Below are 115,343 nucleotides of genomic sequence, written 5' to 3'. Positions count from 1 at the left end.
CAAGCACCTTGATGGCTATGGGGATGATGATGCTTCCGCCTGTCATGATCTCGCTGCCGTTCAAGCTTCTTCTGTTCGTGCTCGTTGACGGCTGGTATTTAATCGTAAAATCATTATTGTTAAGCTTCAACACGTGAGTGAAGCAAGGGGGGACGATCGATGAGTACTGATTTCATAATCGGATTGGCCGGCGAGGCCGTATTTGTGGTTTTGAAAGCCAGTGCGCCAATGCTCGCTCTTGCTTTAATCGTCGGATTGCTTGTCAGCATCTTTCAGGCGACCACACAGATTCAGGAACAGACACTCGCCTTTGTTCCCAAAATAGTAGCTGTCTTTGTGTCCATTATCGTATTTGGTCCATGGATTTTGAATACGGTCATCGATTTCACTTACAATCTGCTGAATAACTTACATCAATACATCGGTTAGGTTGTGAAAGAATGAATGTGATCGTACAAGGGTTTCCTATTTTTTTGCTTATCTTTTGTCGAATAACGGCATTTTTCGTCGTTGCGCCGATTTTTTCTTCAAGAGGCGTACCGAATACGTTCAAAATCGGACTCGGCTTTTTCATTTCGTTTATCGTTTTCATAACGTACGGAATGAAGCAGTCGATTGTGCCCGATGCCGAATATGTGCTTGTCTTACTACGGGAAATATTAATCGGCGTCTTATTGGGATTTGTCGTATATTTATTTTTTACGGTCGTGCAGACCGCTGGAGCCTTCATGGATTTGCAAGTCGGATTCGCGATGGCGAATATCGTCGATCCTCACACGGGAGCGTCTGCGCCTCTGCTAGGCAATTTTAAATATATGCTTATGATTGTCATCTTCTTGATGATGAACGGCCACCATTTCTTATTGACCGGCTTGATGGACAGCTACGAGTGGATGCCGCTGTCGAATGAGCTCTACACCAGGATGATGAGCGGCAGCGTAACGGATTTTTTGACGAGAACGGTCGGAAACACTTTTTTGCTGGCAATTCAATTATCGGCTCCGTTAGTGGTTGCCATGTTTCTCGCTGATGTCGGTTTGGGCTTCCTGACCAAGACGGCTCCGCAGTATAACGTTTTCGTAATCGGTATTCCGCTTAAGCTGATTATCGGGTTGCTCTTGCTAGTCTTGCTTATGCCTAGCCTTACGGGTATTTTCGAGCAATTATTTTCGATTATGTTTGATTCGCTTAAGCAATTTTTAGGAATCGTTCAAGGACCGCCGCCTGCAGGGTAATGGGAGGAAGCAATCGTGCGCAAGTACCGCCTAGAGCTTGATCTTCAATTATTCAGTCAGGAGAAGACTGAGAAGGCAACGCCGAAGAAGCAAGAAGAAGCAAGGAAAAAAGGGCAAATTGCCAGATCGGCGGATTTGCCTGGTTCATTAATTATGCTGTTTACGTTTCTTGGTCTTATTATGATGGGCGGCTACTTTAAAGAACATATCACGATGCTGTTTCGCAATTTGTTCGAAGACTGGCTGCTGATGAACTTGACGGCCGAAAATGCTTTGTCCTTGTTCAACGATATTACGCTTGAGCTTCTGCTTATTCTAATGCCCGTCTTTGCGATCGCGGTTATCGTGGGCTTGGCGGGGAATGTCATCCAGTTTGGTTTTTTATTGACCGGTGAGCCTCTTAAGATGAAGCTATCCAAAATAAACCCGATTAACGGATTTAAACAAATTTTTTCAGCAAGAACGTTAGTGGAGTTTCTCAAGAGCGTGTTGAAGCTGCTCATCATCGGAATTCTGGTTTATATGACGATTACAAAAGAGTGGGAACGGCTATTGGTGCTTGCGAGCATGCCGCTTCAACAAATTTTCAGCTTTACTGCGGGCTTAACCGTCAAGCTTGGGATCGAGATCGGCGCCGTGCTTGCCGTTCTGGCTTTCGCGGATTATTTCTATCAGCGATATGAGCACAACAAGAGCTTGCGGATGTCGAAGCAGGATATAAAAGACGAATATAAGAAGACGGAAGGCGATCCGATCGTTAAAGGCCGGATTAAGGAGCGCCAGCGTAGAATGGCTCTGCAGAGAATGATGCAGGAAGTTCCTAAAGCGGATGTTATTATCACGAATCCTACGCATTTTGCAATCGCATTAAAATACGATGCCTCCCAAATGGAAGCGCCGAAGATCATTGCCAAAGGCATGGATCATGTCGCGTTGCGCATAAGAGAAATAGCCAAAGAAAACGGCGTTATAACGATGGAAAACAAGCCGCTGGCTAGAGCGTTGTATGAACGGGCCGAAATCGGGGATGTCATTCCTCCGGACTTGTTCCAGGCAGTCGCTGAAGTGCTGGCATATGTATATAAATTGAAAGGCCGGGCCAAATCATCCTAATACGGGGGGGAGAAATTAACGTCATGAAAGCAAAAGACTTAGTTATTTTATTCGGCGTAATCGGCATCGTTCTCATGATGATCATCCCGATCCCCGTTCTGCTGCTGGACGTACTCATTATCCTTAATATCTCAATGGCGCTGATGATATTATTGATTGCGATGAATACGAAAGAAGCGCTGGATTTCTCGATATTTCCAGCGATTTTGTTAATAACGACGCTGTTCCGGTTAGCGCTGAACGTATCCACGACTCGAAATATATTATCGCATGCCGAAGCCGGCGAGGTTGTGGCCACTTTCGGGAGCTGGGTCGGCGGGGGACAGATTGCAATCGGGTTTATCGTATTTCTTATCCTCGTCGTTGTTCAGTTTCTCGTCATCACGAAAGGCTCGGAACGGGTAGCGGAAGTTGCCGCTAGATTTACGCTCGACGCGATGCCGGGTAAGCAGATGAGTATCGACGCCGATTTAAATGCAGGATTGATTAACGAGCAGCAGGCAAGGGAGCGCAGATCCAAGATCGAGCGTGAAGCCGATTTCTACGGAGCGATGGACGGTGCCAGCAAGTTCGTCAAAGGTGATGCCATCGCTTCTATTATCATCCTTATCATCAACTTGCTTGGCGGATTTATTATCGGAATGTCCATTCACGAGTTGAGCTTTACCGAAGCGCTGGCAACCTTCTCGATTCTGACGATCGGCGACGGCCTGGTCAGTCAAATTCCCGCGCTGCTTATTTCTACGGCCGCCGGCCTTATCGTTACAAGAGCAGCTTCCGACGGAAATTTAGCGGAGGATGTTACCGCACAGCTGTTTAAATACCCGAAGCTTCTTTACATAGCGGCAGGAACGATTGCCCTGTTAGGTTTTACGCCGATCGGCATATTTAGAACATGGCCGTTTGCCATCATGCTGGCTGTCGGCGGCTGGTATATGCAGAAAGCGATCAACAAACAGCATGAGCAGGAAGAGATGCTTGTGGAGGAGCAGCAAATTGAAGAAGTCAGAAGCCCGGAGAGCGTTATCAGCCTGCTTCAGGTAGATCCGATCGAATTCGAATTCGGCTACGGATTAATCCCGCTAGCGGATACGCAGCAAGGCGGGGACTTGCTTGACCGGATCATTATGATTCGCAGACAATGCGCCTTAGAGCTTGGACTTGTCGTTCCGGTCATTCGGATTCGAGACAACATACAGCTTAAACCGAACGAGTACGTCATAAAAATAAAAGGCAACGCAGTCGCAAGAGGCGACCTGCTGCTCAATCATTATTTGGCCATGAGTCCCGGCTTTGAGGACGATTCGGTTGTCGGCATCGAGACGACGGAGCCGGCATTCGGACTTCCGGCCATTTGGATCGATGAACAGATGAAGGAGCGGGCGGAGCTTTCGGGCTATACGGTTGTTGATCCGCCATCCGTTGTGGCTACTCACTTGACTGAAATCATTAAACGACATGCCCATGAGCTTATCGGCCGTCAAGAGGCTAAGATGCTCATCGAAAATGTGAAAGAAACGTATCCGGCTCTCATCGATGAACTTATTCCTTCTATATTAACGGTCGGGGATGTGCAGAAAGTGCTAGCGAAGCTGCTTCGAGAGAAGGTTTCGATCCGGGATCTGGTAACGATCTTTGAAGCTCTAGCCGATCACGGAAACTATACGAAGGACCCTGATATACTCACGGAATATGTAAGGCAAGCATTGTCCAGGCAAATTACACAGCAATTTTCATCCAGCGGAGATACGCTTCGCGTTATTACGGTTGGTCCGCAGCTGGAGAAAAAAATCGCCGAATCCGTCCAGCAATCGGATCAAGGCAGCTATATCGCATTAGATCCGGTTTCTACGCAGCAAATTTATCAAAAGCTAAACGAGCATGTGAATCGCCAAATTCAATCCGGCCAACAGCCGGTTGTATTGGCATCGCCGACCATACGGATGTATTTAAGACAAATCGTCGAAAGGACGATGCAAGACGTGCCCGTCCTGTCCTACAGCGAGTTGGAACCTAACATTGAAGTTCAAAGCGTCGGGGTGGTGAATCTATGAGAGTAAAGCGTTACGTCGTGAATGCCCTTCCGGAGGCGGTATCCTTAATTCGCAGTGAGCTTGGAAATGACGCCGTCATATTAAATACGAAGGAAATAAAGATCGGCGGTTTCATGGGCATGTTCCGCAAGAAAAAGATGGAAGTCATCGCCGCGATTGAATCCAAGCATGCGAATACGCCTGCCAAGCAGCCAAAAGCGGCTTCGAAGCCGGATTCCGATTTCGGGCAAATGATCCAAAACGCGCAGCGCGCTTCAACGGCCGTATTGAATCCTTCGCCGCCAAAGCCTTCAGCCGCGCATAATGTTGACCGAGAACAGCATATTCTTGACGAAATCCGCAATCTGAAGGAATACATGACTAAGCTTTCCAATCAGCGGACGGACCTCGCGGGCATGTCCGATGAGATTTGGCAGCTGAAGGAGCATTTAATCGAGCAAGAAATGGCTCCACAGTGGGTTGACCGTTTGATTCAATCGATTTCCGAGAAACAGTCGGAAGAGAGAACCAACTATTCCAAAGACCAGGTGTGGGAGCATGCCGCCTCCCAGCTGAAGGAATGGCTCAAGCCGTACGGGAACAGCGGAATTAGCGGAGAGGCTCGCATTGTCCATTTTGTCGGGCCTACCGGGGTCGGTAAAACGACCACCATTGCCAAACTGGCTGCCGAACAGACGATTAAGCACGGGAAAAAGGTCGGCTTTATTACATCGGATACATATCGGATTGCGGCTGTTGACCAGCTTAGAACCTATGCCAATATTTTGAACGTGCCATTGGAGGTCGTGTTCTCTCCTATGGACCTGCCGAAGGCGTTCAATCAGTTGGCGGAGCGTGAGCTTCTTTATATGGATACGGCGGGAAGAAACTTTCGCAGCGAGCTGCATGTCTCGGAAGTGAACAGCTTGCTCCAATCAAGCGAACCGAAGGAAACGATACTTGTACTAAGCGTGACCGGGAAGACGAAGGATATGGCGGCCGTAGCCGAACATTTCAGCAAATACGGCGTCAAAAAGGTTTTGTTCACAAAGCTTGACGAAACGTCCGTGTATGGTGCGATTTTTAATCTGATTATGGATTTTGATCTGTATCCCACCTACATGGCGAGCGGGCAGACGGTTCCGGATGATATCGAGAGATTCCGTGCCGAATCCTACATTCAACATTTGTTAGGGAGTAAGAGCCTATGAATGATCAAGCGGAAGCATTGCGTAATTTAGTCAAAAATAAAATGCTGCAAGAAGAAAGCCGGACAACACGCGTCGTTACGGTAACCAGCGGCAAAGGCGGCGTTGGGAAATCCAACTTCAGCCTGAACTTCGCCATCACGCTTCAACGATTGGGGAAGAAAGTGCTTGTTTTCGATGCTGATATCGGCATGGCCAATATTGATGTGCTGATGGGCGTCTCCTCTACTTACAATTTGTACCATTTACTCAAACAGGAGAAAACGATATGGGATATTGTTCAGGCGGGGCCGGAAGGCTTGAACTTTATTGCCGGCGGCTCGGGCTTTAAGGATTTGCTGGATCTGTCGCAGGAGCAGCTCGACGGATTCGCTGAAGAGATCGGCAAGCTTCATGGCAAGTACGATGTCATTCTGTTCGATACAGGGGCGGGCTTATCGAAGGAAACGGTCAAGTTCATCTCCGCCGCGCAGGAAACGATTGTCGTTACGACGCCGGAACCAACTTCGATCACGGACGCCTATGCGCTTATTAAAATGGTCAAAGCGATGAATGTAGAGGTCAGCTTTAAGCTTATAGTCAACCGTGCAGCCGATAACCGCGAAGGAAAACAGACGGCGGATAAAATCAGCTTAGTCGCACAGCGGTTTCTTCAATCGGAATTGCCTTCGCTCGGTTTTGTGCCTGATGATCCAAATGTGTCTAAGGCCGTGAAGCGCCAGCAACCGTTTACCATTGCCTATCCGGGATGCGACGCAACGCTTGCAATCGAGAGAATCGCGAGGCAATTTTTAGATCTTCCGCAGGACAGCGAAGCCGGGGGCGGCGTCAAAGGATTTTTACATAAAATGTTCAAACTTTCGAGATAATCCTTTGGAATTGAGGTGGGAAAGGATGAATTCTTATCGCGTGCTTGTTGTCGATGATTCCGCATTTATGAGAAAGTTCATTAGCGATCTTATCGTTCAGGACCCGCAATTTTCGATCGTTGCAACCGCCGTTAACGGAATGGAAGCCATCGAGGCTGTGCGTGAATGGAAACCGGATGCGGTCACGCTCGATTTAGAAATGCCGGTGATGAACGGCTTGGAAGCTTTACAGCTTATTATGAAGCAAAATCCGACTCCCGTTATTATGCTGTCGGGCATTAGCGAAGACCATACGAGAGAGACGATCAAAGCGCTGCAGTATGGCGCATTCGATTTCATTCGAAAGCCTTCCGGCGTTTTTTCAAATGATATCGAACATGTCCGCGAAGCGCTGTTGGAGAAATTACGAATCGCAGTCATGACGAAGCGGTACCAGCCCGCTTTATCAATCAAGGAAGAAACGAAAAGAAGGGGAGACCAACCGGGGCTAGCGGCTCCTGAGGGATTCGATGCCGCCCGGAAGCCCGTCCAGCCGATTAATCCGCCGCCAACAGGACAGTATTCGCCTGTGAGGGAACGGTCTTTACCGTACTCACAGCCGGATCGGGACAAGCAAGCGGGGGCTGGTTCTGCGTCTCTTTCTCCTGCGAAGCCGAATAAAAGCAAATCGGGTACTGAAGCGCCCAAAACACTTCCTGCCTCGCGATCGAAACCGGAGGTACGCGAGGCTAAACCGAAGCACGCGGAACCGCCATCGCCTTCATTAAATGCGATAGACAGCCAGGCGAAGCCGTTCAAGCATATTGTCGCGATCGGCACTTCGACCGGCGGTCCAAGGGCGCTTCATGAAGTCATTACTGCTCTTCCCGGCGACTTTCCGGCTCCGGTTCTCGTCGTTCAACATATGCCGCCGAAATTCACGAAATCACTTGCTCAGCGGCTGGACAGCTTTAGCGAAATGCGGGTCGTTGAAGCAGAGCAGGGGGAGAGGGTTTCCGCCGGAGTCGTTTATATCGCGCCGGGAGGATTTCATCTGGAGCTTACCAAGGATGCTGCCGGATATGCGATTCAACTGACGGAGCAGCCGCAGCGCAACGGACACCGGCCTTCGGTCGATGTCTTGTTCGAATCCTTACTCGGCTGCAAGGAATTGAAACGGCACGCAGTCATCATGACGGGCATGGGCAGCGACGGTGCGAAGGGGATGCGGAAGCTTATCGATCACGGTGTAGATTCGACGATCGCGGAAGCCGAGGAATCCTGCGTCGTATACGGTATGCCTCGTGCAGCCGTTGAAGCCGGCTGTGTCAATAAAGTATTACCGCTGCAACGAATTGCTTCACAAATCGTGCATGCAGTGTTGAAATAAAGGCTTGTAGCCCAACCATACTAACAGGAGGTGCTGAGAAATGGATATGAATGCTTATCTGTCGATGTTTATCGACGAATCAAACGATCACCTGCAGTCTCTGAATGAAAATCTGCTGCGGCTGGAAAGCGAGCCGGAGGAGCTAAGCATCGTTCAATCCATTTTCCGTTCGGCGCATACGCTGAAAGGGATGTCCGCCACGATGGGCTTTGAAGACTTGGCGGCATTAACGCATGAGATGGAAAATGTACTCGACCTGGTTCGCAACAGTAAACTAAAAATGGACCACTTTATTTTTGACACTCTATTCAAAGGCTTGGATGCGCTTGAAAGCATGGTACAGGACATCGTTGGCGGCGGCTCGGGTAAGGCTGACGTGACGCAAATTGTTGCATCCCTTCAAATTATTCTTAAAAGCGATTACAGCGCGAGCAAAGCTGCGGAAGCCGCTCCCGTTTCCGCTGCGGCGGCCGTATCGACGGACTCTGCAGGAGCTATGCTTCTCGATGAGTACCAATCTTCTATCCTACTGCAGTCCATCGAAGGCGGACTTCAAGTTTTTCATTTACAGGTAACGATCAGGGATAATTGTTTATTGAAGGCGGTTCGCGCCTATATGGTTTTCGAAGTGCTTGAACGCAGCGGCGAGGTCATTAAATCGGATCCTTCCGTTCAAGACATCGAACAAGAGAAATTTGATTTCTCCTTCTCGGTCTTTATGATCTCAAATGTGAGCCTGGAGGATCTTCAAACTCAAATCTTGAACATCTCTGAAATTGATGCTGTCGTTATAACGGCGCTCGATACGGAATCACTAGCTGTCTTGAACAGGGCGCCAGCAGCTGCAGCGGCAGAAGCGGTATCGGTGCCGGCGCAGGAGTTAAAGGCAGCTCCGGCTTTGGTACAGGAAGCTTCCCCAAGCAAAGCGAAAGCCGGCGGAGCGGCGCCTGCTGCGGCCAACGTATCGCGTACGATTCGGGTTGATATCGAGAGACTGGATACGTTAATGAACCTGTTCAGTGAAATGCTCATCGACCGGGTAAGGCTTGAGCAGTTGGCCAGCGAGATCAAGCGGCCGGACCTGACGGAAACGGTTGAGCATATGGCTCGCGTCAGTTCCGATCTGCAGAGCATCGTCTTGAAATTACGGATGGTGCCGGTCGATTCGGTCTTTAACCGCTTCCCGCGGATGATCCGAGACCTTGCGAAATCGTTGGACAAAAAAATTGATCTTATTATTACTGGCGCCGACACGGAGCTGGACCGCACCGTAATCGATGAGATCGGCGATCCGCTTGTTCATTTACTCCGCAACTCCGTCGATCACGGGCTTGAGACCGTCGAAGAGCGAATTGCGGCAGGCAAGCCGGATACGGGCAAAATCTATTTAAGAGCTTATCACAGCGGCAATCACGTATTTATCGAGGTCGAAGAAGACGGCCGCGGCATCAATCGGGAAAAAGTATTAAAAACAGCTATAAAAAACGGCGTCGTTACAGAAGAACAGGCAGGCAAACTAACTTCAGATGAGATTAATATGCTGATCTTTGCAGCCGGTTTCAGCACAGCCGATAAAATTTCGGATATTTCCGGCCGCGGCGTTGGCCTTGATGTCGTCAAATCCAAAATTACGTCGCTAGGCGGAAACGTGACGGTTGATTCCGTATTCGGAAGGGGAAGCAGATTTTCCGTACAGCTGCCTCTGACGCTTTCCATTATATCCGCGATGCTGATCAAGCTCGGGTCGGAGAAGTTCGCGATTCCGTTGTCATCCATCGTTGAGACCGGTATCATTCGCAAAGAGCAAATATTAAACGTACATGGCAACCGGATGATTGAGTTCCGCAATTCAATCATTCCGCTTGTATCCTTGAGCAAGGTGCTGGATTCGCCGGATTACAACGAAAATGACGAGCAGGAAACGGAAATCGTCGTCGTACGCAAGGGAGATAAGTGGGCGGCCGTCATGGTCGACGAATTTATCGGACAAAGCGAGATCGTTCTCAAGACCCTCGGCAAATATTTAACGAATATCGAAGCAATCTCAGGGGCGACCATACTTGGCGACGGATATGTCGCGCTTATCATTGATCCGAATGCACTTATCAAATAGGGAGGTTTTATCGATGGGAGAAGAATTAAAGGTTATCGTGTTCGCGCTGGGCAACGAAGAGTACGGTATTGAAGTAGATAAGGTTCGCACGATTGAAAGATTGTCTCCAATTACCCGCGTTCCTAAAACAGCAGCTTTTATTAAAGGCGTTATTAATCTCCGCGGCGTTGTCGTTCCGGTTATCGATTTGCGCGGCCGTTTCAATTTATCCGAGACCGTGCCGACGGAAAACTCGCGAATTATCGTTGTGGCAGTCGCGGATCTGGAGGTTGGCTTCATCGTCGATTCCGCGAACGACGTCATTGACATCGATTCGGACACAATCGATCTGCCGCCTGAAATCGTCGGGGGGATTAAAGCCAAATATTTAAGAGGAATTGCGAAGCTTGGTGAAGGTCGACTTCTCATCATGCTGAACCTATCCGAAGTGTTGAATAAAAACGAGATCATCCAGTTAGAACAGCTCGAGGTTTAATCCGTGAATCTATTCAGCCGTTTTGAGGCGTTTGAGCTGGATGTTTTGAAAGAAGTCGGCAACATCGGGGCAGGCAATGCCGCAACGGCATTGTCCCGCTTGTTAGACAAGCCGGTCGATATGGCTGTTCCAAAGGTAAGCCTGCTTCCTTTTGAAGAGGTTGCAGACCGGGTCGGCGGCTCGGAGCAAATCGTTATCGCCGTATATCTGCGGGTGGAGGGCGAGGCTCCAGGCAATATGTTTTTTATTATCGAAGAAGAATCCGGTAAGCGAATATTGCGGCAGCTGCTGTCCATGTACACGGAGGAGCCGAACGGCTATTCTGAAATGGAACTGTCCGCATTATGTGAGATCGGTAACATTTTGGCCGGTTCCTACTTGTCCTCTTTAGCGGACTTTACGCATTTGGCGATGGCTCCGTCTGTCCCGGCTATAGCGGTTGATATGGCGGGCGCTATTTTAAGCTACGGCCTTATGCAGTACGGCGAGATGGGCGACTCGGCCTTGCTTATCGAAACGACATTTTTGGAAGATCATCAGTCGCTTGAAGGTCACTTCTTCCTTATTCCCGATCCGGAATCGTTTGATAAAATATTCAGGTCATTGGGAGTCGTCGGCGAATGATACAACAAAACTTGGTCAAAGTAGGCATGGCTGACTTAAATATCGCGACGGAAGGAGCCGTATTGAAAACGACGGGCTTAGGCTCCTGCGTCGGGCTTACTTTATATGATCCGCATAGAAAAATTGCAGGGATGGCGCATGTTATGCTCCCGAGTTCCGACATCGCCCGCGAGACCCCAATAAACCTCGCCAAATATGCGGATACGGCTATCCCTGAACTGCTTGACCGAATGATTGCCGCCGGCGCTTACCTGGAACGCTTAAAAGCCAAAATGGCCGGCGGGGCACAAATGTTTGCGATGTCAGGCCAATCGGATTCCCTAAGAATCGGTCCCCGGAATGTGGAATCATGTACGGCAATGTTGAGCAGATTTAAAATTCCGATTGTATCTCAGGATACGGGCGGAAGCTTTGGCCGCACCATAGAGTTCGACAGCGTCAGCGGAATGTTATCCATTAGAAGCGTGCAGTTTGGAACAAAGGAGATTTGAAATGCTGGGAACTTGGCGATGGAATGTCGTATTTGGGTTGATCGGTACCGTACTGACGGTAGCTTTCTCAACCCAGAATAATCCGGTTCCGGTAACGCTGTTAAGAGGTATGTATGCTTTCATCGCTTTTTTTGTTCTTGCGTATGCGGCCCGTGCCGTCCTGGCATACATCCTTCGTCCTCCTGCCGCCTTTGCTCCGGAGCATGCGGCCCAGGAGGAAGGGAGAGGAACTCAGCTTGACATGCAGACGCCGGAAGAGACAGATGATTTGAACGAATTGCTTAAATCACAACTGCAGGATGGAGCAATGGCGCAGCCGTCTAGCGGCAAGCCTGCTAAAGATGCTGCAGAATTCCGTCCATTAAGTCCTCCTCAATTGTTATCCGCAAAAAATAAACAGCCTGAAGAATTGGTTAAAGCCATTCGTCACCTGACAGGAGAGTGAGTCGATGATCGAGCAGAAAACGCCTCATTTGACAAACTTCCAGATGTGGGAAGCCTGGAAAGAACAAGGCGATTTGGAAGTGAAGAAAAAGCTGATCGAGCAATATTTGCCGCTTGTTGATTACGTGACGAATCGGATGGCGATCGGGCTTCCCAAAAATGTGATGAAAGACGATCTTGCCAGCAATGGTGTCATGGGGCTTATTGACGCCATCGAGAAATTCGATTATTGCAGAGGCTTGCAGTTTGAAACCTATGCTTCCTGGCGCATTCGAGGCGCGATAATCGACGGCTTGCGGCAAGGAGACTGGGTGCCCAGATCCGTCCGCGAGAAAGCGAAAAAAGTAGAGGAAGCTTATCAGCATTTAGAGCAAAAATATTTGCGTTCCGTAACCGATGCCGAGATCAGCAGCTACCTGCAAGTATCGGAGAAGGAATTTCTTGGTATGCTTCAGGATATCGCGGTTACGACTGTATGTTCGTTAGAGGATCCGATTCGCGAAGAGGAGTCGGAGACCCGAATGTCAATGCTCGTTGATGATAAGGCGAAGAACCCGGACTATAAGGTGCATGAATTTTATTTAAAGGAATCGCTGGTTAAAGGCATTGAACGATTGACTGAGAAAGAACGTATCGTCGTCTCGCTATTCTATTATGAGGAACTTTCACTAAGTGAAATTGCTGAAGTCATGTCACTATCGCCTTCGAGAATATCCCAGCTCCACTCCAAAGCCATATTGCGGCTGCGCGGAGCTTTGGCTAAACATAAAGATCAGCTCATGCAGCATTAGAAAGGGGGGAGTAAGGTGGACAATCAACAATTAGAATCATACCTGCGTATCCAGACATCAGCTGACAAGCAGTCTGCCTTTTTGACTTTTAATCGAATGACGGATGAATTTCTTATTCGCGACGAGGAGCTTGAACGTTTTATACGCGGAAATGGGGTTGTCCATGGACTCCGAACCGAGGTGCTGAAGCAAATTTGCGCAAATCCTCTTGCTTATTATAAGGAGCAGACTTTGGTCGCTGAAGGGGATCCCGCTTTGCCGGGCAAGGACGGCTTTATCAAGCTTGCTTACGATATGGAGAAGCAGGATAACCGTCCGGCAGAGCTTGATGACGGGAAGGTTGATTTTAAAGAAGTCGTGAAGCTAAAAAATGTAAAGCGGGGCCAATTGATCGCGGAAAGGTACGAGCCGGAGCCCGGGGCGCCGGGCATGTCCGTAACGGGCGAAGAGATCCCACCCAAATACGGAAAGCAGGCCCGGTTTAAAGTCGGCAAAAACGTCGTAGTGAACGATAATAAAACGGCAATGTACGCAGCCATAGACGGTCTCATCACATTGACCGACAAAGACAAAATTAATGTATTTCCGGTTTATGAAGTGAACGGCGACGTGGACTACCGTGTAGGGAACATTGATTTTATCGGCACCGTTGTTATACGCGGCAATGTGCTTAGCGGTTTTCGCATTCGAGCTTCCGGAGATATTAGAATCGTCGGCGGAGTCGAAGGAGCCGAGATCGAAACGGACGGCTCGATCGAAATTACCGGCGGCATTATGGCAGGGAACAAAGGTTTTGTCAAAGCGGCTTGCAATGTACGGAGCTCTTTTATACAGGATGGAAACGTCATTGCCGGCGAAGATGTGCTGGTGTCGCAAAGCATTATGCATTCGCATGTGAGAGCGGGAAAAAACGTGGTTTGCTCCGGGGCGAAGGCTCTCATTGTCGGAGGGCTCATTCAGGCGGGCGATCTCGTCAGCGCGAGGACCATCGGAAACTCCATGTCAACCGCAACCTCGATCGAGGTAGGGGTTAAACCCGAATACCGGACTGAGCTTCTTGAGCTCAGGACCAAATTCAAGCAAAATAACGAGAACCTGGAGAAAACGGATAAAGCTCTTACGATTCTTGATCAATTAGCGGCTGCGGGCCAACTTACCCCGGACAAGCTTGGTTTGCGAATTAAGCTGACGGCTACGAAGCGCCAGACGGTATTGGAAAACGATCAAACGAAGCAGCGTATTCTCGAAATCGAAAAAACGCTGGAGGATTCGGATCAGTCGAGAATCAACGTGGCAAATACCGTATACGGAGGCACGAAAATCGTAATCGGCAGATATACGAAATATATAAAGGATTCCGCGCAGCGCGTGTCTTTCCGATATTCCGACGGAGATATCGTTCTCGTCCCTTTTACCCCGTGATGTTGGCGGAAAACGTCTTGCGATGAGGTGAGCCGATTTGACTTATAAATCCATTGATTTGCAAATGTCGATTCCGCGCACCCAGGAATTTAGCGGAATGTACGGGCAGGCCGCACATAAGCCGGTTGCCGATCAGAACATGCTGGCTGACCAGTCAGCCAAGCAAACGGAGCAGCTGAGAAGCAAGAATACAGGAATCGAGCATACGACTGGCCTTCACGTAAGGAGCGAGAAGGAAGGACGGCAAGGTGAGGAAGAACGGAGCGATAAACGTAAGCAAGCAGCCGCGGATTCGGCGGAGCATGAAGACACGCAGCGACCCGTTCATCCGTTCAAAGGACATCATGTCGACATAAAGCTATAAACGGAGCAGCATCCAGGAGAAGGGCAGGTATGAACGATGCAGCCATACTTACAATATATTTTATTGCTCGGCGCGGTTGTCATTGTCGGCGCTCTGGCAATGCCCCGCAAAAAACAAAACGCCGCGATTCCGGCCCATTCGGTTCAAAATATGGAAACAGCGCTTGAGCAGTTTATGGAAAATATGGAGAAGGATAACGAGGAGCTCGTGCAGCTTGTTGCCAAAGCGCAGCATGACGCCAAGCAGGATGCGAATCTTATGGAGAAGAGGATCGCTTTGCTGGAGCGAAAATGCGATCAGCTTGCAGATCATCTTCAACAATCGCCTGCTAGCCCCGCTATGCTTCCGCGGCAGGCAGTACAGCCGAATCAACAGGCTGAAGCGCTATCCCCGGCATTAAAGCCTCGGGAAGGCGAACAACCTGCCGCTGCGGCTAACGAAGCTCCGCTTCAGACTAACTCCATTCACGCACGTTATTCGGAGTTGTTCCATTTGTACGATCAAGGAAAGTCCATTGAGGCGATATCCAAAAAACTGGGAATGAATAAAGGCGAAGTACAGCTTATCCTTCAGCTTGCCAAGCAGGAGGATGCCGCGCATGCTTAAGAATCGGTTCTTTTTGATCGGACTCGGCTCCGGTATTATGATTGGAGCTCTGCTTTTTCAATTGATGCTGCTTGGCGAGCAAAGCAAGGATAACTTGAAGCAGATCGGCGCAACGGATGAACATCTTTATACGCAATCGGAAGTGGATGCGCTGCTGAAGGCGGAACGCGATTCGGCACTATTAAATGAAAAGAAAGATTCGGAGCCGGCAGCCGAGGAGAAGGAAGCTTCCTCAGAGGATAAGCCTGCAGCGGATGAGGCATTACATACAAATAGTGAGAAGCCCGATATAGCCGCAAAGGAGCGTCTCATTCGGATTGAAGCGGGGACTACGCTCAGCCAGACGGCAGAGCTGTTATTCTCGAATCATATTATCGGGAATCAGGCAAAATTCGTCAAAATTATGAAGGAAGACGACAAACGGGTTCGTGCGGGTTTCTTTTTGTTCCCGGAAGGAATATCCGTGGCGGAGGCGGTTACAATCGTTACGAAAAAACCTTTAACCCTAGAGCAGGCGGAAGCGATCGCGGAGAAAACAAAGACGGAATAGCCGATAAACCATAAACGAATGTTGCGTTAGCTATGTATCTATGGTATATTAATTTTCGGTGTTAAAAACGCACGCAGGTCAATTTTGTCAAATGGTGCTTCCGCACGGCGGGAGTTTTGACAAAAGATGCGACTGGCGGAGGGAGCACTATAAAACCATTACAGGAGGTGTTGAAGAAATGGCGGTTATTTCCATGAAACAGCTTCTAGAAGCTGGGGTACACTTCGGTCATCAGACTCGTCGTTGGAACCCGAAGATGGATCGTTATATCTTCACAGAAAGAAACGGAATTTACATTATCGATTTGCAAAAAACGGTTAAAAAGGTTGACGAAGCGTACAACTTTGTTAAATCGATCGCTGCTGAGGGCGGCACTATGCTGTTCGTAGGCACGAAAAAACAAGCTCAAGATTCCGTAAAGGAAGAAGCGGAACGTTGCGGTAACTTCTACATCAATCAACGCTGGCTTGGCGGAACATTGACAAACTTCCAAACGATCCAGAAGCGTATCGATCGTTTGAAGCAGCTTGAAAAATGGGAAGAGGACGGCACTTTCGAGGTTCTGCCTAAGAAAGAAGTTATCATTCTTCGCAAAGAAAAAGACCGTTTGGAGAAATTCCTCGGCGGTATCAAAGGCATGAAAGGCTTGCCAAGCGCGCTGTTCATTATCGATCCGCGCAAAGAGCGCATTGCAGTTGCAGAAGCTCGCAAGCTTGGAATTCCAATCGTTGGTATAGTGGATACAAACTGTGATCCGGACGAAATCGACTATGTCATTCCGGGTAATGACGATGCAATCCGCGCCGTTAAGTTGTTGACTTCGAAAATGGCTGACGCAATCGTGGAAGCTAACCAAGGCGAGCAAACAACGGCTTAATTAGATTATTAATCAAGTCAACAAAGGGTGGTCAGATGGTGATAAGCCTCTCACTGCCCTTTTTTTGAACGTAAATCAACGAAGAAAATATGGTAAAATAACCAACAAGTACACATGGACGAAGCGGGCTTCGCTTCGCCTAATTTACAGGAGGGCTTATAATGGCGGTTAGTGCTAGCGCGGTAAAGGAACTACGTGAAAGAACGGGAGCAGGAATGCTCGATTGCAAAAAAGCTTTGGACGAAACAAACAACGATATCGACAAAGCGATTGCTTTGCTTCGCGAGAAAGGTTTGGCGGCGGCGGCTAACAAAGCAGGACGTATCGCTACGGAAGGCGTAGTTGAATCGTATATCCACGCCGGCGGCCGGATCGGCGTTATCGTTGAAGTTAACTGTGAGACCGACTTCGTTGCCAAGACGGATCAATTCCGCGAATTTGCAAGAGATGTCGCGATGCAAATCGCTGCAGCTAATCCGAAATTCGTCCGCCGTGAAGAAGTTCCAACGGATGAGCTTGATAAAGAGCGCGAAATTTTGAAGGCTCAAGCGCTAAACGAAGGCAAGCCTGAGAAAATCGTTGAGAAAATGGTTGAAGGCCGTATTTCGAAATATTATGAAGAGTACTGTTTGTTGGAGCAATCCTTCATTAAAGACCCGGACAAAACAATCTCGACTTTGCTGAATGAAAAAATCAGCGCAATCGGCGAGAATATTTCGATCCGTCGCTTCGTACGATACGAGCTCGGCGAAGGTCTTGAGAAAAAAGTAGACAATTTCGTTGAAGAGGTTATGGCTCAAGCGAAACTTTAATCCGAACGCACAGGCGGGGCGGGGCGTCCGCCCCGCCTGCTTTTATGAATAGACCCTATCCTATCGGCTCGATTGCAAGACTATATTTGAAGGACCTCGGGCAGCTGAGGTGCATGATGGAGGTATTCACGTTGGAACATCCTGTATATAAACGTATCGTCTTGAAAGTTAGCGGTGAATCATTGTCGGGACAAGAAGGCTACGGTATTGAGTCGACTGTCATTTCCTCGATCGCCAACCAAGTGAAGGAAGTTGTCGAGCTTGGCGTTGAAGTGGCTATCGTCACTGGCGGAGGGAACATTTGGCGGGGTATCGCGGGTTCAGCGAAAGGGATTGACCGTGCGACAGCTGACTATATGGGGATGCTGGCGACGGTCATGAACTCGCTTGCGCTTCAGGATGCTCTGGAACAAATCGATGTGCCTACTCGCGTACAAACGTCGATCGCCATGCAGCAGATCGCTGAGCCGTATATTCGCCGCCGCGCAATTCGCCACCTGGAGAAAGGCCGCGTCGTCATTTTCGCAGCCGGAACGGGCAATCCGTTTTTCTCGACCGATACGACAGCCGCCTTGCGCGCAGCCGAAATTGAAGCTGAAGTGATTTTGATGGCGAAGAATAAAGTAGACGGCGTTTACTCGGCCGATCCGTTCAAAGACAACACAGCCGAGAAGTTCGAGGAGCTTACATACCTTGATATGCTCAACCGGAATCTAGGCGTCATGGATTCAACTGCAGCCTCGCTATGCATGGACAACAATATTCCGCTTATCGTGTTCGCGATTACCGAGAAAGGGAATATTAAACGCGTCGTCCTGGGTGAGAAAATCGGAACGATAGTGAAAGGAAGTGCCAAATAATGCCTCAAGAAATAAAGAAAAATGCCGAAGAACGCATGGAGAAGGCGATTACGGCAATGAAGCGCGACTTGTCGACGCTCCGTGCCGGCAAAGCGAATCCTGCCTTGCTTGATCGCATTCAAGTCGAATACTATGGCGCCATGACGCCGCTGAATCAGCTTGCTAACATTAATACGCCGGATTCACGGACATTGTTTATTCAGCCATGGGATAAATCATCAATGGCAGCCATTGAGAAGGCGATCATGAAGTCGGATCTTGGCCTAAACCCTTCGAACGATGGTACGTCGATTCGTATCTCAATCCCGCCGCTCACGGAAGAACGCCGTGCTGAGCTCGTAAAAACATCGAAGAAGTTCGGTGAAGACGCGAAGGTCGCGATTCGCAATATTCGACGCGATGCGAACGACGCCGTGAAGAAACTGGAGAAAACAACAATTTCTGAGGATGAGTCCCGCGGTCATCAAGAAGACATTCAGAAGGCGACCGATAAATACATCACAGAAGTTGATAAAGTCCTTTCAGCCAAAGAAAAAGAAATTATGGAAGTATAATGATATTCTGAGCCCCTCCGATAGGTGGGGTTTGGTTTTGATTTCGGTTGGGAGGAAGTCAGATGATCGAGCGACTTTGGGCCAAATTCGGCAAATCATCCTTGCAGCCGGGCGAACCTGAGGCCAATGAGAATGTACCTGAACATGTTGCAATCATTATGGACGGGAACGGCCGCTGGGCAAAAGATCGTGGACTGCCTCGGATGGCAGGTCATCATTCCGGCATGAAGGCGGTCAAACGCATTACGATGGCCGCAGACCGGCTGGGCGTCAAATATTTAACGCTATACGCATTTTCAACGGAAAACTGGAAACGTCCTAAGGCTGAAGTGGATTTTCTTATGAAATTACCACAGCAATTTCTTGAAATTGAATTAGAGGAATTGATAGCCAATAACGTTCAGGTTCGCATGATGGGCCACAAAAAGGATCTGCCGCCATACACGATAAGCGCGGTAGAGGAAGCAATTGTCAAAACGGCGAATAATACGGGTCTTGTACTTAATTTTGCATTGAATTATGGCAGCCGGATTGAGATGCTCGAAGCGGTAAGGGATATCGCATCGGAAGTCCAACAAGGGCGGATGGCGATTGAGGAGATAGATGATAAAGTGATGGCTGACCGATTGCTGACAAGCGGCCTTCCGGACCCGGATCTGCTAATCCGTACAAGCGGCGAGCTTCGCTTAAGCAATTTTATGCTGTGGCAGCTTGCATATAGTGAATTGTGGTTTACGGACGTATATTGGCCTGAGTTTACGGAAATGCATTTCCAGGAAGCGATTATGGAATATCAGCGCCGGGCGAGAAGATATGGCGGTTTGTAGCTTCAGGTGACGGAGTGTGACATTATTGAAACAACGGATTATTACTGGCGTAATAGCAGGCGCGCTGTTTATAGGGCTGACAGTGGTAGGCGGATGGTTATATACCGGATTGCTCGTGCTGCTGGCTATTATCGGTTTTACAGAATATTCACGCATGAACGGTGTAGGGTGGTCGCATCCGTCTTCGCTTCTTGGCTATGCGGGCGTACTGCTATTTGTGCTGCCATGGTCGGATTGGGGAATTCGCGTTCCTTCGGAATTAACGGTGCTGTGGATGCTGGCTTTTCTGCTGCTTGCCCTGACCGTCTTAACAAAAAATAAAACGACGATTGACGGCGCCGCGCTCATGTTGCTTGGCGCTTTATATGTAGGCTACGGCTTCGCGGCCATGATTGAAGTTCGTCAGGTGGAGCAGCATGGACTGTTCTGGACATTTCTTTCCTTCGGCTGCATCTGGGCTTCCGATATAGGAGCGTATTTTGCGGGAAAGGCCTTTGGACGGACGAAGCTATGGCCGTCGATTAGCCCGAACAAAACGATCGAAGGCGCTGCCGGCGGCATAATGCTCTCGCTTCTTGTGTCGGCGCTGTTCGCGTGGAACGCGCCGGAGCTCATTGATTTCCCTAAAGCTCTGCTAATCGGATTAGTTGCTGCGGTTGCCGGTCAATTCGGAGATTTAATTCAATCCGCATATAAGCGGGTAAGAGATATAAAGGATACCGGCTCGCTTCTGCCGGGGCATGGAGGCGTTCTCGACAGATGTGACAGCTGGATTATCGTATTTCCGCTGTTACTGCTGACAGAGCTGCTTCCCGTATAAGTTTGGAGGGTTTTCTCTTGAAAAAGATTAGTATAATGGGTTCGACGGGCTCTATCGGAACGCAAACGCTGGATATCGTCGCGCACGACCCTGAACGGTACGAAATCAGCGGTCTCTCGGCTGGCGCAAACGTAGAATTGTTAATTGCACAGGCTAAGAGATTTAAGCCTGCTATCGTCAGCCTTGCTACCAAATCGGATGCCGATGCCGCCAAACCCCATTTGCCCGCAGGGACCAAGGTTGTTTATGGCGAAGAAGGATTAATTGAGGTGGCGGCAGGAACGGACGCTGACGTCGTCGTTACGGCTATTGTCGGAAGCAGAGGACTTCCTCCCACATTAGCGGCTATCGATGCGGGGAAGATGATCGGGTTAGCTAATAAAGAGACTTTGGTCACCGCCGGACATATTGTGATGGAACGGGCTAGACAGCGGCAGGTATCGATACTGCCCATAGACAGCGAACATTCGGCAATTTTCCAATGCTTAAACGGGGAAGACCGGAGCGCGGTGAACCAAATAACGTTAACGGCATCCGGCGGTTCGTTCCGCGATCGTACAAGGCAGCAACTCGAAGGCGTAACGGTAGCCGAAGCGCTTAATCATCCCAATTGGTCGATGGGGGCGAAGATTACGATCGATTCCGCGACGATGGTTAACAAAGGATTAGAGGTCATAGAAGCAAGATGGCTGTTCGACGTTACATATGATCAAATAGATGTCATTATTCATCCGGAGAGCATCATTCACTCCTACGTGGAATTTGCCGATCACAGTATCATCGCACAGATGGGACTGCCGGATATGCGGGTGCCGATCCAATATGCGCTTTCCTATCCGGAGCGGAATGTTACGCCGACAAACCGGCTGCGTCTGGCGGAAATCGGCAAACTCCAGTTTCGCGAAATGGATTTCAACCGCTATCCGTGTTTGCGGCTCGCCTTTGAATGCGGCCGTTCCGGCCAATCGGCTCCGGCTGTATTTAATGCGGCGAACGAAGTGGCCGTTGCCCGTTTTCTCCGGGGCGCAATCACATTTCTGGATATCGAGAGGATCTTGGAGACGGTCGTCAGCAGGCATGAAGCTTCCGATATGAATGATTTGCAAATGATCGCTGAGGTAGACGCTTGGGCGCGCAGTATGGCAGAAACGGTATAAGCCGGATCAAATACCGGTTCTCTTGTATCGGACGGGAGAATAATGATAATCTATGTACAGGCCGTAACGAACAGGAGGCTTCAGCTTAATGCATATGATTCAGGTGGTCTTTTTGACGGTACTCGTTTTTTTTGTAATCGTAACGATCCATGAATGGGGTCATTACTTCTTTGCTAAACGAGCGGGTATTTTGGTTCGGGAATTTGCAATCGGCTTTGGGCCGAAATTGTTTTCGTTAAAAAGGGGAGAGACGAAATACACGCTTAGGCTTATTCCGGCCGGCGGGTTCGTGAGAATGGCGGGCGAGGATCCGGAAATCGTCGAAGTACAGCCCGGACAGACCATTGCAGTCAGAATAAAGGAAGACAAAGTGACAAGGCTGTACCTGGACCGTCTTGACGAGCGGAGCGGCGTTATTCGCGGCGAAGTTGTTAACATTGACTTGGAACGGAAGCTTTCCCTTACGCTCGACGTTGAAGGGGAGAATGAAACGTATACGGTTCATCCTCAAGCACTGATGATCACCAAAGGCAGAGAAACCCAAATCGCTCCGTTTGACAGGCAATTTGGAAGCAAAACGGTAGGTCAACGGGCTTTAGCTATTTTTGCCGGGCCGATGATGAATTTTGTGCTCGCTTTTATTCTATTTGCCGCATATATCCAGATGGCGGGTATTCCGGTCGATAATCCAGACAAGCTGCTCGTTAATGAAATTACAGCCGGCATGCCTGCGGATAATGCAGACTTGCGGAGAGGTGACGTTATTGATGCGGTAAACGGCGTGAAAATTGGCGCGGACTTCGAAAAGATGATCGATATTATCGGAAAATCGCCGAATGTACCGGTGAAGATGGATATCATTCGTAACGGCAAAGCGCAGCAAATCACGATTACGCCGGAGCCGAATGACGAAGGGGTCGGAAAGGTCGGTATCAGTGCGGCGCTGCCGACGCGACCGGCTACTTTCTCCGAAACGTTCACAGGCGCGGCCACCTACATGAAGGAAATGACGAAAAGCATATTTGAGGGCTTCAAAAAGCTTCTATTCGGCGAGTTTAAGCTGGACGATCTCGGCGGACCCGTCAGGACAGCGGAAGTGACGAGTCAAATCGCGCAAAAAGGCATTGCGCAGCTCACTTCATGGACGGCACTGCTTAGCTTGTACTTAGGCATATTCAATTTGCTGCCCATCCCGGCATTGGACGGCAGCAGGCTTATTTTCCTCGGGATCGAAGCGATTCGCCGGCGCCCGATCGATCCGAACCGGGAGAGCATGGTGCACTTCGTGGGCTTTGCGCTCATTATGCTGCTTATGCTGGTTGTCACCTATAATGATATTTTACGATTGGTAAGAGGGGAGTAGTCAGTCGCTCATGTCAAAAGATAAACAGTTTGTTACCGAAATTACGCCGCAAAGCGAGGATTTCTCCAGATGGTATATTGATGTTATAAAAAAAGCCGAGCTTATGGATTATTCGCCGGTAAGGGGCTGTATTGTTTTCCGTCCAGAAGGTTATGAGCTCTGGGAAAACATACAACGCGATTTAGACCGTCGTTTTAAGGAAACGGGTCATCGCAACGCTTATTTTCCCTTGTTTATTCCGGAAAGCTTTTTTCAGAAGGAAAAAGAGCATGTGGAGGGCTTTAACCCCGAGCTGCCGTGGGTAACGGAAGCGGCGGGCGAGAAGCTCGAAGAGCGTCTCGCGATTCGTCCGACGTCGGAGACGATGTTCGGTCATATGTATTCGAAATGGATTCAATCCTATCGGGATTTGCCCTTGCTGATCAATCAGTGGGCGAATGTTGTTCGCTGGGAGAAGCGGACGATGCCGTTTCTGCGCACGAGCGAATTTTTATGGCAGGAAGGCCATACCGCTCATGAGACGGAAGGCGAAGCGCGTCAGGAAACGATGCAAATGCTGGACGTCTATACGCAGTTCGTCGAAGAATTTCTGGCGATTCCGGTCGTCAAGGGAGAGAAGACTCCTTCCGAGAGATTTGCCGGCGCGGTCGAGACATATTCGATCGAAGCCATGATGAAGGATGGCAAGGCGGTTCAAGCGGGAACGTCACACTATCTCGGCACCAAGTTTGCCGTAGCGTTCGACATCAAGTTCCTGGATCGTGAGAATGCGCTGCAGTATGCCCATACAACCTCATGGGGGGTCAGTACGCGTCTGATCGGCGCCCTAATAATGGTTCACGGCGATGACCGCGGTCTTGCTCTGCCGCCTAAGGTTGCGCCTACGCAAGTCATTATGATTCCAATCGGTCCGGCAAAGCTGCGGGATCAGGTTGTAGGCCGAGTGGACGAGCTGTATGCGGAGCTGAAGAAAGCGGGCATCCGCGTGCGCGTTGACGATCGCACCGACGTAAGTCCGGGGTGGAAGTTCAACGAGTACGAAATGCGCGGAATTCCGCTGCGGCTGGAGCTTGGGCCTAGAGATATGGAGAACGGACAAGTCGTTCTCGTCTCGCGGATTACCGGCGAGAAACGGATTGTACAGCAGGCTAACCTCATTGCCGAGGTTGAGGCTTTCCTAGCCGAAACGCAGCAAGTTATGTTCGATAGAGCGAAGCAGTTCCGGATTGACAATTCCCGTTCCGTCGACACCCTGGATGAAATGAAGAGCTTCCTGGAAGAACAAAGAGGCTTCGTTGAAGCCGGATGGTGCGGTTCAGCCGCTTGCGAGAAGCAAGTTAAGGAAGAAACCGGGGCTACCAGCCGCAATATACCGTTTACGCCGTCAGAACAAAAGAAAGCATGCCTGGTATGCGGCGACCCAGCCGAGCATACCGTCGTATTTGCCCGTGCTTATTAAGAACTGAAGCTAGTTCGGTTCGGATCTTAAGGAGTGTACCCATATGAGCCAAACCGCAGACAAGCGGCAGCGTTTCGAGCTGCTATTGCAGCATGCGGAGCTGCCGCAGGATCTTATCCTGCAATATTTTCAAGACGGATATATCGATCAGGTTATCGTAAGCAACAGCAATCGGGAATGGACGTTTTGCATCCGCAAAACGTCCATGGTTCCTTTACAGGCCTATAACGGTTTATGTCAAGCCGTACGAATGAAATTCGAGCATATATCTTCTATTTCTTTTCAACTATTGTATGATCCGGTCATAGAGACCGAATCGATCCTCCTCCAATACTGGGGGTTATTTATCGAATGGGTGCAGCGCGAAATCGCCTCCGTTAACGGATGGCTGCAGAAAGCGCAAATCGAGGCGGAAGGCGATCTATTGATCTTGTCGCTGCTTGATAATACCGGCTTAGAGCTTGCCCGCAAGAAACGTCTGGACGATGAAATCATTCGTTTTTACAACACTTATTTCGGTCGTTCATGCAGAGTGAAGATGATGGTAAGCGAGGCGAGGCAGGAGATTTACGACGAGCATGCGCTTAAGATGGTTCAGGAGGACCGGGAATTCGTTCAACAGCTCATGGCTAGCTCCCAGTCCGAATCGGAGCCTGAGGATGAAGGCGAAGTAAGGCTTGCCGTCGGCTACGACATTAAGGAAGTACCCGTCCCGCTTATGAATATCGTTGAGGAAGAGAAGAAAATTACGGTGCAGGGAGCCGTATTCGGGCTTGATGTGAAGGAGCTGCGCAACGGCAGCACTTTGTTTACCTTCAACGTAACCGACTTCTCGGATTCGATTGCCATGAAGATGTTCGCCAAAACGAAGGACGATGTAAAAATATTGAATCAGCTTGCGAACGGCAAATGGGTCAAGGCGCGCGGCCGGATCGAATATGACCGGTTCATGCAGGAGCCGGAGCTCGTCATGATGCCGAATGATTTGCATGAAGTCAAGGCGCCGCCTGACCGTATGGATAAGGCCGAAGAAAAGAGGGTGGAGTTTCATCTTCATACGACAATGAGCGTCATGGATGCGGTCACCCCCGTAGACGCGTACATCAAAACGGCTGCGAAGTGGGGGCACAAAGCGATTGCGGTTACCGACCACAGCAATGTGCAGTGTTACCCCGACGCCAATAAGGCAGCCAAAAAGCACGGCATTAAAGTACTGTTCGGCGTGGAAGCGAATGTCGTAAACGATGCGGTGCCGATGGTACTGGAATCAAGGCCTGAACCGCTCGCTGCGGCAACATACATCGTGTTCGATATCGAGACGACAGGATTGTCCGTTATTAATAATAAGATCATCGAGCTCGCCGGCGTGAAAATGCGGGACGGTAAAGAAATCGACCGTTTCTCCACCCTTATTGACCCGCACGAAAAGATTCCTTATCATATCCAGCAGCTTACGAACATAACGGATGATATGGTGAAAGGACAGCCTGAGCTTGAGCCTAAGCTGAGGGAGTTCGTGGAATTCATCGGCGACGACGTGCTTGTCGCGCATAATGCCAGATTCGATATCGGCTTTATCCAAGCGAACTGCAAGGCGCTGGGCATGCCGGAGCTTAAAAATCCGGTTTTGGATACGCTGGAGCTGGCCCGGTTTATTCATCCGTCTCTCAAAAACCATAGGTTGAATACGCTGGCCGACAAATACAAGATCAGTCTTGAAAATCATCACCGCGCCGTGGACGATTCCCTGGCGTTGGGCGGCATTTTATACGGTCTTATTGCCGATGCAGCGGAACGCAATATAACGAACCTGCATCAATTAAACGATTATGTCGGCATTGATTTATCGAATACTCGGCCGTTCCATTGCAATATTTATGCGTTAAACGCAGTTGGCAAAAAAAATCTGTTCAAGCTCATTTCCTTATCCCATACCGAATATTTCAAGAGGGTAGCAACGATTCCGAAGAGCAAGCTCACCGAACTTCGGGAAGGCTTGCTCGTCATTTCCGGCTGCGAGAAGAGCGAGTTTTTCGAGACGGTGCTGAATAAATCGCAGGAGGAAGCGGTGGAGGTCGCCCGTTTCTATGACGTGCTTGAGATTCAGCCGATTGATTTCTACATGCATCTCGTCGAGAAGGGCCTCGTCGGAAGCCGCGCCGAAATCGAACAGGCGCTGAGACGGGTTTGCCAAATCGGAGACGAGCTTGGCAAGCCGGTTATCGCGACGGGGAATGTCCATTATTTAAACCCGCGGGACAAAATGTACCGTGATATTACGATCCATGGCATAACGGGCTTCAGTCCTTTAAAAGGAATGCGCAAGCCGGATGCGCATTTTCGAACAACGGACGAGATGCTTGCCGAGTTTGCATTTCTGGGCGAAGCAAGGGCGCGCGAGGTTGTGATCACGAACACGAATGAACTGGCGGACCGGTTCGAGCCATACGATATGTTTCCTACCGGGCTGTTCGCTCCGAATATCGAAGGCGCGGATGAAGAGATCCGCAACACCTGCTACGACACGGCAAAATCCATGTATGGCGAAGAACTCCCGCAGGTCGTCATCGACCGGCTCGAGAAAGAACTCATTCCTATTATTAAATATAAGTTTTCGGCGAACTATCTCATCTCGGAGAAGCTCGTTAAGAAGTCGAATGCGGACGGCTATCTCGTAGGATCCAGGGGCTCCGTCGGTTCTTCCGTCGTTGCGTTGTTCCTCGGCATATCCGAGGTTAATCCGCTGCCGGCCCATTATTTGTGCAAAAATTCGGATTGCCGCCACAGCGAATGGTTTTTGGACGGAAGCGTTCCGAGCGGCTTTGACCTGCCGGACAAGCTATGTCCGAATTGCGGCCAGCCGATGAAAGGCGAAGGGCAGGATATTCCGTTCGAAACCTTCCTTGGCTTCAAGGGCGACAAGGTTCCCGATATCGATCTTAACTTCTCGGGCGATTATCAGCCGATCGCGCATAATTTCACGAAGGAGATATTCGGCGAGAAAAGCGTATTCCGCGCAGGCACGATCGGTACGGTTGCAGAGAAAACCGCCTACGGCTTCGCAAAGAAATTCGAAGAGGAGCATAACAAGAAATGGCGCGGCGCCGAGCTCGCGAGACTTGCAAGCGGCTGTACGGGAGTGAAACGCAGCACGGGGCAGCATCCGGGCGGCATTGTCGTCGTTCCCGATTACATTGAGGTCGAAGACATTACGCCGGTGCAATATCCGGCGGATGATGTGAACGCGGAATGGAAAACGACCCATTTTGACTATCATGCCTTCGACGAGAATCTGCTGAAGCTTGATATTCTGGGGCACGATGATCCGACGATGATGCGGATGCTGCAGGATCTGACGGGGGTTGATCCGACAACCATTCCGATGAATGACCCTAAGGTCATGAGTATGTTCAACTCGACGACAGCGCTTGGCGTCACTCCGGAAGCGATCCGCTCCGCCGTGGCCACCTACGGCGTCCCCGAAATGGGAACAAAATTTGTCCGGCAGATGCTTCAGGAGACGCAGCCATCGTCCTTTGCCGACTTGCTGCAAATCTCCGGCTTGTCGCACGGAACCGGCGTTTGGCTCGGCAATGCCCAGGAGCTGATTAAGAACGGCACCTGCAACATTAAGACGGTTATCGGCTGTCGTGACGATATAATGCTTTATTTGATCTATAAAGCCGGTATGGATGCAGGCCTTGCGTTCAAAATTACGGAGAGCGTACGTAAAGGTAAAGGGCTAACGCCGGAATGGATCGAGGAAATGAAGCGCTGCAAGGTGCCGCAATGGTACATTGATTCTTGCTTGCGCATTGAATACATGTTTCCGAAGGCGCATGCCGCCGCTTATGTCATTTCCGCTGTCCGGACCGCTTACTTCAAGCTTTATTATCCGATCGAGTATTATGCCACTTACTTCACGGTAAGAGCCGATGATTTCGACCTGGAGCTGCTGTGCCAAGGCTACGATGCGATCCTGCGGAAGCTGATCGAAATCGAGGCGAAGGGCTTCAATGCGCTGCCGAAGGAGAAAAACATGGTATCGCAGCTGGAAATGTCGCTTGAAATGACGGCTCGGGGCTACTCCTTCAAACCGATCGACCTATATCGTTCAGATGCGACGAAGTTTCTCGTGGAGGGCGACTCCTTGATCCCTCCATTCGCCGCGATCGCCGGGATTGGGGATAACGCCGCGCGCAATATTGCCGCATCGAGAGAAGAGGGCGAGTTTCTGTCGATTGAGGATTTCCAAATGAAATCGAAGGCGACCAAGACGATCGTCGAGGTGCTCGGCAGCATGGGCTGCTTCCGCGGATTGCCTGAATCCAACCAGCTTTCGTTGTTCTAATGCTGGTTGGATTAGAAAAGATTTCTTGTCACACTTATGCGGTTATGTTATAATTTTTCTGGCAATGATGATGATAAAGACTTTGATGCAGAAGAGTGGGGAAACCCACTCTTTACGTTTTGTATTCAGCAAAATGGCATAGCACGTATAAACGGGAGGTCAACTGAATTTGAGCATACCCAAAATCAAAACCGCCGTTGAGGAAATGGTACAGCCGTATCTCAGCAGCAATGGATTTGAACTGGTTGATATCGAATACGTCAAGGAAGGCAGCAACTACTTCCTTCGTATATTCGTGGATAAAGAAGGCGGTATCGATATTGACGATTGCGGCCGGATCAGCGAGTACGTCAGCGAGCAACTGGATAAGAACGATCCGATTAGCGACGCTTATTTTCTGGAGGTATCTTCGCCGGGGGCGGAGCGTCCTCTGAAGAAAGATGAAGACGTACGGAAGGCTGTCGGCAAGCATGTTTTCCTAACGACATATGAACCGATTAGCGGCGCTAAGGAATTCGAGGGGCTGCTGCTTTCATTTGACGGGGAAAATGCGGTTGTCCGGACCGGTAAAAAGGATTATACGATTCCTTACACGAAGGTTGCGAGCGCGAGATTGGCCATCGTGTTTTAATCGATTTTAATATAGAAGCAATCGCTTTTACTTGAATTCTAAGAATTTATAAGTTCTACACTTATATGCGCTTAGAATTCTCCGCGAAACGGTTTGCGTCCTCTGATAAGGACGCTGACAGGCGTTTCTGCTTGTTTTATATATTGAAAGGGGGAGCTCCGTTCCAATGAGCATGGATTTTATTGAAGCGTTACAGGAAATTGAAAGAGACAAGGGGATTACCAAGGATGTGCTCCTGGAAGCGATAGAAGCTGCGCTGATTTCCAGCTACAAGCGCAATTTTAATACCGCGCAGAACGTTCGTGTCGATATTAATCGTCATACCGGCGTTATTAAAGTATATGCACGCAAGACGGTCGTAGATGAAGTGCTGGATCCGCGTCTGGAAATTTCGGTGGAAGCGTCGCGTGAAATCAATCCGCATTATCAGCTTGACGATGTGGCGGAAATCGAAGTAACGCCCAGGGATTTCGGGCGAATTGCCGCGCAGACGGCCAAGCAGGTTGTGACGCAGCGCATTCGCGAGGCTGAACGCGGATTGATCTACAACGCATTTATCGATAAGGAAGAGGATATCGTGAACGGCATTGTCCAGCGTCAGGATGTACGCAATCTGTTCGTGGATCTCGGGAAAGTCGAAGCAGTCCTGCCTTTAACTGAATTAATGCCTACGGATAAGTTCAAGCACGGCGACCGCGTGAAGTCGTATATCACGAAAGTGGAGAATACGACGAAAGGTCCCCAAATTATTTTATCTCGGACTCATCCCGGCCTGTTAAAACGTTTGTTCGAGCTAGAGGTGCCTGAAATTTATGATGGTGTCGTCGAAATTCGTTCCGTCGCCCGCGAAGCCGGCTTCCGCTCCAAGATCGCCGTGCATTCCCGGAATTCCGAGGTTGATCCGGTCGGCTCCTGCGTCGGCCAAAAAGGGCTGCGCGTACAAACGATCGTAAACGAGCTGAAAGGCGAAAAAATCGATATCGTTCGTTGGTCCGAGAATGTCGATGAATACGTGGCGAATGCGCTCAGCCCTTCGAAGGTGCTCGAGGTCATCGTGTACGAGCAGGAGAAGATGGCCCGGGTAATCGTTCCCGATTACCAGTTATCGCTTGCGATCGGAATTAAAGGCCAGAACGCGCGGCTAGCCGCTAAGCTTACCGGCTGGAAAATCGATATAAAAAGCGAGACGCAGGCGGAGCAGGAGTTCGGCCGTCCGAAATCTCTCACGACGGTTATGCATCAGGACTCGATTTCCATCGATTAATAGAGCAATATACGTCAATTCAGCTGGCAGAGGAGGGGTGTACGGTGAGACCGAGAAAAGTACCGCTTCGCAAATGCGTCGCTTGTCAGGAGATGATGCCGAAGAAGGAACTCATCCGGGTTGTGCGGACACCGGCCGAAGAGGTGCAAATTGACCTGACAGGCAAGAAAGCGGGCCGCGGCGCTTATTTGTGCGGCAAAGTAAGCTGCTTCAAACTGGCGAAAAAATCAAAGGCGCTGGACCGGGCGCTTAAACAGCCTGTGGGTGAACATATATACGACCAATTGGAGCAGGACTTCGTCGCGGTGGAAGAACAGTTTCATGCCAACAAGGAGCTGATAAGCGATGAAGCAGAATAAGAGCTTATCGCAGCTTGGCATGGCAATGCGGGCCGGCAAGCTGATAACCGGCGATGAAATCGTGCTCAAGGCGGTCCGGAATAAACAAGCGTATCTTGTTATTATTGCTGGAGACGCTTCGCTCAATACTAAGAAAAAGTTTCGAGACAAATGCAGCACCTACGGAATACAACTCGCCGAAGCATTCGACCGTGAGCAGCTGGGAAGGGCGATTGGTAAGCCAGAACGCGTTGTGCTTGCGGTAACCGATGCGCAATTCGGAAAAATGATTGCGAGTCATCTGAGCCATAATACGGAGGTGGATCATATTGGAGAATAAACAAGACAGCAAGGACAATAAAGATAAGCTGCGCGTATATGAGTACGCAAAATCGCTAAATATGAGCAGCAAAGAAATTATTACGATTCTTAAAAGACTTAACTTGCCTGTTAATAACCATATGAGCGTCATGGAAACGGCAATGGTGCAAAAGGTTGAGGGGTTCTTCCGCGATATCAAAGCGAATGCAGCCGCAAAACGGGCACAGGACACAACGAGCGCATCCGTTTCTTCCGCTCAACCGGCTGCAAACCGGCCGCAATCGCAGCAGCAGGGACGGAAGCCTCAGGGGCAGCAAGTGCAAGGAAACAAAAATCCAAATCAAGACAGACAGGGGCCTATGAATTCTATTAATACGAAAACACAAACCAACCAACAAAGCGAGCAGAGAACAACAAGTCAACAAGGCAACAGACCAGCGCAATCGGGAAATAACCGTCCTGCGCAGGGCGGCGGCAATTCGAACCGTCCGGGGCAAGGACAGGGCGGACAAGGAAATCGTCAAGGTCAAGGAAACGCAGGCGCAAACCGTCCAAGCGGCGGTACGAATAACCGTCCGGCACCATCCGGCCAAAACCGCAGCCCACAAGGGGGCCAAAGCGGACAAGGAAATGCCGGCCGTCCAGGCGCGCCGCGTCCAGACGGAGCTAACCGTCCGGCGCAGCAAGGCCAGAACCGTACCTTTGATTCATCAAGACCTGCAGCAGGACAAACACGCGGAAATGACGACCGCAACAAGTCGAGACCGAACCAGAATAAGCGGTTCGACGATGCGAGGAATAGCGGTTATAAAGGGAACAACCGTGGACCTAAAGGCCGCGGCGGCAGATTCCAGCAGCAGCCTCCCCGCGAGAAAATCGATAACACGCCTAAGAAAATTATCGTTCGCGGCACAATGACCGTCGGCGACTTGGCTAAATTGCTCCACAAGGATGCATCGGAAGTCATCAAAAAACTCATTTTCCTTGGCGTTATGGCGACGATCAACCAAGAAATCGACATGGATGCGATTCATTTGATCGCCGGCGATTACGGCGTTGAGGTTGAAGTGAAAATTCCGGTTGAAGAGGATTCCTTCGAAACCGTTGAAGAATCGGATGTGGAAGAGGATTTGGTTGCTCGCCCGCCGGTCGTTACGATCATGGGTCACGTCGACCACGGTAAAACAACGCTTCTTGACTCTATTCGCAAAAGTAACGTAACAGGCGGAGAAGCTGGCGGCATAACACAGCATATCGGCGCGTATCAAGTCGAAATTAACCATAAAAAAATTACGTTCCTGGATACGCCGGGTCACGAAGCGTTTACGCTCATGCGTGCCCGCGGCGCCCAGGTTACGGATATTACGATTATTGTCGTAGCTGCGGATGACGGCATTATGCCTCAAACCGTTGAAGCGATTAACCACGCGAAGGCGGCAGGCGTGCCAATCATCGTTGCGGTTAACAAAATCGATAAGCCTGAGGCGAACGTTGACAAAATCAAACAAGAAATGACGGAGTATGAGCTGGTGCCTGAAGAGTGGGGCGGCGATACGATTTTCGTCGAGGTGTCTGCGAAGCAGCGCATCGGTTTGGAAAGTCTTCTTGAGATGATTTTGCTTGTAGCCGAAGTGAATGATTATAAAGCAAATCCTAACAAGCGTGCCCGCGCGACCGTTATCGAAGCAGAACTTGATAAAGGGAAGGGACCTGTTGCCCGTATTCTCGTGCAGCACGGCACGCTCAAAATCGGCGATGCCTTCGTAGCAGGCAACTGCTTCGGACGAATAAGGGCTATGGTCAATGATAAAGGACGCCGTTTAAAAGAAGCGGGCCCATCCACTCCGGTGGAAATTACAGGTTTAACGGAAGTGCCTCAAGCGGGCGATCCGTTCATGGTATTCGAGGATGAGCGCAAGGCGCGCGCAATCGCAGACCGCCGTTCCATCAAACAACGTCAATCCGAGATGGGCGCTAATACGCGCGTCACGCTTGACGATCTGTATAGCCATATCAAAGATGGTGAAATTAAAGATCTGAACGTTATTATTAAAGCGGACGTTCAAGGTTCTTCCGAAGCGCTTAAAGGCTCGCTCGCTAAAATCGATATCGAAGGCGTACGCGTGAAAATTATCCACAGCGGCGTCGGAGCGATTACGGAGTCGGATATTATTCTGGCATCAGCCTCCAATGCGATCGTTATCGGATTTAACGTAAGGCCGGATCCGCAGGCGGAAGCAACCATCGCGCAGGAAAAAGTCGATGTACGCATGCATCGCGTCATTTATAACGTCATCGATGAAATTGAGCAGGCTATGAAAGGCATGCTGGATCCGATCTACAAAGAGGTTGTTATCGGCCATGCCGAAGTGCGTAACGTATTTAAGGTGACAAAGGTCGGTGCGATAGCCGGTTGTATGGTTACTTCAGGCAAAATCGCGCGCAATGCGGAAGCTCGACTCATCCGCAGCGGCATTGTTGTTTACACCGGCAAAATCGAATCCCTCAAACGCTTCAAGGATGACGCCAAAGAGGTTGCGCAAGGCTACGAATGCGGTATTACGCTTGAGCGCTTCAATGATGTTAAAGAAGGGGATACAATCGAAGCGTTTGTCATGGAATCCGTAGAGAGGTGAGTATAGCATGGCGAAAATCCGGGTAGGACGGGTTGGAGAGCAGATCAAAAAAGAGCTGAGCCAGATCATTCAGACCGAATTGAAGGATCCGAGAATTGGCTTCATTACCGTTACTGGCGTTGAGACGACAAGCGACCTTTCGCAAGCGAAAGTATATTTAAGCGTGCTTGGCAATGACGAACAGAAGGAAGCGACGCTTAAAGCGCTGTCGAACGGAACCGGATATATCCGTACCGAGCTTGGCAAGCGCATGAGGCTTCGCCACACGCCCGTGCTGCTGTTTAAGTTTGACAGCAGCATCGAGTACGGCAGCCGGATCGAAGCTCTTCTCGAAAATATTAACAGCGGGAATCAGTCTCGATGATCATGCAAGGCAGCTATTTGAAGCAGTTGGATGATGCATTGGCGTTTATAAAGGATGCCAACCAAATATTGGTCGTTTCGCATGTCCAGCCGGACGGCGATGCGATCAGTTCAACGGTTGCCGTAGGCTGGCTGCTTCAGAAGCTGGGTAAATCGGCGGTATTGATAAATGAGGATGAGCTGCCTTCAAGGCTGAATTATCTGCATTTATTTGATGCCATAATACATTACAAACTCGCTCCGCCGGAGCAAAAGTTCGATGCGGTTATTGCGGTCGATTGCGCCGATTTCACGCGTATCGGCGAGGTAGCAGGCAGTTTTGCCTCTGAGGCTAAGCTGCTTAATATCGATCACCACCCGACAAATAACGCTTTCGGGTCCGTTAACGTCATCCAGGCCGAAGCGGCGGCAACGGTTGAGATTTTGTTTGATCTGATCGAAAGAGCGGGAGTCGCGCTTGATCTGGACTGCGCTACGGCCATCTATACCGGTTTATTGACGGATACTGGCGGGTTCCGGTATTCGAATACAAGCCCGCGCGTGATGGAGATTGCGTCACGGCTGCTTGCGGTTGGAGTAGCGGGCAACGAGCTGGCCGACCATCTGCTGGAGAAAATGACGTTGGCCAAGCTGAAACTGCTGCAAATGGCTTTAAACCGGCTAACATTTTCAGATAATCTTGAGATCGGCTGGGTCTATATCGGCAAAGAGGACTTGCGGGAGACAGGCGCCGTATCCGAGGATTTGGAAGGCATCGTGAACTATGCGCTTAATGTTGACGGCGTTCAGGTCGGCATTTTGTTCAAGGAATCGGATGACGGCTCTGTCAAAGCAAGCCTTCGTTCAGCCGGTAAAGCTAATGTCGCGGCGATCGCTCAAACGTTTGGCGGCGGCGGACATGTCAGGGCGGCGGGCTGCAGGATGGAGGGGCCGATGTCTGACGCGATCTCGCAGCTTGTGGAAGCAGTCAGAAAGGCGTTGATGTAATCGATGGACGGCATTTTGGCAGTATGGAAGCCTGAAGGCTGGACTTCGCACGATGTCGTTGCCAAGGTACGGCGCATTCTAAAGATGAAACGAATCGGGCATGCTGGGACTCTTGATCCGATGGTGACGGGCGTATTGCCTTTATGCCTGGGCCGCGCGACTCGCGTTGTCGAATATGTGCAGGAAAGACCTAAAGCATACGAAGCTGTTCTGCAGCTCGGTATTGCGACGGATACGGAGGATTTGACCGGAACGATCGTCAACCAGCAGTTGAAAGTAAACGTCAGCCTGTCGGAGGTCCGTGAAGCGCTTCAACGTTTTGCAGGCGAAATTGATCAGGTTCCTCCCATGTATTCCGCAGTCAAAGTTGACGGGAAACGGTTATATGAGCTCGCAAGAGAAGGAAAGACGGTTGAACGCAAATCGAGGAAAGTTACGATTCATCAGATCGAACTGATGGATGCGCAGCTTGACCTGGATCAGCCGACCATAACCTTTTCCGTTCTTTGTTCGAAAGGGACTTACATACGGACCTTATGCGTCGATATCGGAGAAGCGTTAGGCGTGCCGGCGGCAATGGCAAAGCTGACGAGAACGATGTCCGGCGGCATTACGAAGGAGAGCTGTTTGACTCTGGAGCAAATTGAGCAATTGCAGCAGGCCGGCGAGCTGGAGAAGCATCTGATCGCAGCCGATCAAGCAATTGCTCATATGGAAATGGCAGTCGTTCCTGCCGCAGTCGGTAAGCTGGCGTTATTAGGCCAGAAGATCAGTCTCGCATATGCCGGAATGGAAGCAGGAAGCGCTGCTTCCGGACAACTTGTTCGTCTATACAGCGAAGAAGAACAAAGCTTTCTTGGTATTTTTGAAATTGACAGCGCCGCAGCCGTATTCAAGCCGGTCAAGGTATTCTCAGCTTTAGAAAGTTAACAGGAAATGCAGGGGTGTCAGCGTTGGAAATTATTCCTTTAAGTTATCCATTAAACGGTTTGTCTACGTTGTCGCTGGACAAGCCGCTTTCCATAGCGATCGGTCATTTCGACGGTGTCCATCGCGGACATCAGAATGTAATACGCAAAGCGGTCGAAGAAGCGAAGAAAGCCGATATGCTGTCTGCGGTTTTAACGTTTGATCCCCATCCGAAGGAAGTGCTCGGACAAGGGGAACAATATTTCCGCTGCTTAACGCCGCTTGACGCGAAGTCGGAACTGTTCGCAGAGCTTGGCGTGGATATCGTGTTTATTATGAAATTTAATGCCGAGTTCGCTTCCGTTGCTCCCGAACGGTTTGTCAATGATGTGCTTAAAGTACTCCGTGCGAAGCAGGTCGTCGTTGGCTTTGATTTTACTTTCGGTCATCGGGGCTCCGGCAATACCGAAGCTTTAGCGCGTTTCGGAGAGCCGGAAATTGCGGTCCATGTAGTTGAGCCATTATACGAGAATGGGATCAAAGTAAGCAGCACGTATGTCCGGGAATCGTTGGAGAAGGGTGACCTTGAACTGGCGGAGCGCCTGCTTGGACGGCCGTATGAGGTCGCTGGCACGGTCGTGCACGGTGACGGCAGAGGCAGAACGATCGGTTTTCCAACGGCTAATCTGAAATTCGATGCCCCTTTCGTAGCACCCAGACTGGGAGTCTATGCGATCACGGCATGGATTGGCGGCCAGGCGTATCCCGGAGTCCTTAATCATGGGCTTAAGCCTACCTTTAATCAGCAGAATGTACAACCGGTTATGGAGGCTCATCTATTTGACTTTCGTCAAGATATTTACGGCGAGCAGATTCGGGTACAATTCCGCTCCTTTATTCGGCCCGAACAAAAATTCGGCTCGGTCGATGAGTTAGTGAAGCAAATCGACGCCGACTCTATGCAGGCTCGAAAAGTAGCCGAGCGTCTTTCTTTTTGATTATAACGCGCACCCAACCGGGGCCAGGATGTTCTCCTCGACAACGGTCTATCATATGTGTTATACTTTACAACGTTGTGAGTAGGCATACGCAATACAGGCCTTACCCATAAACTTAACCTTAGCTTGGGTGTCCGATCTCACCGGCGGCAGCGAGGCTAATGGCGATTACGAAGAAGGAGGTGAATTGGGATGGCAATTACACAAGAACGTAAACATGAACTTATTGCAACGCACAAGACTCACGCTACCGACACGGGTTCTCCAGAGGTTCAAGTCGCTATCCTGACTGAAAACATCGTTAACTTGACTCAACATTTGCGGGAGCACAAGAAAGATCATCATTCCCGCCGTGGTTTGCTCAAGATGGTAGGTCAGCGCCGTAAGTTGCTTGCTTACCTGAAGAACAATGATGTTAGACGTTACAGCGCATTGATCGAAAAACTCGGCCTTCGCCGTTAAAACATGCGTAATGAGAAGCAACCTGGTTGTCCTGCCGTCCGGGAATATCGGATACGAGGATTCGGGTTGCTTTTTGTAATAGGTAAATTCTCAGAAAAAAATGCCAAATGTGCAGTGCTTCATATAGGACAAACTAAATATTAGGAGGGATAAGATGGTACAACGAATAGAAATGACGCTAGGCGGAAGACCGTTGTCAATCGAGACGGGCCGTCTTGCAAAGCAAGCAAATGCCGCAGTAACCGTTCAATACGGCGATACGGTAGTATTATGTACAGTAACAGCATCGGCAGGCCCGAAGGATTTGGATTTCTTTCCGCTGACGGTGAACTATGAAGAGCGTTTATATGCTGTCGGCAAAATTCCGGGAGGCTTTATTAAACGTGAAGGCCGCCCGAGCGAGAAAGCGATTTTGTCCAGCCGTCTGACAGACCGGCCTATTCGTCCGCTGTTCCCGGAGGGCTTCCGCAACGATGTCCAAGTGATGAACATGGTCATGAGCGTCGATCAGGACTGCTCGCCTGAAATCGCATCCATGATCGGAACCTCTGCTGCTTTGTCGATTTCCGACGTGCCATTTGACGGTCCGATCGGCGGAGTAATCGTCGCACGCGTTAACGGTCAATTTATGATCAACCCGACGGTTGAGCAGGAGCAGCAAACGGATCTATACGTCGTTGTCGCAGGCACCAAGGATGCGATTATGATGGTAGAAGCGGAGGCGAACGAGGTTTCTGAGGATGTCATGCTCGAAGCGATTATGTTCGGCCATGACGAGATCAAGAACATCGTAGCCAAAATCGAAGAGCTGCAGGCAATGGCCGGCAAGCCGAAAATGGAAGTCAAGTTACATACCGTAAACGAGCAGGTGAATGCCGACGTTCGCGCTTTTGCAACCGCTCAGCTAGTTGAGGCTATTCGAGTGGAAGAGAAGCATGCCCGCCAGGATGCCATTGACGCAGTAAACAGTTCGGCTGTTGCCTATTTTGAAGAGCAATATGCCGAAACGCCCATGCTCATTGCCGACGTGAAGGAAGTGCTGTACGACATCGTGAAGGAAGAGGTTCGCCGCCTCATTTCGCATGATAAGGTTCGTCCTGACGGCCGTAAGCTGGACGAGATTCGTCCGATCGAATGCGATGTGGCGCTTCTGCCGCGGACGCACGGTTCCGGCTTGTTCACGCGGGGTCAGACGCAGGCTCTCAGCGTATGTACGCTCGGTGCCATGGGCGACGTTCAAATCTTGGACGGCATTTCGCCGGAAGAAACCAAACGATTCATGCATCACTATAACTTTCCGCCGTTCAGCGTAGGTGAAGCGCGTCCGCTTCGTCCGCCGGGACGCCGAGAAATTGGGCATGGCGCACTCGGGGAACGCGCGCTTTCTAAAGTTATACCGTCTGAAGCCGATTTCCCTTACACGATTCGTCTCGTATCCGAGGTGCTGGAGTCGAACGGTTCTTCCTCGCAAGCAAGCATTTGCGCCAGCACGCTGGCCATGATGGATGCCGGCGTTCCGATCAAGGCGCCTGTAGCGGGTATCGCGATGGGGCTCATTAAGGACGGCGATCAATTCGCTATTCTTTCGGATATTCAAGGCATGGAGGATCATCTCGGCGATATGGACTTCAAGGTTGCCGGTACGGCTGAAGGCGTTACGGCTATTCAGATGGACATTAAGATCGCCGGCATTAACCGCGCTATTTTGCAGCAATCCTTGGAGCAAGCCCGTCAAGGACGGATGTTCATACTGGACAAAATGCTTGAAAGCCTTCCGTCGTCCCGGACCAGCCTATCGAAATACGCTCCGAAAATTTTGACGCTTCGCATTAACCCGGACAAAATCCGTGACGTGATCGGCGCAGGCGGCAAAATCATTAATAAAATTATTGAAGAAACCGGCGTGAAAATCGATATTGAGCAGGACGGCATGGTATTCATCGCTTCCTCTAACGAAGAGATGAACCAGAAGGCAAAGTCGATCATCGAAGGAATCGTGAAGGAAGTCGTCGTCGGAGAGATCTACACGGGTACGGTTAAAAGAGTTGAGAAATTCGGCGCATTCGTTGAGATCTTGCCGAACAAGGACGGTCTTGTCCACATTTCCCAGCTTTCGACAGAGCGAGTTGCCAAAACCGAGGATGTCGTCAATATCGGCGACCAAATCCGGGTTAAGGTAACCGAAATCGACCAGCAAGGCAGAATCAATTTGTCTGCGAAGGTGCTCATGACACAGGAAACGGCTCCGCAATAAGAGCCTGGTCTTCTTGTGTCCATACAGCAATTGTGAAAAGAGCCAGATCCAATCTGTCTCTTTTTGTTTTTCATATCCTCGTCCCACTTTTCATACATATGGATTAGCATGCTTTCTATCGCTGCAGGACTGGGAAGCATGTGAGGCCGTCTTACGGGAGTGGGGATGATGATGATTAGAAAAGCTGCCGCCGTTGCAGCCAGTATGCTGATGGTGTTGGTATTTGTCAGTATGAATGACGAGGTATCCCGGTTTCTTGCTTCAATGAAATACGGTTTCGCTGATGCTGTGCCCTCGAACGCGTCCGTTGATGAAACGGTAAAAGCGGAGCTGCGTTCTGTCATTACCGCCGAAGCGGAGAAGCGGCGGATCGCTCCGGTAAATGCGAAGATCGACCGGGTGTGGAAAGCGATTCCCGGTTATAATGGACTGGAAGTCGATATAGAGAAGACGCTTGAGGCGGCATTGCTTGCGCCGGCCCCGTCAACCGGATCGATCCGTTATCTTTACAAAGAGATCGAACCGGAAATCCAGCTGAAGGATTTAGGTCCTGTCCCGATCTACCGCGGCAATCCGAACAAAAAAATGATTTCGCTCATGGTCAATGTCGCATGGGGCAATGAATACATAGATTCCATTCTGTCGACGCTTAAGCGTGAAGACGTGAAAGCAACCTTCTTCCTCGACGGAAGCTGGCTGAAGAAATTTCCCGAGGTTGCGCAGAAGATACAGGCAGACGGCCACGAAATGTCCAATCATGCCTATTCCCATCCCGATATGAAGACATTAAGCAGACAAGCCGCTTATTCGCAAATTTCAAAAACGGAAGATTTATTGAAATCGACCTTGAAGGTGAACAATAAATGGTTCGCGCCGCCGTCAGGGTCCTACAACCAGGCTACGGTGCAGATTGCCGAGGAGCAGGGCTTGAAGACGGTGCTATGGACGCTTGATACGATCGATTGGCAGAAGCCTCCCGCCGATACGATTTTGCGCAGAATATCGGCGAATCTCGAGCCGGGGGCTTTGATTCTGATGCATCCTACCGCTTCTACGAGGGATGCGATCGGCGGTATCATAGCAACAGCGAAGGCCAAAGGCTATAAGCTGGGTACGGTAAGCGAGACGCTGTCATCCAGCCGCGTACCGCCCGCTGTTGAGGGGGCCGGCTGATTCTGTTATAGTAGCTTACAAACAAGATTTGCCAGACAAAACGTTAGGAGGACTCCAAGTGAATAAATATAATTTAAGCAACGGACTGCGAGTCGTCGTCGAATATATTCCGACCGTCAGATCGGTTTCATTCGGTATTTGGGTCAAAACAGGGTCCCGCTTCGAGACGCCGGAAAATAACGGAATTTCGCATTTTATCGAACATATGCTCTTTAAGGGCACGGATCAGCGTTCGTCGAAGGATATCGCCGACTTGTTCGACGGTATCGGAGGCAACGTGAACGCGTTTACTTCCAAGGAGTATACCTGCTATTTTGCCAAGGTGCTGGATGAGCATTTGCCGTTGGCCGTTGATGCGCTTTCGGATATGTTCTTTCATTCAACGCTGGACCCGGAGGAACTTGCCAAGGAGAAGAACGTCATCCTCGAGGAGATTTCCATGTACGAGGATACGCCTGATGATAAGGTGCATGACGAAGCTTCCCGGGCAGCGTTCGGGGATCATCCGCTAGCCTATTCGATTCTCGGCATTGAGGAGCGTCTGACTGCCATGAATTCGAATACGCTCCGCGGCTATATGGATGATAAATATTCGCTTGAGAATACGGTAATCAGCGTCGCCGGCAACGTGGAGGAGAGTTCTTTACTTGCATTATTGGAGAAGCATTTCGGAGCGTTTGCCAACAGTAACCCTCAGGAATCTTCTGTAGAATCTCCCGCGTTTCACGGCGACTATTTGTTTTATAAGAAGAAAACCGAACAAAATCATTTGTGTATTTCGTTTCCTGGCTGCTCGATTACAGATTCGAAGCTATACGCGATGATCTTATTAAATAATGCGCTTGGCGGAGGCATGAGCTCCCGCTTGTTCCAGGAGATTAGAGAGAAGCGGGGGCTAGCCTATTCCGTTTATTCCTATCACACCTCTTACGCGGATACGGGCTTGTTCACGGTCTATGCGGGCACGGCGCCGAAACAGACCAAAGACGTGCTTGATTTAACCATCGAGCAGCTGGGTGAGCTGTCCGTAAATGGTCTGGCCGATGATGAGCTTCATCGCGGCAAAGAGCAGTTGAAGGGCAGCTTGATACTGAGTCTCGAGAGCACGGGCAGCAGAATGAACCGCCTAGGCAAAAATGAGCTGATGCTCGGCAGGCACTATACGCTTGATGAGCTGCTGAAGCGAATCGACAACGTTACGATGGCTGATGTCAGGGAAGTGACGGCAAGGATGCTTTCCGCTCCTTTTGCGGTTGCGATGGTCGGTTCGAATGATAAAGCGGCAGCCCAAATCAGGAGGGATCAATTTGTTTCAAGTTCTGTTTAAGCGTTTGGAAGGCAACGATGATATCGCGATTCCACGGAAAATGTCCGAATGGGCGGCCGGATTCGATTTGCAGGCGGCGGTTGGCGAGCCTGTCGTGCTGCAGCCGGGCGAGCGCCGGCTTATCCCGACAGGTTTTGCGATGGCCATGCCGGGCGAGCTGGAAGCGCAAATCCGGCCGCGCAGCGGGCTTGCCTTCAAACACGGCATTACGTGCCTGAATTCACCAGGCACGATTGACGCGGATTACCGGGGCGAGGTTAAGGTGCTGCTTATTAATTTAGGGCAAGAGCCTTTCACGATAACGCGCGGCGAACGCATCGCCCAAATGGTATTTCAGCAAATACCCTCCGTCACGATTGAGGAGGCGGCCGAGCTTCCCGATACCGTTCGGGGAGCGGGCGGATTCGGCCATACCGGTGTATAACCGGATATCGCAAATCTTAGAATTTATGAAGAGAAGATCGGGAGCGGACGCCCCCGATCTTTTTTTCTTTTTCACCCCGCTCTGGGCGCTGGCATAAGATGATCTAGAGCGAGGAGCAAGAAAGGAGTGAAGCTTGATGCTAACAGGCGTTCAAGTGCTGATGCTTGGCGGTGACGCGAGACAGCTTGAGGTCATACGAAAGCTGACGGAGCTTGATGCTTCAGTAACCGTCTCGGGCTTTGACGGATTGCATTCGTCATTGGACGGCGCAGTGCAGGCAGAGTTCGAGGAGCAGCTGTTCGAAGGCGTCGACGCGCTGCTGCTGCCTGCCGTAGGCACTGATGAGCAAGGCTTTATCCATGCGGTATTCAGCGATCGTCAAATGCAGCTGACGGACAGCCATTTTGCCAAGCTGCCGAATCACTGCACCGTGTATACGGGAATGGCCAAATCCTATTTGCGCGAACTGTGCGCGCAGTATGATTTAAAATTGGTAGAGCTGTTTGACCGTGATGACGTTGCCATATACAACTCGATCCCGACGGCGGAAGGCGCGTTAATGATGGCTATTCAGAACACGGATATTACGATTCACGGATCCTCGTCGATGGTGCTCGGATTTGGTCGAACCGGGTTCACGATGGCGCGGACGCTGCAGGGACTCGGTTCGAAAGTGAAGGTCGGAGTACGCCGTTCAGAACATTTTGCAAGAGCGTCCGAAATGGGCTTCGAGCCTTTCTACATCAGCGGTTTATTGCAGCATGTAAGCAATATTGACTTGCTTTTTAATACAATTCCGACTATGATAATCACAGCGCAAATTATCGCAAATTTACCTTCGCGAGCCGTAATAATCGACCTCGCTTCGAAGCCCGGCGGAACGGATTTCCGCTTTGCGGAGAAGAGGGGGATTAAAGCGATGCTTGCACCCGGTCTCCCCGGAATCGTCGCACCGAAAACAGCTGGTCGAATCATGGCGGATTGCTTATCACAGTTGATTTTGGAAGATACGATTAAGCGGGGGAATGGGATATGAATTGGAACGGAATTACGGTAGGTTATGCACTGTCCGGCTCACACTGCACGTTTGCGGAAGTAATGCCTCAGATTAAACGGTTCGTCGATGCGGGCGCGAAGGTCGTGCCGATCGTGTCGAATACGATTATGACGACGGATACGAGATTCGGTTCGTCCGAGGATTGGCAGACGCAGCTTAAGGCGATTACGGGAAATGAAATTATATCGACAATTGTGCAAGCGGAGCCGCTTGGGCCTTCGAAGCTCCTGGATGTTCTCGTCATTGCGCCATGCACGGGCAATACGACAAGCCGGTTGGCGAACGCGATCACGGACAGCGCCGTTCTCATGGCCGCCAAAGCGCAAATGCGTAACGGCCGTCCGCTTGTGCTTGCGATTTCAACAAATGACGGGCTTGGTTTAAACGCTGCCAATATTGCGAAGCTGCTAGTGGCTAAACATATTTATTTCGTGCCGTACGGCCAGGATAACCCTGTACAGAAGCCTAACTCTCTAGTGGCCAGGATGGATTTGATCATGGAGACTTGCGAAGCCGCTCTGCAAGGAAAGCAGCTGCAGCCGCTGCTTGTCGAACGGTATCAGTGACACGCGAAGCGGTGTCCGGAGCAGACAGCCGCGCGATCGGCGAGATGCTGCGCCAGACGCAAGCCGATTAAACGCGAAGCCGTCAATCCCGACATCCTTCCGGTCGGTTCTTTGCCGGTTAATCATCAAATCGCCTTTAACGCGATTCCGCAAATCGATAAGTTTCAGGAGAACGGCTATACGCTAGAAGAAATAAAGATGATACGCAATACGAAGCAAATCATGGGTGACGAATCCATTAAAGCAACGGCGGCTGCGTACGTATTCCAGTCGTTTACGGCCATTTGGAATCTTTGTATGTAGAGCTTAAAACCAACTACGATTTGGAAGAGGTTAAGCAGCTGCTGGCAGACGCTCCGGGCGTAACGCTTGTTGACGATCCCGCTAACCAGCAGTACCCGCTTGCGACCGATGCAGCCGGCAAACCGGATGTTTTTGCCGGTCGTTCAAGTCGCGGTCTCCGACATGAGCGCGGACTTAATAGGTGGATCGTCTCCGACAACCTGCTCAAAGGCACAGCATGGAACGCAGCATAAATCGCTGAAATATCGCAAAAGGTTAACTATTAAGTAATGGGTAATCTGCCGCTCTTCCCTGGATCATTTAACGGAGGAGAATGATATGCGCATCCTGATTCAAAAATTCGGGGGCACCTCTCTATCATCCGAACAGGCTAGAGAACGGGTAATCGGCCATATTCGAAGAGAGCGCAGCGAAGGTTATTCTATTGTCGTCGTCGTTTCCGCTATGGGCCGCAATGGGGATCCTTATGCAACGGATACGCTGTTGCAGCTCATCCGCGATAACGGCGACAAACTCCCTGCGCGTGAGCGGGATATGCTGTTAGGCTGCGGCGAGGTCATTTCCGCAGCCGTATTATGCAGCCTGCTTATTGCCGCAGGCATTCCCGCCGTCGTTTTGACCGGCGGACAGGCGGGTATGATTACTGACGAGCAGTTCGGACAAGCGAGGATTAAAGAAATTCGTCCGAGTAAAGTGCTGGACTATTTGGAGTCTGGCTCGGTCGTAATCGTGACCGGCTTCCAAGGAAGCACGTCACATGGCGATACAACCACGTTGGGACGCGGCGGCAGCGATACGTCCGCTACCGCCTTCGGCGCTGCGCTGCGTGCTGAGATGGTTGATATATATACGGACGTAAACGGAATTCTGACTGCAGATCCCCGTATCGTAGAGGAGGCTAAGCCGCTTCCCGTAGTAAGTTATCTCGAGATCTGCAATATGGCAAGGCAAGGCGCGAAGGTAGTTCATCCAAGAGCGGTAGAGATTGCACAGCAGGCGCGCGTGCCGCTTCGTGTACGATCCACCTTCACGGAAGACACGGGAACGCTCGTGACGGACTCTTTGGAATTAAAGGCGGGACTATCCGTCAAGGATCGGCATGTAACCGGCATCGCGCATGTTGCCGGAATTACGCAGATTTCGGTTAAAGCGATCGAAGGCCGCAACGACGTTCAGCTGCAGGTCTTTCAGTCCATGGCTAAACATCACATTAGCGTTGATTTTATTAATGTTACGCCAAGCGGAGCTGTTTATACCGTTTTCGATAAGGATGCCGACCGCGCCGTAAGAGTACTGAAGGAGGGCGGCTATGATCCTACCGCTGTCAACGGCTGCGCGAAAGTATCCGTCATCGGCGGCGGAATGAACGGCGAGCCTGGCGTCATGGCGCGTATTGTGGAAGCGTTGACGGAACAAGGGATTTCGATTATGCAATCAGCCGATTCCAACACAACGATATGGGTGCTTGTGCGTCAGGCGGACATGGCGAAAGCGCTTCGCGCACTCCATGCAAAGTTCAAGCTGCACCGGTAGGCACAGCTACATTTTTAGGAGGAATTACAGATGGAATTTGGAAGATTGATTACCGCAATGGTAACGCCATTCGATACGGACGGTCAAATCGACTGGCATACAACAGGCCGATTGATTGATTATTTAATTGAGGAGCAGCAAAGCGATAGTCTTGTCGTTTCCGGAACTACCGGCGAAACGCCGACGCTGTCGGATGAAGAGAAGCTGGAGCTGTTCCGTTTTGCTGTCAAACACGCGAATGGCCGTTGCAAGATTATTGCCGGTACGGGCAGCAACAACACGGCCCACTCCATCCATTTGACCAAAGAAGCGGAGGCCGCCGGAGTAGACGGCGTGCTGCTCGTAGCGCCTTATTACAACCGTCCGAGCCAGGAAGGGCTGTATCAACACTTCAAGGCGGTCGCGGAAGCTACTGCCTTGCCGATAATCCTCTATAACGTAGAGGGGCGCACGGGCGTTAATATCTCGGTAGAGACCACTCTCCGATTAGCTCAGATCAGCAATGTCATAGGAACGAAAGATTGCGCCAATACCGACCAGCTTACGCAAATTATAACTGGCGCTCCGGCCGGGTTTAAAGTTTACAGCGGCGAGGACAGCATGACCCTTCCGGCATTGGCCGTAGGCGCATACGGAATCGTGAGCGTCGCAAGCCACATTATCGGCTCGAAGATGAAACAATTAATAACCGCTTATCTTAACGGAAACGTTCAAGAAGCGGCTAAGCTTAACCGTGAGTGCCATCCTATATTCAAGGGGCTCTTCGCTTGCCCGCATCCTGTCCCGAATCCGGTTGCCGTGAAATATGCGCTTGGTCTTAAGGGACTTCCGGTTGGCGGAGTGAGACTCCCGCTCGTTACGGTAAACGAAGCGGAGGCAGAATTTCTGCGTAAGCTGGTCTTATAAATAGACACGATTCGTTGATTGCAGCCGGTGCATCCAGCATCGGTTTTATTTTTTGGGGAAATATACAGGGTAACGGTTTAACGGGTTTCACTTGTATTCCATCTTTTTCTTCATGTATAATGATTTCAAGTGACTGGGTGCGGCAAATATTTGGAAGTAATCAATACGTCAGAGCGGCATCTGACAATTTCAGCACATATGAACGAATATCAACAATGAATAGGATATAACGGGGCAGCAATTGCTTCGCAACAATATAAGGAGGTCAAGATACACTTGTCTAAAAAGAACAACCAGGATAAGCTGCTCATATTCGCGCTTGGCGGAGTCGGCGAGATCGGAAAGAACATGTACGTCATCCAATACAACAATGACATCGTCGTTGTAGATTCGGGTTTGAAATTCCCGGAAGAGGATATGCTCGGGATTGATATTGTTATTCCGGATATTTCTTACTTAACCGAAAATCGCGATAAAGTTCGCGGCATCATTATTACTCACGGGCACGAGGATCATATCGGCGGATTGCCGTACGTGCTCAAAAATTTAAACGTACCGATTTACGCAACAAAACTTACACTCGGCCTAATCGAAGGTAAATTGAAGGAAGCCAGCCTGCTGGGCGAAACGAAACGAATCCTTATCAATGCGGATTCGGAGATTCAACTGGGTACGATCCGCGCATCCTTCTTCAAGACGAACCACAGTATTCCCGACTCGGTCGGCGTATGTTTGGACACGCCGGAAGGAACCGTCGTTCATACGGGGGACTTTAAATTCGATCATACGCCGGTAAATGATCAATTTGCCGATTTGCAGCGAATCGCTGAAATTGGAAAACGCGGCGTGCTTGCCTTGTTATCAGACAGCACCAACGCCGAACGTCCGGGCTTTACACCGTCTGAAGCCCAAGTCGGCGACAATCTCGAGGATATTTTCCGCAAGTCGTCGCAGCGCGTAGTCGTCGCGACATTTGCGTCGAACGTTCACCGGATTCAACAGATTATAAATGCCGCAATCGCAACAAAGCGCAAGATCGCTGTCGTAGGCCGAAGTATGGTTAACGTCGTTGGCATCGCATCGGATCTCGGATACTTGAACATTCCGGAAGGAATGATCATTGAACCGGAAGAAGTGAACAAACTTGCCGCAGACCGCGTGGTCATTTTATGTACAGGCAGTCAAGGCGAGCCGATGTCGGCGCTTACGCGCATGGCGCGCTCAACGCATCGCAAGGTGGACATTTTACCGGGAGACACAGTTATTATCGCGGCAACGCCAATCCCGGGCAATGAGAGATACGTCGGTCGTACCGTCGATGAATTATTCCGTCTTGGCGCGAATGTTATCTACGGCCACGGTTCCGTTTCCGGCGTGCACGTATCGGGCCACGGCAGTCAGGAAGAATTGAAGCTGATGCTTAACTTAATTAAGCCTAAATATTTCATTCCGATTCACGGCGAATACAGGATGCTGCGTCAACATGGCAAACTGGGAGAAGCAATCGGAGTTGAACGTGAAAACATTTTCATCGTGGATAACGGCGATACGGTCGAATTCCAGAACGGCAGCGCGCGCAAAGGCTCGAAGGTACAAGCCGGAAACGTGTTGATTGACGGTTTGGGCGTCGGAGACGTAGGCAATATCGTTTTGCGCGACCGTAAGCTTCTTTCGCAAGACGGTATTCTCGTTGTTGTCGTAACGTTAAGCAAACAAGACGGCGCTATTGTGTCCGGACCGGATATTATCTCGCGCGGTTTCGTCTATGTACGCGAATCCGAAGGCTTGCTCGATGAAGCGAACCGCATCGTAACTTCAACCCTTACCCGGTTGATGAATGATAAAGTTAATGAATGGGCTTCCTTAAAGACGAATGTAAAAGATGCGCTTGGAAGATTTTTGTACGAGCAGACTCGTCGTCGCCCTATGATTTTGCCGATCATTATGGAAGTCTAACCCAAATCACAGTCAAGAACAGACTGCTTGTTATATCCGCACATGCCGCTGCGGATGCAAGCGGTCTTTTTTATGATTTTAGTTGTAATAATTTTGCAGCTGTATAAATTCGTTATCCGGCCCCATACTATGTTGTGTTAAAAAGTAAAGCATGAGAAGTGAAAATTTCCTGTTACATCTTGCTTATATTCACCGCGAAACGGGTTTATGCGCCAAGGATGGCATCAACCGTTTACGCATAGTTGAGGGGGATTGCACGTTATGTGGCAAACAAGAGATGGAAATACTTCCGATCAGCCGGAGCCTATCGCGGACGACAAAAGAAGAGGAAACCCTGTTGTAGATACGATCCAGCAGCTTGGACAAACTTCAACTCCGGCGCCTGCGGAGTCTAACGTATTTTGCATGACGATCATCGGTCAAGTGGAGGGACATCTTGTGCTGCCCCCGCAAAACAAAACGACGAAGTATGAGCACCTCATTCCTCAGCTCGTGGCGGCGGAGCAAAATCAAAAAATTGAAGGCGTACTTATCGTACTTAATACGGTGGGCGGAGATGTGGAAGCGGGCCTGGCCATCGCCGAAATGATATCTTCCTTGTCCAAACCAACCGTTACGCTTGTCCTTGGAGGCGGACATTCCATCGGCGTTCCCATAGCGGTCGCAGGGGATCTGTCTTTTATTGCTGAAACGGCGACAATGACGATTCATCCGATCCGACTGAATGGATTAGTCATCGGGGTGCCTCAAACATTCGAGTATTTGGATAAAATGCAGGAGCGCGTTATTCGCTTTGTAACCTCTCACTCCAATGTGACCGAGCAGACGTTCAGGGATCTCATGTTCAAGACAGGCGAATTAACGCGGGATATCGGGACAACGGTCATTGGAGCCGATGCAGTCAAACATGGTTTGATTGACCGGGTCGGCGGATTAGGCGAAGCAATCAAAGAACTGAATCAACGCATCGAAGCTTATAAAATGTCCAAAGCTGAGGTGACTCCCGTATGACGTTATATACGAATATGCCGCTTGAGCTCGTTCTGGAGGGCTTCCACGATGAGGTAAAGCCCGCTCAGGAGGTATGGGCGCTGGGCGTAAAAATGGAAGTCATGCCGGTAGCTCCCGGCATCGGAAAAATCGTTCGTTTATTGGAATGCGGCCTCGACGATTATTTAAACCCCAACCTTACGCCAGGAACGATTATTTCTTATCAGACGCCTGCAAACTGATGTTCGTGCGAATGTCGCATAGGAACATTTGTCCACCTATGGTATAATGTTTTACCAGAGGTGACTGATTTGGCTAAGAAAAGAAGACGAAAAAAAACAATCGGAGCAACTTTAAAATATGAAGTTTACGGTATCCTGCTTATAACGATTTCCATAATCGCGCTATCCGGCGAAGCGGCGGTCGGGCGATCGTTATCGAAGCTGTTCGGGCTTGTGCTCGGCAAATTTTATTTCGTGCTCGCACTTGTCGGGATATTCATTGGACTTGCAGTAATGGTGAAGCGAGCTTGGCCGCGCGGTTGGACAAACAAGCGGACAGGCTTGCTTATTTTGGTGCTTGCATTTGCGTTAATGAGCTCCATTTCTGAAATCGACCAGAAGCTTGGCCCGGCAGCCGAGCTGACGGGGGGACTCATATTAGACCAGCTGAGCAGCGATTTGAATGCATCGCTAATAAACGTAGCGGCAGTAAACGATGTGCCGATTAGAGACAAACAAATAAGCGGCGGATATGTTGGAGCAGTGCAATACTCGTTATTTTTTTCGTTGTTCGGATATTATGGCGCCAAGCTGATCATGTTTGTGATGTTTGCCATCTCCGTCATGCTGATGACCGGTAAATCCTATGTCGAGCTGGGGAGGATGATAACGGGCAAAGCAACTCGGATGATCAAGCTGTTAGGATCCAAGTGGGCAGCCCGTGCTTCAACACGGTCTGCCGCATCCGCAGCGGCCAATGGGAATAGAACCGGATCTGACTTTGATGATGACGACGATACGATCGACGATGATCATGACAGCTACGTCGTTACGCCGCCGAGAAGGCGGAGATCCTTGTTTTTTTCCTGGAGACAGGATCATCACGATGAAGAAGTGGACGACAAGGAAGACGAGCAAGACGAATGGGTGCTTGAGCCCGATCCCGTGTCCTCAGACGCGGGCGGCAAGCCTGCTTGGCAGAACGAGCAGGAATGGGAGAAATCCGGAGAGGAATTACATACGAACACGCCTGTCACGAATCCTCTTGTCGATGAACGTGCGCCTTGGTTAGACGCAGGAATCGATTCAAGCGCAAATGTGCCGCATTCAGAAGAGAATCGCGCTGAGGACTGGGACGGAGCCTGGCCTCTGCCTGCAGATGAGTCCGGTCCCGGTATTCCGGCTGCGGTATTCGATGAGAATGACGATGATCCGGCATTGGAGGACATTGAAATTTCCGACACTGAAGCTGATACCGTTGTTCCTTCAGAGGCGCTGGTTATCGATGCGGAGCAAGGCCATACGGAGGCAAGAAGGCCTATTGGAGAGCTCCAGGCTGAAAAGCCGTATCTGCTTCCGCCGTTCTCCTTGCTTAACAAGCCGAACCCGCTCGGCAAAGGCTCGGATGCGACGGATATGTATGATTCAAGAAGAAAGCTGGAAGCGACGCTCGAAAGCTTCGGCGTAAGGGCGAAGGTGCTTGACGTCGTACGCGGTCCCGCGGTTACCCGTTATGAGGTGCAGCCTGCGACCGGCGTTAAGGTTAGCCGGATCGTCGGGTTGACCGATGACATTGCGTTAGCGCTTGCGGCTAAGGATATCCGGATGGAGGCGCCTATACCAGGCAAATCAGCTATCGGGATAGAGGTGCCGAATATGGAGGTTTCCGTCGTTACGATGCGGGAGGTTATGGAGACTGCGACATTCCAGAACGCGTCCTCGAAGCTTTCGATCGCATTCGGCAGGGATATATCCGGGCAGACCATCGTCGGCAACCTGGCCAAAATGCCGCATTTGCTCGTTGCGGGCGCTACGGGCTCCGGGAAATCAGTTTGTATTAATGGGATCATTACGAGTATTTTGTACAAAGCGGCTCCGGACGAAGTGAAATTTCTTATGATCGACCCTAAGATGGTTGAATTGAACGTCTATAACGGGATCCCCCATCTCCTTGCTCCCGTTGTAACGGACCCGCGGCGGGCTTCACTCGCGCTTAAGAAAATCGTCGTAGAGATGGAGAAAAGATACGAGTTGTTTTCAAAATCGGCGACCCGGAATATCGAGGGCTACAATCTGTTAATGGCAGATAATCCTGCAGCCGTACTTCCGTATATCGTTGTTATCGTGGACGAGCTTGCGGATTTAATGATGGTGGCTGCTAATGATGTTGAGGATTCGATTGCGAGGTTGGCCCAAATGGCCCGCGCAGCCGGCATCCATCTGATTATTGCGACTCAGAGACCGTCGGTTGACGTAATTACGGGCGTGATCAAGGCCAATATCCCGTCCCGTATTGCCTTCGGCGTGTCTTCGCAAGTCGATTCACGGACGATTCTGGACATGGCTGGAGCAGAGAAGCTGTTAGGGCGGGGAGATATGCTGTTTCTGCCAGTAGGCATGTCCAAGCCGATTAGGGTTCAAGGAGCCTTCCTGTCCGATCAGGAAGTGGAAACGCTCGTGAATTATGCTCGCGACCAAGCGGAAGCGGAATACAAAGAAGATTTGGTGCCTGAGGTGGAGGAGGAATCCGCCGACGGAGATGAAATGCTGGATGAGCTTTACGACCAGGCCGTACAGATTATTATAGAGGCGAAGCAAGCATCCGTGTCATTATTGCAGCGCCGGATGCGAATCGGGTATACAAGAGCAGCCCGGCTGATCGATCAAATGGAGGCCCGATCTATCGTAGGGCCTTACGAGGGCAGTAAGCCGCGTGAGGTTCTGATTACGATGGAGCAGTTTCAAGCGAACCGGATAAGCTCTTAATTTCCGATGATTGCAGAAAGCGGGATAAAGTGCATAGAAGCAGATTCACTTTCTCATACTACAGTTAGGTAACGCTACCTTAAGCGTACTAACTTGCAAGAGAAAGGCAGATCCCTTCATGAAAAAACGTTTGATTGTGGTGACCTCGATAATCGTACTGCTGCTGTTCGGATCGTTCTCACTGCTGCACGGCGGGCATAACAAAGCAGCCGAAACGTTTAGCAATGCAACGCTAAAGGTTGGCTCATCAGGCCAGGACGTATATGAACTGCAAGGACGTCTTAAGCATCTCGGTTTCTTCAATGGACCAATCGACGGCCAGTTCGGCCAAGAAACCAAAAACGCAGTCACCTGGTTTCAGTGGAAATTCGGGCTAAAATCGGACGGCGTCGTGGGCGCAAAAACAAAGCTTAAGCTTTGGGAAGCGACGAAAGCCTGGAAACCGACGGCGCCAGTTAAGCAGAAGCCCGCTTCAGGCGGAGGCGGCGCCAATTCGTCGATTGCCAGATCCAACCGGTTAGGATTAACGGAAAATGACCTTAGAATGATGTCCAACGCCGTTTACGGCGAAGCGCGCGGCGAACCTTACGAGGGGCAAGTAGCGGTGGCGGCCGTTATTATTAACCGGGTGAAGTCGCAAAGCTTTCCGAATACGATTTATGGCGTTATTTTTCAACCGGGCGCTTTTACGGCTGTTGCAGACGGGCAAATTTGGTTAACGCCAAATGCTAAAGCGCGTGAAGCGGTAGAGGATGCCATTAACGGTTGGGATCCTTCCGGCGGCTGCCTTTATTATTTCAACCCGGTTACGGCCACCTCGAAATGGATATGGACCCGAACGCAGATCAAGACGATCGGAAAGCATATTTTCTGCATGTAGCTATACGTTGAACAGACTGGAAGCAGCCGTTACTGCCAAGCGCAGCAGTGGTTGCTTCTTCCATTTCCGTTGGGGTAGAATGGTATAGAGATTTGTCAATTGGAATAGATTTACTTATATAAAAAGCAGCTTGAAAGGAGCAAACCGAGTGACCCCATTCGAAAGAGGGCGGCTGCAGCGCATACGGCTGCATGTCATGCCTACGAAACGATTCAAAACGTTTGCCATTTCGTTATTTGCAGGACTTCCGCTTGATGAAGCAACGGTAACGCCGGTTGCTCTTATTCCGTTTGTACTTCGAAGAGGCACGGCGAACACGCCGGAGACCATCGCTTTTCGCGAGAAGCTTGATGATTTGTATGGGGCGGGCTTCGGGTTTGACGTTTATAAAAGAGGCGATTCCCAGATCGTCCAATTTCGTATGGATGTCATCAACGACCGGTTTGTTTCCTCCGACACTCCGCTGCTCGCAGCTTCGCTTCAATTTCTGGGGGATGTGCTGACCGATCCGCTTATTGAAAATAACGGATTCCGCCAGAAATATGTCGATGCCGAGAAGACGACGCTTCGAAAACGTCTGGAAGCAATCGTTAACGATAAAATCCGTTACGCGGCGGAACGCTGCCTGGAAGAGATGTGCGCGGATGAGCCTTACCGGCTGCATCCCCTTGGCCGTTTGGACCAGATCGGCGCTATTGCCCCTGCGGCGCTTCATGAGCATTATGAACAGTGGCTGGAGAATGCGGCTCTTGATCTGTACGTTGTGGGAGACACGTCGCTGGAGGAAGTCAGCCGTCTTGTAACCGAAGCGTTCAAGCTGAAAGAGGGAACGCCGTCCCCTTATACGAAGCCGGATGTCAATCATCCGGTTAAAGAAGTGAAGAACGTGATCGAACGGATGGAGGTTAGCCAAGGAAAGCTGAATATGGGGCTCCGGACGGGTATCGGATACGATGACGAGGCGTATCCCGCTTCATTGATGTATAACGGAATTTTAGGCGGCTACCCTCACTCCAAGCTTTTTCTTAACGTCCGCGAGAAGGAAAGCCTGGCCTACTACGCTGCTTCGCGTCTTGACGGCCACAAAGGAATATGTACGATTCAATCCGGCATAGAATTCGCTAATTACGACCGCGCGGTCGCGATTATTAAGGAGCAGCTCGAGAGCATAAAGCAGGGAAATCTGTCGGAGCTGGAGCTTAGCCAGACGAAAGCGATGATCTCGAATCATTTGCGTGAGCTTCAAGATTCCGCTTATGAAATGATTGCCTATGATTTCAACAGTGTGCTCACCGGAAAACAAAGAAGCGCGCAGCAGCTGCTGGAGCAGGTTCAGGCCGTTACGGCGGCGGATATCGTCAAGGTTGCGGAACGCGTGCAGCTGGATACGATTTACTTTTTGCGTGACCGAAAGGAGGCGTAACCGATGCAAACCCTTCAATATCCAAACGTGCAGGAAACGCTGTATAGGGAAGTCCTTGATAACGGACTTGAGGTTATCGTACTTCCGAAGGAAGGCTTCAATAAAACCTATGCTACCTTCGCAACTAAGTATGGTTCCGTTGACAACCGGTTTTCCGTCGGAAACCAAGCTCCCGTTAAAGTACCGGACGGCATCGCCCATTTTCTGGAACACAAAATGTTCGAGGAGCCGACGGGCGACATCTTTGCGGTATTTGCATCGCAGGGAGCTTCCGCCAACGCGTTTACGAGTTTTGACAGGACAGTCTATTTGTTCTCGGCTACCGAGCAAATCCAAGCGAATTTAGAGACGTTAATTAATTTCGTTCAAAATCCTTATTTCACGGATGCGAATGTGGAGAAGGAAAAAGGGATCATCGAGCAGGAAATTAATATGTATCGCGATAATCCGGATTGGAGGGTTTATTTCGGACTGATCGATGCGCTGTACCATGAGCATCCCGTTCATATCGATATCGCGGGTACCGTCGAGTCGATAAGACAGATCGATAAGGAAACCTTGTACCGCTGTTATGAGACGTTCTACCATCCGTCCAATATGCTGCTGTTTGTCGTAGGCGGCGTGAAGGCCGACGAGGTAATGGAGCTCGTACGCGCCAATCAAAGCGCGAAGTCTTTCGAACCGCAGGGCGCGATCGAGCGTTATTTCGAGAAAGAGCCTTCTGCCGTGAAAATCGCCCGCAAGGTGTCTGAGCTTCCTGTTTCTTTGCCGAAATGCATGATGGGCTTTAAAGAGAAGCAGGCAGGCCTTACCGGGGCAGCGCTGCTGCGCCAAGAGGTTACGACGAAGCTGATGCTGGATGCCTTAATCGGACCGAGCTCGAAGCTGTTTCAGCAGCTGTATGAGAACGATTTGATCTCCGATTCGTTCGGCCATGAATATAATTCCAGCACAGGCTATGCCTTCTCCGTTATCGGTGGAGACACGCCCGACCCGGATGAATTAATTAACCAAATTCGAGCAGCGGTCGAACAAAAATTAACCGGCGGCATTGAGCCGGAAGCATTCGAGCGCTCCAAGCGTAAAAAAATCGGCGGTTATTTAAGGATGCTAAATTCCCCTGAAGCGATTGCCGGCGAGTTTACGAGATACCGGTTCCGTGAAAGCGATATGTTCGATGTGCTCGCTTTCTACGAAAGCTGTACGCTGGAAGATGTCAATGCGCGTCTGCGCGAGCATTTTGATTTCAATCAGCTTGCCGTGTCCATTGTGAAGCAGCCCGAAAAATGAAGACCCTGCAGCAAATGACTGTACTAATTACCGGGGGAAGCCGCGGCATCGGGGCAGCGATTGCCAAACGATTTGCCGCGGAAGGTGTTAATATTGTCATTCATTATTTACAATCGCATGAAGTTGCGAATGAAACGGCCCGGACATGCATGGCACTCGGCGCCAACGTGCTGACGATCTCAGCCGATCTGCGCTCGAAGGAGCAGCTAGGGCGTATGAAGGAAAAGCTGGAAAGCCACAATATGCTGCCCGATATTTTGGTCAATAACGGCGGCATCTCGAGTTACGGCATGCTTATGGACGTAACCGAAGAAGAATGGGACGATGTGATGGCCGTTAATCTGAAGGGCATGTTTCTATGCACGCAGCTGTTCATGCCGCATATGATAGCGCAAAGATACGGCCGGATCATCAACGTTTCTTCCATTTGGGGCATGTCTGGCGCATCCTGCGAGGTGCTGTATTCCACGACAAAGGGCGGCATGAACGCATTTACGAAGGCGCTGGCCAAGGAATTGGCCCAGGCCGGCGTTACCGTCAATGCGGTTGCCCCCGGCGCCGTCGATACGGATATGATGGGCGGCTTTAACGATGAAGAGAAAGCGGCGCTGCAGCAGGAGATTCCGGTCGGCCGCTTCGGTTCGACGGATGAAATCGCATCGCTTGTTTATTTTTTGTCGCTTCCCGAATCGTCTTATATTACCGGACAAGTGATAAGTCCGAACGGCGGCTGGCATACTTAAAAATCCGTGCAACTTTTTGCCGTACAAGCCCGTTGAATAAATTAATAGCCATTGTCGCAAAATAATGATTGTTGATGATTCTTTCTACACCTTTAGGAGGCGAAGAGACATGTCAACTGTCCTTTCTAATTTTGCGACATGGAAACATTTTTTGGCGGACCGCGTTTCACAAGCTAAAAATGCCGGAATGACGGAACAAACCATTACGAGCTTGGCTTATGAAATTGGCAGCTTTCTCGATGAGAAAGTCGATCCGAAAAATGAGGAAGAACGGGTGCTTAAGGAACTGTGGGATGTGGGCGACGAGGCAGAGCGTAGAACGATCGCCGGCTTGATGATCAAGCTCGTCCAAAGAACCTAGCAGGACCAAAGCGAAACGACGGCACATTTTCGTCACAGAAGCAGCAGCAGGAAAGCCTCCCATCCGGAGGCTTTTCTGCAATGTTTTATGAGGGCTTGCAGGATTATGACGAAAATTGTAGAATAATGTTTTATGACGGACAAATCCATTATTTTCTTACGTCGAAACGAATTGGTTTAGGATGGTGACTGCCTTGGAATCGAAGCAATGGTACATGGAGTACAAAATACATAAGAACCGCCCGGGTTTGCTTGGCGATATCGCCTCGTTGCTTGGGATGCTTGAAGTTAACATCATGACAATTAACGGCGTTGAGGATCGGACGCGCGGCATGCTGCTTCAAACCGACGACGACGAGAAAATTGAGCTGCTTGGCAAGATGCTTCAAAAGGTTGATAATATTACCGTGAACAAACTGAGAACGCCTACAATTGTAGACATATTGGCTGTACGCCACGGGCGTTACATAGAAAGGGATTCCGACGACCGGAAGACGTTCCGCTTCATCCGCGATGAGCTTGGGATTTTAGTCGATTTTCTGGGCGAAGTGTTCAAGCGTGAAGGGAATCAGGTTATTGGTCTTCGGGGGATGCCCCGGGTCGGGAAGACCGAATCCATTATTGCGGGCAGTGTGTGCTCTAACAAAAGATGGACATTCGTATCTTCAACGCTGCTTCGCCAGACCGTCCGGAGCCAGCTCTCAGAGGACGAAATGCAGTCGAATAATATTTTTATTATTGACGGTATCGTAAGCACCATTCGTTCGAATGAGAAGCATCATGGCTTGCTGCAGGAAATAATGGCGATGCCTTCTACGAAAGTCATCGAGCATCCCGATATTTTCATAAAGGAATCTCATTATGACTACAGTCATTTTGACATTATTATAGAACTCAGAAATACCCCGGATGAAGAAATTACATACGAAAGTTTCACTGCAAACTACACAGACGATTTCTAGTCGGAAGGAGGCCGTCTCATGTCTGATTTAGGCGTATTACTTCAGAATGCAAGAGAGAAGCGCGGCTTATCGCTTGATGATATCCAGGAGACAACTAAAATTAGAAAACGGTATTTGCAAGCAATTGAAAGCGGGGACCATACGGTACTTCCCGGTCCTTTCTATGTGCGGGCATTTGTGAAAAATTACTCAGAAGCTGTCGGTCTCGATCCTGATGAAGTACTTCGGCTCTATCAGCATGAGGTGCCTGCGGCCCCGGCCGAACAGATTGTCGAACCCTTGCCGGTACGAACGCCGCGCAGAGTGAAATCGCAATCGTCTGAGCGCCTTGGCAAAATCGGCTTCAACGTGATGATGTGGTCTTTCCTCATCCTGATCGTCGTCGTTGTATGGGTGTATGTGATTAATCGAGATTCCGAACCGCCGAAGCAGGCGGATCAGAAAACGAACATTACGGATGCCAGCGAGCCTCCGGCCGATACGCAGAATGAAGAGACTTCCGGCAATACCACCGAAAATAACGGTTCGGATGAGGTTGTTCCATCACCGCCTGTGCCGACTCCGCCTCCGACGACCGTAACTTTCGGCAGCAAAGTGGGTAAAGCGGACCAATACGATATTGGGCCTGCCGGCGTCCATAAGCTCGAGATTAAAGTGGTTGGCGGGAGAAGCTGGCTGGAGGTTCGGGAAGGAAGCAACTCGGGAAAGAAGCTGTTTTCCGCTAATGCGGAGGACGGTACCGTACAGCCTTATGATTTGACGGGTCCACTCTACATCAATGTCGGCCGGGCCGATTACATTGAAATAAAGGTTGACGGCGTCCTGGTGCCTGACGGCGACAAAGCCACTTCGAAGAAGCTTCTGCTTTATCCGGTGGAAGGGGATACGCAGACGGATGCAGATCAGACGGGAGAAGGTACGGAAGATACGGAACAGAATGCAGCCGAATAGTAAACGGTAGCAAAGGAGAGATTTCATGGCTTCAGAAAACGCATTTGACATTGTTTCAAAGGTTGATATGCAGGAGTTGGCTAATGCCATCCAGCAAGCGGAGCGGGAGATTGAAACACGATTTGATTTCAAAGGCAGCAAGAGCAGTATCGCGCTTGAGAAGGAAGACCTGATCGTGGCATCCGAGGATGAGTATAAGCTAAAGAGCGTTCTTGATATTTTATTATCCAAGATGGTGAAGCGCGGCGTGCCGATCAAGAACCTGGATTATGGAAAGATCGAAGGCGCATCCGGAGGAACCGTTCGTCAAAAGATTAAATTGAGACAGGGCATCGAGCAGGATGCGGCAAAGAAAATCAATATTTTAATCCGTGATTCGAAGCTTAAGGTTAAGAGCCAAATCCAAGGCGATCAAATACGGGTATCCGGCAAAAGCCTGGATGATTTGCAGGCCGTAATGAAAATGCTGAGGGAAGCCGATTTGCCTGTCGAACTGCAATTTACGAATTATCGTTCTTAATTCATGAAGCTTCGTTTCATTGCATGATGTGAAACGGAGCTTTTCGTTTCGCGTCCCGACGCCGGAAGAGAAGGATTTGCCGTTTTTGACACGTGTAATGTCATGTATTATACTTGGTTAGATAGTTTCACGGAATGATCTGGAGGATACACCGATGACAGTAGGAGCAACGGCGGTTATGGATCGCTGCTTAATAAAGAGTACATATTTGATGTCGGAATCGGGTTTGATTCACGAACGTTGGGTTCGCTTAACGCACACCTATGAGTCTGATCGATCTAAGGAGGGAATTGCGTGAATCTGGCGAACCGAATAACATTAGCCAGAATATTTTTAGTGCCGGTTATTATGTTTTTTCTGCTCATCAAATTGGACCTGGGGTCAATTGGTTTTGCAGACTTCTCGATTACATACAACCAAATCGTAGCGGCACTCATTTTTATTGTGGCGGCAAGCACGGACGGATTAGACGGATATATTGCGCGCAAGAACAAGATTGTAACCAATTTGGGCAAACTTCTTGATCCCTTGGCGGACAAGCTTCTAGTTGCGGCTGTACTAATATCGCTAGTTGAGATGGATAAGCTGAACGCGCTCATCGCGATCGTCATTATTAGCCGCGAATTCGCGGTAACGGGCTTGCGCCAGGTTGCGCTTCTGGAGGGTTCCGTTATGGCCGCAAGCAATTGGGGCAAATGGAAGACAGCCATTCAGATTACGATGATCATTGCGCTTCTTCTTAATAATTTTCCGTTCGTCTTTATCGACTTTCCATTCGATACGATAGCGGTTTGGGCCGCTGCTATCATTACGGTGTACTCAGGCATTGATTATTTTGTGAAGAACAAGCATTTAATTCCGGTAGAATAATGGATAAAAGCATCTTTCCGACAAGTGGAGGGGTGCTTTTGCATATTTGTTAAAGATATCGTTCCTACTACGTTGGAAATGGGGAGAAATAGGATGAAAGCAGAAATTATTGCGGTCGGAACGGAGCTGCTGCTGGGACAAATCGTTAATACGAATGCGCAATACTTATCGCAGAAGCTTGCAGGCCTTGGGATCGACGTGTATTTCCAAACGGTTGTCGGCGATAATCCGGTCCGGCTGCGGCAAGCGATCGAAATTGGACGGAGCCGGGCGGATCTGCTCGTATTTACGGGGGGGCTTGGCCCGACGCAGGATGATTTGACGAAGGATGTCTTGGCAGACTATTTGAACCGCGGACTTTCCCTGCATGAGCCGTCGATGTCCAAGATCGAGCATTTGTTTCAAACAAGAGGTTTGCATATGGTTGAAAGCAATCGCCGCCAAGCGCTTTCGATCGACGGGGCTGAGCCTTTGGATAATACGACGGGACTTGCCGTCGGCAACGGATTGTCGGCGGACGGGACGCTCTATTTGCTGCTGCCCGGCCCGCCGAAGGAAATGAAGCCGATGATGGATGGCGCGGGAGAGACCTGGCTTCGCACCATGCTGACGAACGAACGACCGCTCTATTCCCGCATATTGAAGTTTGCCGGGATCGGCGAATCCAATTTGGAAGCCAAGCTGCTGGATTTAATCGACGGACAAGTAGATCCGACCCTCGCACCCTATGCGAAGGAAGGAGAAGTATCCATCCGAGTTTCCACGAAAGCGGATACGGAAGCGGAAGCCGGCCGGAAGATCGATGGCGCCGTAGAGAAGATTAAGGAACGCGTCGGCGAATATTTGTATGCCGAACAGGACATCCCGATCGAGGAAGCGGTTGTACAACTTCTTAGATCCTCACGCCGCAAGCTGGCGAGCGCAGAGAGTATCAGCGGGGGCTTGCTGGCTGAGCTGATTACAAGCGTCCCAGGAAGCAGCGGAGAGTATCTGGGAGGGGTCGTCACCTATACGAACTTCATGAAGCATCGCTTGCTCGGCATTCCGATGTCTCAGCTCGAGGGAGAAGGGGCTCCCGGAGCGATCAGCGATTCAACGGCAGCTTTGATGGCCGAACGTGCCAGAGAGCTGTCGGACGCTGATTTCGGGGTATCGTTAACCGGCGTTGCCGGACCCGCGGAAGCCGAAGGCAAGCCCGTCGGGCTCGTCTACTACGGACTGGCCGAGCGCGGCAAGAAGACCGTCGTTCTTACGATGCAATTAAGCGGCGATAGAGCGTCCATCCGGACCAGAGCGGCGAAGGCGGCTTTATACCGCTTGTGGCTTTCCTTGCGCGACTAGTCAGCCGGACCAAAAAAAGATTGTCAATTGATGCTCGGATCACTATAATTGTAAATAGTTATCGGAAGAACCGTAGCGAAGAATACCTTGCTGCGGTTTTTTTATGTCCATTTATGGAGGGGGGGAGAAAAAGACGAATGTATGTTCGAAAAAAATGCTTGGCAACCCGTCGGAAAAGAGTTATCATTACATTATAAATGATGAAGGATGTGAATTTCTTGTCGGATCGTCGCGCTGCGTTAGAAATGGCTTTACGTCAAATTGAGAAGCAATTTGGTAAAGGCTCCATCATGAAATTAGGTGAATCCACACACATGCAGGTAGAGACCGTGCCTAGCGGCTCGCTTGCTCTAGATATCGCGTTAGGAATCGGCGGCTTGCCGCGCGGACGCGTAATTGAAGTATACGGTCCTGAATCATCCGGTAAAACAACGGTTGCTTTACACGCTATAGCGGAAACGCAACGTATCGGAGGACAAGCTGCATTTATCGATGCGGAGCATGCGCTTGATCCGCTTTATGCCAGCAAGCTGGGCGTCAATATTGACGAATTGCTCTTATCCCAACCGGATACGGGCGAGCAAGCGCTGGAAATCGCAGAAGCGCTTGTACGGAGCGGCGCAGTCGACATCATCGTTATTGACTCCGTTGCGGCACTCGTACCGAAAGCCGAAATCGAAGGCGATATGGGCGATTCCCATGTAGGTCTCCAAGCCCGTTTGATGTCTCAGGCGCTGCGGAAGCTATCGGGGGCCATTTCGAAGTCGAAGACAATCGCAATTTTCATCAATCAGCTGCGTGAGAAGGTTGGCGTTATGTTCGGGAATCCCGAGACTACCCCGGGCGGACGCGCATTGAAGTTCTACTCCAGCGTGCGCCTCGACGTTCGCCGCGTGGAGACCTTAAAGCAGGGTAACGACATGGTCGGTAACCGCACAAGGATCAAGGTCGTTAAGAACAAGGTAGCCCCTCCATTTAAACAAGCGGAAATTGATATCATGTACGGCGAAGGGATTTCCAGGGAGGGAAGCCTGATCGACATCGGCGTCGAAATGGATATCGTACAGAAGAGCGGAGCTTGGTTCTCCTACGAAGGCGAACGTCTTGGCCAAGGCCGGGAAAATGCGAAGCAGTTTTTGAAGGATCATTCGGAAATCGCCGGAACGATCGAGAAGCAAATCCGCGAGCAAAGCAACTTATCCGCAGCTGCGTCGCAAGCGAATTTTAAGGCAGATGAAGAGGAAGACGAAGAGTTCGAGGATTTGAACTAATCGTGATGACGATTTGAAATAGCAATTCACAGCTTCGCCGTCCCCGCTCGGGACGGCGAAGCTGTGTTTACGAAGGAATTCGGGGTGGGACTAATCGAATCGAACGAAACTGGTTTAAGGATGATTTTATCGATCCGTCAGGATAAGAAGGAACGGAAGCTGTATCATTTGTACGCGGAGACGGAAGAGCCCTTGTTATCGGTGCACGAGGATATCTTGATCCGTTACCGGCTGATGAAAGGGCGCGAACTGTCAGTGGAAGAAATCGAGGATATACGCACGGACGACGAGAGATATCGCGCCTACGCGCTTGCGATAGCCTATTTGGGGGCAAAACCGAGAACAAGGAAACAAATCCAACTCTACTTGACACGTAAACTATTTGAAGAACAAAATATTCAATATGCTCTGGACCGTTTAGAAAGAGAGCATATTGTGGATGATGAACAATATGCGCTTCAATTCGCTGCCGGCCGTTTGAGAAACGGCTTGAAAGGAAGACTTTGGATCAAGCAGGAGCTTCAGCAGCGGGGGGTATCGAAGCAAGCAGCCGCCAAAGCAGCCGATGCATTGGGCCGGGAGGCAGAGCTGGCCGCGGCGACATCGGCAGCCGAGAAGAAATGGCGTACCCTCAAAGGGGAAACGGCGGATAGAAAGCGGAAGCTTATGGGATATTTGATGCGCAGAGGGTTTCCAGGAGATATCGTTAGGGAAGCGGTGAAGCTTGCCGTTTCAAACGGCGAAGCAGACTTATTCGATGAGGATGACGGGCTTTTGCTTGACAATTGATTTTATGAAAAGATAAAATGAGGTTGTATTCCTTCTACTTTGAATCAATTTTCCTTCCAAAAGTTGATTCGAAACGATCATTTTCGTCAAATTCAGTAATTGTTGAAACGGTATGGAAACCGGTTGAAAACCTAATAACATCCCAAGCCATGCCTTGGTATGCAGCAAGGAGGTGAACAAGATGCCTAGTGAAGTTATTTGGATCTTGATCTGTCTCTTTGTTGGCGCAATTTTCTTTGGGATTGGTTATTTTATTCGAAAGTCGATTGCCGAGGCGAAAATTTCGAGTGCTGAGCAGGCTGCCGTCCAAATCGTTGAGAACGCGAAGAAGGAAGCAGAGGCTCAGAAGAAAGAAACTGTGCTAGAGGCAAAAGATGAAGTCCACAAACTTCGTTCCGAAGCCGAGAGAGACATTCGTGAGCGTCGCAACGAGGCTCAACGTCAGGAAAGACGTTTGCTCCAAAAAGAGGAGTCGTTGGATAAAAAGCTAGAAGCGTTAGAACGCAAAGAAGAATCAGTTGCCAACAAAGAAAAACGGATCGATGAAACGCAAGAGCAGATTGATTCCATCTATAAGCAGCAGCTTAGCGAGCTGGAGCGAATATCCAGCTTGACGATGGAAGACGCGAAATCGATTATTTTATCCAATGTTGAGCAAGAAGTACGGCATGAAACAGCACAAATGATTAAAGAGATCGAGCAGCAAGCGAAAGAAGAGGCCGACAAGAAAGCACGCGACATCATTTCGTTAGCTATTCAACGCTGTGCGGCGGATCATGTGGCGGAGACGACGGTATCCGTTGTCACTTTGCCTAATGAAGAAATGAAAGGCCGCATTATCGGGCGTGAAGGCCGAAATATCCGTGCCTTGGAAACATTGACCGGTATCGATCTAATCATCGACGATACACCGGAAGCGGTCATTTTGTCTGGGTTCGACCCGATTAGACGCGAAATTGCCCGCACATCTTTAGAGAAGCTTGTGGCTGACGGTCGTATCCATCCTGCCCGCATTGAAGAAATGGTTGAGAAATCTCGCAAGGAAGTTGATGAGCGCATCCGTGAATACGGAGAGCAGGCAACCTTCGAGGTGGGAGTACACGGCTTGCATCCGGATTTAATCAAGATTTTAGGACGATTGAAATACCGGACGAGCTATGGTCAGAACGTACTGAAGCACTCCATGGAGGTTGCTTACCTGACCGGCTTGATGGCGGCGGAGCTTGGCGAGGATATTACGCTGGCGAAGCGTGCCGGATTGCTGCATGATATCGGCAAAGCGCTGGATCATGAGGTGGAGGGCTCACACGTTGAAATTGGCGTTGAGCTTGCGAAGAAGTACAAGGAGCATCCTGTTGTCATCAACAGTATTGCATCCCATCACGGCGATACGGAAGCAACTTCCGTCATTGCTATGCTGGTAGGAGCAGCCGACGCATTGTCGGCAGCACGGCCGGGAGCGCGTCGCGAGACGCTCGAAACTTACATTAAACGACTGGAAAAGCTCGAGGATATTTCCGAATCGTTTGACGGAGTGGAGAAATCCTACGCGATCCAGGCCGGACGCGAAGTCCGCGTTATGGTTCAGCCGGATAAGATCGACGATACGGAGGCTTTCCGTCTTGCTCGCGATATTACGAAGAAAATCGAGAGCGAGCTCGATTACCCGGGTCACATCAAGGTTACCGTTATTCGGGAAACCCGTGCGGTTGAATATGCGAAATAAAAACAATCAATCTCATATGCATTGCGGAAAAGTGGCTGCTTGTCAGCCACTTTTCTGTCTGAAAGCGTACATAAAGGAAGTGTAGGAGCATGAACGTATTATTTATCGGCGACATCGTAGGAAATGTGGGCAGAAGCGCGTTGAAACGCGTACTGCCGGCCCTTAAGAGCAAATATAATCCGCATATTATTATCGCCAACGGCGAGAATGCGGCTGCCGGAAGAGGAATTACGGCAACGATCGCTAAGGAATTTTTCGAATGGGGCGTCCATGGCATTACTATGGGCAACCATACGTGGGATAATAAAGATATTTTTGAATGGATTGACGAGGAGCAACGCATAGTTCGCCCGGCGAACTATGCGCCCGGCGCGCCTGGACAAGGCATGGCCTTCATCAAAGCGAACGGCAAGCAGCTTGCCATTATCAACCTGCAGGGTCGTACGTTCCTGCCGCCGATCGACTGTCCTTTCCGCAAAGCCGATGAGCTCATTGAAGAAGCAAGCGGGAAGACCAACCATATACTCGTAGACTTTCATGCAGAGGCGACGTCGGAGAAAATCGCAATGGGCTGGCACCTTGACGGCCGGGCATCGATCGTACTTGGGACGCATACGCATGTGCAGACAAATGATGATACGATCCTGCCTGGCGGAACGGCATATATTACGGATGTCGGAATGGTCGGACCGAAGGAAGGCGTGCTGGGGATGGAAAGAAATGCGGTTTTGCATAAATTCATTACACAGCTCCCGGTCCGTTTTGTCGTCGACGAAGGGAAATGGCATTTGCATGCGATATCCGTTCAACTGGACGATGCGACTGGGCAAGCCCGTAAGATCGAGAAAATTCGCCTTACGGAAGATGAATGGCTGCTTATGTAACGCATTAAACATTTGAAAATTTCCGACAATTCAGAACAGTCCGTTAATTAGCGGGAATAAAGCAGGAATTTTTTAACCTCTCTCGAATACTATTTAAAAGTGGAATCCATCCAACAGTCCAAGGGGAGGTTCTTTTTTATGGATGTATTAAAAGTTTCAGCAAAATCCAATCCAAATTCCGTTGCAGGTGCGCTTGCCGGCGTTCTTCGTGAACGCGGCGGCGCAGAGCTGCAAGCCATTGGAGCTGGCGCGCTAAACCAGGCAATCAAGGCTGTTGCGATTGCACGCGGGTTTGTCGCTCCCAGCGGGGTGGATTTAATTTGCATTCCAGCCTTTACGGACATCGTGATTGACGGAGAGGATCGTACAGCAATCAAATTAATTGTAGAGCCCCGGTAGCTGTTAGCCGTAATCAATGGCGGGGAGTAGCGGAAAGCATACGGTAACTAATCGCCTGTTTACGACGTAGACAGGTTTTTTGCTGCGAGCATGCATACACGCCTATCGGGCGTCATTGTCTGTGCGCCTACAGCTTCTTAGAATTAAAAAAAGACGTCGAGGTGAGAGAGTGAAAATCGTGGACTTTCATTGTGATGTGCTGTGCAAATTGCTGCTTGACGAAAGATTAACCTTTCAGAACGGCAAAGCAGGCGCACTGGACGTGACCTATGAGCGTTTGAAGGCATCAGAAACGATCCTGCAGACTTTTGCCATCTATATTCCGCAATCGATGAACGGACGTTTAGAGCCGATTCTGGAGAGCCTGGACCGCTTTCATCAATATGTCCTCTCCTGCGATGAGATGGTTTGGGTCAAGTCGGCCAAGGACTTGGAGGCATGCGTAAGGGACGATAAAATTGGAGCGCTGTTATCTTTGGAAGGCGTTGACGGGCTTCAAGGTCAGACACCTCTTCTCCGAACGATGCATCAGTTAGGAATCCGTGCCGCCGGCCTCACCTGGAATCATCCAAATTGGGCGGCAGACGGCGCAATGGAACCGCGCGGCGGGGGATTAACGGAAAAAGGCCGATTATTTGTTAAAGAATGCAATAAATTGGGTATACTGGTTGATGTATCGCACTTATCCGAGCAAGCCTTCTGGGATGTGGCGGACCTCACGGCGAAGCCGGTTATCGCCTCTCATTCCAACGCGAGAGCGATTTGCGATCATCCGAGGAACTTGAACGACGAGCAGATCAGGCGGATTATCGGGATGCAGGGAATGATCGGAATCACCTATGTGCCATGGTTTGTGTCCAAAGAGGAAGTCGTAACGGTTCAGGACCTGTTATTACATATCGAGCATATTTGCGCGCTTGGCGGAGAAGACCATATTATGCTGGGCTCCGACTTCGACGGCATCGATCGTTATATCAAGGATCTGACCCATCCGGCGGAGGTAGCGAATCTTCGAGAAGCGCTTCTAAAGCATTATACAGCGAGTCAGACGGAACAATTTCTTTCCGGAAACGCGCTCCGGTTTCTAAGCATGCAGCTGCCTAATGAATGAAAGCCAGTCCTATCTATTTCCGATATGAATTCAATCGAAACAAACTATACTTCATTTAAGCGTTTACATCTTGATTTTTAGGGAAATGCACCTTAAACTTGTTGTGACTATTATTACTTCTATTATATAATTGTTTGATGTTGTCGAATATTTGCACGTTCTAGAAAAAGAGGAGATGGGCATTTTGATCAGTCAATTGTCTTGGAAGATCGGGGGACAACAAGGAGAAGGCGTCGAAAGCACGGACCGGATTTTTTCCACGGCGCTTAATCGTTTGGGCTATTATTTATATGGATATCGTCACTTTTCTTCAAGAATCAAGGGCGGGCACACAAACAATAAAATCCGCATTAGCACGAAGCCGATTCGTGCGATTTCCGATGATTTGGACATTCTGGTCGCATTCGACCAAGAGAGCATCGACCTGAACGCGAGAGAATTGCGCCCGGGCGGAGTCGTCGTTGCTGACGCGAAGTTCAATCCTGCGATTCCGGAGGGAATCGATGCGAGATTGTTCGCCGTTCCGATTACGTCTATGGCGGAAGAGCTTGGCACCTCGCTAATGAAGAACATGGTCGCTTCCGGGGCTTCCTGGGGGCTGCTCGGTCTGCCGCTCGAAGTGTTCAACAAAGCGGTGGAAGAGGAGTTTGGGCGTAAAGGCGCCGCGATCGTTGAGAAAAATATCGAAGCCGTCAAACGCGGCGCGGAATTCGTTCTGGAGCAGGCAGGCGGACCGCTTGACGAGTTCAAGCTGGATGCGGCTGACGGCAAGCAAAAGCTGTTCATGATCGGCAACGAAGCGATTGGTCTCGGCTCCATTGCGGCAGGCTGCCGCTTGATGTCGGCCTACCCGATCACGCCGGCTTCGGAAATTATGGAATACCTCATTAAGAAGCTTCCGAAATTTGGCGGAACGGTCGTTCAAACGGAGGATGAAATCGCCGCCGTTACGATGGCGATCGGCGCTAACTATGCGGGCGTTCGGACAATGACGGCATCAGCGGGTCCCGGTCTGTCCCTCATGATGGAAGCGATCGGCTTAGCCGGAATGACGGAGACGCCTCTCGTTATCGTGAATACGCAGCGCGGAGGTCCATCGACGGGGCTGCCTACAAAGCAAGAGCAATCCGACCTGAACGCAATGGTCTACGGAACGCACGGCGAAATTCCGAAGATCGTCATAGCGCCGGCGTCGATTGAAGACTGCTTCTATGATACGATCGAATCCTTTAACCTTGCCGAAGAGTATCAAGTGCCGGTTATTCTGATGACGGATTTGCAGCTGTCGCTCGGCAAGCAGTCCTGCGAGCCGCTTGATTACGGCAAGATCGAAATCAAACGGGGCAAGCTGGTCCAAAATACGCCTGCGCTAGAGGGCCATGATCTATTCAAGCGTTATGAGCTTACGGAAGACGGCATTTCTCCGCGCGTATTGCCGGGTGAAAAGGGCGGGCTTCACCACGTTACAGGCGTAGAGCACGACGAGGTTGGACGCCCATCCGAGAACGCGGTGAACCGCTTGAAAATGATGGATAAGCGTCTTGGGAAGCTGAACGGCATGTTCATTCGCGACGCTATCCGCGTTGACGCTCCGCACGAGAAACCGGAACTGCTGCTCATTGGCATGGGTTCTACGGGCGGCACGATTGACGAAGCGAGAAGATTGCTCGGGCAAGAAGGCGTGACGACCAATCATGTGACGATACGCCAAATCCATCCGTTCCCGACGGAATTGCTGGTTCCATATTTGCATCATGCCAAACAAGTACTTGTTATCGAGAATAACGCTACGGCTCAACTTGCGTCTCAGATCAAGATGCATGCCGGCTTTGCGGAAAAAATCGAAAGCCTGTTGAAATACGACGGAAATCCGTTCCTGCCTTCCGATATTCACAAAGCTTGTAAGGAGTTGAGTTTAAATGGCGACGTTCAAAGAGTTTAGAAATAATGTTAAGCCTAACTGGTGTCCGGGCTGCGGCGACTTCTCCATACAAGCGGCTATTCAACGCGCGGCTGCCAATGTAGGACTTGAGCCTGAACAGCTTGCTGTCGTATCGGGTATCGGCTGCTCCGGACGGATCTCCGGTTACATTAACGCATATGGCCTACACGGTATTCACGGACGCGCGCTTCCTATCGCGCAAGGCGTTAAGCTTGCAAACCGCGAGTTAACCGTAATCGCGTCAGGCGGCGACGGAGACGGCTTTGCAATCGGAATGGGACATACCGTCCATGCGATTCGCCGTAACTTGAATATCACGTATATCGTTATGGATAATCAGATTTACGGCTTGACGAAGGGGCAGACTTCACCGCGAAGCGCGGAAGGCTTCAAAACCAAATCAACGCCGGAGGGCTCGATTGAATCGACGCTGTCTCCGCTTGAAATTGCGATGTCAGCCGGAGCTACCTTCGTTGCCCAATCGTTCTCCAGCGATTTGAAGCAGCTTACAAGCCTGATCGAACAGGGCATTAGGCATGAAGGCTTCTCGCTTATCAACGTGTTCAGCCCTTGCGTAACCTTCAACAAAATTAACACATATGATTGGTTCAAAGAAAATATCGTGAACCTGGAGCAATTCCCGGATTATGACCCGAGTAACCGCGTACTTGCGATGAACAAGATTATGGAAACGAACGGGATGCTGACCGGCTTGATTTATCAAAATTCGGCGCGCAAAGCTTATGAGGATCTTATTACGGGCTTCAAGCCGGAAGGCTTGGCGAAGCAGGATATGATGATTACCGCCGACGAGTTCAATAAACTTGTTGCCGAATTTAAATAAGTGATATGATAAGCATGTGGCCTTGGCCATATGCTTATTATTTTGTAGCAGGAGAGTGACATCATGATACATAAACAGGTTCCTATCGGCGTTTCGGCAAGACATATTCATTTGTCCGAGCAGCATGTTGAGATTTTGTTCGGCGAAGGATATGCATTAACCGAAATGAAGCCGTTATCGCAGCCGGGACAATATGCCGCTAATGAGACCGTAGCGGTGATCGGCCCTAAAGGGACTTTCGCGAAGGTTAGAATTTTGGGACCGACGCGCGGCAAAACGCAGCTGGAAGTATCGCGTACCGATGCTTTCGCTTTAGGGGTCAATCCTCCCGTCCGTGAATCCGGCAATATTGCCGGATCGGCTGGCATTAAAATAAAAGGACCTGCCGGCGAGGTTGATATAGAGGAAGGCGTCATTGTTGCCGCGCGGCACATCCATTTTCATACGACCGATGCCGAGAATTTCGGCATTAAAGATAAGCAGTTATTACGCGTACGCTTTGCCGGCGATCGCGGAGTCATATTTGAAAATGTGGTCGCGCGAGTCTCGGAGCAATATGCGCTTGATATGCACATCGATACGGATGAAGCTAATGCAGCCGGCGTGAAGAACGGAGATATGGCGGAAATTATCGATTAAACATAAAAGCTGCTTCGCCATCGTTATGAACGAAGGCGATGCAGCTTTTTTTTAGGGCTTTATAAGATGAGCTAGTGTCCCATCATCATTGAAACTTCAGGCTGCTTTTCGTTATCCGGGCCTGAGCTTTGTTGTTGCTTCGGCCTGCGAAGCAATAAGGCAGCCAGCGCGCCGACGATCGCGACGGCGGCGAGAACGAAGAACGTATCGCCGTAAGACGAATAAACAATGTCCGGGCCTGGATTCGTCACGGTATAATGCTTCACTCTGCCTGCAAGAATGGTCGACAAGCCGGCAATCGCAAAGGAAGTCATGACCTGCTGTGCGGCAGCAGTAAGCGACGTGACACGGCTAACGAGCTCTTTCGGAGCGGACTGCATAATATGCGTATTAAGCGGCATCATCGACAAGCCCATGCCTGCTCCAAGAAGGGCTAGCGGAATCATGAGCATCGGCAGCGATGTGCCGGCAGATATACCGCTAAGCATGAACGCGGCGATCGTGACGATGACAAGGCCGGCGATGACAACGGGACGCGCACCGAAACGGTCGAACAGCTTGCCGCTGATCGGCATGAAGATACCGGCCGCAATAGCCTGAGGCAACAGGATCAAACCCGTATCGAATGCACTGTACCCTTTCGCAATTTGCAGGAAGACTGGCGCAAGGAATAACGTGCCGAATAACGCGATTTGCAATATCCACTGGAGAAGGATGCCTCGAGTAAAATCGCTGGATTTGAATACGCGAAGCTCGAGCAGAGGTTCTTTGCGGCTCAGTTCGACGATAATAAATATGATCAATGCGACACCGCCGACGATCATCCCCGTCAGCGCCTCTGGCGAGGTCCAGCCGCTTCCGCCGCCGCCTTCGCCGCCTCCGGCAGAGCTGACGCCGTAAGCTAGCATGGCGAAAGCTAGAGGGGCTAGCAGCATGCCTAAGAAATCAAGCGCGGGAACGCGTTTCCGTTCAAGATTAGGCAGCGTGCGGAGACCGATGATAACCGCGATCACGCCGATTGGCAGATTAATTATAAAAATCCAATGCCATGATACATAGTCTACGAGCCAGCCGGCCACGACTGGGCCGAGCGCAGGAGCAAGCAGCATCGGAATGCCGATCATGCCCATGACGGCGCCTTGCTTGCCGGGAGGACTAAGCCGGAACGTAAATGCCATGGCAATCGGTGCGACCATCCCGCCGCCAAGGCCCTGAAGGACGCGGAAAACAATGAGCTGCTCCGCCGTGGTGGCCAGTGCGCATAGTCCCGAACCGATCGTAAACAAGATGATGGAAATTAAGAAAACTTGTTTTGCTCCGAAACGGTCGGATAACCAGCCAGCGAGCGGAATAACCGCCGCCTGCGCGAGTGCGTAGCCGGTAATTGTCCATTGCACGATTGTCATCGAGCTGCTGAAGTCTTTCATGAGCCCCGGCAAAGCGACATTCATGGCCGTACCGTCTAGAATGACCATGAACATTCCGACGATGATGGCGAGGAGCGGGGCGATAATATTGCGGATCGACATCGGATCGCCGGATGATGCTGTTTGTTTTGCGGTTGAAGCCATTTTGTTTCCTCCTATCCGTATAAGGGTCATTTCTTCCGCATGTTGACCTTGCCTTGCCAATCAGGCTACAATTGAAAGATAACCGTATCTCTTTTGCGGACAATTGTCCGCATTACTGAATAATAATTATGATTCTTATGTTTGTCAAACGTTAATTTTGTAAAATTAGGAAGCAACATTTAGGAGACTGCGAAATGACTACACCTGACGGAAGCAGAACCAAACAAGAATTGAGCAAAGCGATTTTGCACACGGCTAATCACTTGTTTCAGGAGCATGGGGTAGAATCAGTCAGCATGCATCAAATTGCAAAAACAGTCGGGATTGGACAAGGCACTCTCTATCGCCGATATTCCAATAAAGGCGATTTGTGCATGGACATGTTGAAAGAAAATTTCGGCATTTTCATTCAGCAAATCGATGATTATTTAACCGCGAATTCGCACTTGCCGGTTTACGAGAGGCTGTGCGGAGTGATAAGGCAAATTATTTCATTTATTGACAAGGAATCGAAATGCCTCGGCGTTGTTCAGACTCATATCAAGATTGATGAGAAGAGGTCTGATTTTTTTCAATCGCCGCCTTACTTGTACTTGCATGCTACGCTTAGCGGGCTATTGCGGGAGGCTGCCGGGGATAGTCTCGTCGCTGCCATCGATCCTTGTTATGCGGCGCATTCGTTCATTTCCGTTCATTCTCCGCATACGTACAGGCATATGAGAGAAACGATGGGCTATTCTTGCGAGGAGATTCAGGACCATTTTTGCAACACGTTTATTGACCCTCTGTTTCATAAACTGGTATAATACTGAATTGGGCTATATCAAGCGGCAATTATTTGTACCCATAAGGAAGTGAGCAGAAAGTGACGATGGAAATCAATCGTAACCAGACGGATAACAAGCCCGGTCAGCAAAAGGATTATTCGAAATATTTTGATTTTAGCGATGCGAAGGTCATCGGTCAGGATGAGAACTCTACGACCTACCGGATTAAGGGCAGGATCGTCAATATAAATTCGACACCGAGTCATAAGGATGAGAAGAAACGCGGCAAAGAGGACATCGAGGTGCATTACGACTTCTCCATACCGGAGGAGCTGCAAACGATCGGGCTCGGCAAGCACTATTTGATTCAAACGTACGGCTGCCAGATGAACGAGCATGACACGGAAGTGATGAAGGGCATGTTCGAGCAAATGGGCTACACCGCTACGGAGGACCGCAGGCTTGCGGACGTTATTTTGTTAAATACATGCGCCATTCGCGAGAATGCGGAGGACAAGGTGTTCGGCGAGCTCGGACATTTGAAGACGCTCAAGACGGAGAAACCGGATTTGCTGCTTGGCGTTTGCGGGTGCATGTCGCAGGAGGAGTCGGTTGTCGGCCGTATATTGCAAAAGCATGCTTTTGTCGATATGATCTTCGGGACGCACAACATCCACAGGCTTCCATATTTGCTGCAAAACGCGTATTTCAGCAAAGAGCTTGTCGTCGAGGTATGGTCCAAGGAAGGCGACATTATCGAGAATATGCCGAAGAAGCGCGAAGGAATGCGGGCTTGGGTCAATATTATGTACGGCTGCGATAAGTTCTGCACCTACTGCATTGTGCCTTATACCCGGGGGAAGGAGCGCAGCCGCCGTCCTCAGGACGTGATCGCCGAAGTTCGCGAGCTGGCGCGCCAAGGATTTAAGGAAATTACGCTGCTCGGTCAGAACGTTAACGCATACGGCAAGGACTTCGAGGATATCGAATACCGTTTCGGCGATTTGATGCACGATATGTCCAAAATCGATATTCCGCGGATTCGGTTCATGACAAGCCATCCCCGCGATTTTGACGATCAGCTGATTGAGGTGCTCGGAACCCGCGGCAACCTGGTTGAACATATTCATTTGCCGGTTCAGTCCGGCAGCACGGAAATTTTGAAATGGATGAGCCGCAAATATTCCCGTGAAACGTATTTGGAGCTCGTAGGCAAGATCAAGCGGGCGATTCCGGATGTCACGCTGACCACGGATATTATCGTCGGTTTCCCGGGAGAGACGGACGAGCAGTTCGAGGATACGCTGAGTCTTGTATCGGAAGTCGGCTTCGACTCCGCCTACACTTTCCTTTATTCACCGCGGGAAGGCACTCCCGCGGCAGGGATGGAGGATAATGTGCCGTTAGAGGTGAAGAAAGCGCGCCTTGCGAAATTAAATGCGCTGCTGGCTTCGGTCGCACGGGAGAAGAATGAGCAAATGTGCGGCAAAATCGTGGAGGTTCTGATCGAAGGCGAGAGCAAGAATAACGCTGCTATTTTATCCGGACGAACGCGGACGAATAAATTGGTTCACCTTGAAGGTCCAAAGGAATGGATCGGGCAATTCATCCAGGCTAAAGTAACGGAAGCGCAAACCTGGTATATCAAAGCGGAAGCGATCGAGCTAGGCTCACAAGAAGCCGTTAGCTAACGGCAAAACAGGAGAGATGACAAATGGCAGAGCAGCAAACGACAGTCAATCAATCGGAGCATCATGGTCATGACCATGATCATGCGCACGGCGAAGGCTGCGGCATTCCGAGCTTCAATACACGTGAATTAATCGTGAAGGAAGACATTATGAAGAAGGCGAAGGAGCTGGCTGATTCGATTTTCACTTCGGAGGAAGTACAGCATTACCGCCGCGCGGAGCAGCAGATCAACGGAAATGAGCGCATCCAGAACTTGATCACCCAGATCAAGAAGAAGCAGAAAGAAGTCGTGGCCTTTGAGACGACGTTCAAAAACGCGGACATGGTTAAAAAAATCGAAGCGGAAATGAATGTGCTTCAGGATGAGCTGGACGGCATTCCGATCGTTGCGGAGTTCCAGCAAAGCCAATCCGATATCAATTACCTGATGCAGCTGGTCGTTTCGATCATCCGAGACACGGTTTCGGAGAAAATCAACGTGGAAGACGCGTCCGAGCCTGCTCCCGAGGAATGCAGCGACTAAGCGGTTCTGGGGCAGCTATAGATTGTTGGAAAAGAAGCGTTTGCCGCTGAGGACAAACGCTTCTTTTTTGTGGCGGTTAGCTATTACGCGGTGTAGCTTGCTTTATCCGTCTTGGGTTGAGCGGCCGATGCGCGAATATGAATGATATATGGCGTGAGCGAGATAGCCAACGCGGCGGCTGCGAACGATTTCAGCGCGTCGCCGATAAGGAAAGGATAGAAGCCGGCTATAAGCGCTTCCGGAAGGGAAAAGCCGGTTATATGCATAAGCCATGGGATACCAGGTATATAAGCGAATAACGAACTGAACAGTTCAAAGATGATGAAAAATCCGATCAGTGCCGCGTACTTGTTGCGCTTGCCGCTGTCCGGCCGAAGAAAACCTCCCACGGCCAAGCTAACGAATAGCGCGCAGAACGGGAAGGCGAAAATATATCCGGCGGTATGGCCGGTCAATGTGGCGATGCCGCCTTGTCCGCTGAACAGCGGAAGGCCGAAGGCAGTGAGGACGATGACGGCAGCGATGCTGATGAAAGCATTGCGGGGCGTAAGAAACAGGCCGGTTAAGGCCACGGCCAGCGTCTGCAGCGTGATCGGCACGAATGAGCCGCCAAGCTTAATCGTGAGCGAGCTCATGACTATGAACAGCGCGGCGAATAAAGCAATAAATACGAGCGAGCGGATAGAACGGGTTTGCATGGTTAAGCACGACTCCTTTATGTAGTTGCGATTTTATTGTTAACCAATTATATTTAAATTAGGTTAACAAATCGAATTGTAGCATAGCGATCCGAGTTGGGGAAGAGGTTGGGTGAAATTTTTTGAAGCATCTCGAACAAATTGAAGTGAAAAGCTTATCCGTTACGCCGCCTGTTATGGCAGCAGGACAGTCCGCGCATCCGATTCTAAGTCAAATTGATTTAACGATACATAAAGGGCAATGGGTGACGCTGCTTGGGCGCAATGGAAGCGGGAAGAGTACGCTCGCCAAAGCGATCGCAGGCTTCCGGATGCCCGGCATAACCGGACAAATCAGGAGACAACCCCGTTCGGAACTGCATGGGAAACCGATTCCGATTGTTTTGCAGCAGCCGGAAGCGTCCATGGTGGGTTCGACGCCGTGGGAGGATGTCGTGCTGCTGCTGGAGCAAAACGAGCTGAAAGCTGATTCAATCATCGGCAGGGCGGAGAGCGCTTTACGGGAGGTTGGGCTCGGCGATCGCTTGCATCAGCCGATTGAAACGTTGTCCGGCGGTCAAAAGCAGTTAGTTGCGATCGCAGGCTGTCTGGCGATGCAATCGCCTCTGCTCGTGTTGGACGAAGTTACTTCCATGCTGGATCCGGAAGCGGCCCAGGCGGTGCTCGAACGGGTGCGGTCACTGCACGCCGCCGGCGCAACCGTTCTCTGGATTACGCAAAGGCTGGAGGAGCTGCCGCCAGGCGGACGGATCGCGGCATTGGCGGACGGTCGGCTTATTTTTGACGGCAGCGCGGAGGAATGGTTTGACAGGGCGGCCGGCGGGACATTAGAGAGTATATGCGAGAAGCTTGGTTTTGAAGCTCCATATGCGGCTCAGGTCGCGTGGGAGCTTGAACGGGAAGGCGTGAGGCTCCGGCCGTTTCCCTTTACGGCTGAGCTGCTGGCAGAGGCGGTGAATAATTATGAGCGCTGATTGGTTGTTGGACGGCGTATCGGTATATACGGAAGGAAACGCGGAGAGGAAGCTGTTGCACGAGGTTCACGCGAGCTTTCAGGCCGGGAAAATTACGCTGCTGATCGGGAAGAACGGAGCGGGAAAGTCAACGCTGCTGGAGACGATGGCGGGTCTTCGTGCCGTCCGGGACGGCAGCATTCGGCTGGGAGAGGATTCGTTGTGGCAGCCGCATAGAAGGAATAAGAGGTTGAATCGCGATGTTCTACTGAGGCTTGGCATCTCCATGCAGCACTCGGAATCGCAGTGGTTTGCGGCAACCGTAAGGGAGGAGTTTCAATATTCGTTGAAGCCGTATGCGCTGGATAAGGCGACGGCCGCACAGCGGATCAACCGGTCGCTTGCTAATGTCGGGCTTGAGGAAGCGGTGCTGGAACGGGATCCGTGGACGCTGAGCGGCGGGCAGCAGCGACGGCTGTCGCTCGCCTGCTTGCTGGCGTGCGAGCCGGAATGGCTGCTGCTGGATGAGCCGACGGCGGGACTCGACGCCGCCGGAATCAGCCGCCTGTGCGCGGTGCTTCAGGCGCACAGGGCGGCAGGGCGCGGAGCGGTCGTGGCTACGCACGACCTCGACGCGCTCCTGCCGCTCGCGGACGCGCTCGCCGTCGTAAGCGGCGGCGCTGTCCGCGAAGCGGCAGCGGCAGCGGCGGCGCTATCGCACGCCGCTGCCGCGCCGCAGGCGCTGCGCGCGCTGGCGGAGCTGCGCGCGGCAGGGGCGGCTGTGCCGCCGGAGACGGCGCCGCGCGAAGGCGCGCCGTGGCCCGCGCCGCGGGAGATCGCGGCCGCGCTGGCCGCCGCGATGCTGGCGAAGCCGGCCTGCGCCCGTGCAGCGGTCTCAGCCGCTGTCGTGCAGCCTGTGTCAACTGCTCCAGTACCACAGGCTGCTGGCATGCAGCTTGCATCAGCAGCCCCAGCGCCACAGGATGCTGGCATGCAGCTCGCATCAGCAGCCCCAGCGCCACAGGATGCCGGCATGCAGCTCGTTTCAGTTTCACCACCATTTGGTGCTGACGAACAAGCTGCTGCAGCCGATGACTCACAAATGACATCATCGGTCATTACAGCGTCTGCCGGAGGTCTTCGCTCTCATTCCTATGAACCGCAAAGCGAATCATGGGCTATCACGACGCCTGCCGAAGGTTTTCGCTCTCATAACCATAATCCACAAAGCGAGTCATCGGCCATTCCGACGCCTGCCGGAGCTCTTCGTTCTCATTCCTATGATCCGCGCGCGCTAATCGCGGTTTATTTCTTGCTTGCCGCAGGCATATTCACGCAGCGAACGCTGCTGGAAACTGGGATCGCTGCCGGTTTGATCCTACCGCTGCTCGTTCCGTTCCGTGCGTTTTTAAAGCCTTGGACGGGCATGATTCGGGCTTATGCGGTGTTGATCGTCATCTTTTGTGTAATCGGGGGGATATCACTAAGCCCGCTCTCGTTTGACGGAGAGAAGGCGCTGCCCATCCTGATCCGGTTCAGCAAGCTGCTTCTCATTATGCTGATCGGTATGCCGATGCTGAAGCTGATGTCGCCGATGCGTCTGCAGCGCGCGATTGAACAAACCTTCGACTGGCTTAGCCGACTGCATGTTCCGATTCATTCCTTTGCGCTGCTTGTGACGCTTATTTTTCGGTTTATTCCGCTGTTGATGGGAGAGTGGGAGCGATTCGCGAAGCTGGCCCATGCGAGGGGGAAAGCGGTGACGCCGGTCAAGAGCGTACCGGTCCGCATGCTGCGCGCCATCCTGATTCCCTATGTGCGTTCTATGCTTCGGATGGCGGAGCAAATGGCGGATGCGCTGGAAGCGCGCGGATTCGGGTACACGAAGCGCAAGCCGGTCTACGGATTCCGCCTACGCGTCGGCGGTTTGGATGTCAAGCTGCTTGGCGTTGCGGCGTTGGCTTCAGTGCTTCTATTCCTGATTGCTTTCTTTCTTTAAGAAATCCATAACCTTCGAGATCCATAAGCCTTCTTCATCGGCAAGCAGCGTTCGCCAGCCGAGCAGCGCCGCTTGCCGCAAGTTTTTGTTCTGGTCGTCGACGAACAGGACGGTGCCGCCGGACGTAAGATGCGGAGCGACGCATGCGAATATATCGGGATGGGGCTTGCGAAAGCCGGCTTCGCTCGAGATCGTCACACTTTTCAACAGCTTCTCATAAGGCTTAATGACCGGTTCGACCCAAGCCGGCAGATGATTGCTCAGAATATGGAGATCAGCATCGGCACTCCACTCTTGCAGCATCGCCAAGGCGGGCAAGGGCTGCAGGCTTTGAGCAATGAAGCTTCGCGCTCTCTCCGCGGGCAAATGCGGCGTATACGATTTTACCCAAATCCAGAACTGCTCCTCCGAAATGCTTCCTGTCCAGAGACGTTCGCTGATTTGCTCTTTATAAGCGCTGTAAAGCTCCTTCTCCGAAACAACCGCCTCTTCCGCGACCAGCCGCCACAAGAGCGGGGACAGGTTCGAAGCCAGAACGCCGCCGATATCAAGCACGAGCTGCGGCCGGCTCATAAAGTCACCTTATTGGTTATCACGTCATTCGACCGGTTCGCCGCTCTGCGTTCCTGGCTTGACCAGGCCCATACCAGCATGGCTGCCGCGAGACCGAGAAGAGACCCGAACAGAAAGCCGCCGTTTAACCCCCAGCCTTCATTCAACCATCCGGCGACGAACGGGCCGGAGAACATCCCGATCGCGTACATCGCCTGATAAAGGCCCATTGCGGTAGCGCGACCCGGCAGCTCGACGTCGCGAATGGCAAGCCCAAGCAGCAGCGGCATATGCAGCCCTTGCGCAAAGCCGTTGATCGCTTGCGTCAGCACGAGGAAGCCGATCGAATCCGCGAACACCATCGCGCCCGTACATATCATGCTCAATGCAAACCCGGCACCGATCGTGCCCCAATATCCGAAACGCGGCGTAAACCATCTTGCCGTCACCATCGAGGCGAAAGCATGCGGCAGCATAAAGGCAAAAACGACGAGCGTGATCGTGGCGCCGCCGGCTCCGATTTCTTCGGCTTTGAGCGGCGTGAATCCGAACATCGTAATAAATAGAACGCCGTGAGCAAGAATGGACAACAGTGATACTTGCAGCAGCGATTTCGTTCGAACGACATTTTTGATCATGCCGAAAGACATGCCGGGCTGATTCCGCAGCTCCGTACGAGGCTCCTGAAGCAGAAAAGCAAGCATGAGCCCGATTCCCGCAATAATTGCGCCAAGAATAAACGGGGCTTCCTCGTTAAAGCCTTCCGTAAGCCAGCCGCTGAGCAGCATGCCGATCATTTGTCCGGAAACGGTCATCACGCTGATATTGCCCATGGCGCGTCCCGTCTGACCGGCACCGAAATAACCGGCGTACAGAACGGTGAACGCGACCCAGGTGGATGCGCACACACCGGCCATCAATCTTCCGGCGAGCGGCCACAGCCACAGACCGGGGATCAGAAACAACAGGCAGCTGAGACAGGCCGTCAGCATTCCGAGCCAGATAAAAGGCTTGCGCTTGCCCCAGCGGTCCGACAAAATGCCGAGCGGGAACCGCACGAGCATTTGAACGAATCCGTAGCTGCCGAGAACGATTCCAATAAATGACAAAGACAACCCTCGTCCGCTAAGGTAAGGCGAGAGGGTCGGAACATAGACGTACATAGAAGTCCAATAAAGAATGGTAATCGTCGTAAAAAGAAGTTTTTGCGATGCCGATATTCGTTTCATTGTCAAATAGCTCCTTTCTCTCCCACTTTAGCTTATCCGGACTTCGATTGTCACTTCTTTCTTTAAGGGGACATTTGGGAACTTTCCCCACTTTTTAACGTATAAAGCTATGGACTTTTTATGCCTGTAAGCCGGACAGCCCCATGAATCGAAATTAACCGAAGAGGTGACCGCCCAATGAAAGCAGAGACGAGTCAGAGGAAAAATTGGAAGAAGGAAATTCGGGAATGGTTTGTATCGCTGGCTTTTGCCATAATCGTAGCGATGTTATTCCAGACGTATGTCTATGCGCAATCCGAGGTTCATAACGTTTCTATGCAGAACACGCTTGTCGAGGGCCAGCGTTTAATCGAGGATAAATGGTCTTACCGGTTTCACGAGCCCGAGCACGGCGATATTGTAATTATCAATGGGCCGGAGAGCGATTTGCGGCTCATCAAAAGGGTGATCGCCCTGCCTGGTGACATTCTTGATATTCGCCGAGGGGAAGTCTATTTGAACGGAAACAAGCTGTCGGAAGCTTACGTGAAAGGCCAAACGCTCGCAGGTAACGTGGAAATGCCGTTCACGGTACAGCCGGGCCAGCTGTTCGTAATGGGCGATAACCGGGAGCACAGCATGGACAGCCGGACTTTAGGCCCGATTGCAAGAACCAGCATTGAAGGAAGAGCGGTGTTTCGGATATGGCCAATCCCGAAGTTCGGACCGCTGAGCGAATAGCGGGGAGGATGGTCCGATGCCGTTCACGTTCTCTCATCCTCTGTATGCCGCGCCGTTAAAAAAAGGAATTCCGCAATTGAGTATGACCGGGTTAGTGCTGGGGAGTATAGCGCCCGATATGGAATACTTCATAGCAATGCAGCCATTCAGGTCGGTAGGACATTCGTTAGAAGGATTTTTTCTAATGGTTATGCCGATCTGTATCGCATTGGCTTTTGCTTTCCATCGGATCGTTATGCCGCTTCTGCTCGACATCCTCCCTTCGAACGGCGGCATAAACCGATTTGTCACAGAAGCGGCTCATCCATGGCGGTTGTCGTCGCCTGCCGCTTGGCTGCTCTTTTGCCTTTCTTTATTTATTGGTTTTCTGTCTCATTTGTTTATGGATAATTGGACGCATGGCAGCGGTTGGTTCGTGCATAGACTTCCTTTCCTGCAATCCATTATCGCAGGTGACGAGGTCTATCATATCCTCCAGCTGTCGCTGTCAGTCATCGGTGCGGCCGTCCCCGTTTTCATGATCGCCTATAAATGGTACGGCTGGAAAAGGACGAACCCGGCGCATGCCCGGAACGATCGAGGGGGCTCCTCAGCTAAATCGTATTGGCTGGCGCTCATTGTCCTTTCCTTCATCATGCTGATCGGCAAGCTTGTGTCGTCAGGCGCTTACTTTTCGTTGAGCGTCTGGATCGTTGCTCCGATTACTGCGGCGTTGTTCTCTCTTTTTGTTACGGGATTATGGCGAGCAGCCAAGCAGACCAAGCAGAACGAGAAAGGCCTTTCGTTTATACTCGCTTTATTTGGGGCTATTGCCTTGTATATGATTGCATCATCCTATACAGGATTTCTAATTTGGTTGTGGATCGTTTACATATGGATACTGGCGATTCTCATTCTTTGGAGTACGATTGCACTGACGAAAAACAAGGCAGAATAAGAAAATGATATCATTAATAATTAATGAAACTAAATATACATCAAGTTAATTAATCAGTTTCATAGGTTCCAAACGTAATAATTTTGTAAGAAACGGTTCCAGATTCGTTTAGAAATTGCCGGTATGATAAACCATAGAATCAACCATAACCTACTTGCGAGGCGTGAAAGAGATTGTCGATTCGTGTGAAGCTGTACATGTCCTATTTGGCCATGGTGTTCGTCCCGTTCATATTAATGAGCGCGTTTATGCTGTCCATTTTTTATGCCGGCGGGATTCAGGATGTTCGCCATTATTTTGGCAAGGAGGACAAGGAGCCATATCTTCAAGCGCTTGTATACGGTGAGCTCTCATATGTGCTTCGCAACGACTCGGGCGAGCTCGAGAAATCGGAATACGTAGCCGATATTCAAGAGCGGTTGGGCGAGCACTGGGCAGGACTGCTTCTCTCGCGGGAAGACCGGATCACTTCGGTATCACCGTTTTTACGGCAGGTGTCTCCGAATGAAAATTGGCAGAGGCTGCTGGAGGATCCGCCGTCAGCGGTTACCTTCGATTCCTTCCGTTTCGAAACGACCGCGATCGGCTTCACTTATCCGGACGGGGGCGATGGCAGCGCGGTGCTGTTCCGCAGAGAAAATGCGGTACCGATTTATTGGCGGCCGATCGGTGCGGCTACGTCGCTTGCATTCATCGGCTTAACAAGCCTGCTGCTCACTTACTTCGTTTCCCGAAGCATCATCAAGCCGATCAAGTCGCTGGAAGCGGCTGCGCTGCGCATTAAGGATGGCGACCTGTCCCATCAGGTTAAAGCGACGACGAAAGGAGAGATCGGTCAGCTTAGCATTGCATTCGAAGAGATGCGGGTCAGGCTGAAGCAATCGATAGATCAAAGCCTTCAATACGAGGAAAACCGGAAAATGCTGTTATCCCACATTTCGCATGATTTGAAGACGCCCATATCCGCCATTAAAGGTTATATCGAAGGCATCGTAGACGGAATCGCGAGCAACGATGAGATGCGTGACCGCTACATGCAGACCATTTACCGCAAGGCGTCGGACATGGACCAGCTGATTGACGAGCTGTTCCTGTTCTCGAAGCTGGACCTTCAGACTGTGGCATTCGATTTCAAGGTCATGGATATCCGCCGTTATCTGGAGCATTTCCTGGAGGAGCAGCGGTTTGATCTGGAGAAGTCGGATGTCGCCCTGAAGTATGAGCAGCGTGAAGGCGTGCCGGTCCTGGTCGCCGCCGATCCGGATAAGCTGAGCCGAATGCTGACGAATATATTGAACAATTGCGTGAAATATATGGGACAGGTTGCGGGACCCGAAACGAAAGAAATACGCGTTAAGCTTACCGATCTTGCATCTCATGTCCTGATCGAAATTGAAGATTCGGGTCCCGGCATCGAGGAAGAGGATTTGCCGTATATTTTCGATCGTTTCTACCGCGCGGAGCAATCCCGCAATTCGGAGACCGGCGGCAGCGGCCTCGGACTAGCCATCGTAAAACAAATTATTGAAGGGCATGGCGGGTCGGTGTGGGCGGAGAACGTAGAGCGGGGCGGCGCCCGGTTCTGCCTGAAGCTGCCGAAACCGATACCGGCCAAAAGTGTGGATGATCATGAAGAGTATTCTAATCATTGAGGACGAGAAGGCGATCGCCGAGCTGGAACGTGATTATTTGGAAAGCTACGGATTTAACGTTCATATCGAGGGAAGAGGGGATACCGGCCTCCAGAAAGCGTTGGATGGGGAATACGACCTTATTATCCTCGATGTGATGCTGCCCAAAGTCGACGGCTTCGAGATTTGCCGTCAAATTCGCCAAGCGAGCAACATTCCGGTTCTGATGGTGACCTCTAAGAAAGAAGACATCGACAAAATTAGAGGACTGGGCCTCGGGGCGGACGATTATATGACGAAGCCCTTTAGCCCAAGCGAGCTTGTCGCGCGGGTGAAAGCCCATTTGGCCCGTTACGACCGGTTAACCGCGGATAAGACGAAACGCGGGGAACATATACGTATACGCGGGTTGTTCATTGATAAGCCGTCAAGGCGGGTTATGATTCACGAGAATGAAGCGATGCTGACCTCGAAGGAATATGAGCTGCTTCTGCTGCTTGCTTCCCACCCGAACCGTGTATTTGAGAAGGAAGAGCTGTTCGAGCGGATCTGGGGGCTGGATTCGAACGGAGATGCCGCAACCGTCACGGTGCATATTCGAAGGCTTCGCGAGAAAATCGAGCATGACCCGTCCAATCCGCAGTATATCGAGACGATATGGGGCGTTGGTTACCGGTTTAAAGTATAGATAGATATTATGAGGAGTGGAACGATTTGAAAAGCGTTATTAAATTTTCAATTAACAACAAATTTGCCTTATGGATCTTGACGCTGCTCGTGCTGTTCGCCGGCTTGTATTCCGGGATGAACATGAAAATGGAAACCTTGCCGGACGTTACTGTGCCGATTGTGAACGTGACGACCGTGTATCCGGGCGCAGCGCCGGAAGAAATCATGGAAAAGGTAACGAAGCCGATCGAGCAGCGGACGCGAAATTTAAACGGTGTTAATGTAGTCAGCTCAACATCCTTCGAGAATGCCTCGTCCGTCGTCATTGAGTATACGTATGAGACCGATATGGACAAAGCCGCGGCAGAGGTCAAGAATGTTCTCTCCGAGCTGACCTTTCCCGAAGGCGTGCAGGAGCCGTCCGTTTCCCGCATCAGTTTGAACGCTTTCCCGGTTCTATCGCTTAGCTTGTCCAATGACAGCATGAATCTGGAACAGCTGACGAAGTCCGTCCAGGATAACGTGCTGCCGCGTTTGCAAGGCCTGGAGGGCGTAGCCAACGTTCAAATGTCCGGCCAAAACGTGATGGAGGGCGAGCTGGCCTTCCATCAGGAGAAGCTCCGGCAAATCGGAATAACCGAAGAAATGGTGAAGGGCATTATCCAAGCATCGGCTCTGTCCGTGCCGCTCGGGATATTCGAGTTTGGCGATACGGAGAAGTCCATAGTCGTTGACGGCAACATCACGACGGAAGACGATCTGAACAATCTGGTCATTGTACCCGGCGTCAAACTCAGCGATATTGCGGAGTTAAGCATCGTCGGAAAGGCGGAGTCCGTCTCCCGGACGAACGGTAAGGATGCGATCGGCCTCAACATCGTCAAGGCGGCCGATTCCAATACCGTTGACGTCGTCAATAAAGTTAAGGAAGAAATAAAAGAGCTAGAACAAAAAAATGACGGATTGACGATTGTGACGACGCTCGATCAAGGGGAGCCGATCGAGGAATCCGTCAACACCATGCTAAGCAAAGCGGTAATCGGCGCTTTGTTCGCCGTTATTATTGTCATGATATTCTTGCGCGATATTCGATCAACCGTGATTGCGGTCGTATCGATTCCTTTATCCATCCTTATTGCGATGCTTATTTTGAGCCAAATGGACATTACACTGAACATCATGACGTTAGGCGCAATGACGGTCGCCATCGGCCGGGTAATCGACGACTCCATTGTCGTCATCGAGAACGTGTACCGCCGAATGGCGCTTACCACGGAGAAGCTGAAGGGCAAGGACCTGATCCTGGATGCGACCCGTGAAATGTTCGTGCCGATTATGGCATCAACGATCGTGACGATTGCGGTGTTCCTGCCGCTTGGTCTCGTATCCGGCATGATCGGGGAAATCTTCTTGCCGTTCGCCTTAACGATTGTGTTTGCGCTCTTGGCCTCGCTTGTCGTTGCAATTACGGTCGTTCCCATGCTGGCGCATATGATGTTCCGCAAAGGAATTAAACCGGGCAAAGCGCATCACGACAAGCCGGGACGTCTCGCTGTCTGGTATAAAGGCGTGCTGCGCTGGTCGCTGAACCATAAGCTGATCGCCTTCGGTTTAGCGGTTATCATGCTTGTTGGAAGCCTCTTCCTTGTACCGGTCATCGGAGTCAGCTTTATAGCCGGCGATGAACAAAAAATGGTAGTTGTCTCCTATAACCCGGCTCCGGGCGAAACGCGCGAGCAGGTTGAAGAGATGGCGCTTAAGGCCGAGTCGCAGCTGCTTGACCGGGAAGGGATCTCCGTCGTGCAATACGCGGTAGGCGGTCAAAATCCGTTCAGCCCCGGCGCATCGAAGCAAGCCTTGTTTAACCTGAGCTACGAGGATGATTTTGAGGATTTCATGGAAGAGAAGGAGAAAATCGTACCGCTGCTGCAGGAGCTTGGCGGCAAAGGCGAATGGAAGCAGCAGGACTTTGCCGGCGGCGGATTGGGCGGATCGGGAATATCCATGCTCGTATACGGGCAGGACATGAATTCGCTCCAGCCTGTTGTCGATGATCTAATGACGAAACTTAAAGGCAACAAGGATTTGAAAAATATGAGCTCCAGCCTGTCGGAGACGTACGAGCAGTATCGCATCGTCGCGGATCAGGAGAAGCTTAGCCAAAATGGGCTCACTGCAGGTCAAATCGCGATGGCGCTTAGTCCCGTGCGGGAGCGTCCGGTTCTGACTACCGTTGAGAAGGACGGTGAACAGTTTAAGGTTTACGTGAAGGTCGAAGAGAAGACGTATAACGAAAAAGCGGATCTGGAGAAAGTGAAGCTGACCTCTCAGCTGGGCACCGTAGTGGAACTGGGAGATGTCGTCACAATCGAAGAAGGGGAATCGCCTAACACGGTAACAAGGCGCGACGATCGAATCTATGCCGAAGTAACCGCGGACGTTACGGTATCGGACGTAGGCAGTGTCTCAACCGAGTTGCAGAAGATGATTGATGAAATAGAACTCCCGACGGGAACCGACATTGAGATGGGCGGAGTATCGGAGCAGATTAACGAATCGTTTACGCAGCTTGGACTTGCCATGCTTGCGGCGGTTGCCATCGTTTATCTCGTTCTCGTCATTACCTTCGGGGGAGCGTTAACGCCGTTCGCCATTCTGTTCTCGCTGCCGTTCACGGTCATCGGCGCCTTGCTCGGCTTGCTGATCGCCGGCGAAACGCTCAGCGTAACCGCAATGATCGGAGCGCTCATGCTGATTGGTATCGTTGTAACGAACGCAATCGTACTGATCGATCGCGTCATCCAGAAGGAGAAAGAGGGACTAAGCGTCCGCGAAGCGCTGTTAGAAGCGGCGGGCACCCGTCTTCGTCCGATTCTGATGACGGCAATCGCAACCGTCGGAGCGCTGCTACCGCTCGCGTTCGGCTTCGAATCCGGCGGATTGATTTCGAAAGGAATGGCGGTTACGGTCATCGGCGGCTTGACGAGCTCGACGCTGCTCACGCTTATTATCGTGCCGGTCGTCTATGAATTTATGAACCGCAAAAAGAAGCCGCGTGCTGCAGAAGAAATAAATTAACTAAATTCATAGTAACGGCAAATGAAAGGCTGTCTCCATGGTCTGCGACCTTGGGAGGCAGCCTTTCTTATTTGACGACATAAAATGCTTCCCGGCATCTTTTATACTGGCTCCGATTATTGTACGATTATATACAGCTGCGGGAGAAAGGGGTTACATGATGCTGGAATATGCGCGCCACCGTCCGATAAGCCGATCCAAAGCGCGGTTAGCGGCAGGGAAATGCTGGTATGCTTCAAAACGTTACGTAAAGTGGATTTTTTCCCGCGACAGGATCGCTAAAGAAAAGTCGTCCGCCAATCTTCCTTATCTGATTCATACGCATGCAACTCCTCTATACCGGCAGCTGCGGAACGTGGATATGTGGCTGCAAACGAACAAAGTGATTAACCTGAAGCTTGCGGCTGAACGATTGGACGGTCTGCTTCTGAAGCCGGGCGAAAGCTTTTCCTACTGGAGGACGATCGGGAAGCCGACGAAGCGAAAGGGTTACGTGGAGGGCATGGTTCTTTTCTATGGAAGCTATAAAACCGGGATTGGCGGCGGCATTTGTCAAATGTCTAACTTGATCTACTGGATGACTTTGCATACGCCTCTCCGCGTCAAAGAGCGGCATCGCCACAGCTACGACGTTTTTCCGGATGCGGGAAGGACACAGCCGTTCGGCAGCGGGGCAACCTGCGCATATAATTACCTTGATTTACAAATCTATAATCCGACAACGGCCATTTATCAACTGCGGGTCCGGGTAACGGACAACGAGTTGGTCGGGGAGTGGCGCTCCACAGCCGGGTGCGAGTACTCTTATAAAGTTTACGAGAAGGACCACCGGATTTCTTCCTTGCCCTGGGGAGGTTATTTGCGAAGTAACATCATCCATCGCCTTGTCCAAAATAAAGCGAATGAAGAGATTGCGGATGAATACGTGACGGAGAATCAAGCCGTAATGATGTACGCTCCCCTGCTTGAAAGCTGATCCAAGAATAGGTCAGGGAAAAATAGGCGACCCTATAATCAGCTTGCGCTGATAGAGGGAGGTTTGAAATGCTGCGCCATATCGTAATGAAAGCTGTCTTTGTTCTGCTTAGCCTGACATCCTCCGAAGCGATGCCGCCGGAAGAATCTGTGCAATATGCACAGCCTGCTTACGCGAAGTGGGGAAGGCTGGCGATGGAAGAAGCCTCGAAAGCCTATCCCGATGCATCGATTGCCGATTATAAATATGAAGGCAGAACGATGCTTGAAGGAGGACAGGCAGAGGAACGATTCGTGCTGTGGCTGCGAAGAGTTTCAGGTGAGTTTGGCATCCGCGTAAGCATTAAGGTGGAGTCGGACACGGATCGGCTCGTTCAGGTTCGAATAAAGGAGCTTGAGCCAAATAATTGAAACTCATAATAAGCGGGAGCGTACTACAAGAAAACCAAATCATTCGCTTGAGGTTAAAGCGGGAGGAGCATATACATGTTAATTTCGACAACACCAACCATTGAAGGAAGACCGATTCAGGACTATGTAGGCGTAGTGACGGGTGAAGCTATTATGGGCGCGAACGTTGTCCGTGATTTTTTTGCATCCATTACCGACATTGTCGGCGGCCGTTCCGGCGCTTACGAAAGCAAGCTGAAAGAAGCGCGTGACGTGGCCATTGATGAAATGAAAAATCAGGCGGCACAGCTTGGGGCAAATGCAATTGTAGCGATCGATATCGATTACGAGGTTATCCGCGAAGGCATGCTGATGGTTGCCGTAAGCGGCACGGCTGTACGTTTATAATAAAATGGTTTGAAGGGATGAATCCAATGTATCCGGAAATGACGACAGCCGAGCTGGAGAACAGGCTGAAGGAAGGCAAGGCTGTTAACCTGATAGACGTTCGCGAGCCTGACGAATGGCAGGAGGGACATATTAAAGAAGCGCGCAGCATTCCGCTGTCCGAGCTGCAGGAGCGTATCGGCGAACTGCGGCAAGGAAACGAGGATATCGTGCTGATCTGCCGGAGCGGCGGACGAAGCGGCAAAGCATGCGACTATTTGCATGCTCAAGGCTTTAACGTCGTTAACGTAACCGGGGGCATGCTGGCATGGCCCGGAGATGTCGCTTCCGGCGATTAGTCAATAGAGTGCATCCGCAATCATGCAATACTTAAAAAGCCCCTTTGCGGGGCTTTTTTCTATTATTAAGGTAATGATGATGCAACTCTAATAATAATGGATAACCGATTTTGGGAACTAAACCGGCTATAGCAGCTTATGACATCCAGCGACCATGTAAAAGATCTTCATGAATATACTGCCATTGGTTCGTGCGAAGCGTCAGCGGTTACGCTTGGGCTCACGACTTTGGTCCAGCGTTTCATCCTCCTGCAGTCTATTCCTTTTTCATTCCTGCGCCTGTCACGTTATGCCATATCCTTCCTGTAAAGTAGAAAACAACGATAACTTTAAAGGATAGGTGATCAAGGATGAGGAAGGAAGCAGAGCGGGGGATGAGACCGGCCGTCAGACTGTTTGAAGGGGAAAAGTGGCTCGTTGCAACAGGATTATTGGGCTTTTTGCTGGCGGGAATATGCGGGCTGTACGTTTTATTGTATGGGGGCGAGGTATCGCCGGCAGGCGATGTGTCCAAAGCTTTTTCTTTCAACGCGGCTTTAGGTATTTTCTTGATCTCGACGGCTGCCGTCGTGCCGATGTCCGGAATGGGCAAGAAAATCAAGGCGTTCTTTCGCTGGTCGTATATTGCGCTGGTCCTTTATTCTTATTTTGCGGAGAACGTTCAACATTTCAGAGGCGTAAACCCCCGATTCGTAGAAAATGGATCTGCATTCGACAACATCATTTCGAACGGTTTTGCCTTCGTTGCTTTAATGCTGGTATTGTTCTATGTCATGTTCGCCGTTCATTTTTTCGGCAAAAAGGCATATGAGCTTCGTCCTGAGCTGGTTCTCGCGATCCGCTACGCGATGATAGCCGTATTGTTTTCATTTGCGGCAGGCATCTGGATCTCGCTCGGACAAAGCCGGTTCACCGGGAGCGGCGGGAATATCATTTGGCTTCACGGACTTGGTTTCCATGCGCTGCAAGCCATACCGATCGTCGCTTGGCTGACAGAGCGAGCTTCGATATCCAGAGAAACAAGCTGCGGCATGATTCACATAACCGGCGTCGCCTTCTTGTTAGGCTTAGCTGCGATCGGCTGGCAAACATACCTCGGGCAGACTGTTTTCGAGTGGTCTGCGCTTCCGATTGCCGCAGGTGTAAGCTTTCTGGCTTCACTAACGGCAGGCGCTCTCGTTCTGAGCAGAGTTTCAACTGCAGGGAAGGGGAACGTGCAGGCGAAATAAGGCGGAATAAAGGGGATGAAGAGCTGTTTCCGTGAACATGACGCCCGAATGGATCGGTTATGCGAATTGCACTTGACAGAAGGAAGTGAAGTGCGGTATAAATACTTTTAAATTAATTAATGGAAATTTCAAAAAATAACATTTGTGATTGGGACAGTAATTCAGGACGGATAGTCGCAGCGAGCCGGGTCAGTGAAAGCCGGTACGGATGTCATGGATGAAGCGGACCCATGAAATGGTTGGCCGAACGGTTAAATCCGCAGTAGGCTAATCCGGTCACGGACCGTTACGAAAACGAGGGGTCAGGCAAAAACAGCCTGACACTTAGAGTGGTACCACGGGATCTTCACGGCTCTCGTCTCTTATTTATAGAGACGGGGGCCTTTTTTTTATTTTTTCAACGAACTGGAGGAGTAGCCATGACCATGATTAGCATCGAAATTGCCGCTGCAATCGAAGAAACATTGAAGAACTTGCTTTCGGAAGCCGGACATACAAATCCCGCTCCTTTGAAAATTGCGCTGGAGCATCCCGTCCAACCGGATCACGGGGAATACAGCAGCAGTATCGCGATGCAGCTTGCCAAGCAGTTGAAGCGGGCGCCAATGCAACTTGCGAATGAATTAAAGGAGCTGCTGCTCCTCCATCCGAGTATCGTCGCTATTGCAGCGAGAATCGAGACGGCTCCGCCCGGCTATCTTAATTTTTTTCTCGACTGGGCGAAATGGGCGGAGAAGTCCGTACAAGTTGCGGGAAGGAGTCAGCTGCAGGGAATCAAAGTAATCATCGAGCATACCTCGATTAACCCGAACAAGTCGGCTCATATCGGTCATCTTCGCAATTCCTGCATCGGAGATACGCTGGCTAGAATACTCGCCAAGGAAGGCCGCCTGGTTGAAGTTCACAATTATATCGATGATCTCGGCAACCAGCTTGCCGATACGGTAGTCGGGCTGCTGAAGATGCCGGTATCGCAGTCGTTCGGGCGGTTCGGCGATTTCTGCTGGGAGACGTATGCCGGCATTAACCGGGCTTATCAAGTACAGCCGGAGCTGCTGCAGGAGCGCGAGAACGTGCTGAAAGCGTTGGAAGATGGGCACTCCAATATCGCATGGCTAGGGTTGCTTACGGCAGAACGAATCGTTCGCGAGCATGTGGAGGAAATGAAACGATTCAACATTCATTATGACGTTCTCATATGGGAAAGCAGCATTGTTCGGGAGGGATTCTGGTCCAGCGCATTCGAACTGCTGCGGGAAACCCCGATATTCCGCCAGGAGACGGAAGGAAAGCAGAAGGGCTGCTGGGTGCTCAAGCAGAAGGAGGAGAACGGGTTGCCCGATTCCTCGGAATATCAGGCCGACAAAGTGCTGGTCCGTTCAAACGGCATCTTAACGTATACGGCTAAAGATATTGCTTACCACCTATGGAAGTTCGGCCTGCTGGATAAAGATTTTCGGTATAAAAAATTTTCGGACCGGTTATGGACGACACATCCGACAGGTGCGAGGAAGAAGCTTGGACGCGCGGACATGGTCGTCAACGTGATCGACCAGCGTCAAGAGTATCCCCAGGCGGTCGTCAAGCAAGCGCTGCTTGCTTTAGGGTACGGGAAGCAGGCGGAGAATCTGAAGCATGTGAGCTACGGCGTCGTATCGTTAAGCCCGGAGACGGCAAAAGGATTAGGCATCGATATATCGGACGGCAAGCATGCTTATGCAATGTCGGGCAGGCAAGGAATCGGCATTAAAGTATCGGAGCTGCTGGACCGGATGGAACAAATTATAGATGCCAGGCGTTCCCGGAAAGCAGGCATTGCCAGCCGGACGATCGCCGCTGCTTCGATCCGGTATTACCTGTTAAGATTCCACCTGCAGACGGAGGTCGTGTTCGACCTGGAGCAAGCGACGGAGGTGTCCGGCAACACGGGCGTTTATTTGCTGTATTCCTATGCCCGCGCATGCAGCATATTGGACAAAGCGAAGCAGCCCGCGTTCACGGCGTTCAATGAGCTTTCATTCGCGGAGCTGGAGCTTCAAGAACGGAGCCTGCTCAGACAGCTTGCCTATTGGCCGGATGCGAGGCAGGCTGCGGTTAAGGAGCTTGCCCCGAACCATTTGTGCGCGTACGTCCATGAATTGTCCGCCAAATTCAATCACTTCTACGCTGCTTGCCCGATTTTAAAAGCTGACGGGATGCAGAGAAGCTTGCGGCTATGGCTGACTGAGCGTTACCAGCATACGATGCGGGAGGGGCTTGAACTCCTCGGCCTGCCTGCCCCTGCAAGAATGTAGCCGGGACGCATATTCCATTCATGCAATCCGCTTGCTTGTCATATAGATTAACGCAGAGGTACAAGCACCGGGACGCATGAAATGGAAGGAGGCTGCATGTATGGAACGAGAAGAAGGGATTACGCCGGCAAATAGCGTTACTTTAGATTTTGCGGTGCAGGGCATGAGCTGTTCGGCTTGCGCTGCGCGAATTGAGAAAGCCCTTGGCAAAATGGAGGGCGTATATATGGCGGCCGTCAGCTTCCCGCTTCGCACCGCATGGGTGCAGTATGCGCCGGATGCGACAGGCGCGAAGCAGATCGCCGAACGCGTCAAGCAGCTCGGCTTTACCGCGCTGCTGAACGAAAACGCGCGTAACGGGCTGCAAATGGAGCATAACACCTTGAAGCTGCGTCTTACGGTGTCAGCGCTGTTCACGCTGCCGCTTCTTACCGGAATGGCGCAGCATATCCCGTTCTTAGAGCCGCTGCTGACCGTACTTCCTGAATGGCTGACGATGCCCTGGCTTCAGCTGTCGCTGGCGACCGTCATCCAGTTTGTGATCGGAATGCCGTTTTATTTCGGCGCCTATCACGCTCTCCGGCAGCGGAGCGCGAACATGGACGTGCTCGTTGCGGTCGGAACGACGGCAGCCTACTTTTACAGCCATTATGTCGTCTTTCAGAATGGTTTGTTCCGTCCGCTGTCGGCGGCCTCGGCCCACGCCCCGCCGATCTATTTCGAGACATCCGCGGTCGTTATTACGGCTGTTCTGATCGGCAAATATATCGAAACAGCCGCTTCGCTTCGGGCGCAAGAGGGCTCGGGAGGCTACGGCAAGCTTCAGAATGCGACGGCAGCCGTCGAGCGGGCGGGAGAAGTCGTCCGAATTCAAACCGAATTCGTGCGGGCAGGCGAAATCGTTATCGTCGAGGCGGGAGAGGTCGTCCCTGTCGACGGAATCGTCATCAGCGGAATGTCGGCGTCCGACGAATCCTTGCTGACGGGGGAGAGCTTGCCTGTGACGAAGCGGGAAGGCGACCGAATATGGGCAGGAACGCGCAATGAGAGCGCACGCCTGCGCATTCGGACGGAAGCGGCTGGACACGCAACGATGCTGAACCGTATCCAAGAGCTTGTCCGGCAGGCGCAGCGTTCGAAATCGGCGATCCAGCGCAATGTCGATGTGGTTGCCGGCTGGTTCGTGCCGGTCATGCTTCTGTTCTCGTTGATAACGGTCCTGTTGTGGGGGGTTATTCTGGATCCGGGCAATTGGAGCAAAGCGCTGGTCAGCGCGATCGCCGTATTGCTTGCGGCATGTCCATGCGCGCTCGGCCTCGCGGCTCCCATATCGCTGGTTATCGCCTCCGGAAGATTGGCCAGACAGGGGGTTATCTCGAAGGAGGCGGGCGCTTTGGAGCGGCTTGCCTCCATACAGACCGTCATTTTCGATAAAACGGGAACGCTGACCGAAGGAAAACCGCATATAAGCGCCATGCTGGCGGTAAAAGGAAGCCGTTCTTCCCTTCTGCGTCTAGCCGCTGCAGCGGAAGGACGGTCCTCGCATCCGCTGGCGGCAGCGATTAAGCGCGAGGCGGCTAAGCTCGGGCTTGTCCTCCCCGTCGCAGCGGAGCAAGCGTTCACGCCAGGCGGAGGGATCGAGGCCACCATTGAGGGGCAGCGGTTTGCAATCGGCAATGCCCGCTTCGCGGCAGACAGCGGCTGGACGATCGGAAATCAGGCGCAGGCTTTCGCTGCCGCTCGCGAGTCGTCCGGAGAGACCGTGCTTTATGCAGCGCTTGAAGGCGAATGCGCCGGAGTTATTGCGTTCAGCGACCTGGTTAAGCGGAGCGCGGGAGAAACGGTGAAAGCGTTGAAGGAGCTCGGGGTAACCTCCTATCTGGCAACAGGGGACCATGAGGCTCCTGCGAGAGCGGCCGCGAAGGCTGCGGGCATCTCGCATGTGCATGCATCGATGCTGCCCGAGAATAAGGTCGAGCTCGTGAAGGAGCTGAAGCGGAGAGGGAAGCGGGTAGCGATGGCGGGCGACGGCTGGAACGATGCTCCGGCGCTGGCTGCCGCAGATGTCGGTCTCGCAATGGGGGACGGGACGGATGCGGCGTTAAGCGCCGGCCATATGACGCTGCTTTTCTCCCGCCTGCACGCCATTCCGGAAGCGATCCGCATAAGCCGGTTAACGATTCGCAACGTACGGCAGAATTTAACGTTTGCCTTTCTTTATAACGTTATGATTATTCCGTTTGCCGCTCTCGGCATGCTGGAGCCGTGGATGGCCGGCACCGCGATGGCGTTAAGCTCCGTATCCGTCGTCGGCAATGCCCTCCGTCTCACGGACCAGCTGCGCCGTAAAGCAGGCGCTGACGCGTGACGATTACCTGGCAGCAGCTTGGCTTGATCCTGTTAACCGGACTTTTCAGCGCTCCGCATTGTATCGGGATGTGCGGCGGCATCGTTTCGGCGGTTTCCTTGCAGTCCGCGGCGCCGCTGTTGAAATCGATGCTGCTCTACAATGCCGGACGTATTTTTTCCTATACGCTGCTTGGAGCCGTCATGGGGGCAGTCGGCTCTTTTGTAGATGTCGCAGGCCGGCTGGCCGGCATTCAAGGACTTGCATCGATCATAGGCGGCTGCTTTCTGCTGCTATGGTTGTGGCGCAGGTTCCAGCTGCCGCTGATGAACCGGCTGTCTGCCGTCCTTCACAAGCGGCTTGCGGGGAGCGCAGCCCGGTCCAGGCGGCAGGAAACGGCCCATCTCCTCGCTACGGGAGTGGCGTTCGGCTTTCTTCCATGCGGACTAACCTACGCTATGCAGATGACAGCGGCCGCAACCGGCCGGGCGGAGGAGGGAGCCCTGGTGATGGCGGCTTTCGGATTATCTACATTACCCGCATTGGCGGCGGCCGCTTCGATAGCAGCTTTTGCCAATCAAAGGTGGAGACGCTTCATGCGAAGAGCAGGCGCGATAACGGCAGCTGCCGTCGGTTTGCTCTCGATCTTGCGGGGGTTGGCGGCTAACGGGGTGATTCCGAGCATAAACCCGTGGTTATGGTAACGGTTAAACATGCGATGCTTGAAAAAGTCTTGCCACTTTAAAAGTTTCCCCGCCTTCTTCCAGCGTTAGCGTCGCTTTCCACGTACCGGCCATTAGCGGAATGCCTTCCCCTGTATATTTGCCGGGAGCGATCTCGGTCATTTGAAAATCGACGTCGCCGCAGACCATGCTGAGCATATCCAGCTTAACTGCAAGCTTTGCTCCTTCCAGCGGTATGCCGTACAGACCGGTGACGTCGACGGTAAACGAATTGCCGTGCAGCACCTTCGCAGGGTAAGCGTCAATGGACCAAACGAGCTGCCCGATCTCGAATTCATGCTCCGTAACGGGCGGTGCCGCTTCTTCGCCTGCCCGGACCCAAGTAACGATTATAAAAACAGCCATCAAGACGGAAGCAATCAGAACGGAGAGCTTTAACAGAGGCGGAGTAGATTCAGGTTGACCCGTCATATGAATAAACGACCTCCCTTTAATTGCCGTAGCAGTCGCACCTTAAGTTACCTATGCTTTTTTGAAGCGGAGCAGAACGGTTCTTAGCCGAAAGATTCCAATATGCCAGTGGACAAATCGTTGATCTGGGTGTATATTTACTACTGATAATTTCATAGCGAGTAAACAGGTGCCGATACGACGGTGTATGAAGGTAGACTAATCTACCTTGCATCCGTAGAGGCTTAATAGGGAAGACCGGTGAAATTCCGGCACGGACCCGCCACTGTAAAGAACGGCAAACGCGAGCGTCAGCTCGCGCTGCCAGCGCACCCGGCAAAATGTCACTGGGAATGATTTCCCGGGAAGACCCGGGCTGCGAATTCTAAGTCAGGAGACCTGCCTGTTTATAGTTAACGCTTAAACCTACGTGGACTTAGGGAGGTGTTGGAGAAGCTTTTCGCTTTATTTTTCGGGGCGTATAACAGCATTTCCGGCACAATTGCCGGAGATGCTTTTTTTATTCCAAGCCTATATAACTTTATGCTTAAATGGGCTAAGAATTCATTGCGGTACCGTTTTTCGATGTGCAGGTATACGAATCTATTATGGGAGTGTAGAGAACGATGAACAACAGCAGGATGATGAAGACATTATTAGGTATGCTAATGGCGTTGATGCTCGTATTTTCGGCAGCGTGCGGAGCGGCCTCGGACGCAGGGAATAAGCCGGGGAACATGGCGGGAAATACAGAGATCAACGCTTCGAACGAGCCGGCGGAGACAGAACAAGCCGTTTATCCGTTAACGCTTAAGGATGATACAGGAACCGAGGTTACTTTCGAGCAGGCGCCGACGAAGATCGTCACTCTGGTGCCCAGCGAGACAGAGGCCATCTATGCGATCGGCTCCGGCGATCAGGTCGTCGGTGTCGACGAATGGAGCAATTACCCGGAGGAAGCGGCCGCCAAGCCGAAAGTTGGCGATATGACGACCAACATCGAGGCGGTGGCTGCGCTGAATCCCGATCTCGTCCTTGCTTCCTCAACAATGAATTCGGAAGCGATCGCGAAGCTGCGCGAGCTGAACATTACCGTATTCGCATCCGAGCCGAAGACCTATGACGAGGTTGTTGCGAAACTCGAGATGCTTGGCAAAATGATGAACAAACAAACCGAAGCGGCTGCGGTTGCGGACCGTATGCGCGACGTAAAGCAGCAAGTGGCGGAGGCCGTGAAGGATGCCGAGAAGAAGAAGGTGTATCTTGAGTTCTCCCCTGGCTGGACGGTTGGTTCCGGTACCTTCCTCGATGAGCTGATTACAATTGCGGGGGGAACGAATATTTCCGCAGGCAAAGCGGATTGGTACGAATTGAGCGCTGAAGAAGTCGTTACGCAAAATCCGCAATTGATCATTTATCCTGCGTTGAAGGAGGAGCCGAATCCGATCGCTGCCGGCATCGAGAGCCGTCCCGGCTGGGATGTTATCGATGCGGTGAAGAACAAGCAAATGTATGCCGTGACGGAAGATCCGCTCGTACGGGTAGGACCGCGGCTTGCAGACGGCTTGCTTGAACTTGCTAAAGTGATTCACCCGGATCTCGTAAAATAAACGGAATGAAATATAAATTAATCGGGTATGGAGGAGCAGCTCTGCTCCTTCTTGCTGTTTCTATCGTCATTAGTCTTTCGGTCGGCTCGGCGGGTATTTCGGTCCGCGACGTCTGGGGGATACTGCTCCATCAGCTTCCATGGCTGGCGGATAAGCCCGTCTCCTATTCGCCGGGCGAAATCTCCGTCGTGACGCAGGTGCGGCTGTCCCGCGTGCTGCTGGCGGTTCTCGTCGGAGCTTGTCTGGCGCTCGCGGGGACGGGTTTCCAGGGTGTCCTCCGTAACCCGCTTGCCGATCCTTATACGCTAGGCGTCGCTTCGGGATGCTCGGTTGGCGCGGCTTTTATTATCCTGTTCGGCCTGCAGACGGCGCTAGGGATGTGGACCATTCCGCTTGTCGCTTTCGCAACAGGAACCGTGACGATTCTCATCGTATTCCGGCTGGCCCGAAGCAACGGCATCATGCACATCGAAACGCTTATTCTGACAGGCGTCATCATTCAATCCTTTCTCGGCGCATTCGTTTCCTTCATGGTTTCCATGTCGCAGGGCGTAGTCAACCAGATATTGTTCTGGCTGATGGGATCGCTTGCGATGAGGAGCTGGGATAATCTCTATATGCTTATCCCGTTTCTCGCTCTGGGAATTCCGGTGCTGCTTTTCTATGGAGGGACGCTTAATTTATTCGTCCTTGGAGAGAGGCATGCGGCGCATCTCGGCATTCGGGTAGAGAGAACGAAACTGATCATCCTTATCTGCTCAACGCTGCTGACGGCTGCCGCCGTGTCGGTATCGGGCGTAATCGGCTTCGTCGGTCTCGTCGTTCCGCATGTGATCCGGCTGCTGGTCGGACCCGATTATCGATTCATTATTCCGTTGTCGGCAATCGGCGGCGGCATATTCGTCTTATGGGCGGATACGCTTGCGAGAGTTGCGCTTTCGCCGAAGGAAATTCCGCTTGGCGTCGTGACGGCTTTAATCGGAGCGCCATTCTTTGCTTATTTGCTGCACCGGCGCAAGCTGAAGCAGGGGGGATCGGCATGATCGAAGCGAAGGAAATTGTTCAGGAGATTCAAGGGCGCCCCGTGCTGAACGGACTGTCCTGTTCCTTTCAGAAGGGGCGGATGTACGGTATTATTGGCCCCAATGGCGTCGGTAAATCTACTTTGCTAGGGCTCTTGTCAGGCGTTGAACGGCCGAAGCGGGGCGACGTGCTGCTTGAAGGACGCAGCGTATTCGCTTACGCCCGCAAGCTGCTTGCCAGAAAAATGGCGGTTCTGCAGCAGAGCGGCCTGCCTCCGGTCGGCTTCTCGGTACGGGAGGTCGTCGGTATGGGAAGATATCCGTACCAAAACTGGTTTGGCAGCGAGACGGACGATTCAGAGGCTGTCATAGACGGAGCGATCGAAGCGATGGGTCTTCAGGAACTGGAACAGCGCAAGATGGACCAATTAAGCGGCGGAGAAAGGCAGCGCGTGGCGCTGGCGAAGCTTATGGCGCAGCAGCCGTCGGTTATTTTGCTTGATGAGCCTACGACCTATTTGGATATCGGCTTTCAGGTGCAGCTGCTCGATACGGTACGGACATGGCAGCGCGAGCGCGAGCTGACCGTCATTGCCGTCCTGCATGATTTGAATCTGGCTTCGCTTTATTGCGATGAGCTGCTCGTTCTTCACCGGGGCACTATCGCGGCGTCGGGTACTCCGCAAGACGTCCTGACGGCATCGCTGATCGAGCAAGTATATGAAACCTCGCCGTCCATCCTGGCGCATCCGCTCACCGGCGCGCCGCAAATTATGCTTCAGCCGAAATGGACAAATAAATAGCTATGGGCCGAAGAAGGAGAGAAGAAGATGAAAAGCGGGTTAGAATTGAAGCTCGAGGAAACGGTAAAGCGAATTCCGCCGTTTGATGAAGCAAGCGCGGCGCTGGCGGAGCGGCATTCGGACGGTTTGACGAAGCCGCCGGGCAGCTTGGGAAAGCTGGAGGCCGCCGCAAGGCAGCTGGCGGGAATAACGGGCGAGCTTTGGCCCGATCTATCGCGCAAGGCCGTCATCGTCATGGCCGGCGATCACGGCGTCTGCGAGGAAGGCGTCAGCGCGTTTCCCCAGTCGGTGACGCCGCAGATGGTCATGAATTTCCTGCATGGCGGAGCGGCTGTCAATGTGCTGGCGCGGCAAGCGGATGCGGCTGTCGTCTGCGTCGATATCGGCGTGAACGCGGATCTGGAGCATGAGCGGTTGATAAGCCGGAAAATCGTGCGCGGCACAGCTAATATGGCAAAGCAGCCGGCCATGACCCGCGAAGAGGCGCTGCTGGCGATACTTGCGGGGATCGAGATCGTCGAACAACAGGTGCAGCAAGGCTACAGGCTGTTCGCTACGGGCGAGATGGGGATCGGAAATACGACGGCCAGCGCCGCTCTTACAACCGTATTGACAGGTTTGCGGCCCGAGAAATCCGTCGGAAGAGGCACAGGCATCAATGACGAGTCCTGGAAGAACAAGGTTGCTGTGGTGAAGCGAGCGATAGAAGTGAACGGACCGGACCCGTCGGATCCGGTCGACGTTCTGGCTAAGGTAGGCGGGGCGGAAATAGCCGGACTGGTCGGCGTTATCATCGGCGCGGCCGCAAATCGCTGCCCGGTCGTGATCGACGGCTATATTTCGTCCGCCGCCGCCTTGGTCGCATCGCGGATAGCGGAGCAGACCAAGCCCTTTATGCTTGCTTCCCATCTGTCGCAGGAGCAGGGTCATTCCAAGCTTCTGCAATCGATCGGCCTATCGCCGATGATGCAGCTTGAAATGCGGCTGGGCGAAGGAACGGGGGCCGTATTGTGTTTTCATTTTATAAACGCTGCTCTCCTTCTGATGAAAGAGATGGCGACCTTCGAGAGCGCTGGCGTTTCCAAAGGATAGGTGATCAAGCTTGGCCATACTCATAACCGGCGGAGCGCGCAGCGGCAAAAGCGGCTTTGCCGAACAATACGCGATGCGCTCGGGACCGAAAGGCATATATATAGCGACCTGTCAGCCCTATGACGAGGAAATGACCGATCGGATCGGAAAACATCGGCTTGACCGCGACGGTTCCGGCTTCCCTTGGGAGACATTCGAGGAACCTTATGCGGCGGATGGCTTGCTTGGTCAATTAGGAAGTCGTGTTGCGCAAAATAAACGGGAAGGCATCGAACCGCCGGTTATCCTGCTGGATTGTCTGACGCTCTGGCTGACCAACTGGCTGCTGCGCATCGAACATGAATCGTTCGAAGCCAGCCGACTTCACGAGGAAACCGACAGCTTGCTGGCCGCTATCCGGGAATTTCCCGTTCCCGGCAAGCTTCTCATCGTGACGAACGAGGTTGGCGACGGCATCGTGCCTGCGTATCCGCTGGGGCGGCGCTTCCGAGACGAAGCTGGCCGCTTGAACCAGCAGGCTGCTTCGATCTGCGACCGCGTGTTTCTTGTGACGGCAGGGATACCGGTCGAGCTGAAATCACAGGCCTTCAGTTGGGATCAGCTGTAATGCTGTATTCGGTGAAGGAGCTGCTGCTTCTGTCGGCCGCTGCCCTTGTCATCGATTGGGTCGTTGGCGATCCGAAGTGGCCGACGCATCCCGTGATCTGGATCGGCCGGCTAATTCGCCGGCTGGAGAAGCTGCTCGCGCCGGAACGCCGGAAGGAGAACCCGCTGGCCGTTAGACTGCTCGGTATTTTGTTAACCGTGATCACCTTAGCCGTAAGCTTTGGAGTGATGTGGGCGGTCATTTGGACGGCGGATTATGTGCATCCATGGCTCGGTTATGCGGTGAGCGCCTGGTTTATTTCAACGACGATCGCGGTCAAAGGGTTAAAAGAAGCCGCCATGCTCGTATACGAGCCGTTGATCGCAGGGAAACTGGATGAAGCGCGCAAGTATGTCGGCTACATCGTCGGCCGGGATACGGCCAAGCTTGATGAGGGAGAGACGTCGAGGGCGGCGGTCGAGACGGTTGCCGAAAATACGGTCGACGCGCTCGTCTCGCCTTTCCTGTTCGCGCTGCTCGGCGGAGCGCCTCTCGCCATGTTATACCGGGCGGCGAATACGCTGGATTCCATGGTCGGCTACCGCAATGAACAATATCGGTATTTCGGCTGGTTTTCCGCCCGTACAGACGATGTGCTTAACTATATTCCGGCACGTCTTACTGGAGGTTTGCTGGCGTTATCGGCCATTTTTCACCGTGGAATGGAGCCGGGACGGGCATTGCGTTCAATCGTTACATTCGCCCGCCGTCATCCAAGCCCCAACAGCGGCATTCCGGAGTCGGCGGTCGCAGGCGCGCTCGGCATTGAGCTTGGCGGCATGAATGTCTATTTCGGCGTACCGAGCGAACGGGCAAGGATGGGCTGGCCGCAGCGTCCGCTGCAGCCGCGGGACATCGTCTCGTCCGTACGGCTGCTGTACAGCGTCAGTTTGATCTTATTTGCGGGAGTGATAGCAGCATGGTTCGTCGTACGGTAAGGTTGCATCTACAAGCGTTAATCGCCGCCTTTCAGTTTCTGACGCGGGCGCCGATTCCCGTAACCGTTCCATTCGAAAGTCCGGTCCTGACGCGCAGCGTCATTTATTTCCCGCTTGCGGGAGCATTCATAGGCGCTTGCGTCGCGGCTGCGGGATGGCTGCTGCAGCTCGCGGTGCCAGCTTGGCCTGCAGCCGTTCTCCTCCTTGCCTTGTGGACGGCATTAAGCGGAGGGCTGCATCTTGACGGCTGGATGGATACGGCTGACGGCGTGTTGAGCCACCGTTCGCGCGAACGGATGCTGGAAATCATGAAGGATAGCCGCGTAGGCGCGATGGGCGTTCTCGCGGCTGTTCTGCTGCTCTTATTCAAAGCCGCCTTGCTGGCTGAACTGCTGGGAGGGGAGAAGCCGGGGACGGGCTTGATCTTGCTGCTGCTTTGCCCGATATGGAGCCGCGCCTGGATGTCGGCATCCATCGCGATTTGGCCGAGTGCACGGTCAGGCGAGGGAATCGGCACACTATTTAACGGGGTTAAATTGTCGCAGGCGGCAGCAGCCTTCGTTGTGTCGGTTGTTTTGACAGGGGTTGGGTTGAGGCTGGCGGGAATAGATGACCGGCACATTCTTCAAGTGCTGCTTGTCGCGTTTGTTCTGACCGTGCTGAGCGGAGGGCTGCTTGCATTGTGGCTGAACCGGAAGCTTGGCGGTCTGACAGGCGATACGTACGGGGCGATGAATGAAGCGGTTGAGGCGGTATTGCTGTTTGCGGCAGTACTTTATGTGCTGAACTAAGGAAACAATAGAAGCAGGAGCTGGTGAAAAGGATGCTGGAAAGATATGGACACGGCGGCGATTTGCGGACGGCGGAGGAGTCGTTTGGACTGCCGGCAGATCGGTTTACCGATTTTAGTTCCAATATGAATCCGCTGGGCCCGCCGCCTTCTGTGAAGCAGGCTTTGGCAGCTTATGCGGATATCATCGGGCAATACCCGGATCCTGCCGTGCGCGGTCTGAGGCGGAAGCTGGCGATGCGGCATCAATTGGGCGAGCATGCGATCGTGATCGGGAACGGCGCGGCCGAGCTGATTGATCTTGTCGTTCGTGCGATTCGGCCGAGGTTAACGGTGCTGGCCATTCCATGCTTCGATGAGTACGGCGATGCGGTGCGCAAGATTGGCGGCGCGGTGAAAGAAATCGTGCTGTCGGCCGAACGGGATTTTGAGTTGGAGCACGAATTTGACCGTCTGTGCGATTTAGCCGAGCCAGGCACTTTGTTCATGCTCGGCTCGCCCAATAATCCGACAGGCCGGCTCGTCGAGCCCGGTCTCGTTATGAGGCTCATTGAATTAGGCGCTTCTGTCGTCGTGGACGAGGCGTTTATGGATTTTGTTCCCGAAGAGGCCGCTTATAGTCTCATTCACGAGGCGTCCCGCCACGAACGCTTGTTCGTTATACGCTCGATGACCAAATTTTATTCGATTCCGGGAATACGGCTTGGATATATAGCGGGAAACCCCAAAGCACTTAGCGGTATAAGACGTCTGCAGGTTCCCTGGAGCGTGAATTCGTTAGCCCAGCTAATCGGCGAAGCCGTGCTGGAGGAGACGGAATTTGCCGGGCGGACGATGGAGTGGCTGCTTCTGGATCGGCCTTGGCTTATTAGCGAGCTGGAAGCGCTTGGCTTCCGGGTATTCCCAAGCTCGGCTAATTATTTATTGGTCCGAATTCCCGGGGAGCCGGGAATGAGCGCCAGCAAGCTTCAGCTGGAGATGGGCAAGCTTGGCGTGCTTATTCGCGATGCTTCCCGTTTCCCCGGGCTTGACCATACGTATATCCGGGTGGCGGTTAAACGAAGGGAACAAAATGTGATTTTACTTCAAGCGCTGGAGAAGTGTATCGGGCGCCGCGCGCGGGAGCAGCGGATATGAGCGCGGGACAAGGAGCCGGACGGACGATTATGCTGCAAGGAACGGCATCCGATGTGGGCAAGAGCCTCTTAACCGCGGCGCTATGCCGCATTTTTACGCAGGACGGCTACGCGACGGCTCCCTTCAAATCGCAAAATATGTCGCTTAACTCCTACGTTACCTGGGACGGAAAAGAGATCGGAAGGGCGCAGGGCATGCAGGCCGACGCATGCGGCATACTGGCGACGACCGATATGAATCCGATTCTGCTCAAGCCCTCCGGCGAGATGTCCTCGCAGGTTGTCGTACACGGCAAGCCGCTGCGGGAATATGACGCCCGGGAGTACCGCGAGAGCTACCTGCCGGTCGCCGGCGGCATCGTCCGGGATGCTTTGAACCGGCTAAGAACGGCTTATGAAATCGTGGTCCTCGAGGGAGCCGGCAGCCCGGCGGAGATCAACCTGAAGGACCGCGATATCGTCAACATGCGCATGGCGGCGTGGGCGGACGCTCCCGTCATACTGGTCGCCGATATTGACCGCGGCGGCGTGTTCGCTTCGATCGTCGGAACGCTGGAGCTGCTCGAGCAGGAGGAGCGGGACCGGATTTGCGGCTTTGTCATTAATAAGTTTCGAGGGGACGTATCGCTGCTGCAGCCGGGGCTTGATTGGCTGGAGACGCGGACCGGTAAACCGGTGCTGGGCGTTATTCCCTTCTTGCCGAATTTGGAGCTGGAGGATGAGGATTCGCTGTCGCTTGCGAAGGAACCGAATACAGCAAGGCTGCCGGATGCAACCGGACGGAGCGGTGAGGAGGACGTACTGGACATTGCCGTCATCCGGCTGCCCCGCATTTCGAATTTCACCGATATAGACCCGCTCCGCTTCGAGCCGGACGTGAATCTTCGTTATGTGGAGCACGTCGGTCAATGGGGATGTCCCGACGCCGTTATTCTGCCTGGCAGTAAAAATACGATCGGAGATTTGTTATGGCTGAAGGATACCGGCCTGGCCGATCTGGTACGGAAGCATGCGGCCGGAGGAGGCTGGACGACAGGCATTTGCGGCGGGTATGAAATGCTGGGCGCGAGGCTGATGGATCCGCTGCATATAGAATCCGCGGCAGAGGAGGCGGAGGGGCTTGGCTTCTTCCCGTTTGAGGTGAAGTTCTCGGAAGTGAAAAAAACCGTGCGAATCGAAGGTTTGACACGTAAGATGAATCAGCGGGGGGCAATGCCGGTTACAGGTTATGAAATCCATATGGGCGAAATCGTGTGGCCGGAGGAGCCGGATTCCGCCTCCCGGCCGTTTGAGATCCGGGAGCAGCGCGCGTTGTTACCAGGACTTGGCCATGATGCCGAGCCTTATGAAGCCGAAGGCATCTGTTCTGCAGACGGCAGGATGTGGGGGACGTTCATCCACGGCATTCTGCATAATGACGATTTCCGCAGATCGTGGTTAAATGAATTGCGTGCGTCCAAAGGGCTGAAGCCGCTGCCCGCGGAGCTGCGCTTCCAGGAAAATCGCGAGCGTGCATTCGACCGGCTTGCCGATCATGTACGCGGTCATTTGAAGCTGCCGCTTATATACGAGCAGCTTCGCATGCCGAAGGAGGGAAAACGATGACGCAACCATTCCGCGGCGGCGGAAGCGGCTTCCACTCCGGCATATGGGCCGGCGTCAGCCTGCGCCTGCTGGAGGACCGCATTGAAGCGAGCAGTCCGGAGATGCTCTATACGCTCAGCAGCGCCGTTCATCCCGGCGGCTTCTCCTACGCGAACCGGATCGTGAACTGGAAAGTTCCGCTTTCCTATCAATGCGACGATCCCGTACGTGATCTTAAGAGGAAATGCGGGGAGTGGGGATGTGATTACAGGCAGACGGCCGGACTTATTACGGCGGCTAAGCTGACGCATGCTTCTATCATGGAGCGGGCAGGCGACAGGTTCAAGCTGGTCGGCTGCGTGACGGCCGGCACGAGAAATGCGGCGAGAGCCGGGATGCCACGCGATACCTTCCCGGCTTATACGCCCGGTACGATTAATACGATTCTGTTAATTGACGGTCGATTGACCGAATCGGCGATGGTCAATGCGGTGATTACGGCGACGGAAGCCAAGACGGCAGCGCTGCAGGATCTTGGCATTGCAGAGAAAGCGAACGGCAAGTCCGCTACGGGGACGACGACGGACGCGATCGTCATCGGAGTCAGCCAGCATTCCCGCTGGGATGCGGTGCACGCTTATGCGGGAGCGGCGACGACGGTCGGCAACGCGATTGCCGAAACGGTATACGCCGCGGTGCACGAGGCAGTCCGCACGCAGCAGGAGGATTAGATGCGCCTTATAATTACATAATGGATGAAGATGATCCGCCGATGTAAAGTTGGTTATGGCTTGAAGAAAGCATAACCTATTACATCGGCGGCATTTTCATGTAAAATAGAAAAGCCGCAACATGTTCTTATGCACAAGTTGCAAGCGAAAGGAGGCAGCGTTTGTGATACATACCCTTGCCATAACCGAGGATTTTCAAATCAAGCAGAACGTATCGTTGGGAGAGCTTCATAACCCCGATATCGATTGGTATTGGGTTGATTTTGATTGTCCGACCGATGAGGAGATCGCTTATCTGGATCACTTTTTTCACTTTCATCCGCTCGCGATTGAAGATTGTCTTCACCTGCTGCAAAGACCAAAGCTGGACCACTACGATAATATTAACTTTTTCGTTCTGCACGCTTTGAATTCCCGGAGCTTGGAAGCGGAAGAGGTGGATATTTTTTTAGGCGATAAATTTTTGGTTACCTTCCATTTAAAACCTCAAGACGAGATTGATGCGGTCAGGACGCATTTGTTAAGCCATAAGGATTCTCTTAATAAAGGACCCGTTTACGTTCATTACAAGATTTTGGATAAAATAACGGATCAGTACTTTCCGAGCGTTTTTCAAATCGAAGATACTTTACACAATCTGGAAAATAATACGGAAGATGTATCATCAAACCTTTTAATGGACGAACTGTTCGATATCCGTTCGGATTTATTGAAGATCAGAAAGACGATCGTGCCCATGAGGGATTTGTTATACCGGATTATCGGCACGGATAAAATCATCGATAACAAACAAATGCTGGCTTATTATAAGGATATCTATGATCATTTGTTGAAGCTTTCCGATATGGTTGAAGCCAACCGCGAAATGACGAGCGACATCAGGGACAGTTATATTTCGATCAATTCCTATCGGATGAATAACATTATGAAGACTTTGACCGTCATTACAACGATATTTATGCCATTGACCTTCATTGCAGGCCTGTACGGGATGAATTTTGACCGGATGCCTGAGCTTCATTGGCCGTTTGGTTATTATCTGGTGCTTATTCTAATGGTAACCATTGGAGTCTCGATGTATATGTGGTTTAAGATAAAGGGCTGGTTTAAATAAAAGGGATAGAGGAGATTAACCTGTGATTCATGAGAAAGAAGCGGCGACGCTCAGCAGCAAAAAGAAACTGGCCGCATTCGGTATTGTAGCGGGCATCTTAGTCATTTTGGCCATATTGTTCTATTTCATGATTCTTGCGCTCGGAAACCGCGACGCGGCGAACAAAGCCGGGCCGGATCAAACGCTTCATTATACTTATTTCACCGAATCCGCGCCGAACGGGATGAAGCTTCATGTGCTTCAAACGAAGCCGGTATATGTATCGCTCGAGGCGGTCCATCAGAATGTGACGTTAACGGAGAAGGTCGGCATTAACGGCGGTTTCTTCTACGGGGATCAGCTGCTGAGCATCGGGATCGTGGACAGCCGCCCGGTGAACGGGCAAATAGGAAAATTCGGATCGGGCAGCGAAAATGTCAAATATGCGAGGGGAACGCTCGTCTGGGACGGGGCCTCCGATAAGCTGAGCGTGCAGCTTGCAAGTAAGGCCTCCGAGCTAAAGGTAAAAGATCCTACCCGGTTCTGGGCTCAAGGCGGGATCAGTATGACTCTCGGGGACGATGCAGGATGGGTAGAACAAGCGGCTGAGGAGAATGCTCCTTTCCCTGTCGATGAAAGGCTGCGTTCGGGCGCCGTCTACGATGTCGAAGGCAGCTTGTATCTAATCGTAAGCGAGACGAAAGGCTCGCTGGCGCAGTTTCGGGATGCGGTCATCGCCAGCGTCGGCGAAGGTAAGCTGGTTGACGGCATTTTTCTGGACGGCGACGGGTCTTCGCAGCTGCTTAGCCATCAGGCGGCTCTGCCTGGCGATAACCGTCCAGTCGTCCAAATGCTGCGGATCGTGAAGTAGGAAGCGACGGGGGGGGGGGGGGGGGGATCATCATGAAGCAAGTACAGCTGCCAATAGATGCCGTAATGCCTCAGCTGCTCGAAACGCTGCGCGATGGTCAGCATGCGGTGCTCGTTGCGGAGCCGGGAGCTGGCAAGACGACCCGCGTGCCGCTTGCTCTGCTCGAGGAGCCTTGGTTGGCCGGCAAAAAGATCGTCATGCTGGAGCCGAGACGGCTGGCCGCGCGGTCAGCCGCCCGGTTCATGGCGAGGTCGCTCGGGGAGCAGACCGGCGAAACGGTCGGCTACCGCGTCCGTTTGGACACAAGAGTGAGTCAACATACCCGCATTGAGGTCGTTACCGAAGGCGTGCTCACCCGCATGCTGCAGGAGGATCCCGCGCTGGAGCAGGTAGGCGTCCTGTTGTTCGATGAATTTCATGAACGCCATCTGCACGGCGATCTCGGCCTGGCGCTCAGTCTGCAGACGCAAACTCTGCTGCGGGAAGAGCTGCGGCTGGTCGTCATGTCCGCGACGCTGGAGGCGGAGCCGATCTCGGAGCTGCTGGGCGGCGCACCGGTTATCCGAAGCGAGGGCCGCGTCTTTCCGGTTGACACCCGTTACTCGCATGGTCGTCTTGCAGGACCGATCGAGCCGCATATGGGCCGAACGATTACGGAAGCGCTGCGCGAACATGATGGCGATTTGCTCGCCTTTCTTCCTGGCGTCCCGGAAATTCGCCGCACGGCAAAATGGCTGGCGGAGGCTGGTGTTGCGCCGAACGTCCGCATCCTGGAGCTGCACGGCAGTCTGCCGCTGGAGAAGCAGGATGCCGCCGTTGCGCCGTGTGCCGCCGGAGAACGCAAGATTGTTCTCGCCACGTCGATAGCTGAATCAAGCTTGACGGTTGAAGGCGTGACGATCGTTGTGGACGGCGGACTTATGCGGGTGCCGCGGTTCTCGCCGCGAACGGGGATGACGAGGCTTGAGACCGTGCCGGTATCCCGGGCTTCGGCCGACCAGCGGCGGGGGAGAGCGGGCCGGCTTGCGCCCGGTATTTGCTACCGATTGTGGACGGAGCAGGAGCATCCGTACTTGTCGGCACAGAGCGCGCCCGAGCTGCTCGAAGCGGATCTTGCTCCGCTCGCGCTGGAGCTTGCGGTATGGGGCATTCGCGATCCGCAGGAGCTGGATTGGGTGACGGAGCCCCCCGCCGCGTCGTATGAACAGGCGGTATCCTTATTGAAACAGCTGAAAGCGATCGATGAAGACGGTAAACCGACGGAAGACGGCGTACGCATGGCCAAATTCGGCATGCACCCGCGGCTCAGCGGCATGATTCTGAAGGCCGCGGAGTTGGGAGAAGCGCGAACCGCCTGCGTCGTCGCAGCCTTATTAAGCGAACGGGATCTGCTGCCGCAGGAGCGAAATACGGATCTTCAGCTGCGGATAGATTTGCTTCATCAACTAACCGGATCGCGGGCGGCTGCGGACCATCCCGCCAAAGGAGCGGCATATCGGATCATGGCCCAAGCGGAGCAGTGGGCGCGGCTTACGGATCAGTATCGGCAGACAGCGGAGGCGAATGAGAGCAGGAAATTGCCGCTTGGCGTTCTTGCGGCGCTTGCCTATCCCGACCGCATTGCCCAGCGCCGGAGCGACGGCCGTTATTTGCTTGCGGGCGGCAAGGGGGCCGTGCTTCCGGAGCCGCAGCCTTTGTCGCGAGCCGCTTACCTTGCGGCCTGCGAGCTGGATGATGCGGGCTCGGAGAGCCGGATCCGAATTGCGGCGGAGCTTACTCTATACGACATTGAACAATATTTAACGGCCTATATCACCAATGAGGAATCGATTGAATGGGACGATTCCGCTCTGGCCGTCCGCGCCAGAAGCCGTGTCTGCATGGGTTCGATCGTTCTAAAGGAAGCTCCGCTACAGAAGCCCGACGAGGAGAAAATGGCGGAAACGATGTTATCCGCGCTCCGGCTGTCCGGTATCGGCATGCTGCCGATGAACAAGCAGGCTTCCCAACTGAGGGCGCGCATGAAGCTGATGGCCTTGAGCGGCGAGGATTGGCCCGATGTCTCCGACTCGGCGCTTCTTGCATCATTAGAGCAGTGGCTGAAGCCGCATATTTACGGGTTGAAGAGCCGGTCCGACCTGCAGAGGCTGCCTATGCAGCAATTGTTCGAGGAGATGCTTTCCTGGAAGCAAAGACAGGAGCTGGACGAGCAGGTGCCGACCCATCTCGTCGTCCCGAGCGGTTCGCGGATTCCGGTCGACTACAGCGATCCGGAGACGCCGGTGCTCGCCGTGCGGCTGCAGGAGCTGTTCGGCATGAGGGAAACGCCGCGGCTCGCAAGGGGCAGGCTGCCGGTCACGCTGCATCTGCTCTCTCCCTCGCAGCGTCCCGTTCAGGTGACGAAGGATCTGCGCAGTTTCTGGGAGAATGCGTATTTCGAAGTGAAGAAGGATTTGAAGGGCAGGTATCCTAAGCATTATTGGCCGGATGATCCTTACTCCGCCGTACCGACCAATCGCGCGAAGCCGAGACAGTCTTAACCGTCTCGGCTGCTGCCGCTTTGCGGACGTCACCAAACTTAAAGGAAGTGTGCATTTATGAATCTTACGGGATTATATGCTTTGATTATATATCTGGCGGCAGTGAACGGGTATGCCTTTTTGCTAATGGGCCATGACAAGCAGAGGGCAAGGAAGCAGCGGAGGCGGGTTCCGGAGAAACGTTTGTTTATGCTCAGCGCGATCGGCGGTGCGGCAGGGACATGGCTCGGGATGCGCGCGTGGCGCCACAAAACCCAGCATCGTTCGTTTACGGTCGGCATTCCGTTTCTGCTCGGCATGAATTTACTGGTGTTGATCGGCATCCTTTGGCTGGTTGGCATAAATGTCAAATCCTGATTGCGGTCAGTGTCGTTGTTGTGGTATAGTGATAATTCGCTTTTTTCAAATTTCAACACTTAGGAGGTAACTGACTTGACAGTTCAAAGTGCCTATCAAGAAGAGCAGCAGAGGCTAACGGAATCGCTGCGCGACATTACGGCCCAGCTGCAGGCGATCGGACCGCGCTACAAAGGGGACGATTTCACGGAGCAAATGCTCGATTTGCAGCAGGAGGAACGGAGACAAAGGCTGGAAATCTCAAAGAAGGAGCCTTATTTCGGCAGAATTGATTTTGAAGAACTGCCGACAGGCGCGCAGAAGCCTCTCTACATCGGCAAAGCAGGCGTCGCGAAGCAGGGGAGCAGCGAGCTGCTTGTCATCGATTGGCGAGCGCCCGTCGCCAGCCTTTTTTATTCCTTCACCGGGGGGGACGCGCCCGCCGTTTACGATTCGCCGGACGGCGAAATCTCGGGTTATGTCCATTTGAAACGGAACTTTATGATTCGTCAGGGAGAGATTGTCCGACTGGTCGACAGCTATGTGCGAGGTCAGGAGGAAGGCTCTGTCACTGACGAATTTCTTTTATACAGACTGGGCGAGAACAAAGATAACAAGCTGCGCGATATCGTTTCCACGATTCAGGGCGAGCAGGACCGTATCATCCGCGCGGAACGCAATAAAGCCCTATTTATCCAAGGAGTGGCGGGAAGCGGCAAGACGACCGTAGCGCTGCATCGGCTTGCCTATCTCCTCTACCAATACGCGGATCGGATGCGCGCGGAGCGAATGATTATTTTTGCGCCGAACCGGATGTTTCTGGATTATATTTCGGGCGTTCTGCCCGAGCTTGGCGTAGGCGATATCCAACAGACGACGTTCAGCGACTGGGCGGTGGATTTGCTGGAGAAGAGCGTGACGGTCAGCGATCCGTCCGAGACGATGGCGTATTGGTTCGAGGAGCACCGCACGGCGGATGAAATCGAGCATGCTTCAGGCCGCTTCAAAGGCAGTCTCGCCTTCAAAGCAATCATAGACGAGCGAATCGCCGAATTCGAGCGACGGATCGTTCCCGATACTTCGTTCGTTCCGATCGACGGGCTTGAGCTCACGCCGTCTCAAATGATCGAATGGTACAACACCGATTACGGCGAAGAGACGCTGATGAAGAAGCGCGACCGGCTCGTCAGCCGGATCCGCCGCTGGTTCGAATCCGAGCTGAAGATGCGGAATGTGGCGCATAAGAAGGTAAGAGCGAAGGCGCTTACGAGGTTTAACAGCTTCACAAAGAAGATTCCCGCTTATACGTCAACCGAGCTGTATGCGTCGTTGTTCCATGGCAAGCAGGCGGTCAAAAGCATTCCCAAGTCCATCGCGGAGCCGACGGCGGAGCGGCTTAGAAAATCGGCAGCCGCCGCGGAGGATCTGGCGCCGCTTGCTTACATTCAGTTGGAGCTGTTCGGTCTGCCGAAGCAAGCCTTCGATCATATTGTCATCGACGAAGCGCAGGATTATTCGCCATTCCAGCTGGAGGTGCTGCGCAGGTGCCAGCGCACCGCTTCCATGACCGTGCTTGGCGACCTGCAGCAGGGAATTCATGCGTATGCCGGCGTGCAAAGCTGGTCGGAGCTGACCGCCTTGTTCAGCGGAGAGCAGGTCGGCTTCTATGAGCTGAACCGCAGCTATCGCTCGACAATGGAGATCATTGAATTCGCCAATAAAATATTAGGTGAAATGACCGGCGGCGTGAAGCCGGCCGTTCCCGTCTTCCGGAGCGGAGATCCCGTCGTAACGGAGGAAGTTGCCGGCTCCCGATGGCTGGAAGCGATTGAAGCCTCCGTTCGGGAATGGCAGGCAAATGGCGATTATGAAACCATATCCGTCATCGGGCGCACGGCGCA

Annotated in this window: 107 protein-coding genes, 1 pseudogene, 1 riboswitch and 1 other annotated feature (2 of these 110 running past the window's edge); of the genes and pseudogenes, 103 read left to right on the top strand and 5 right to left on the bottom strand. The window is 51.8% G+C overall.

Features of this window, described 5'->3' with window-relative positions; translation table 11 throughout:
• From fliP to pduL, 70 genes and pseudogenes are all read left to right on the top strand, one after another.
• Positions 1–137: the end of a flagellar type III secretion system pore protein FliP gene (gene fliP, locus H581_RS0116770; RefSeq protein ID WP_245600088.1), read on the top strand. Its footprint begins 571 nt before the window's first position; the window shows 137 of its 708 coding nt (coding positions 572–708); its start codon lies off the left edge, out of view; it ends in the stop codon at positions 135–137.
• Positions 138–159: 22 nt separating this feature from the next.
• Positions 160–429, top strand: coding sequence for a flagellar biosynthesis protein FliQ (gene fliQ, locus H581_RS0116765; RefSeq protein ID WP_028611024.1), 270 nt, complete (start codon positions 160–162; stop codon positions 427–429).
• 11 nt (positions 430–440) lie between these two features.
• A complete protein-coding gene (fliR, locus tag H581_RS37955; RefSeq protein WP_028611023.1) occupies positions 441–1,235 on the top strand; it encodes a flagellar biosynthetic protein FliR in 795 nt (264 codons plus the stop codon).
• Between the two features lie 15 nt (positions 1,236–1,250).
• A complete protein-coding gene (flhB, locus tag H581_RS0116755; RefSeq protein WP_028611022.1) occupies positions 1,251–2,348 on the top strand; it encodes a flagellar biosynthesis protein FlhB in 1,098 nt (365 codons plus the stop codon).
• A gap of 23 nt (positions 2,349–2,371) precedes the next feature.
• Complete coding sequence (gene flhA, locus H581_RS0116750; protein WP_028611021.1) at positions 2,372–4,402, top strand: flagellar biosynthesis protein FlhA; 2,031 nt, start codon at positions 2,372–2,374, stop codon at positions 4,400–4,402.
• Complete coding sequence (gene flhF / locus H581_RS0116745; RefSeq protein WP_028611020.1) at positions 4,399–5,592, top strand: flagellar biosynthesis GTPase FlhF; 1,194 nt, start codon at positions 4,399–4,401, stop codon at positions 5,590–5,592. Before flhA ends, flhF begins: the two co-directional genes overlap by 4 nt.
• Positions 5,589–6,458: a MinD/ParA family protein gene (locus tag H581_RS0116740; protein WP_028611019.1), complete on the top strand. Its 870-nt coding sequence runs from the start codon at positions 5,589–5,591 to the stop codon at positions 6,456–6,458. Before flhF ends, H581_RS0116740 begins: the two co-directional genes overlap by 4 nt.
• Before the next feature lie 25 nt (positions 6,459–6,483).
• A complete protein-coding gene (locus H581_RS0116735) occupies positions 6,484–7,827 on the top strand; it encodes a protein-glutamate methylesterase/protein-glutamine glutaminase (protein WP_028611018.1) in 1,344 nt (447 codons plus the stop codon).
• A 40-nt stretch (positions 7,828–7,867) separates the two neighbouring features.
• The gene (locus H581_RS0116730; RefSeq protein ID WP_028611017.1) at positions 7,868–9,940 is read left to right on the top strand and encodes a chemotaxis protein CheA; all 2,073 of its coding nucleotides are present in this window, start codon (positions 7,868–7,870) and stop codon (positions 9,938–9,940) included.
• Positions 9,941–9,953: 13 nt separating this feature from the next.
• Positions 9,954–10,415 carry a chemotaxis protein CheW gene (locus H581_RS0116725; protein WP_028611016.1) on the top strand — a complete coding sequence of 154 codons (462 nt, stop codon included), beginning with the start codon at positions 9,954–9,956 and terminating at the stop codon, positions 10,413–10,415.
• Between the two features lie 3 nt (positions 10,416–10,418).
• Positions 10,419–11,039: a chemotaxis protein CheC gene (locus tag H581_RS0116720; RefSeq protein WP_028611015.1), complete on the top strand. Its 621-nt coding sequence runs from the start codon at positions 10,419–10,421 to the stop codon at positions 11,037–11,039.
• A complete protein-coding gene (locus H581_RS0116715) occupies positions 11,036–11,530 on the top strand; it encodes a chemotaxis protein CheD (RefSeq protein WP_028611014.1) in 495 nt (164 codons plus the stop codon). The genes H581_RS0116720 and H581_RS0116715 overlap by 4 nt, the downstream gene beginning before the upstream one ends.
• 1 nt (position 11,531) lies before the next feature.
• Positions 11,532–11,975, top strand: coding sequence for a hypothetical protein (locus H581_RS0116710; RefSeq protein ID WP_028611013.1), 444 nt, complete (start codon positions 11,532–11,534; stop codon positions 11,973–11,975).
• Between the two features lie 4 nt (positions 11,976–11,979).
• The gene (locus tag H581_RS0116705) at positions 11,980–12,765 is read left to right on the top strand and encodes a FliA/WhiG family RNA polymerase sigma factor (RefSeq protein WP_028611012.1); all 786 of its coding nucleotides are present in this window, start codon (positions 11,980–11,982) and stop codon (positions 12,763–12,765) included.
• Between the two features lie 15 nt (positions 12,766–12,780).
• A complete protein-coding gene (locus H581_RS0116700; protein ID WP_028611011.1) occupies positions 12,781–14,187 on the top strand; it encodes a flagellar assembly protein A in 1,407 nt (468 codons plus the stop codon).
• 37 nt (positions 14,188–14,224) lie between these two features.
• Positions 14,225–14,551, top strand: a complete 327-nt coding sequence (locus H581_RS0116695; protein ID WP_028611010.1) for a hypothetical protein — start codon at positions 14,225–14,227, stop codon at positions 14,549–14,551.
• Positions 14,552–14,587: 36 nt separating this feature from the next.
• A complete protein-coding gene (locus H581_RS36510; RefSeq protein WP_028611009.1) occupies positions 14,588–15,157 on the top strand; it encodes a DUF6115 domain-containing protein in 570 nt (189 codons plus the stop codon).
• Positions 15,150–15,707, top strand: coding sequence for a hypothetical protein (locus H581_RS0116685; RefSeq protein WP_028611008.1), 558 nt, complete (start codon positions 15,150–15,152; stop codon positions 15,705–15,707). The genes H581_RS36510 and H581_RS0116685 overlap by 8 nt, the downstream gene beginning before the upstream one ends.
• Before the next feature lie 178 nt (positions 15,708–15,885).
• Entirely contained in the window at positions 15,886–16,584 is a 699-nt protein-coding gene (gene rpsB, locus H581_RS0116680; protein WP_028611007.1) for a 30S ribosomal protein S2, read from the top strand.
• A gap of 161 nt (positions 16,585–16,745) precedes the next feature.
• Positions 16,746–17,396, top strand: a complete 651-nt coding sequence (gene tsf, locus H581_RS0116675; protein WP_028611006.1) for a translation elongation factor Ts — start codon at positions 16,746–16,748, stop codon at positions 17,394–17,396.
• A gap of 131 nt (positions 17,397–17,527) precedes the next feature.
• Positions 17,528–18,256 (top strand): UMP kinase, encoded by a 729-nt coding sequence (gene pyrH / locus H581_RS0116670; RefSeq protein WP_028611005.1) that lies wholly within the window; start codon positions 17,528–17,530, stop codon positions 18,254–18,256.
• Positions 18,256–18,810: a ribosome recycling factor gene (gene frr / locus H581_RS0116665; RefSeq protein ID WP_028611004.1), complete on the top strand. Its 555-nt coding sequence runs from the start codon at positions 18,256–18,258 to the stop codon at positions 18,808–18,810. The genes pyrH and frr overlap by 1 nt, the downstream gene beginning before the upstream one ends.
• 62 nt (positions 18,811–18,872) lie before the next feature.
• Entirely contained in the window at positions 18,873–19,637 is a 765-nt protein-coding gene (locus H581_RS0116660; RefSeq protein ID WP_028611003.1) for an undecaprenyl pyrophosphate synthase, read from the top strand.
• A gap of 25 nt (positions 19,638–19,662) precedes the next feature.
• The gene (locus H581_RS0116655; protein ID WP_028611002.1) at positions 19,663–20,457 is read left to right on the top strand and encodes a phosphatidate cytidylyltransferase; all 795 of its coding nucleotides are present in this window, start codon (positions 19,663–19,665) and stop codon (positions 20,455–20,457) included.
• Between the two features lie 17 nt (positions 20,458–20,474).
• The gene (locus tag H581_RS0116650; protein ID WP_028611001.1) at positions 20,475–21,614 is read left to right on the top strand and encodes a 1-deoxy-D-xylulose-5-phosphate reductoisomerase; all 1,140 of its coding nucleotides are present in this window, start codon (positions 20,475–20,477) and stop codon (positions 21,612–21,614) included.
• Between the two features lie 88 nt (positions 21,615–21,702).
• The gene (rseP, locus tag H581_RS0116645) at positions 21,703–22,977 is read left to right on the top strand and encodes an RIP metalloprotease RseP (RefSeq protein WP_028611000.1); all 1,275 of its coding nucleotides are present in this window, start codon (positions 21,703–21,705) and stop codon (positions 22,975–22,977) included.
• Between the two features lie 10 nt (positions 22,978–22,987).
• The gene (gene proS, locus H581_RS0116640) at positions 22,988–24,436 is read left to right on the top strand and encodes a proline--tRNA ligase (RefSeq protein ID WP_028610999.1); all 1,449 of its coding nucleotides are present in this window, start codon (positions 22,988–22,990) and stop codon (positions 24,434–24,436) included.
• 43 nt (positions 24,437–24,479) lie between these two features.
• Positions 24,480–28,787: a PolC-type DNA polymerase III gene (locus tag H581_RS0116635; protein WP_028610998.1), complete on the top strand. Its 4,308-nt coding sequence runs from the start codon at positions 24,480–24,482 to the stop codon at positions 28,785–28,787.
• A 169-nt stretch (positions 28,788–28,956) separates the two neighbouring features.
• Positions 28,957–29,418 carry a ribosome maturation factor RimP gene (rimP, locus tag H581_RS0116630; protein ID WP_028610997.1) on the top strand — a complete coding sequence of 154 codons (462 nt, stop codon included), beginning with the start codon at positions 28,957–28,959 and terminating at the stop codon, positions 29,416–29,418.
• 166 nt (positions 29,419–29,584) lie between these two features.
• Positions 29,585–30,682 (top strand): transcription termination factor NusA, encoded by a 1,098-nt coding sequence (gene nusA, locus H581_RS0116625; RefSeq protein WP_028610996.1) that lies wholly within the window; start codon positions 29,585–29,587, stop codon positions 30,680–30,682.
• 44 nt (positions 30,683–30,726) lie between these two features.
• Complete coding sequence (rnpM, locus tag H581_RS0116620; protein ID WP_028610995.1) at positions 30,727–31,041, top strand: RNase P modulator RnpM; 315 nt, start codon at positions 30,727–30,729, stop codon at positions 31,039–31,041.
• Positions 31,028–31,360 carry a L7Ae/L30e/S12e/Gadd45 family ribosomal protein gene (locus H581_RS0116615; protein ID WP_028610994.1) on the top strand — a complete coding sequence of 111 codons (333 nt, stop codon included), beginning with the start codon at positions 31,028–31,030 and terminating at the stop codon, positions 31,358–31,360. The genes rnpM and H581_RS0116615 overlap by 14 nt, the downstream gene beginning before the upstream one ends.
• Positions 31,350–33,977, top strand: a complete 2,628-nt coding sequence (gene infB / locus H581_RS0116610) for a translation initiation factor IF-2 (protein WP_036718729.1) — start codon at positions 31,350–31,352, stop codon at positions 33,975–33,977. Before H581_RS0116615 ends, infB begins: the two co-directional genes overlap by 11 nt.
• Before the next feature lie 7 nt (positions 33,978–33,984).
• Complete coding sequence (rbfA, locus tag H581_RS0116605) at positions 33,985–34,341, top strand: 30S ribosome-binding factor RbfA (RefSeq protein ID WP_028610992.1); 357 nt, start codon at positions 33,985–33,987, stop codon at positions 34,339–34,341.
• A complete protein-coding gene (locus H581_RS0116600) occupies positions 34,338–35,327 on the top strand; it encodes a DHH family phosphoesterase (RefSeq protein ID WP_028610991.1) in 990 nt (329 codons plus the stop codon). The genes rbfA and H581_RS0116600 overlap by 4 nt, the downstream gene beginning before the upstream one ends.
• 3 nt (positions 35,328–35,330) lie before the next feature.
• Positions 35,331–36,257: a tRNA pseudouridine(55) synthase TruB gene (gene truB, locus H581_RS0116595; protein WP_028610990.1), complete on the top strand. Its 927-nt coding sequence runs from the start codon at positions 35,331–35,333 to the stop codon at positions 36,255–36,257.
• Positions 36,258–36,280: 23 nt separating this feature from the next.
• A complete protein-coding gene (locus H581_RS0116590; RefSeq protein ID WP_028610989.1) occupies positions 36,281–37,234 on the top strand; it encodes a bifunctional riboflavin kinase/FAD synthetase in 954 nt (317 codons plus the stop codon).
• A 192-nt stretch (positions 37,235–37,426) separates the two neighbouring features.
• Positions 37,427–37,696 carry a 30S ribosomal protein S15 gene (rpsO, locus tag H581_RS0116585; protein WP_028610988.1) on the top strand — a complete coding sequence of 90 codons (270 nt, stop codon included), beginning with the start codon at positions 37,427–37,429 and terminating at the stop codon, positions 37,694–37,696.
• A gap of 154 nt (positions 37,697–37,850) precedes the next feature.
• On the top strand, positions 37,851–39,950 hold the full coding sequence (gene pnp / locus H581_RS0116580; protein WP_084134601.1) for a polyribonucleotide nucleotidyltransferase: 2,100 nt from the start codon (positions 37,851–37,853) through the stop codon (positions 39,948–39,950).
• A gap of 168 nt (positions 39,951–40,118) precedes the next feature.
• Positions 40,119–41,123 (top strand): polysaccharide deacetylase family protein, encoded by a 1,005-nt coding sequence (locus H581_RS0116575; RefSeq protein ID WP_028610986.1) that lies wholly within the window; start codon positions 40,119–40,121, stop codon positions 41,121–41,123.
• A gap of 58 nt (positions 41,124–41,181) precedes the next feature.
• Complete coding sequence (locus tag H581_RS0116570) at positions 41,182–42,450, top strand: M16 family metallopeptidase (protein WP_028610985.1); 1,269 nt, start codon at positions 41,182–41,184, stop codon at positions 42,448–42,450.
• Positions 42,431–42,874 carry a dUTP diphosphatase gene (gene dut, locus H581_RS0116565; RefSeq protein ID WP_028610984.1) on the top strand — a complete coding sequence of 148 codons (444 nt, stop codon included), beginning with the start codon at positions 42,431–42,433 and terminating at the stop codon, positions 42,872–42,874. The genes H581_RS0116570 and dut overlap by 20 nt, the downstream gene beginning before the upstream one ends.
• Positions 42,875–43,010: 136 nt before the next feature.
• Positions 43,011–43,910: a dipicolinate synthase subunit DpsA gene (dpsA, locus tag H581_RS0116560; RefSeq protein WP_028610983.1), complete on the top strand. Its 900-nt coding sequence runs from the start codon at positions 43,011–43,013 to the stop codon at positions 43,908–43,910.
• Positions 43,907–44,497 (top strand): dipicolinate synthase subunit B, encoded by a 591-nt coding sequence (locus H581_RS0116555; protein ID WP_028610982.1) that lies wholly within the window; start codon positions 43,907–43,909, stop codon positions 44,495–44,497. Before dpsA ends, H581_RS0116555 begins: the two co-directional genes overlap by 4 nt.
• Positions 44,497–45,033: pseudogene (locus H581_RS34310) on the top strand (aspartate-semialdehyde dehydrogenase); the annotation flags it as partial. The gene H581_RS0116555 and the pseudogene H581_RS34310, both read left to right, overlap by 1 nt.
• 85 nt (positions 45,034–45,118) lie before the next feature.
• Positions 45,119–46,333, top strand: coding sequence for an aspartate kinase (dapG, locus tag H581_RS0116540; RefSeq protein ID WP_028610979.1), 1,215 nt, complete (start codon positions 45,119–45,121; stop codon positions 46,331–46,333).
• 30 nt (positions 46,334–46,363) lie between these two features.
• A complete protein-coding gene (gene dapA, locus H581_RS0116535) occupies positions 46,364–47,239 on the top strand; it encodes a 4-hydroxy-tetrahydrodipicolinate synthase (RefSeq protein ID WP_028610978.1) in 876 nt (291 codons plus the stop codon).
• Positions 47,240–47,515: 276 nt separating this feature from the next.
• Positions 47,516–49,195 carry a ribonuclease J gene (locus H581_RS0116530; RefSeq protein WP_028610977.1) on the top strand — a complete coding sequence of 560 codons (1,680 nt, stop codon included), beginning with the start codon at positions 47,516–47,518 and terminating at the stop codon, positions 49,193–49,195.
• 261 nt (positions 49,196–49,456) lie between these two features.
• On the top strand, positions 49,457–50,206 hold the full coding sequence (locus H581_RS34305; RefSeq protein WP_036718727.1) for a ClpP family protease: 750 nt from the start codon (positions 49,457–49,459) through the stop codon (positions 50,204–50,206).
• Positions 50,203–50,427, top strand: a complete 225-nt coding sequence (locus tag H581_RS0116520) for a YlzJ-like family protein (RefSeq protein WP_028610976.1) — start codon at positions 50,203–50,205, stop codon at positions 50,425–50,427. Before H581_RS34305 ends, H581_RS0116520 begins: the two co-directional genes overlap by 4 nt.
• A 69-nt stretch (positions 50,428–50,496) precedes the next feature.
• On the top strand, positions 50,497–53,172 hold the full coding sequence (locus tag H581_RS0116515; RefSeq protein WP_028610975.1) for an FtsK/SpoIIIE family DNA translocase: 2,676 nt from the start codon (positions 50,497–50,499) through the stop codon (positions 53,170–53,172).
• Positions 53,173–53,290: 118 nt separating this feature from the next.
• Positions 53,291–54,052, top strand: a complete 762-nt coding sequence (gene sleB, locus H581_RS0116510) for a spore cortex-lytic enzyme (protein ID WP_028610974.1) — start codon at positions 53,291–53,293, stop codon at positions 54,050–54,052.
• 196 nt (positions 54,053–54,248) lie between these two features.
• A complete protein-coding gene (yfmF, locus tag H581_RS0116505; RefSeq protein ID WP_051251049.1) occupies positions 54,249–55,475 on the top strand; it encodes an EF-P 5-aminopentanol modification-associated protein YfmF in 1,227 nt (408 codons plus the stop codon).
• Positions 55,476–55,478: 3 nt separating this feature from the next.
• Positions 55,479–56,765: an EF-P 5-aminopentanol modification-associated protein YfmH gene (gene yfmH / locus H581_RS0116500; protein WP_028610972.1), complete on the top strand. Its 1,287-nt coding sequence runs from the start codon at positions 55,479–55,481 to the stop codon at positions 56,763–56,765.
• Complete coding sequence (gene ymfI / locus H581_RS0116495) at positions 56,762–57,508, top strand: elongation factor P 5-aminopentanone reductase (RefSeq protein WP_028610971.1); 747 nt, start codon at positions 56,762–56,764, stop codon at positions 57,506–57,508. Before yfmH ends, ymfI begins: the two co-directional genes overlap by 4 nt.
• A 109-nt stretch (positions 57,509–57,617) precedes the next feature.
• A complete protein-coding gene (locus H581_RS0116490; protein WP_028610970.1) occupies positions 57,618–57,869 on the top strand; it encodes a DUF3243 domain-containing protein in 252 nt (83 codons plus the stop codon).
• Between the two features lie 193 nt (positions 57,870–58,062).
• The gene (locus tag H581_RS0116480) at positions 58,063–58,830 is read left to right on the top strand and encodes a DUF3388 domain-containing protein (RefSeq protein ID WP_028610969.1); all 768 of its coding nucleotides are present in this window, start codon (positions 58,063–58,065) and stop codon (positions 58,828–58,830) included.
• A gap of 18 nt (positions 58,831–58,848) precedes the next feature.
• Positions 58,849–59,781 (top strand): helix-turn-helix domain-containing protein, encoded by a 933-nt coding sequence (locus H581_RS34300; RefSeq protein ID WP_051250870.1) that lies wholly within the window; start codon positions 58,849–58,851, stop codon positions 59,779–59,781.
• 25 nt (positions 59,782–59,806) lie between these two features.
• Complete coding sequence (locus tag H581_RS0116470) at positions 59,807–60,301, top strand: YajQ family cyclic di-GMP-binding protein (RefSeq protein WP_028610968.1); 495 nt, start codon at positions 59,807–59,809, stop codon at positions 60,299–60,301.
• A gap of 294 nt (positions 60,302–60,595) precedes the next feature.
• Positions 60,596–61,171: a CDP-diacylglycerol--glycerol-3-phosphate 3-phosphatidyltransferase gene (pgsA, locus tag H581_RS0116460; protein ID WP_028610967.1), complete on the top strand. Its 576-nt coding sequence runs from the start codon at positions 60,596–60,598 to the stop codon at positions 61,169–61,171.
• A gap of 93 nt (positions 61,172–61,264) precedes the next feature.
• Complete coding sequence (locus H581_RS0116455) at positions 61,265–62,512, top strand: competence/damage-inducible protein A (RefSeq protein WP_028610966.1); 1,248 nt, start codon at positions 61,265–61,267, stop codon at positions 62,510–62,512.
• Between the two features lie 218 nt (positions 62,513–62,730).
• Positions 62,731–63,783 (top strand): recombinase RecA, encoded by a 1,053-nt coding sequence (gene recA / locus H581_RS0116450; protein ID WP_028610965.1) that lies wholly within the window; start codon positions 62,731–62,733, stop codon positions 63,781–63,783.
• Positions 63,784–63,846: 63 nt separating this feature from the next.
• The gene (locus tag H581_RS0116445) at positions 63,847–64,572 is read left to right on the top strand and encodes a regulatory protein RecX (protein ID WP_245600053.1); all 726 of its coding nucleotides are present in this window, start codon (positions 63,847–63,849) and stop codon (positions 64,570–64,572) included.
• A gap of 181 nt (positions 64,573–64,753) precedes the next feature.
• Entirely contained in the window at positions 64,754–66,298 is a 1,545-nt protein-coding gene (gene rny / locus H581_RS0116440; protein WP_028610963.1) for a ribonuclease Y, read from the top strand.
• Between the two features lie 89 nt (positions 66,299–66,387).
• The gene (locus H581_RS0116435; RefSeq protein WP_028610962.1) at positions 66,388–67,182 is read left to right on the top strand and encodes a TIGR00282 family metallophosphoesterase; all 795 of its coding nucleotides are present in this window, start codon (positions 66,388–66,390) and stop codon (positions 67,180–67,182) included.
• 138 nt (positions 67,183–67,320) lie between these two features.
• On the top strand, positions 67,321–67,581 hold the full coding sequence (locus H581_RS0116430) for a stage V sporulation protein S (RefSeq protein WP_006036664.1): 261 nt from the start codon (positions 67,321–67,323) through the stop codon (positions 67,579–67,581).
• A gap of 121 nt (positions 67,582–67,702) precedes the next feature.
• A complete protein-coding gene (locus tag H581_RS0116425; protein WP_281169539.1) occupies positions 67,703–68,692 on the top strand; it encodes a dipeptidase in 990 nt (329 codons plus the stop codon).
• A gap of 184 nt (positions 68,693–68,876) precedes the next feature.
• Positions 68,877–70,634 carry a 2-oxoacid:acceptor oxidoreductase subunit alpha gene (locus H581_RS0116420; RefSeq protein WP_028610960.1) on the top strand — a complete coding sequence of 586 codons (1,758 nt, stop codon included), beginning with the start codon at positions 68,877–68,879 and terminating at the stop codon, positions 70,632–70,634.
• Positions 70,612–71,478 carry a 2-oxoacid:ferredoxin oxidoreductase subunit beta gene (locus H581_RS0116415; RefSeq protein WP_028610959.1) on the top strand — a complete coding sequence of 289 codons (867 nt, stop codon included), beginning with the start codon at positions 70,612–70,614 and terminating at the stop codon, positions 71,476–71,478. Before H581_RS0116420 ends, H581_RS0116415 begins: the two co-directional genes overlap by 23 nt.
• Positions 71,479–71,544: 66 nt before the next feature.
• Positions 71,545–72,117, top strand: coding sequence for a phosphate propanoyltransferase (pduL, locus tag H581_RS0116410; RefSeq protein ID WP_028610958.1), 573 nt, complete (start codon positions 71,545–71,547; stop codon positions 72,115–72,117).
• 71 nt (positions 72,118–72,188) lie between these two features.
• Here the strand turns inward: pduL and H581_RS0116405 are convergent, their stop codons facing one another.
• Positions 72,189–73,688, bottom strand: coding sequence for an MDR family MFS transporter (locus H581_RS0116405; RefSeq protein ID WP_028610957.1), 1,500 nt, complete (start codon positions 73,686–73,688; stop codon positions 72,189–72,191).
• 194 nt (positions 73,689–73,882) lie between these two features.
• On the opposite strand from H581_RS0116405, the gene H581_RS0116400 reads away from it, so the two are divergent.
• The 3 genes from H581_RS0116400 (at position 73,883) to H581_RS0116390 (ending at position 76,670) form a co-directional block, all read left to right on the top strand.
• Positions 73,883–74,494 carry a TetR/AcrR family transcriptional regulator gene (locus H581_RS0116400; RefSeq protein ID WP_028610956.1) on the top strand — a complete coding sequence of 204 codons (612 nt, stop codon included), beginning with the start codon at positions 73,883–73,885 and terminating at the stop codon, positions 74,492–74,494.
• Between the two features lie 65 nt (positions 74,495–74,559).
• Entirely contained in the window at positions 74,560–76,146 is a 1,587-nt protein-coding gene (gene miaB, locus H581_RS0116395) for a tRNA (N6-isopentenyl adenosine(37)-C2)-methylthiotransferase MiaB (protein ID WP_051251047.1), read from the top strand.
• 23 nt (positions 76,147–76,169) lie between these two features.
• Complete coding sequence (locus tag H581_RS0116390) at positions 76,170–76,670, top strand: YlbF/YmcA family competence regulator (RefSeq protein WP_028610954.1); 501 nt, start codon at positions 76,170–76,172, stop codon at positions 76,668–76,670.
• 83 nt (positions 76,671–76,753) lie between these two features.
• On the opposite strand, the gene H581_RS34295 is transcribed toward H581_RS0116390, so the two are convergent.
• Complete coding sequence (locus H581_RS34295) at positions 76,754–77,368, bottom strand: biotin transporter BioY (RefSeq protein ID WP_036718721.1); 615 nt, start codon at positions 77,366–77,368, stop codon at positions 76,754–76,756.
• 122 nt (positions 77,369–77,490) lie between these two features.
• On the opposite strand from H581_RS34295, the gene H581_RS0116380 reads away from it, so the two are divergent.
• The gene (locus H581_RS0116380; protein ID WP_028610953.1) at positions 77,491–78,342 is read left to right on the top strand and encodes an energy-coupling factor ABC transporter ATP-binding protein; all 852 of its coding nucleotides are present in this window, start codon (positions 77,491–77,493) and stop codon (positions 78,340–78,342) included.
• Positions 78,332–80,320, top strand: coding sequence for an ATP-binding cassette domain-containing protein (locus tag H581_RS0116375; protein ID WP_028610952.1), 1,989 nt, complete (start codon positions 78,332–78,334; stop codon positions 80,318–80,320). The genes H581_RS0116380 and H581_RS0116375 overlap by 11 nt, the downstream gene beginning before the upstream one ends.
• Here H581_RS0116375 and H581_RS34290 read toward each other — a convergent pair.
• Both H581_RS34290 and H581_RS0116365 read right to left on the bottom strand, forming a co-directional pair.
• Entirely contained in the window at positions 80,294–80,893 is a 600-nt protein-coding gene (locus H581_RS34290; RefSeq protein ID WP_036718718.1) for an HAD family hydrolase, read from the bottom strand. The genes H581_RS0116375 and H581_RS34290 overlap by 27 nt on opposite strands.
• Positions 80,890–82,101 (bottom strand): MFS transporter, encoded by a 1,212-nt coding sequence (locus H581_RS0116365; RefSeq protein ID WP_028610951.1) that lies wholly within the window; start codon positions 82,099–82,101, stop codon positions 80,890–80,892. The genes H581_RS34290 and H581_RS0116365 overlap by 4 nt, the downstream gene beginning before the upstream one ends.
• A 177-nt stretch (positions 82,102–82,278) precedes the next feature.
• Between H581_RS0116365 and lepB the strand changes: the two genes are divergently transcribed.
• The 13 genes from lepB (at position 82,279) to H581_RS0116300 (ending at position 97,821) form a co-directional block, all read left to right on the top strand.
• Positions 82,279–82,821 (top strand): signal peptidase I, encoded by a 543-nt coding sequence (lepB, locus tag H581_RS0116360; protein WP_028610950.1) that lies wholly within the window; start codon positions 82,279–82,281, stop codon positions 82,819–82,821.
• A 16-nt stretch (positions 82,822–82,837) separates the two neighbouring features.
• On the top strand, positions 82,838–83,758 hold the full coding sequence (locus H581_RS0116355; RefSeq protein ID WP_028610949.1) for a DUF4184 family protein: 921 nt from the start codon (positions 82,838–82,840) through the stop codon (positions 83,756–83,758).
• A gap of 173 nt (positions 83,759–83,931) precedes the next feature.
• Entirely contained in the window at positions 83,932–85,410 is a 1,479-nt protein-coding gene (locus tag H581_RS34285; protein ID WP_156889598.1) for a sensor histidine kinase, read from the top strand.
• On the top strand, positions 85,388–86,077 hold the full coding sequence (locus H581_RS0116345) for a response regulator transcription factor (protein WP_028610948.1): 690 nt from the start codon (positions 85,388–85,390) through the stop codon (positions 86,075–86,077). The genes H581_RS34285 and H581_RS0116345 overlap by 23 nt, the downstream gene beginning before the upstream one ends.
• Positions 86,078–86,103: 26 nt before the next feature.
• Positions 86,104–89,136 (top strand): efflux RND transporter permease subunit, encoded by a 3,033-nt coding sequence (locus H581_RS0116340; protein WP_028610947.1) that lies wholly within the window; start codon positions 86,104–86,106, stop codon positions 89,134–89,136.
• A 160-nt stretch (positions 89,137–89,296) separates the two neighbouring features.
• The gene (locus H581_RS0116335; RefSeq protein ID WP_028610946.1) at positions 89,297–90,112 is read left to right on the top strand and encodes a VanW family protein; all 816 of its coding nucleotides are present in this window, start codon (positions 89,297–89,299) and stop codon (positions 90,110–90,112) included.
• A gap of 68 nt (positions 90,113–90,180) precedes the next feature.
• Positions 90,181–90,522, top strand: coding sequence for a DUF3889 domain-containing protein (locus H581_RS0116330; protein ID WP_051250866.1), 342 nt, complete (start codon positions 90,181–90,183; stop codon positions 90,520–90,522).
• A gap of 75 nt (positions 90,523–90,597) precedes the next feature.
• Positions 90,598–90,909, top strand: a complete 312-nt coding sequence (locus tag H581_RS0116325) for a YbjQ family protein (protein WP_028610944.1) — start codon at positions 90,598–90,600, stop codon at positions 90,907–90,909.
• A 26-nt stretch (positions 90,910–90,935) separates the two neighbouring features.
• The gene (locus tag H581_RS0116320) at positions 90,936–91,247 is read left to right on the top strand and encodes a rhodanese-like domain-containing protein (RefSeq protein WP_425414610.1); all 312 of its coding nucleotides are present in this window, start codon (positions 90,936–90,938) and stop codon (positions 91,245–91,247) included.
• Positions 91,248–91,597: 350 nt separating this feature from the next.
• Positions 91,598–92,476 (top strand): hypothetical protein, encoded by an 879-nt coding sequence (locus H581_RS0116315; protein ID WP_028610942.1) that lies wholly within the window; start codon positions 91,598–91,600, stop codon positions 92,474–92,476.
• Between the two features lie 135 nt (positions 92,477–92,611).
• Positions 92,612–92,842 (top strand) — a binding site (T-box leader).
• A gap of 59 nt (positions 92,843–92,901) precedes the next feature.
• Complete coding sequence (locus H581_RS0116310) at positions 92,902–94,770, top strand: arginine--tRNA ligase (protein ID WP_028610941.1); 1,869 nt, start codon at positions 92,902–92,904, stop codon at positions 94,768–94,770.
• 100 nt (positions 94,771–94,870) lie between these two features.
• Entirely contained in the window at positions 94,871–97,138 is a 2,268-nt protein-coding gene (locus tag H581_RS0116305; RefSeq protein ID WP_051250863.1) for a heavy metal translocating P-type ATPase, read from the top strand.
• Complete coding sequence (locus H581_RS0116300; protein ID WP_028610939.1) at positions 97,135–97,821, top strand: sulfite exporter TauE/SafE family protein; 687 nt, start codon at positions 97,135–97,137, stop codon at positions 97,819–97,821. Before H581_RS0116305 ends, H581_RS0116300 begins: the two co-directional genes overlap by 4 nt.
• Before the next feature lie 3 nt (positions 97,822–97,824).
• On the opposite strand, the gene H581_RS36505 is transcribed toward H581_RS0116300, so the two are convergent.
• Positions 97,825–98,271 carry a FixH family protein gene (locus H581_RS36505; RefSeq protein ID WP_051250861.1) on the bottom strand — a complete coding sequence of 149 codons (447 nt, stop codon included), beginning with the start codon at positions 98,269–98,271 and terminating at the stop codon, positions 97,825–97,827.
• 174 nt (positions 98,272–98,445) lie between these two features.
• A riboswitch (cobalamin riboswitch) is annotated at positions 98,446–98,671 on the top strand.
• Between the two features lie 205 nt (positions 98,672–98,876).
• Here H581_RS36505 and H581_RS0116290 point away from each other — a divergent pair.
• From H581_RS0116290 to H581_RS0116220, 15 genes are all read left to right on the top strand, one after another.
• On the top strand, positions 98,877–99,860 hold the full coding sequence (locus tag H581_RS0116290) for an ABC transporter substrate-binding protein (protein ID WP_028610938.1): 984 nt from the start codon (positions 98,877–98,879) through the stop codon (positions 99,858–99,860).
• Between the two features lie 5 nt (positions 99,861–99,865).
• A complete protein-coding gene (locus H581_RS0116285; protein ID WP_028610937.1) occupies positions 99,866–100,903 on the top strand; it encodes a FecCD family ABC transporter permease in 1,038 nt (345 codons plus the stop codon).
• Positions 100,900–101,685 (top strand): ABC transporter ATP-binding protein, encoded by a 786-nt coding sequence (locus H581_RS0116280; RefSeq protein ID WP_028610936.1) that lies wholly within the window; start codon positions 100,900–100,902, stop codon positions 101,683–101,685. Before H581_RS0116285 ends, H581_RS0116280 begins: the two co-directional genes overlap by 4 nt.
• A 27-nt stretch (positions 101,686–101,712) precedes the next feature.
• Complete coding sequence (gene cobT / locus H581_RS0116275) at positions 101,713–102,777, top strand: nicotinate-nucleotide--dimethylbenzimidazole phosphoribosyltransferase (RefSeq protein ID WP_028610935.1); 1,065 nt, start codon at positions 101,713–101,715, stop codon at positions 102,775–102,777.
• Positions 102,778–102,787: 10 nt separating this feature from the next.
• Positions 102,788–103,384, top strand: a complete 597-nt coding sequence (gene cobU, locus H581_RS0116270; RefSeq protein ID WP_028610934.1) for a bifunctional adenosylcobinamide kinase/adenosylcobinamide-phosphate guanylyltransferase — start codon at positions 102,788–102,790, stop codon at positions 103,382–103,384.
• Positions 103,384–104,361: an adenosylcobinamide-phosphate synthase CbiB gene (cbiB, locus tag H581_RS0116265; RefSeq protein WP_036718713.1), complete on the top strand. Its 978-nt coding sequence runs from the start codon at positions 103,384–103,386 to the stop codon at positions 104,359–104,361. The genes cobU and cbiB overlap by 1 nt, the downstream gene beginning before the upstream one ends.
• Positions 104,343–105,152 carry an adenosylcobinamide-GDP ribazoletransferase gene (gene cobS / locus H581_RS0116260; protein WP_028610932.1) on the top strand — a complete coding sequence of 270 codons (810 nt, stop codon included), beginning with the start codon at positions 104,343–104,345 and terminating at the stop codon, positions 105,150–105,152. The genes cbiB and cobS overlap by 19 nt, the downstream gene beginning before the upstream one ends.
• A gap of 32 nt (positions 105,153–105,184) precedes the next feature.
• The gene (locus tag H581_RS38405) at positions 105,185–106,288 is read left to right on the top strand and encodes a pyridoxal phosphate-dependent aminotransferase (RefSeq protein WP_028610931.1); all 1,104 of its coding nucleotides are present in this window, start codon (positions 105,185–105,187) and stop codon (positions 106,286–106,288) included.
• Entirely contained in the window at positions 106,285–107,892 is a 1,608-nt protein-coding gene (locus H581_RS38400) for a cobyric acid synthase (protein WP_036718711.1), read from the top strand. Before H581_RS38405 ends, H581_RS38400 begins: the two co-directional genes overlap by 4 nt.
• The gene (locus tag H581_RS0116245) at positions 107,889–108,602 is read left to right on the top strand and encodes an adenosylcobinamide amidohydrolase (protein ID WP_028610930.1); all 714 of its coding nucleotides are present in this window, start codon (positions 107,889–107,891) and stop codon (positions 108,600–108,602) included. Before H581_RS38400 ends, H581_RS0116245 begins: the two co-directional genes overlap by 4 nt.
• A 163-nt stretch (positions 108,603–108,765) precedes the next feature.
• Positions 108,766–109,716, top strand: a complete 951-nt coding sequence (gene corA, locus H581_RS0116240) for a magnesium/cobalt transporter CorA (protein WP_028610929.1) — start codon at positions 108,766–108,768, stop codon at positions 109,714–109,716.
• A gap of 22 nt (positions 109,717–109,738) precedes the next feature.
• Complete coding sequence (locus H581_RS34270) at positions 109,739–110,566, top strand: hypothetical protein (RefSeq protein ID WP_051250859.1); 828 nt, start codon at positions 109,739–109,741, stop codon at positions 110,564–110,566.
• A gap of 32 nt (positions 110,567–110,598) precedes the next feature.
• Positions 110,599–113,106 (top strand): ATP-dependent helicase HrpB, encoded by a 2,508-nt coding sequence (hrpB, locus tag H581_RS0116230; protein WP_036718708.1) that lies wholly within the window; start codon positions 110,599–110,601, stop codon positions 113,104–113,106.
• A gap of 57 nt (positions 113,107–113,163) precedes the next feature.
• Positions 113,164–113,463 (top strand): DUF1294 domain-containing protein, encoded by a 300-nt coding sequence (locus tag H581_RS0116225; protein WP_028610927.1) that lies wholly within the window; start codon positions 113,164–113,166, stop codon positions 113,461–113,463.
• A 75-nt stretch (positions 113,464–113,538) separates the two neighbouring features.
• On the top strand, positions 113,539–115,343 hold the 5' portion of the coding sequence (locus H581_RS0116220) for a HelD family protein (RefSeq protein WP_028610926.1). Its footprint extends 271 nt past the window's final position; only the first 1,805 of its 2,076 coding nucleotides appear in the window; its start codon is at positions 113,539–113,541; the stop codon falls past the right edge of the window.

This window comes from Paenibacillus harenae DSM 16969 (genome assembly GCF_000422465.1).
Taxonomy (GTDB): domain Bacteria; phylum Bacillota; class Bacilli; order Paenibacillales; family Paenibacillaceae; genus Pristimantibacillus; species Pristimantibacillus harenae.
This window is presented reverse-complemented; position numbering and strand designations above follow the sequence as displayed.

What these genes read in the sequence shown, in the direction of transcription:
- fliQ (WP_028611024.1), top strand. Translation starts at nt 160, where the DNA reads ATGAGTACTGATTTCATAATCGGATTGGCCGGCGAGGCCGTATTTGTG.
- fliR (WP_028611023.1), top strand. Translation starts at nt 441, where the DNA reads ATGAATGTGATCGTACAAGGGTTTCCTATTTTTTTGCTTATCTTTTGT.
- flhA (WP_028611021.1), top strand. Translation starts at nt 2,372, where the DNA reads ATGAAAGCAAAAGACTTAGTTATTTTATTCGGCGTAATCGGCATCGTT.
- flhF (WP_028611020.1), top strand. Translation starts at nt 4,399, where the DNA reads ATGAGAGTAAAGCGTTACGTCGTGAATGCCCTTCCGGAGGCGGTATCC.
- H581_RS0116740 (WP_028611019.1), top strand. Translation starts at nt 5,589, where the DNA reads ATGAATGATCAAGCGGAAGCATTGCGTAATTTAGTCAAAAATAAAATG.
- H581_RS0116735 (WP_028611018.1), top strand. Translation starts at nt 6,484, where the DNA reads ATGAATTCTTATCGCGTGCTTGTTGTCGATGATTCCGCATTTATGAGA.
- H581_RS0116730 (WP_028611017.1), top strand. Translation starts at nt 7,868, where the DNA reads ATGGATATGAATGCTTATCTGTCGATGTTTATCGACGAATCAAACGAT.
- H581_RS0116725 (WP_028611016.1), top strand. Translation starts at nt 9,954, where the DNA reads ATGGGAGAAGAATTAAAGGTTATCGTGTTCGCGCTGGGCAACGAAGAG.
- H581_RS0116715 (WP_028611014.1), top strand. Translation starts at nt 11,036, where the DNA reads ATGATACAACAAAACTTGGTCAAAGTAGGCATGGCTGACTTAAATATC.
- H581_RS0116710 (WP_028611013.1), top strand. Translation starts at nt 11,532, where the DNA reads ATGCTGGGAACTTGGCGATGGAATGTCGTATTTGGGTTGATCGGTACC.
- H581_RS0116705 (WP_028611012.1), top strand. Translation starts at nt 11,980, where the DNA reads ATGATCGAGCAGAAAACGCCTCATTTGACAAACTTCCAGATGTGGGAA.
- H581_RS36510 (WP_028611009.1), top strand. Translation starts at nt 14,588, where the DNA reads ATGCAGCCATACTTACAATATATTTTATTGCTCGGCGCGGTTGTCATT.
- H581_RS0116685 (WP_028611008.1), top strand. Translation starts at nt 15,150, where the DNA reads ATGCTTAAGAATCGGTTCTTTTTGATCGGACTCGGCTCCGGTATTATG.
- rpsB (WP_028611007.1), top strand. Translation starts at nt 15,886, where the DNA reads ATGGCGGTTATTTCCATGAAACAGCTTCTAGAAGCTGGGGTACACTTC.
- tsf (WP_028611006.1), top strand. Translation starts at nt 16,746, where the DNA reads ATGGCGGTTAGTGCTAGCGCGGTAAAGGAACTACGTGAAAGAACGGGA.
- frr (WP_028611004.1), top strand. Translation starts at nt 18,256, where the DNA reads ATGCCTCAAGAAATAAAGAAAAATGCCGAAGAACGCATGGAGAAGGCG.
- H581_RS0116660 (WP_028611003.1), top strand. Translation starts at nt 18,873, where the DNA reads ATGATCGAGCGACTTTGGGCCAAATTCGGCAAATCATCCTTGCAGCCG.
- rseP (WP_028611000.1), top strand. Translation starts at nt 21,703, where the DNA reads ATGCATATGATTCAGGTGGTCTTTTTGACGGTACTCGTTTTTTTTGTA.
- proS (WP_028610999.1), top strand. Translation starts at nt 22,988, where the DNA reads ATGTCAAAAGATAAACAGTTTGTTACCGAAATTACGCCGCAAAGCGAG.
- H581_RS0116635 (WP_028610998.1), top strand. Translation starts at nt 24,480, where the DNA reads ATGAGCCAAACCGCAGACAAGCGGCAGCGTTTCGAGCTGCTATTGCAG.
- nusA (WP_028610996.1), top strand. Translation starts at nt 29,585, where the DNA reads ATGAGCATGGATTTTATTGAAGCGTTACAGGAAATTGAAAGAGACAAG.
- H581_RS0116615 (WP_028610994.1), top strand. Translation starts at nt 31,028, where the DNA reads ATGAAGCAGAATAAGAGCTTATCGCAGCTTGGCATGGCAATGCGGGCC.
- rbfA (WP_028610992.1), top strand. Translation starts at nt 33,985, where the DNA reads ATGGCGAAAATCCGGGTAGGACGGGTTGGAGAGCAGATCAAAAAAGAG.
- H581_RS0116600 (WP_028610991.1), top strand. Translation starts at nt 34,338, where the DNA reads ATGATCATGCAAGGCAGCTATTTGAAGCAGTTGGATGATGCATTGGCG.
- truB (WP_028610990.1), top strand. Translation starts at nt 35,331, where the DNA reads ATGGACGGCATTTTGGCAGTATGGAAGCCTGAAGGCTGGACTTCGCAC.
- rpsO (WP_028610988.1), top strand. Translation starts at nt 37,427, where the DNA reads ATGGCAATTACACAAGAACGTAAACATGAACTTATTGCAACGCACAAG.
- pnp (WP_084134601.1), top strand. Translation starts at nt 37,851, where the DNA reads ATGGTACAACGAATAGAAATGACGCTAGGCGGAAGACCGTTGTCAATC.
- H581_RS0116575 (WP_028610986.1), top strand. Translation starts at nt 40,119, where the DNA reads ATGATGATTAGAAAAGCTGCCGCCGTTGCAGCCAGTATGCTGATGGTG.
- dpsA (WP_028610983.1), top strand. Translation starts at nt 43,011, where the DNA reads ATGCTAACAGGCGTTCAAGTGCTGATGCTTGGCGGTGACGCGAGACAG.
- H581_RS0116555 (WP_028610982.1), top strand. Translation starts at nt 43,907, where the DNA reads ATGAATTGGAACGGAATTACGGTAGGTTATGCACTGTCCGGCTCACAC.
- dapG (WP_028610979.1), top strand. Translation starts at nt 45,119, where the DNA reads ATGCGCATCCTGATTCAAAAATTCGGGGGCACCTCTCTATCATCCGAA.
- dapA (WP_028610978.1), top strand. Translation starts at nt 46,364, where the DNA reads ATGGAATTTGGAAGATTGATTACCGCAATGGTAACGCCATTCGATACG.
- H581_RS34305 (WP_036718727.1), top strand. Translation starts at nt 49,457, where the DNA reads ATGTGGCAAACAAGAGATGGAAATACTTCCGATCAGCCGGAGCCTATC.
- H581_RS0116520 (WP_028610976.1), top strand. Translation starts at nt 50,203, where the DNA reads ATGACGTTATATACGAATATGCCGCTTGAGCTCGTTCTGGAGGGCTTC.
- sleB (WP_028610974.1), top strand. Translation starts at nt 53,291, where the DNA reads ATGAAAAAACGTTTGATTGTGGTGACCTCGATAATCGTACTGCTGCTG.
- yfmF (WP_051251049.1), top strand. Translation starts at nt 54,249, where the DNA reads ATGCCTACGAAACGATTCAAAACGTTTGCCATTTCGTTATTTGCAGGA.
- yfmH (WP_028610972.1), top strand. Translation starts at nt 55,479, where the DNA reads ATGCAAACCCTTCAATATCCAAACGTGCAGGAAACGCTGTATAGGGAA.
- ymfI (WP_028610971.1), top strand. Translation starts at nt 56,762, where the DNA reads ATGAAGACCCTGCAGCAAATGACTGTACTAATTACCGGGGGAAGCCGC.
- H581_RS0116490 (WP_028610970.1), top strand. Translation starts at nt 57,618, where the DNA reads ATGTCAACTGTCCTTTCTAATTTTGCGACATGGAAACATTTTTTGGCG.
- H581_RS34300 (WP_051250870.1), top strand. Translation starts at nt 58,849, where the DNA reads ATGTCTGATTTAGGCGTATTACTTCAGAATGCAAGAGAGAAGCGCGGC.
- H581_RS0116470 (WP_028610968.1), top strand. Translation starts at nt 59,807, where the DNA reads ATGGCTTCAGAAAACGCATTTGACATTGTTTCAAAGGTTGATATGCAG.
- H581_RS0116455 (WP_028610966.1), top strand. Translation starts at nt 61,265, where the DNA reads ATGAAAGCAGAAATTATTGCGGTCGGAACGGAGCTGCTGCTGGGACAA.
- rny (WP_028610963.1), top strand. Translation starts at nt 64,754, where the DNA reads ATGCCTAGTGAAGTTATTTGGATCTTGATCTGTCTCTTTGTTGGCGCA.
- H581_RS0116435 (WP_028610962.1), top strand. Translation starts at nt 66,388, where the DNA reads ATGAACGTATTATTTATCGGCGACATCGTAGGAAATGTGGGCAGAAGC.
- H581_RS0116430 (WP_006036664.1), top strand. Translation starts at nt 67,321, where the DNA reads ATGGATGTATTAAAAGTTTCAGCAAAATCCAATCCAAATTCCGTTGCA.
- H581_RS0116415 (WP_028610959.1), top strand. Translation starts at nt 70,612, where the DNA reads ATGGCGACGTTCAAAGAGTTTAGAAATAATGTTAAGCCTAACTGGTGT.
- H581_RS0116405 (WP_028610957.1), bottom strand. Translation starts at nt 73,688, where the DNA reads ATGGCTTCAACCGCAAAACAAACAGCATCATCCGGCGATCCGATGTCG.
- H581_RS0116400 (WP_028610956.1), top strand. Translation starts at nt 73,883, where the DNA reads ATGACTACACCTGACGGAAGCAGAACCAAACAAGAATTGAGCAAAGCG.
- miaB (WP_051251047.1), top strand. Translation starts at nt 74,560, where the DNA reads ATGGAAATCAATCGTAACCAGACGGATAACAAGCCCGGTCAGCAAAAG.
- H581_RS0116390 (WP_028610954.1), top strand. Translation starts at nt 76,170, where the DNA reads ATGGCAGAGCAGCAAACGACAGTCAATCAATCGGAGCATCATGGTCAT.
- H581_RS34295 (WP_036718721.1), bottom strand. Translation starts at nt 77,368, where the DNA reads ATGCAAACCCGTTCTATCCGCTCGCTCGTATTTATTGCTTTATTCGCC.
- H581_RS0116375 (WP_028610952.1), top strand. Translation starts at nt 78,332, where the DNA reads ATGAGCGCTGATTGGTTGTTGGACGGCGTATCGGTATATACGGAAGGA.
- H581_RS34290 (WP_036718718.1), bottom strand. Translation starts at nt 80,893, where the DNA reads ATGAGCCGGCCGCAGCTCGTGCTTGATATCGGCGGCGTTCTGGCTTCG.
- H581_RS0116365 (WP_028610951.1), bottom strand. Translation starts at nt 82,101, where the DNA reads ATGAAACGAATATCGGCATCGCAAAAACTTCTTTTTACGACGATTACC.
- lepB (WP_028610950.1), top strand. Translation starts at nt 82,279, where the DNA reads ATGAAAGCAGAGACGAGTCAGAGGAAAAATTGGAAGAAGGAAATTCGG.
- H581_RS0116355 (WP_028610949.1), top strand. Translation starts at nt 82,838, where the DNA reads ATGCCGTTCACGTTCTCTCATCCTCTGTATGCCGCGCCGTTAAAAAAA.
- H581_RS0116345 (WP_028610948.1), top strand. Translation starts at nt 85,388, where the DNA reads ATGAAGAGTATTCTAATCATTGAGGACGAGAAGGCGATCGCCGAGCTG.
- H581_RS0116335 (WP_028610946.1), top strand. Translation starts at nt 89,297, where the DNA reads ATGCTGGAATATGCGCGCCACCGTCCGATAAGCCGATCCAAAGCGCGG.
- H581_RS0116330 (WP_051250866.1), top strand. Translation starts at nt 90,181, where the DNA reads ATGCTGCGCCATATCGTAATGAAAGCTGTCTTTGTTCTGCTTAGCCTG.
- H581_RS0116325 (WP_028610944.1), top strand. Translation starts at nt 90,598, where the DNA reads ATGTTAATTTCGACAACACCAACCATTGAAGGAAGACCGATTCAGGAC.
- H581_RS0116320 (WP_425414610.1), top strand. Translation starts at nt 90,936, where the DNA reads ATGTATCCGGAAATGACGACAGCCGAGCTGGAGAACAGGCTGAAGGAA.
- H581_RS0116315 (WP_028610942.1), top strand. Translation starts at nt 91,598, where the DNA reads ATGAGGAAGGAAGCAGAGCGGGGGATGAGACCGGCCGTCAGACTGTTT.
- H581_RS0116310 (WP_028610941.1), top strand. Translation starts at nt 92,902, where the DNA reads ATGATTAGCATCGAAATTGCCGCTGCAATCGAAGAAACATTGAAGAAC.
- H581_RS0116305 (WP_051250863.1), top strand. Translation starts at nt 94,871, where the DNA reads ATGGAACGAGAAGAAGGGATTACGCCGGCAAATAGCGTTACTTTAGAT.
- H581_RS36505 (WP_051250861.1), bottom strand. Translation starts at nt 98,271, where the DNA reads ATGACGGGTCAACCTGAATCTACTCCGCCTCTGTTAAAGCTCTCCGTT.
- H581_RS0116290 (WP_028610938.1), top strand. Translation starts at nt 98,877, where the DNA reads ATGAACAACAGCAGGATGATGAAGACATTATTAGGTATGCTAATGGCG.
- H581_RS0116285 (WP_028610937.1), top strand. Translation starts at nt 99,866, where the DNA reads ATGAAATATAAATTAATCGGGTATGGAGGAGCAGCTCTGCTCCTTCTT.
- H581_RS0116280 (WP_028610936.1), top strand. Translation starts at nt 100,900, where the DNA reads ATGATCGAAGCGAAGGAAATTGTTCAGGAGATTCAAGGGCGCCCCGTG.
- cobT (WP_028610935.1), top strand. Translation starts at nt 101,713, where the DNA reads ATGAAAAGCGGGTTAGAATTGAAGCTCGAGGAAACGGTAAAGCGAATT.
- cbiB (WP_036718713.1), top strand. Translation starts at nt 103,384, where the DNA reads ATGCTGTATTCGGTGAAGGAGCTGCTGCTTCTGTCGGCCGCTGCCCTT.
- cobS (WP_028610932.1), top strand. Translation starts at nt 104,343, where the DNA reads ATGGTTCGTCGTACGGTAAGGTTGCATCTACAAGCGTTAATCGCCGCC.
- H581_RS38405 (WP_028610931.1), top strand. Translation starts at nt 105,185, where the DNA reads ATGCTGGAAAGATATGGACACGGCGGCGATTTGCGGACGGCGGAGGAG.
- H581_RS38400 (WP_036718711.1), top strand. Translation starts at nt 106,285, where the DNA reads ATGAGCGCGGGACAAGGAGCCGGACGGACGATTATGCTGCAAGGAACG.
- H581_RS0116245 (WP_028610930.1), top strand. Translation starts at nt 107,889, where the DNA reads ATGACGCAACCATTCCGCGGCGGCGGAAGCGGCTTCCACTCCGGCATA.
- hrpB (WP_036718708.1), top strand. Translation starts at nt 110,599, where the DNA reads ATGAAGCAAGTACAGCTGCCAATAGATGCCGTAATGCCTCAGCTGCTC.
- H581_RS0116225 (WP_028610927.1), top strand. Translation starts at nt 113,164, where the DNA reads ATGAATCTTACGGGATTATATGCTTTGATTATATATCTGGCGGCAGTG.